The sequence below is a fragment of the Mycolicibacterium aromaticivorans JS19b1 = JCM 16368 genome, assembly GCF_000559085.1.
GTDB lineage: Bacteria > Actinomycetota > Actinomycetes > Mycobacteriales > Mycobacteriaceae > Mycobacterium > Mycobacterium aromaticivorans.
Genome location: NZ_JALN02000001.1, coordinates 747,908 through 861,437 on the forward strand (window position 1 = coordinate 747,908; position 113,530 = coordinate 861,437).

The window sequence follows — 113,530 nt, forward strand, 5'->3', positions numbered from 1 at the left end:
TCGAGCAGCTGCCGCTTGATCTCGGAGTGCTTGCGGCGCAACACCGTAACGACGGCATCCCGGTCGAACCGGGGGTCCAGTGGATCGCGGGCGATGTGCGCCACCGGCTCGGGCACCCGAGCGCCGTCGACGTCGACCAGGTCGGCCAGCTGCCACCCGCCGAAGGTGCGCTGATCGACGAAACTCAGCGCGGTGCCGTCGTCGAGCAGTGCCGCGATGCGCAGATGATTGGTGTTGGGTACCGGGCCCAGCAGCATCTGGCCGCTCATACCCAGGTGCACCACCAGTGCGGTTTCGTCATTCAGGGTGAGCCACAAGTACTTTCCGCGCCGATCGGTGCCGGTGATCTGCGCGTCGAGCAACCGGGCGGTCAGATCGGCCGCACCGGCCTCGTGCCTGCGCACGGCCCGGGGATGGTGCACCCGCACCGCGGAGATGGACCGGCCGGCCACGTGGGCTTGCAGTCCGCGGCGCACCACCTCGACCTCAGGCAGCTCAGGCATTGCAGTAGCGCCGAATGCGACTGTGGCTCAAGCGTTGTCCAGCGCGTTCCAGGCTGCCGCGGCGGCCTTCTGTTCGGCTTCCTTCTTCGACCGGCCGACGCCGTTGCCGTACTCGGTGTCCATCACCAGAACGACGGCGGTGAACTCCTTGTCGTGGTCGGGCCCGGTGGAGGTGACCACATAGGACGGCGGTCCCAGGCTGCGCGACGCGGTGAGCTCCTGCAGGCTGGTCTTCCAGTCCAGGCCGGCACCCAGCGTCGGCGCGGTGTCCAGCAGATTGCCGAACAGCCGCAGGATCACCTCGCGCGCAACGTCGATACCGTGATGCAGATACACCGCGCCCAGCAGTGATTCCATACCGTCGGCCAGGATGCTGGATTTGTCGGCTCCGCCGGTGTTGACTTCGCCGCGGCCCAGGAGCAGGTGTGCGCCCAGGCCCTCGTCGGTCAGGCCTCGCCCCACGTCGGCCAGCGCCTGGGTGTTGACGATGCTGGCGCGCAGCTTGGCCAGGTCGCCTTCGGTGCGTTCCGGGTGGCGATGGAACAGCTCGTCGGTGATCGTCAGGCCCAGCACCGCGTCGCCGAGGAACTCCAGGCGTTCATTGGTGGGCAGACCGCCGTGCTCGTAGGCGTAGCTGCGGTGGGTCAGCGCCAGCGTCAGCAGGTCTTCGGGCATGTCGACGCCCAGTGCGGCAAGCAGACTTTCGCGTGGCGGGCTCACGACGGGCCGGCCCCCGGTTCGGGGGTGTCGGCGTCTGCTGCGGGGAACATGCCCGCCAGCTTGGCGAACCGCGGGTCGATCACGTCGTGGTGATGGCCGGGTTCGGAGGCCAGCGCGACACCGCACTGCGGGCACAGCCCCGCACAGTCCTCGGTGCACAGCGGGGCGAACGGCAGGGCCAGCCCGACGGCGTCGACGATCGGCTGCTCCAGGTCGATGGTCTGGTCGACGACGTGGCCGACCTCGTCTTCCTCGGTGGTGGATTCCGTCGTGCTGTCGGGATAGGCGAACAGTTCGGTGAGCGAGATCTCGACGTCGCCGGTGACTTCGGTCAGGCAGCGGGAGCATTCACCCCGGGTCGGTGCGTAGACCGTGCCGGTGACCAGGACCCCCTCGGACACCGATTCCAGTCGCAGATCCAGAGTCAGGTCGGCGCCGGCTTCGATGGCCACCAGGTCCAGCCCGATTCGCGATGGGCTGGGCACCGTTTCGTGCAGCTCGAGCATCGAGCCGGGGCGCCGGCCCAAGCGGGAGATGTCGAGAACGAGCGGCGACCGGGGTTTGCGCTTCGTGTGAGCACTACGTGAAGTCGCCATGTTCCGATCTTAAAACCCGGCGCCGCGCGATCGCGTCAGTAGGCGCGGGCCGGGACGCTCAGCGCTGCGCGTAGTCGTGGGTGCCCGCGGCGGTGCGCAGTTGATGACGGCCGCGGCTCACCGAACGCAGCGTGCCGTTGAGGTAGTCCTCGAACTGGGCGAGCTTGTTGTCGACGTAGATGTCGCACTCGCCACGCAGCCGGTCGGCTTCGGCGTGGGCGGTGTCGATCAGCCGGGTCGACTCGGCGTTGGCCGACTGGACGACCTCGGTCTGCGAGACCAGCCGCTGCTGCTCCTTGATGCCTTCCTGCACGGCCTTCTCGTAGGAGATGTTGCCGCTCTCCACCAGCCGGTCGGCCTCGGCCTTGGCCCTGCTGGTGGCCGCTTCGTACTCACGCTTGGCGGTCGCGGCCAGACGGCTCGCCTCGTCGCGGGCCTCGGCGACCATGCGTTCGCTGTGCTGACGCGCCTCGGCGACCATCCGGTCGGCCTGCGACTTGGCGTCGGCGAGCAGCCGGTCGGCCTCGGCGCGGGCATGGCTCAGCAGGGAGTCGGCCTCGGCGGTCGAGTTCGCCACCATCGAGTCGGAGTGCTCTTTGGCCTCCCGCAGCAATGAATCGCGGGCGTCCAGCACATCCTGGGCGTCGTCGAGTTCACCCGGGATGGCGTCCTTGATGTCATCGAGGAGCTCCAGCACGTCACCGCGCGGCACCACGCAACCAGCCGTCATCGGAACGCCGCGGGCCTCTTCGACAATCGCGCTCAATTCATCGAGCGCTTCAAAAACTCGGTACACGGCGCCACCCTCCTGGGCGTAGTTGGTAGTGACCAGTGTGCCTGGTGTTACGCCTGTGACTGCGGTGGCGGCTCGGTGTGTCGGGCAGACTTTTCTGGCAACCGCACCGGTCAGGGGCGTCTCGCCGACGATTATGTCGGCGAGGCACTCCTCTCCACTGGAGAATCAGCGCGTGTGGATTCGGATTCGCCGAGCCCGGCGTGCCCCGGATCGGGCCGCACAGTCGTGACAGATCAGCGGGCGCGCTGGGCCAGCTTGGCCTGCAGTCGGCGGTTCACCGACTCCGGCAGCAGTGCCGAGACGTCACCGCCGAACATCGCAACCTCTTTGGCCAGCGACGAGGAGACGAACGAATACTGCGGTGTGGTGGCCACGAAGAAGGTGTCCACCCCGGCGATGTGCTTGTTCATCTGGGCCATCTGCAGCTCGTACTCGAAATCGGTTCCGGTGCGCAGACCTTTGACGATCGCGGTCATGCCGCGCTGTTTGACGAAGTCGACGACCAGTCCCTGCCCGGACTCGGCGTGCAGGTTCGGCAGATGGGCGCACGCCTCGGAGATCATCGCGATCCGCTCGTCGATGTCGAACATCCCGGACTTGTTGGGATTGATCAGCACCGCGACGATCACCTCGTCGAATTGCGCTGCGGCCCGCTCGAAGATGTCGACGTGACCCCGCGTCACCGGATCGAACGATCCCGGGCATACCGCGCCGCTCATATGCGGCGCTCCTGCTCATCGCTACGCTCTGCATCGTCGCCGCCGGTCATGGGCAGTGACGCTAGCAGGCCGCGATCTCGATGCGGGTATCTCCGTATCGCCGGTTGTCCCAGGCCGTCCAGCCCGGCGGCCAGGACAGTTCCGCCGACGACGTGGCGCGTTCGACCACCACGACGGTGCCCGGCGCGACCCAGCCGTTGCGCTCCAAACTTGCGAGCACGGCCTCGATGTCGGCGCTGGACACCTCGTACGGCGGATCCGCCAGCACCAGGTCCACCGGTACGTCGGTGCCCGCGGCGAGCACCGCGGCGACCGCCCCGCGCCGTACCGTCGCCCCGGGCAGACCCAACGTCGAGACGTTTCGTTTGATGACAGCCGCGGCGCGCGAATCACTTTCGACGAATAGCGCCGAGGCCGCGCCGCGGGACAGCGCTTCCAGGCCGAGCGCCCCCGAACCGGCGTAGAGGTCCAGCACCCGCAGACCGTCGAAATCCCGGCGCGCGGCAAGGACATTGAACAGCGCCTCGCGGACCCGGTCCGTGGTAGGCCGGGTGCCCCGGGGCGGCACATCGAGGCGCCGTCCGCCGGCGCTGCCGCCGACGATGCGGGTCAGGCTGCTCCCCCGGTCAGTCCTTCCGAACCGATCACCACCAGCAGGTCGCCACCTTCGACCTGGGCGGTGCTGCCGACGGCAACGCGAGTCACCCTGCCACCCTTGGGTGCGGTGATGGCGGCCTCCATCTTCATCGCCTCGATGGTGGCGATGGTTTGGCCCGCTTGCACCTTCTCGTCGACCGCCACCCCGATGGTGACGACCCCGGCGAACGGGGCGGCCACGTGATCGGGGTTGTTGCGGTCGGCCTTTTCGGCGGCCGGCACGGTTTCGGCGATGTTGGTGTCGCGCACCAACACCGGACGCAGCTGGCCGTTGATGATGCACATGACGGTGCGCATGCCGCGTTCGTCGGGTTCGGAGATGGCTTCGAGTCCCACGATCAGCTCGACGCCGCGCTCGAGCTCGATTCGGTGCTCGTCGCCGTGGCGCAGTCCGGAGAAGAACTGGTTGGCGCTCAGGCCGGAGGTGTCGCCGTACTCTTCGCGGTGCGCCTCGAATTCTTTGGTGGGGCCCGGGAACAGCAGCCGGTTCAGTGCAGCCTGGCGAGCCGGACCGGGTTCGCCGAGCACCTTTTCGTCCTCGACCGACAGCGACTGTTCTGGCTTGGCGGCGCCACGGCCTTCCAATGCCTTGGTGCGCAACGGTTCCGGCCAGCCGCCCGGCGGGTCACCAAGCTCGCCGCGCAGGAATCCGATCACTGAGTCCGGGATGTCGTGGCGCCCCGGGTCTTCGGCGAACTCCTCGGCGGTGATGCCCGCACCGACCAGGGCCAGCGCCAGATCGCCGACCACCTTGCTAGACGGGGTGACCTTCACCAGTCGGCCCAGGATGCGGTCGGCTCCCGCGTAGGCGTTCTCGACGTCCTCGAACCGCTCGCCCAGCCCCAGCGCGATGGCTTGGGTGCGCAGGTTGGACAGCTGGCCGCCCGGGATTTCGTGGTGATACACCCGGCCGGTCGGCGCGGGAAGGCCGGCCTCGAACGGGGCGTACACCCGGCGCAGCAGCTCCCAGTACGGCTCCAGGTCGCACACCGCGTCGAGGTTGATGCCGGTGTCGTACGGCGTGTGTGCCGCGGCGGCGACGATCGCCGACAGCGGGGGCTGGCTGGTGGTGCCCGACAGTGGAGCCGCCGCGCCGTCCACCGCACTGGCGCCGGCATGCCAGGCCGCGGTGTAGGTGGCGAGCTGACCGCCCGGCGTGTCGTGGGTGTGCACGTGCACCGGCAGGTCGAAGCGGCTGCGCAGCGCGGAGACCAGCGTGTGCGCCGCCGGTGGCCGCAGCAGCCCGGCCATGTCCTTGATCGCCAGCACGTGGGCGCCGGCGTCGACGATCTGCTCGGCCAGTCGCAGCCAATAGTCCAGCGTGTACAGCGTCTCGGCCGGGTTGGACAGGTCACCGGTGTAGGACATCGCGACTTCGGCGACCGCGGACCCTGTCGCGCGCACGGCATCGATGGCAGGCCGCATCGACTCGACGTTGTTGAGGGCGTCGAAGATTCGGAAGATGTCGACACCAGTGCGAGCGGCCTCGTCGACGAACGCGTGCGTCACCGTCTCCGGGTAGGGGGTGTAGCCGACCGTGTTGCGGCCGCGCAGCAGCATCTGCAGACAGATGTTGGGGATCGCCTCACGCAGCGAGGACAACCGCTCCCATGGGTCCTCTTTCAAGAACCGAAGCGCGACATCATAAGTCGCTCCACCCCAGCATTCGATGGACAACAGCTCGGGCGTCATCCGGGCGATGTACGGGGCGACTTTGAGCAGTCCCGAGGACCGCACGCGGGTCGCCAGCAGTGACTGGTGGGCGTCGCGGAACGTCGTATCGGTCACGCCGATCGCGGGAGAATCCTTGAGCCACTTGGCGAATCCCTCAGGACCCAGTTCGTCGAGGCGCTGTTTGCTGCCCGGCGGCGGGCTCGCCGCGATATCGATGTCGGGCAGTTTGTCCTGCGGGTAATACCGGGGCCGGTCGCGGTACGGCGAATTGACCGTCACCTCGGCCAGGAACTTCAGCATCTTGGTTCCGCGGTCCGCGGATGTCCGCGACGTCAGCAGTTCCGGACGCTCGTCGATGAACGACGTGGTGATCCGCCCGGCCTGGAAGTCCGGATCGTCCAGAACCGCTTGCAGGAACGGGATATTCGTCGACACGCCACGGATCCGGAATTCCGCCACCGCCCGCCTGGCCCGTGCCACCGCGGTGGGGAAATCACGACCGCGACAGGTGAGCTTGACCAGCATCGAATCGAAATGCGCGGCGACTTCCGCACCCAGATGGGTCCCGCCGTCGAGCCGGATCCCCGCGCCGCCCGGCGAGCGGTAGGTGGTGATCCGCCCGGTGTCGGGACGGAATCCGTTGGCGGGGTCCTCGGTGGTGATGCGGCATTGCAGGGCCGCGCCGTGCGGCGCGATGCGCTCCTGGCTCAGCCCCAGATCGGCCAGCGTCTCCCCCGCCGCGATCCGCAGCTGGGCCGACACCAGGTCGACGTCGGTGATCTCCTCGGTCACCGTGTGCTCCACCTGGATCCGGGGATTCATCTCGATGAACACATGCCGGCCGCGTTCGTCGAGCAGGAACTCGACGGTGCCCGCGCAGGCGTAGCCGATGTGGCGGGCGAAGGCGACGGCGTCAGCGCAGATCTGGTCGCGCAGAGCGGGATCCAGGTTGGGCGCCGGAGCCAGCTCGATGACTTTCTGATGGCGGCGCTGCACACTGCAGTCGCGCTCGTAGAGGTGAATGACGTTGCCGTAGGTGTCGGCGAGGATCTGTACCTCGATGTGGCGTGGATTCACCACAGCCTGTTCGAGGAACACCGTGGGATCACCGAAGGCCGACTCGGCCTCCCGGCTGGCCGCCTCGATGGACTCCGGCAACGCCGACGGCTCGGTCACCCGGCGCATACCGCGCCCGCCGCCGCCGGCGACGGCTTTGACGAACAGCGGGAATTCCATCTGTTGGGCCGCGGCGACCAATTCGTCCACCGAGGCCGACGGCGCCGACGACGTCAGCACCGGCAGGCCAGCCTCGCGGGCTGCGGCGATCGCCCGCGCCTTGTTGCCGGTGAGTTCGAGGATCGATGCGTCGGGGCCGACGAAGGTGATGCCCGCCGCAGCGCAGGCGGCGGCCAATTCCGGATTCTCCGACAGGAAGCCGTAACCGGGATAGATCGCGTCCGCACCGGCGGCCCGGGCGGTCGCCACGATCTCGTCGACCGACAGGTACGCCCGTACCGGATGGCCGACGTCGCCGATCTGATATGCCTCGTCGGCCTTCAGGCGGTGCAACGAATTGCGGTCCTCGTACGGGAAAATGGCTACCGTGCCGATGCCCATTTCGTAGGCAGCGCGGAAAGCTCGGATCGCAATCTCACCGCGGTTGGCCACGAGGACTTTGGAAATCACCCGCATACCCTACCCGCGTGACCGAGCCTGCGGCGGGCGACTAGATGAGCGTGGACCAGTAGTTCCAGAACCGCACCAGGATCAGCAGGAGCAGCCCGGTGAACCACAGTGTCACGATCGACCAGCGCCAGGTGTAGAGGACTCGGGCGACTGCGTTGCCCGCCAGTGGACGAAGCGCGATTGAGGACACGACGACCAACAGCGGGACGGTGACCGACCACACCACCATGCAGTACGGGCACAGTGCGCCGATGCGGTAGAGGGTCTGGAAGATCAGCCAGTGGATGAACACCGTGGCCAGCGCCGTGCCCGCGGTGAGTCCCAGCCAATACCACCGCGGCAGCCGAATTTTGGCCACGGCGAGTACCCCGGTGACCACAACGACGGCGAAGGCGGCGATTCCGATCAGCGGGTTCGGGAAGCCGAACGCCGACGCCTGCGGCGTGATCATCACCGATCCGCAGGACAGCACCGGATTGATGCTGCAACTCGGCACGTAGGCCGGGTTGACCAGGATCTCGATCTTCTCGATCGTCAGGGTGGCCGACGCGATCAAGCCGACTACGCCGGCGATCAGCACCCACCAGGCGCTGGCCGGCCGCACAGCGACCCCGCCCGACGGGTCTTTCGACTCGACGGGTTCGGTCGGTTCGACCGGAGCCGGGGTCGCCACGCTCATGACGTCGGTGCCGGCGTGGGCTGGGTCGGGCTCGGCGCCGCGGGCGCGTTGTCCAGGCCTGGCACATTACCGACGACGGCCTTGACCTTGGCGATCAGATCCTCGGGCGACGCGGGGCTGATGTCCTGGCCGTTGAGCCGGATCGTCGGGGTCGCGGTGATCTTCGATGCCGCGGCCAGACCCTCGACCATGTCGCTGTACTTGCCGGTATTGATGCACTGCGGAACACCCCCGGCCGCACCGGCCTGCCGGGCCGTCTCGATCAGGGCGTTGTTGTCCGGCGCGACGCCGGAGCCCTCCTCGGGCTGCTGGGCGAACAACGCGCCGTGGAATCGGAGGAAGGCGTCCTTGTTCTCGTCGGCGACGCAGTAGGCCGCATTGGCGGCGCGCGTCGAATAGTTCTTGTTCGCCGACGAGTTCAGGATCGCGACCATGTTGTAGTCGGCGGCCACAGCGCCGGTGCTGACCAGTTTGGAGATGGTCGGGCCGAAAGCCTTCTCGAAATCACGGCAGTGCGGGCACTGGAAGTCCTCATAGAGCGACAGAACCGCCTTGGGCTCGTCGGTGCCGTCCTTCTTGATCAGCTGGGCCGACGTGATCCGCACCGCGTGCGCGTCACCGGCGGCGGCGGTCTTCTTGTCGTGACTCATCACGATGTAGAGCACCAGGGCCACGGCGAAGATGACGACGATGCCGGTCAACCCCAGCTGGATGGCCAGGTTGCGCTTACGGTCCTGGGCTTTCAGGTCGTAGCGGGGGGTGGATTTCTTGTTGGTGGCCACGGCTGCGCTGATCCTCGCTGTCAAGACTAGGTATTGGCGCCTCTAGAGTACCGGCGCTCCTGCCCGCCGAATCCCTTCCCCGGGTCGCTTCACTCTCCCGCCACCTTCGGCCGGGCGGTACCCCCGGCCCGCGCCGAGACTCAGGCGCGGGTGAGGTGGGCGCGCAGCGCCGAGATCATCTCGGCATTGCACCGGCTCACCTGGCCGCCCAGCGCATTCAGGTTGAGGAATGCGTGGGTCATCGGACCCATCTGCCGCAGATCGGTCAGGACGCCCGCTGCCTGCAGCTTTGCCGCGTACTGCTCGCCTTCGTCGCGCAGCGGATCGAACCCCGCGGTGACGACCAGCGCCGGTGCGAGCCCGCTGAAATCGTCGGCCAGCAGCGGCGACACTCGCGGATCGGTGATGTCGACTTCGGATCCCTCGACGTAGGCGTCGGCGAACCAGTCCATGTTGGCCTTGGACAGCAGGAATCCGTCGGCGAACAGCGTGCGTGACCGGGTTCCGCCGCGCAGGTCGGTCGCCGGATATATCAGCCACTGCAGGCACGGCTGGCGGCCGCCGCCGTCGCGGGCCAGCTGGGCCACCACCGCGGCCAGGCAGCCGCCGGCACTGTCGCCGCCCACCGCGATGCGGTCGGGGTCGGCACCCAACTCCGCGGCGTTCAACACGGCCCACAGGTAGGCGGCGTAGGCGTCGTCGACGGCGGCGGGCGCCTTGTGCTCCGGCGCCAGCCGGTAATCGATGGACAGAACGTGCAGACCGGCGTCGCGGCAGATCAACCGGCAGGCCGAATCGTGTGTCTCGAGGTCGCCGAAGACGAAACCGCCGCCGTGATAGAAGACCAGCAGCGGTGCGCCGTCGCCGTCGGCGGGCCGATAGTGCCGGGCCGGGATGGCGCCGGCCGGACCGGGAATCGCCAGCGGGGAGATCTGAGCGACGTGGATGTCGGCCTCGTCGAGGCTGTCGGTGGCTTCCCGGTTCTGACGGCGGGTGGCGATCGGATCGCCGGTGACCGCGAGGCTGCTCATGCCGACCGCGCGCTGGGCGGCCAGCATCATCTGGATCGACGGATCGAGGGTGTTTCCGTCGATCGTGATGGCGCGGCCACCCGACAACAGTCTCTTCACGACGCCCGGCAGGTGCGGGATGGCTTTCACGCCGGCGCGGTTGGCGACCGGCAAGGCCCTCTTCAGGAACCGGCTTCGCGCGGTCCCGGACACGGTGTCTGTCATTGATAGTCCTCGGTTCTGGTGCGCAGTACCGGTATCGCCGCAGCGTACGGGACCTCGACTGTCGGCGGCCTGTCGGCCCCGCCCGCCATCAGCGGTTGACGAATCCGACAATTCGACCTGTTCTCGGCGGCGGCGCGCCGGGCCTGCTCAAACGACATATCGCCCTGGGTACTATCGTCACCCGAAGTCGGTTGACCCCGGAGCCGATTGCGACGGGTCCTGTCCCCGGCTCATTCGACTCCACAGACAGGTGACACGATGCCGGCGGCCGCGATCCCCACCGTCACGCTCAACGACGACAACACCCTCCCCGTGCTGGGCCTCGGCGTCGCCGAGCTGTCCGCCGAGGAGACCGAGAGCGCGGTGGCCAGCGCCCTGGAGGCGGGTTATCGGCTGATCCAAACCGCGAAGGGCAACGAGGAGGCCGTCGGGCGCGCCGTCGCCGCGTCGGGTCTGCCCCGCGACGAACTGTTCATCGCCACCAAGCTCGCCACCGAGGACCAGGGTTTCCAGTCGTCCCAGGACGCCATCAGGGCCAGCCTCGAACGCCTCGGCTTGGAGTATGTCGACCTGTATCTGATGGACTGGCCGGCCGAGCAGAACGGCAAGTACATCGACGCCTGGGGCGGCATCATGCGGTCCCGCCAGGACGGTCTGATCAAGTCGATCGGCGTCGCGAACTTCACCCCAGAAAACCTGTCGGACATCATCGACCTGAGTTATTTCTCGCCGGTGGTCAACCAGATCGAACTGCACCCGCTGCTCAACCAGACCGAGTTGCGCGCGGTACACGGCGATCGTTCGATCCTCACCGGGGCGTACATCCCGACCGATGAGGGCAAGCTGACGGACAATCCCGCGATCGCGGAAGTGGCTGCGGCGCATGGGAAGTCACCGGCACAGGTGCTGATCCGCTGGAGCCTGCAGCAGGGCGATATCGTCGTTCCGCGGTCGGCTCCGGCACACATCGCCGAGAACGCCGATGTGTTCGACTTCGAACTCACCGCAGCGGAGATCGAGACCCTCAACGGTCTCGACGACGGGACCCGCTTCCTGCCGAATCCGGCAGGCTAGGCCCCGCCGCCGAGCCCGCTGTGGCTCAGGCGTCCAGCAGCCAGTCGTTCGGGCTGAACAACTCGCAGTGCACCCGATCCGTGGCGATGCCGCGGCCGGTCAGCTGGGCGCGCACCGCCTGCACGAAACCGTCGTTCCCGCACAGATAGATCTCTGCGCCGTCGGCGATGTCGACGTCGTCGAGGTTCATCAGCCCCTCGTGGATCCGGGGGTTGTCGCCGTCGACGTCCTCGGCGTACCAGAGGTCCAGGCTGGCGTCGGGCAGGATATCGACGAGTTCACGGTGCCGCTTACGCAACGGGTGGCTCTCCTCGCTGCGGTCTGCGTGCAGCACCTGCACCGGTGCTGCATGTGACTGGCCGACAAGATATTCCAAAATTCCGATCATCGGCGTGATGCCGATGCCTGCGGAGATCAGCACGACTGGTGCACCACTGCGCGGCTCAGGCAGATCGCCGAACGGCACCGTGACGTCGAGCAGATCACCGACCCGGACGCATTCGCGGATCCAGTTCGACACTTCACCTGCCGGGTTTTGCCCGACGGCGTCGACCGGCTTGACCGCAAAGGTCAACTCGGACGCACCGGGAGCGTTCACCAAGCTGTACTGCCGCAGCTGACGCGCTCCGTCGGGTAGCGTCACGCCAACCGAAACATATTGTGCCGCACCAGCTCCTGCGATACCGTCGGCTCCCACTGTCACCAGCACCGCACCCGAGGGGTCATCCTCGCGTGCGGTGACCCGCAACCGGCGGAAGACGTCTCCGGCGTCGACGCCGGCGCCGGCGTACAGATCGCGTTCCAGAGCGATCAGAGTGTCGGCCATGATCCAGTACACCCGGTCCCATGCCGCCGCGACGTCGGCGGTCACCGTGTCGGCGCCCAGCACCTCGACGATCGCGGCAAACAGGTGCTCGTGCACGATCGGGTACTGGTCGGGCACTATGCCCAGCGACGCGTGCTTGTGGCCGATCCGCGACAGCAGTTCGCTGGGGTGCGGCAGGTCCGGATTGACCAGGTGCGTAGCGAAAGTCGCGATCGAGGCGGCCAGGGCCCGCTGCTGGGCTCCCTGCGCCTGGTTGCCGCGGTTGAACAGGTTGCGCAGGAGTTCTGGATGCTGACCGAACATCCGCCGATAGAACACCGAGGTGATCTCGTCGACGTGCGCGCCGACGAGCGGCAGTGTCGCCGTGACGATCTCGGCGTGCTCCGGCTCCAGTTCCTGAACCTCGGCCGCGTCGACTGCGGTGGTGGTCATGTCAGATTCCCTTCGGTTGTGAGTTGCAGAACGACGGGCAGCATCTGGCTGCCGACGAGTTCGGCGATCGTGTGACGGTCGAGTTCGGCGTAGAAGGCCTCTTTGGCATCGGCGAGCACCCGACGCAGCCGGCAGCCCGCGATCAGCGGACAGGCTGACTGGCCGGTGCAGTCGACGACCTCGCGATCACCTTCGAGCCGGCGCACCAGCCAGCCCAGTGATGCCTCGCGGCCGGCGTCGGTGAGTTCCAGGCCGCCGGCGCGGCCGCGGCGAGAGTGGACCAGCCCCAACTCCGTCAGCCGGGACACCGCTTTGGCGACATGGTTCTCCGACGCGCCGGCCGCGGCGGCGACCGTTCTGGTGGTGACCCGCTGCTCGCGGGCCTGACCGGTGGCGAGCAGCATCATGGCCCGGAGACCTAGGTCGGTAAACCTCGTGAGCTGCATAAACCCGACGCTAGTTTATTCGGCATCCGAGATGCGCATTTTCTGCGTGTGGGCTTGAATACACGAATCGGTGCGGATTTTTGACCTGCGGTGGCGGCCGCGTGAGCCCGATCGCGAGGGAAACGACCGCGCCGGCTAGCGGCTGGGGCAGGTGGCCGCGGCCGAGCGCAATTCGTCGGCCGAGGCCTGGTCCACCGGCAGTGCGTAACCTCGCAGCACGGCGATGAACTGCATCGCGTACTGGCACCAGAACGCATGATTGGGCGGCATCCAACTGCCGGGAGGCTGGTCGCCCTTGTCCTGGTTGACCTGACCGTCGACGGCAAGCAGGTTGGCCGGATCGTTGGCGAATCGGATCCGCATGTCGTCCGGCCAGTTTCGCGCGCCCATGTCCCACGCGTACGCCAGCGGCACCAGGTGATCGATCTGCACCGCCGCACCGACCTGTGCACCGCGGGTGAACGGGATCGTCGCGCTGGTGTACGGGTCGTGCAGGACTCCGGTGGCGACCGCCTGCGGGCAGCGTTTGGTGAACACGAAAGTCTTGTCGACGAGGTCCCGGTCCAGCACGTCGTCGCGGGTGTCGCAGCCGTTATGCCCACCCGGCGCGGAGTTGTTGTCGTCCCACGCATCGCCGAATGCCGCGCGCCGATAATCGTTGCCGCGCACCCGCTGCGGGATGACGACAATCCCCTCGAGCACGTCGGTTCCCGGCGCCACCGTCGGCACGTCGGCGCGCGCGATCATCGCATCGGGATGGCTGGTCGAGGACGTCACCTGCACGGAGACGATCACCGACAGCGCCGCAATCACCGCCAGCCAGATCAGGGGCCGCCGTCTCATGACTTGTCCAGGTAGTCGATCCGGTCGCCACCGGTGAACTGGCCGGCCAGGACCGTCATTCCGGGGTTCTCGGGATCGCGGGCGTAGATCGACTGGGCCACCTCACGCGCGTCGACGATGACCTCGAGGTGCTCGGCCAGGGACAGGAAGCGCAGTGTGATGGGACGGCCGGACTGGTTGAGCCCCAACACGTCTCCCTCGCGGCGCTCCTGGAGGTCGAGATCCGCCAACTCGAAGCCGTCCAGCGTGCTCGCCACCGCGGTCAACCGGTCGCCGGCTTTGGATCCCTCCGGGAGCTTGGTGGCCAGCAGGCAGAGGCTGGCGTGCGAACCGCGCCCGATCCGCCCGCGCAACTGGTGCAGCTGGCTGATGCCGAACCGGTCGGCGTCCATCACCACCATCACCGTCGCATTCGGCACGTCCACGCCCACCTCGATGACCGTGGTGCACACCAGGACGTCAATATCGCCCGCCCGGAACGCGGCCATCACCGCGTCCTTCTCGTCGGCGGGCAGCTTGCCGTGCATCAGGCCCAACCGCAGCCCGGCCAGCGGCCCGTGACCCAGATGCGTGAACAGGTTGACGACCGTCTCGGCGGGTGGGCCCCCCTCCTGTTCGCCCGCCTTGTCGTCCTCGTCGATGCGGGAGGCCACGACGTAGGCCTGCCGGCCTTCGCCGACCTCTTCGGTGATCCGTTGCCAGGCCCGCGCCAGCCACTGCGGCTTGTCTTTGATGAAGATCGTGTTGGTGGTGATCGGCTGGCGCCCGCGCGGAAGTTCGCGCAGGGTCGAAGTTTCCAGGTCGCCGTAGACCGTCAGTGCGACGGTGCGCGGGATCGGGGTGGCCGTCATGACCAGCAGATGCGGGGTCAGTCCCGCAGGGGCCTTGGCGCGCAACCGGTCTCGCTGCTCCACGCCGAACCGGTGTTGTTCGTCGACGACGACGAAGCCGAGCTTGTGGAATTCGACGGCGTCCTGCAACAACGCGTGGGTGCCGACGACGATGCCCGCCTCCCCGGACGCCACCTCGTCACGCACCTGACGTTTCTGGGCCGCCGACATCGACCCGGTCAGCAGTGCGATTCGGGTCGCCCCGTCCTCGCCGCCGAGTTGGCCGGCCATCGCCAGCGGACCGAGCACACCGCGGATCGACTGCGCATGTTGGGCGGCAAGGACTTCCGTCGGCGCCAGCAACGCGCACTGGTAACCCGCGTCAACCATCTGCAGCATGGCCACCACCGACACGATCGTCTTACCGGAGCCGACCTCGCCCTGCAGCAGCCGGTTCATCGGCTTGCTCGCGGCCAGTTCGCCGGAGACGACGTCGAGCACCTCCCGTTGACCCGCGGTCAGCGCGAAGGGCAGGCGCTCGATCAGCGCGGCGGCCAAGCCGTCGTCGCGACGCGGCGCGACGGGACCGGATTCGGAGAGCTCGCCGTGGCGGCGCTGCGCGAGGGCCCATTGCATCCCGACGGCCTCGTCGAACCGCAACCGCTCACGCGCCGCCTCGCGCTCGGGTTCCCGTTCGGCGACGTGGATGGCGCGCAGCGCTTCGTCCTCGGAGATCAGACCCCGTTGGCGCACAACGCTTTCGGGCAGCGGATCGGGTATCGGATCCAGCACGGCGAGTACCTGCTGCACGCAGGCGTAGATGTCCCAGCTCTGGAGCTTGGAGCTGGCGGGGTAGATCGGGAAGAAGTCGCGCTCGAAGGCCGCCATCGACAATTCGCCGGCCTCTGAGGTCGAGGTGTCGGCGATCGTCTTGAGCGACTTGCTTCCGAACACCCGTCCCCGCGGCGAGTTCAGCGCCAGGAAGTCCGGGTGGGTGAGCTGCATGTTGCCCTTGAAGAACCCGACCTCACCGGACAGCATCAGGCGGACGCCCTCGATCAAATCCTTCTTGAGCCACTTGGCGTTGAAGAACGTCGCGGTGACCTTGCGCCGACCCTTCCCCAGGGTGATCACCAGATACTCACGCCTCGGTTGGCGATTGGTCCAGCGGACCTCGGCCTTCTCGATCTCGCCGACCAGCGTGATGTGCTCGCCCTCCTCCGGGGGCGCCTCGTCCTCGCCCCACACCGACATCCCGTGGATGTACTTGCGCGGGTAGTGGCGCAGCAGGTCGTCGACGGTGCGGATGCCGAACACATCGTCGAGCAGGCCGGCGGCCTTGCCGCCGACGATCCCGTCGAGACGGTCGGTGAGACCCACCATGACTACTCCACCCCGATCAACAGCTCATCACCGCGGTGACCGGTGGCGTAGGTGGCGAATTCGATTCCGGGATGGCGCCGGTGGATGTGCGCGGCCAGCGCGTCGGCGACGGCCGGATCGGTGCCGGCACCGGTCAACACAGTCACCAGCTCACCGCCGGCCACCAGCAGCAGGTCGATCAGTCCCGCGGCCGCACCGGTCACATCGTCGGCGACCACCAGGACTTCGTCACCGGCGATGCCCAGCCCGTCACCCGGTTCACAGCTGCCCGCCCACGTGAGCGCCTGTTCGGTGGCGGTGCGCACCGAACCGTGCCGGGCTGCGGCCGCCGCCCTGGCCATCGAGTACCCGTCGTCGACGGCGTGGCGACCCGGATCGTGGACCGCGAGCGCGGCCAGCCCCTGCACCATCGAACCGGTCGGCAACGCGACAACGTCGATGCCCCAGCCGATTCCGGCCGTGCAGCCGGCGACCAGCTCCTCGGCCGCGACGTAGCCGTTGGGCAACACCATCACCTGAGCGGCCCCGGCATCGACAAGCGCGCGCAGCAGTTCGCGCGCACTGACGCCGTTGACCGGATCAGCCAGCTCGGCGTCCGGCCGCAGCACGCAGGCACCCTCCTGACTGAAAAGCTCTGCGGCACCGTCTCCGTCGACGACGGCCAGCACCGCGCGCTCCCGACTCCAGCTGCCCGGAGAAACCCGGGCGGGCCCGGTGCTCAGCACCGAGATCTGGATTCGGCTCACGGCACCGGCCGCCAGTCCCGCCTCCACGGCGGCGCCGGCGTCGTCGGTGTGGACGTGTACCGAATAACGTTCTGCCGACGCAGCGATCGCGACCGAATCACCGAGCTGCTCCAGCCGGGTGCGCAGCGGATCGAGGGCCGCCGAGTCGCAGCCGGCGAGCTGATACATCACCTCGAATTGCGGCGGAGCCGGTTCCGCGGTGACGGTCTCGACTAGCGGCGGCCCCGGTTCGTAGGCGTGCCGGTGTGGCGCATGCCCGGTGACGGTGGCAGTCAGCGCGTCGATGAGAACAAGGAAGCCGCGCCCGCCCGCGTCGACCACCCCTGCCTCGGCCAGCGCGTCGAGCTGTTCGGGCGTGCGGTCCAGCGCGGTGACCGCGGCCTCGCCACCTGCGGTGAGCGATTCGGCAAGGCTGGCGCCGTCGGCGGCCCACTGTTGAACGGTGTCGGCGACGGCCTGCAGGACGGAGACGATGGTGCCGGCCACCAGCTGCCCACCCATCGACGACACCACCAGCCCGACGGCGTGCCGAAGGGCCGCGCCCAGCAGCACCGCGTCGATGTCGGCGAGGTAACCGTCGGTGTCGGCGGCAGCCGCGGCGGTTACGTCGGCCAGTCCGCGCAGGATCTGCGACAGGATCACCCCGGAGTTGCCCCGGGCGCCGTGCAGTGCACCTTCGGCGAGCGCGGCGGTCAGCTCGCCGACGCCGCCCGAGCCGGTCACCGACTCCGCCTCGGTCAGCGCCGCCCGCATGGTGAACAAGAGGTTGGTCCCGGTATCGGAGTCGGCCACCGGGAACACATTGAGCCGGTTGATCTCGTCGGTGTGGGTGATCAGGTCGCCGACCGCGGTAGAGGCCCAGTCGCGCAGGGCAGATGCGTCCAGCCGCCGGTCCGGCATCGGCACCTCCTCGCGATCGCTGGCCACCCCACGGCGTCGTCGCGCCAGCCTATCCAGTCCACCCGACACCGCGATGCCGCCGCGGCGCAGGACCGTGGGATGGCGGTATCGCCGCAGCTCAGCGCGCTGTGAAGAGCGTCGCGCGGGCGTTGTGGCAGCGCATTTTGGCGTTCGCTTCGCCGGACGGCTATCCTAGTCAGGTTGTCGGGTCACCCGTTTCGGTCGTTGGCCCCCAGGAACACGTTCGATAGAGGAGTTCTACATGGCTGCCGTGTGCGACGTCTGCGGAAAGGGCCCCGGCTTCGGCAAGTCGGTGTCGCATTCCCATCGCCGGACCAGCCGCCGCTGGAACCCGAACATCCAGACCGTGCGCGCCGTGAGCCGCCCCGGTGGCAACAAGCACCGCGTGAATGTCTGCACCTCCTGCCTGAAAGCCGGCAAGGTCAGCCGCGGTTAATCCCTCTTTTCCGCCCAAGCCGAGGTTTGGGCGGAAAAGTTCGGCGAGACGTTCCCAGCGAAACGTCGATCTCGGCGTGCGTTAAGGCAGTCGCCAGTCGATCGGCTCGGCGCCCATCCCGGCCAGCAGTTCGTTGGCCCGGCTGAACGGCCGTGATCCGAAGAACCCCCGTGACGCCGACAGCGGCGACGGATGCGGGGATTCGATCGTCCTACATCCGGAGCCGTCCAGCATGGGCTTGAGCGTCGACGCATCACGTCCCCACAAGATCGCCACCATCGGTTGCTCGCGCGCCACCAATGCGCGGATCGCGCATTCGGTGACAGCCTCCCAGCCTTTCCCCCGATGCGATGCCGGGGTGCCCGGCCGCACTGTCAGCACCCTGTTCAACAGCATGACACCACGCTGCGACCACGGCGTCAGGTCACCGGTCGACGGCTGTGGGTGGCCGAGGTCCGCGGTGTACTCGGTGAAGATGTTGGCCAGACTGCGCGGCACCGGTCGCACGTCGGGGGCCACCGAGAAACTCAGGCCCACCGCGTGGCCCGGCGTCGGATACGGGTCCTGGCCGACGATCAACACCCGCACCTCGCTGAACGGAAAGGTGAAGGCGCGCAGTACGTTCGGACCGGCGGGTAGATAGCGCTGCCCGGCGGCGATCTCGTCGCGAAGGAACTGTCCCATCTGGGTGATCTGGTCACCGACCGGGGCGAGCGCCTGCGCCCAGCCTTCGTCGACGAGTTCGGCCAGCGGCCGGGCGGTGGTCGTCACCGACGTAACCTAACGCGAGCCGTCAGTCGAAGGATTGCCAACCCGCCGGACCGGCCCAGTCCCGGCCGTCGACCAGCACGCCGGGCGCACCGTCTCGTACCGTGCCGATCACCCGCCAGCCAGGCGGCACCGCGCCGGGAAAGCAGGCGACGAGGGCGTGATCTTCGCCACCGGAGAGCACCAACTCCTGCGGATCGACACCCGCGGCCGCGGCCGCGGCGGTCACGGCATCGACGTCGGGTCGCAGCGCATCCGCGGCGAGGTCGATGAGAACACCGGAGTCACGGGCGATGTGGCCGAGATCGGCGAGCAGCCCGTCGGAGACGTCGGTCATCGCCTGCGCGCCGGCGTCCGCCGCCACAATGCCCTGACCATAGGGTGGACGCGGCACCAGGTGTCGCTCCCGCAGCTCACTGAAACCAACAATCCCCTTGTGGCACAGCAGATATCCGGCGGCGGAGCGGCCCAGCTCGCCGCTGACCGCGACCACCGATCCCGGCCGCGCCCCGCTGCGCAGCACCGGCGGGCGGCCGGCCAGATCGCCGAACGCCGTCACCGAGACCACCCACTGGGGGCTGGCGACCAGATCACCTCCGACGATCCCGGCACCAAGCGGACCGGCCTCCAGCCACATTCCGTCGGCCAGCTCCTGCGCCCGCGCCGCCGGGGTGTCGGGCGGGGCTCCGAACGCGACAACGAATGCGCTGACCCGCGCACCCATCGATTCGATGTCGGCGGCGTTCTGCGCGATGGCTTTTCGACCGATTTCCACCGGCGAGGACCAATCCAGCCGGAAGTGGCGCCCTTCGACCAGCATGTCGGTGCTCACGACGACCCGACCGTCCGGCATCGCCACCACGGCGGCGTCGTCTCCCGGCCCGACCGTCACGGCCGCGGGTTGACGACGCCCGGCCACCAGCCGGTCGATCACCGGGAACTCGCCGAGCTGGCGCAATGTGGGTTCGCCACCGTCGGCCACGAGGTCTGCCCTCCTCCCGTCGCCCAGGCTGATCGGCACGGCAACCTGCGGTACGTTGGGGCCTTGCCGGCACCCGGACATGCCAGTCTAGGGCGGCGCCGCATGCAGGCGGCCATCGAGAGGAGGCGACGGTGGTGGAGGCGTACATGCTGATCCAGACCGAGGTCGGCCGCGCCGAGGTCGTCGCCAAGCAGGTGGCCGCGCTGCCGGGCGTAGTGTCCGCCGAGTATGTGACCGGTCCGTATGACGTGGTGGTCCGGGTCGCCTCGGCCACCGAGGATGATCTGGCCGCGTCCGTGGTGCCCAGCGTTCAGCAGATCGCCGGGATCACCCGGACCCTCACCTGTCCTATCGCCGATGCCGACTGAGCCACTACCCGTCGCGAGCGAGGACAGCACACCGGACGGACCGCCCCGCGCCTTCCTGATCGGCGCGGTTGTCGTGGCGGTGTTGGCGATCGGCGCCGTGCTCGCGATCGCGGCCACCCGCAAAGCTCCGGTCCAGCCAGTGGTCATCGCCGCTGCCCCAGCGCCGCAAGCGGATTCACCGAGCTGCCGGGGTCTGATGGGAGCGTTGCCGGAAAACCTCGGCGAATTCCATCGGGTGGCGGCGGCCGACCCGGTGCCGACCGGCGCGGCGGCCTGGCGTGGGGAGGCCGACAATTACCCGGTCATCCTCCGCTGTGGCATCGACCGACCCGCGGAGTTCATGGTGGGCTCCCCGATCCAAGTAGTCAACGCGGTCCAATGGTTTCAGCTCGACGATCCCCAGACCGACCGCAGCACCTGGGTCGCCGTGGACCGCCCGGTGTACCTGGCGCTCACCCTGCCCAAAGAGTCCGGCCCCACGCCCATTCAGGCGTTGTCGGATCTGATCGCGCGAACCTTGCCTGCGGTTCCGATCGACCCGAACCCGCCTCGCTGAGTCAGCGCAGACCGGTTCCGCGCGCCAACGCCGTCTCCACCATGGTGCCGACCAGCGTCGGGTAGTCGATGCCGCTGGCCGCCCACATCCGCGGATACATCGAGATCGTGGTGAAGCCGGGCATGGTGTTGATCTCGTTGACCACCGGGCCGTCCTCGGTCAGGAAGAAGTCCACTCGCGCCAGACCCTGGCAGTCCAGGGCCTTGAAGGTTCGAATTGCCAAGTGGCGCAGTTCCTCTGCCACGTCTTCGTCGACCTTCGCGGGGACGTCGAGTTCGGCGCCGTCGTCCAGGTATTTGGTGGCGAAGTCGTAGAAGCCGTCTTCGCGGCCCGCGATGCCGGCGACCCGGATCTCCCCGATCGCGCTGGCTTGCACTGAGCCGTCTGGGAATTCGAGGACACCGCACTCGAGCTCACGGCCTTCGATCGCGGCTTCGATGATGACCTTGGGATCGTGTGTGCGCGCATCGGCGATCGCCGCGGGCAGCTCGTCGGGGCTCATCACCCGGTTCACCCCGATCGAGGACCCACCGCGCGCGGGTTTGACGAACATCGGAAAGCCAAGGCGCATGATGTCATCGAGCGTGGGCGCCTTCTCCTGCGGCCGCAGCACCACGTGATCACCGATCGGAAGACCGTCAGCGGCCAGCAGCTTCTTGGTGAACTCCTTGTCCATGCCGGCCGCACTGGCCAGCACGCCGGCACCCACGTACGGCACGCCCGCCAATTCGAGCAGACCCTGGATGGTGCCGTCTTCGCCGTACGGCCCGTGCAGGATCGGGAAGACGACGTCGACCGATGTCAGCACCTCACCGGCGGCTTGACCCAACGACACCAGCTCACCGTGCCGCTGCGGGTCGGCAGGCAACGCCAGCGCCGTGCCGGAGTCACCCCTGACCTCCGGCAGCCGCCGGTCGGTGATGGCCAGGGTTTCCGGCTTGCCGTCGGTCAGCACCCAGGAGCCCTCCGGGGTGATGCCCACGGCGACGACTTCGAACCGCTCCGGGTCGAGGTTCCGCAGGATGCTTCCGGCCGATACGCAGGAGATCGCGTGCTCGGAGCTGCGGCCCCCGTAGACGACGGCGACGCGGATACGAGAAGTCACAAACTAGAGAGGCTACAGCCCAGCCGGTATGAGCACGATCTGGCGCTGTGAGCAGTGACTATCCGGCGCCGAGGGCTGCGAGGACGTCGGCGACCAGGTCGTCGGTGTCCTCGATGCCTGCTGAGATCCGGGCGAAGCCGCCGGCCACGGGGTCGCCCCACCGGGCCCGACGGTCGACGCAGGTGTGGATCCCGCCGAAGCTGGTCGCGGCCACCAGCAGGTCGCTGCGCTGCACCAGGGCGTGGACGGCGCGCGCGTCGGCGAGTTCGAACGACACCAATCCCCCGAAACGCCGCATCTGCGCGGCGGCCACCGGGTGGGACGGGTCGTCGGGCAATCCCGGGTGGCGCACCGAGCGGACGCGCGGGTGGCTGGCCAGCGCGCCGGCCAGCGCGAGGGCGTTGCGGCATTGCCGGTCGAAGCGCAGGCCGAGGCTGCCGAGGCTGCGCAGCACCAGCCACGCTTCGAACGACCCCAGGATCGCCCCGGACAGCAGCCGCTCGCGCTCCAGTGCGGCCATCAGGTCGGGATCGGTGCCTGCGATGTACCCGGCCAGCAGATCGCTGTGGCCCGACAGGGCTTTGGTGGCGCTGGCCACCACCAGATCGGCGCCCAGCGCCAGCGGTTGCTGACCCAGCGGCGTCGCGGTGGTGTTATCCACCAGCAGCCGCGCACCGCGCTGCCGGCAGATCTGGGCAAGCCGGCGCAGGTCCACAACATCCAGCGCCGGATTGGTCGGGGTCTCCGCCAGCACCACGTCGGCGCTTCCGGCGGCCTGGTAGATCTGCTCGGCATCGGCCTCGTGAACGGTGATCCCTTGCGGAGCAAGATATTCCGCGGCGTAGCGGCGCACCTGGTAGTAGCCGTCGGCCGGGACGACCAGTACTGATCCGGGTTTGGCCATCACACGCAGCGCGGCGGTGATCGCCGCCATCCCGGAGCCGAAAGTCAAGGCCGCCGCGGCCCCTTCGAGCTCGGCCAGTGCCGACTCGAGCTGCCGCCAGGTGGGGTTGGTGGCGCGACCGTAGGTGTTCTGTTCGCTGCCCTCGTCGTCGGAGAGGTGGTACGCCGACGCCGGAACCGGACCCGGCTGAATCGGATCTCCCGGAATCGGCAGGGAACTCACAGCTTTGACGGCGCGGGTGGAGTCGCCGTAGCGGTCGGTCATTCCGGTTTGGTGCTGCGGCCCAACAACAGCGCCACCGCCTGGTCGACGGACAATCCCTTGTGGCACACCTGGTGGACCGCATCGGTCAGCGGCATCTCGACGTCATAGCTCGACGCCAGCGCCAGGATCGATTCGCATGAGGTGACGCCTTCGGCAACGTGCCCGCCGGCGGCCAGTTGGGCGGCCTCCATGGTGCCGCCCCGCCCGAGGCGCTCACCGAAACTGCGGTTGCGCGAGTGCGGCGACGTGCAGGTGGCGACCAGGTCGCCCACGCCGGCAAGGCCGGCCAGCGTCGCGGTCTTGGCGCCCACGGCGATGCCCAGTCGCATGATCTCGGCCAGACCGCGGGTGATGATCGCCGCAGCGGTGTTCTCCCCGAGTCCCACTCCGGCGGCCATGCCACAGGCCAGCGCGATGACGTTCTTGCACGCACCGCCGATCTCGGTGCCGATGACGTCGGCGTTCGTGTACGGGCGGAAGTAGCCCGTGCTCAGTGAGCGCTGCAAGGTGATCGCGCGGCCGGAGTCGGTGGCGGCCACCACCGTCGCGGCGGGCTGGCCTTGCGCGATCTCGTCAGCCAGATTCGGGCCCGAGACGACGGCCACCTGGCTGGGATCGACGCCTGTGACCTGAACAATGACCTGGCTCATTCGCATCAGGCTGCCCAATTCGATGCCCTTGGCCAGGCTGACCAGGGTGGCGCCGTCGGCGATCAGGCCACGCCACTGTTCGAGGTTGGTGCGCAAGGTCTGCGCGGGCACGGCGAGCAGCACTGTGGTCAGCCCGTCGAGGGCCTCGGCGGCATCGGTGGTGGCGCGGATCACGGTCGGCAGCGCGATGTCGGGGAGGTATCCGGGGTTGGCGTGTGTGGTGTTGATCGCCTCGGCGACTTCCGCGCGACGAGACCACAACCGGACCTCGGAGCCGGCATCGGCCAGAACTTTGGCCAGTGCGGTTCCCCAGGCGCCGGCGCCCATCACCGCGGCGGTGCCCACCGTGCTGGTCATGGTCATTAACGTAGCCCACGCCGCCGCGACCGCTCGCCGGCCAGGAATGCGAGAGACCCGAACGACGCTGGAAGGATGGTGAACATGAGCGCGGACCTCGGCGTCATCATTGCGGTGAAACGCCTCACGGCCGCCAAGACCAGACTCAGTCCGGTGTTCTCGGCGAATATCCGCGAGCAGGTGGTGCTCGCGATGCTGATCGACACCATCACCGCGGCCCGTGCGGCCAGCGCCGTCGCGTCGATCACCGTGGTCACCCCCGACGACACGGCGGCCACCGCCGCCCGTGAGCTCGGCGCGGACGTGCTGTTCGACGCGACGCCGCCGACCGAGCCCGACCCGTTGAACACCGCAGTGCGATTCGCCTGGGCGGAAGTCAGCAGAAGAACTTCCAATACTGTTGTGCTGCAAGGAGATTTACCCGCACTGCAGACGCACGAACTCACCGACGCGGTGGCGCACGCCCGGGCGCACCGGCGCAGTTTTGTCCCCGACCGTCCCGGCACAGGTACCGCGGCCCTGTTCGCGTTCGGGGCCCCGCTGGACCCACTGCTCGGCCGCGATTCGGCCCGTCTGCACCGCGACTCCGGCGCCGTCGAACTGACCGGCGCATGGCCGGGACTGCGCTGCGACATCGACACCATCGAGGACCTCGAGGCGGCGCGACTGCTGGGTGTCGGGGCGGCGACGACCAGGGCAATCAGCCACCACTGACGGTTAACAACGCTTGAACGGGCAGCAACTTCTGCCTGCCTCGGTCCGCGCGCTTGGCGGATGGGGGATGATCGGAAGCGTGACGGACATGGAAACCGATGCGCGATCGACGGACGACGGCTGGCAGCCCGGCGACGCAGCGCCGGAGGCCCCGCCGGCGGCCACGGCTGCCGCCGTCGAAAATGCACTGCCCGAGGACCGATACCTCAACCGCGAGCTGAGCTGGCTGGATTTCAACGCCCGCGTGCTGGCGCTGGCGGCCGACACCTCGCTGGCTCTGCTGGAGCGGGCGAAGTTCCTGGCGATCTTCGCGTCCAATCTCGACGAGTTCTACATGGTCCGGGTGGCCGGGCTCAAGCGCCGCGACGAGATGGGGTTGTCCGTGCGTTCGGCCGACGGGCTGTCGCCGCGCGAACAGCTGCGCCGGATCGGCGAACGCACGCGCCAGATCTCGTTGCGCCAAGCCGAGGTCTTCATCCAATCGGTGCGGCCGGCGTTGGCCGACGAGGGAATCCACATCGTCACGTGGGCGGACCTGACCGACGCCGAACGCAGTGAGCTCTCGACGTACTTCCACGAGCAGGTGTTCCCGGTTCTCACCCCGCTCGCCGTCGACCCCGCGCATCCGTTCCCGTTCGTCAGCGGGCTGAGCCTCAACTTGGCGATCACCGTGAAGTCGCCCGACGACGGTGGCGAACACTTCGCCCGCATCAAGGTTCCCGACAACGTCGACCGTTTCGTTGTGCTCAAGGGCACCAACGGAGATAACGACGTCGTCCGGTTCCTGCCCACCGAGGAACTCATCGCGGCATTCCTTCCGGTGTTGTTCCCCGGCATGGAGATCGTCGAGCATCACGTCTTCCGCATCACCCGCAACGCCGACATGCAGGTCGAGGAAGACCGCGACGAAGATCTGCTTCAGGCGCTCGAACGTGAACTGGCGCGACGGCGCTTCGGTTCTCCGGTGCGCCTCGAAGTCGCCGACGACATGACCGAGCACATGCTCGAACTGCTGCTCCGCGAGCTCGACGTCCACCCCGGCGATGTGGTGCAGGTGCCGGGGCTGCTGGATCTTTCGTCGCTGTGGCAGGTGTACGACGTCGACCGGCCGGCGCTCAAGGATCGCCCGTTCGTGCCGGCCACCCATCCCGCGTTCGCCGAGCGGGAGACACCCAAGAGCATCTTCTCCACGCTGCGCGACGGTGACGTGCTGGTGCACCATCCGTACGACTCGTTCTCGACGAGCGTGCAGCGCTTCATCGAGCAGGCCGCCGCCGACCCGAATGTGTTGGCCATCAAGCAGACGCTGTACCGGACCTCCGGTGACTCCCCCATCGTCAACGCGCTCATCGACGCGGCCCAGGCGGGCAAGCAGGTGGTCGCCCTGGTGGAACTGAAGGCGCGCTTCGACGAGCAGGCCAACATCAAGTGGGCCCGCACGCTGGAAGATGCGGGCGTGCATGTCGTTTACGGGCTGATCGGGTTGAAGACCCACTGCAAGACCTGCCTGGTGGTGCGCCGCGAAGGCTCGACGATCCGTCGCTACTGCCATATCGGCACCGGGAACTACAACCCGAAAACCGCGCGGCTGTATGAGGACGTCGGCTTGATCACCGCCGCGCCCGACATCGGCGCGGACCTGACGGATCTGTTCAACTCGCTGACCGGCTACTCCCGCAAGGTCAGCTACCGCAACCTGCTGGTCGCCCCGCACGGGGTGCGCAAGGGCATCATCGAGCGCATCGAGCGCGAGATCGACGCGCACCGCCAGGGTGAGAGCGGCCGGATTCGGCTGAAGGCCAACGCCCTTGTCGACGAACAGGTCATCGACGCGCTGTACCGCGCATCGCAGGCCGGCGTCCGCGTCGAGGTGGTCGTGCGCGGCATCTGCGCCCTCAAGCCGGGTGCCCAGGGTTTCTCCGAGAACATCGTCGTGCGTTCGATACTCGGCCGGTTTCTGGAGCATTCGCGGATCTTCCATTTCAATGCGATCAACGAGTTCTTCATCGGCAGCGCCGACATGATGCATCGCAATCTCGACCGGCGCGTCGAGGTGATGGCTCAGGTGAAAGATCCCCGGCTCACTGCGCATCTCGATGAGATCTTCGAATCGGCGATGGATCCGTCGACGCGATGCTGGGAGCTGGGACCCGAGGGGCACTGGACCGCGGCGCCGCAAGACGGCAGGCAAGTCCGAGACCATCAGGTGTGGCTGATGGAACGTCATCGGCAGCGCTGAGTGCCTTCGCCGTTGCGACCCACCAGATCCGGTCCCGAACAGGGCCCCGAAATGATTTGCGGGAGTTGACGTGGCCAAGAGAACGTCACGCGACAGCTCGAGGACCAAATCGACCAACAAGTCCGCGACAAAGAAAAGCAAGACGCTCAAGCGTCGGGTGATCGCCGCCGGTGCGGCGCTGTGGCGACACGATCCCGAGACGGGCGAGCTGCACGTCGCAGTCATTCATCGGCCGCGCTACGACGACTGGTCGCTACCCAAAGGGAAAGTGGATCCGGGCGAAAACGAACCCATCGCCGCAGTACGCGAGATCTGGGAGGAAACCGGTCAGCGGTCTCAGCTGGGCCGGCGCCTGATCCAGACGCACTACCCGATCCCGCAGGGGACCAAGATCGTTCACTACTGGACGGCGCGGGCGCTGGGCGGCGAATTCACGCCCAACGCCGAAGTCGACCTGATGGAGTGGCTGCCGGTCGCCGAGGCGGCGCAGCGCCTCACCTACCCGCACGACCGGGAAGTGCTGAAGGCGTTCGCCAAACAACCCGCCGACACCACGACGGTCTTGATCGTCCGGCACGGAACCGCGGGCATCAAGTCCCGCTACAAGGACGACGACCGCAGCCGGCCACTGGACAAGAATGGTCGGGCGCAAGCGGAATCGTTGGCCGGCCAGCTGATGGCATTCGGGGCCACCGACGTCTACGCGGCCGACCGGGCTCGCTGCTTCCAGACAGTCGAACCGCTGGCGCAGGAACTCGGCGTGACGATCTCCGCCGAGACCAGCCTCACCGAAGAGGCGTACGCCGCCGATCCCGACGCCGCGCACAATCGCATCATCAAGATCGCCGCGCAGGGCGGGACACCGGTCATCTGCACGCAGGGCAAGGTGATTCCCTACCTGCTGGCGTGGTGGCGCGGTACCGACAAGCCGGACAAATCGCGTAACCGCAAGGGCAGCACCTGGGTGCTGTCACTGACCGGCGACCAGGTCGTGGCCGCCGACTACATCGACAGTCCACTGGCAACACGCCCCTGACACGCGAATACGCCGCGGGCGTTGAGCCCGCGGCGTATTCAACTTCAGCTATTTAGCGACGGCCCTTTTTGGCCGGAGCCTTCTTGGCCGGAGCCTTCTTGGCCGGTGCAGCCTTCTTGGCGGGCGCGGCCTTCTTGGCCGGAGCCTTCTTGGCCGGTGCAGCCTTCTTGGCGGGCGCGGCCTTCTTGGCCGGAGCCTTCTTGGCCGGTGCAGCCTTCTTGGCGGGCGCGGCCTTCTTGGCCGGAACCTTCTTAGCGGGTGCAGCCTTCTTGGCGGGCGCGGCCTTCTTGGCCGGTGCAGCCTTCTTGGCCGGAGCCTTGGTAGCAGCCTTCTTCACGACCGCCTTGCGAACGGCCTTCTTGGCCGCCGCCTTCTTGACGGGTCCGCCGACGGCACCGCGCTTGACGGCGGGGCCCTCCGAAGGAAGCTTCTGTGAACCAGAGACGACGGCCTTGAACTGAGCGCCGGGACGGAAAGCGGGAACGGAAGTCGGCTTCACTTTGACGGTTTCGCCGGTGCGCGGGTTACGCGCCACACGAGCGGCACGACGCCGCTGCTCGAAAACGCCGAAGCCCGTGATGGTCACGCTGTCGCCCTTGTGCACCGCGCGCACAATGGTGTCGACGACGTTCTCCACCGCCAGGGTTGCCTGCCGACGATCTGAGCCCAATTTCTCCGTGAGTACGTCGATGAGCTCTGCTTTGTTCATTCAATTCCTCCGAAGCCAGTGGTCCACTTTGGACCGACTGCAGAACACGGTAAACCCAAGAGCTGCAGATTTCCAAGAGCCACGCCCAATTTCAGGCATTACTTAGGAGGATTTCAGCAATCCGCTTGCCGCCCTAGGGCGGTGATTTCAGGTCGTCCGAACCCCCTTTTTGGCGCGGGATTTCGGCGTTCCGCGTCGTTCAGGACGGTGTCGTAATGCGCGGCTTCCAACTCGGACGGGACTCCTCGAAGGCTGCGATCTGATCGCGTTTCCGCAGCGTAAGGCCGATATCGTCAAGACCTTCCAGCAGTCTCCACGCCGTGTAATCGTCAATCGTGAACGGCACCACTGCTGTTCCCGCGGTGATATTTCGATCTTGAAGATTCACAGTCAGTTCCAGCCCAGGATTCTGCTCGATGAGCTTCCACAAAAGTTCAACATCATCTTGAGCGACTTCGGCCGCCAGCAGCCCAGCCTTGCCGGCGTTGCCGCGAAAGATGTCGGCGAAACGGGATGAGATGACGACCCGGAAGCCGAAGTCCATCAGCGCCCAGACCGCATGCTCACGCGACGAGCCGGTGCCGAAGTCCGGTCCGGCCACCAGAACCGAACCCCGGTCGAAGGGGCTCAGATTCAGAACGAATGAGGGATCGTTGCGCCACGCGGCGAACAAACCATCCTCGAAACCCGTTCTGGTTACCCGCTTCAAATACACCGCCGGAATGATCTGGTCGGTGTCGACATTGGATCGTCGCAGCGGAACACCGATGCCGGTGTGGGTGTGAAATGCATCCATCGTGTTCTCCTTAGCAGGTCTATTTGTCGAGATCGGCAGGCGAGGACAGCGTTCCGCGCACTGCGGTCGCAGCCGCGACCGCGGGCGAAACGAGATGTGTCCGCCCGCCCTTGCCCTGCCGGCCTTCGAAATTCCGGTTGGACGTCGACGCACAACGCTCCCCCGGCGCCAGCTGATCGGGGTTCATGCCCAGGCACATCGAGCAGCCCGCCTGGCGCCAATCGGCACCGGCGGCGGTGAAGATCTCGCCCAGCCCTTCACTTTCGGCCTGGGCGCGCACCCGCATCGACCCCGGCACGATCAGCATGCGCACCCCGTCGGCGACCTTGCGGCCACGCAGCACGTCGGCCACCACCCGCAGATCCTCGATGCGCCCGTTCGTGCACGACCCGACGAAGACGGCGTCGACGGCCACCTCACGCATCGGCATGCCCGCCCGAAGGTCCATGTATGCCAACGCCTTCTCGGCGGCCTGCCGCTCGCCATCGCTGGTCATCAATTCGGGATCGGGTACCGAGTCGGCTAGCGGAACACCCTGGCCGGGGTTCGTGCCCCACGTGACGAAGGGGCTCAGCGTCGCTGCGTCGATGTAGACCTCGGTGTCGAATTCGGCGCCCTCGTCGGTCTTCAGCGCCTCCCACGCGGTGACGGCGGCATCCCAGTCCGCACCGGTCGGCGCGTAAGGACGGCCCCGCAGAAACTCATAGGTCGTCTCATCCGGTGCCACCAATCCGGCACGGGCACCGGCCTCGATGCTCATGTTGCAGATCGTCATCCGGCTTTCCATCGACAGCGATTCGATGGTGCTGCCGCGATATTCGATGACATAACCCTGACCGCCGCCGGTTCCGATCTTGGCGATCACGGCCAGGATGATGTCCTTGGCGCTCACGCCCTGTGGCAGTGCCCCGTCGACGTTGACCGCCATCGTCTTGAACGGACGCAGCGGAAGTGTCTGGGTGGCAAGCACATGCTCGACTTCGGACGTGCCGATCCCCATCGCGATCGCGCCGAACGCACCGTGGGTGGAGGTGTGGCTGTCCCCGCACACGATCGTCATGCCGGGCTGGGTCAGTCCCAGCTGGGGCCCCATCACGTGAACGATGCCCTGCTCGGCGTCGCCCATCGGATGCAGCCGCACCCCGAATTCGGCGCAGTTGTGGCGCAGCGTCTCGACTTGGGTCCGAGAGATCGGGTCGGCGATCGGCTTGTCGATGTCGACCGTCGGAACGTTGTGGTCCTCGGTGGCGATCGTGAGATCCGGCCGGTGCACCGGACGGCCGGCGAGCCGCAGTCCGTCGAAAGCCTGCGGGCTGGTCACCTCGTGGATGAGATGGAGATCGATGTAGATCAGGTCGGGTTCACGTGATGAGCCGGTGCCGGTTCCGGCGACCACCACGTGGTCGTCCCACACCTTCTCGGGCAGTGTCCTGGGCTTGTCGGACTGAGCCATGGGTTCTCACTTCACTTCTCGATTCCCGCGACGCGAGAGTGGCTATCTCACATTTCGGGACGCTAGTATCTCTCTATGAGACAGGATAGCGGCATCGGCGTGCTCGACAAAGCCGTGGGCGTACTGCACTCAATCGCCGAGTCCCCCTGCGGGTTGGCCGAACTCTGTGAACGCACCGGCCTGCCCCGCGCGACCGCACACCGGTTGGCCGCCGGCCTCGAAGTGCACCGCTTACTGGCCCGCGACAGTGCAGGACGATGGCGACTCGGACCGGCCATCTCCGAATTGGCGGCCCACGTCAACGATCCCTTGCTTGCCGCGGGCGCCACGGTATTGCCGCGGCTGCGGGAGATCACCGGCGAGAGCGTTCAGCTCTACCGCCGCGAGGGCACCACTCGAATCTGCGTCGCAGCACTGGAACCCCCTGCCGGGCTGCGCGATACCGTGCCCGTCGGGGCGCGCTTGCCCATGACGGCTGGATCGGGCGCGAAGGTTCTGCTGGCCTTCAGCGACACCACCACCCAGCAGGCCGTCCTCCCGACGGCGAAATTCACCGAACGCACCCTCGCCGAGGTCCGCCGCCGCGGCTGGGCGCAGAGCGCAGCCGAACGCGAGCCCGGGGTGGCCAGTGTCTCGGCGCCGGTACGGGATCGCACCGGCGCGGTGGTGGCAGCGGTGTCGGTGTCGGGTCCGATCGACCGGATGGGCCGCAGGCCCGGCGCGCGTTGGGCGGCCGATCTATTGGCCGCTGCCGACGCACTCACCCGCCGACTGTGATCCCCGCGACAGCCGTGCGGCAGAGCCTGACAAACTGACGCCATGGGAACCAATCAACGCAACCAGATCGTCATGTCGGACGCCGAGGTCGCCGACTTCGTCGCACGCAGTCGCACCGGCACCATGGCGACCATCGGCCCCGACGGCCAGCCGCATCTCGTGGCCATGTGGTACGGCGTCCTCGACGGCGAGATCTGGGTCGAGACGAAAGCCAAGTCACAGAAGGCCGTCAACCTGCGTCGCGACCCGCGGGTGAGCTTCCTCATCGAGGACGGCGACACCTACGACACGCTGCGCGGGGTCTCCTTCGAAGGTGTCGCCGAGATCGTCGAGGACCCCGACACCATCTTCAAAGTCGGCATCAGCGTGTGGGAGCGCTACAACGGGCCCTACACCGACGATCTCAAGCCGGCCGTCGACATGATGATGAACAAGCGTGTGGCGGTGCGCATTGTGGCCAAGCGCACCCGCTCCTGGGATCACGGCAAGCTCGGCTTGCCCCCGATGCCGTTGGCCGGCTCCACCGCACCAACCGAATAGGAGGCTCGAAACGACGAATCGCCCGGTCGATGACCGGGCGATTTGATTTGGTAGCCCCGATGGGATTCGAACCCACGCTACCGCCGTGAGAGGGCGGCGTCCTAGGCCGCTAGACGACGGGGCCAGAACCAAATCCGTGGCGCGCCGCGTGGCGCACCGGGTTGCCAGCATAGCCCAGAGGGCGTTGCCGACATAATTGCTGGGGTACCAGGACTCGAACCTAGAATGAGGGAATCAGAATCCCTAGTGTTGCCAATTACACCATACCCCATCAACGGCCTATAACCGCTGGTCAAGCAGCCTTTTCCTGGTTTCCCAGGGGGTGAGGGCCGCTCCGCCGTGGTTGCGGGCCGACGAGCAGACTATCAAAGATTTTACCCGTCTTTTTCCGGCCCCCCGGCCCGCTCGTGCGCTTCGCGCAGTCGCTGCAGGCTGCGGTCGCGACCGAGCAGCTCCAGCGACTCGAACAGCGGCGGGCTGATCGTGGATCCGGTCACCGCCACCCGGATCGGGCCGAACGCCTTGCGGGGCTTGAGCTCGAGGTTCTCCAGCAGCGCCGCCTTCAGCGCCTCCTCGATGGCCGGCGTCGTCCACTCGGCCACCGCGTCGAGCGCAGTGATCGCCGCGGTCAGCACCGGCGCGGCATCGGGGCCGAGCTCCTTGGCGGCAGCCTTGGGGTCCAGCTCGTAAGCGGCGTCGTCGAAGAACTTCAGCAGCGACCACGCGTCGGAGAGCACCACGATGCGGGTCTGCACCAGCTGCGCGGCGGTGGCGAAACCCGTTTCGTCCAGCCCGGTGTCGTGGCCGTGCGCCTCGAAGTAGGCCCGTAACCGCGCGGCGAACTCTGCCTCGTCCAGACGGCGAATGTGCTCGGCGTTGATCGCGTCGGCCTTCTTCTGGTCGAAGCGCGCCGGGTTGGAGTTGACGTCCACGACGTCGAAGGCTGCGACCATCTCCTCAAGGGTGAAGATGTCCCGGTCCTGGGCGATCCCCCAGCCCAGTAGCGCCAGATAGTTCAGCAGCCCCTCGGGGAGGAATCCCCGATCGCGGTGCAGGAAAAGGTTGGACTCCGGGTCGCGCTTGGACAGCTTCTTGGTGCCCTCCCCCAACACCGGTGGCAGGTGCGCGAATTCGGGCACCCGCTCGGCCACCCCGATACGAATGAGCGCCTGGTACAGCGCGATCTGACGCGGCGTTGAGGGCAGCAGGTCCTCGCCGCGCAGCACGTGGGTGATCTTCATCAGTGCGTCGTCGACCGGATTGACCAAGGTGTACAACGGTTCTCCCGTCGCCCGGGTCAGGGCGAAGTCGGGAACCGTGCCGGCGGCGAACGTCGTCGTGCCGCGGACCAGGTCGTGCCAGCTGATGTCGGCGTCGGGCATCCGCAGCCGCATGACCGCGTTGCGCCCCTCGGCAGCGAAGGCGGCGCGCTGCTCGTCGGTCAGGTCGCGGTCGTAATTGTCATAGCCCAGTTTGGGATTGCGCCCCGCCGCCACATGTCGGGCCTCGACCTCCTCCGGCGTGGAGTAGGCCAGGTAGGCCTCCCCGGAGTCAAGCAGGCGCGCCAGCACATCGCGGTACAGGTCGGTACGTTGCGATTGCCGGTACGGCTCGTGAGGCCCGCCGACCTCCGGGCCCTCGTCCCAGTCCAGACCCAGCCACCGCAATGCTTCAAGCAATGCCGCATAGCTTTCCTCGGAATCACGCGCGGCGTCGGTGTCCTCGATCCGGAACACGAACGTGCCTCCGGTATGGCGGGCGTAGGCCCAGTTGAACAGTGCGGTGCGGACCATCCCGACATGCGGAATTCCGGTCGGCGACGGGCAAAACCGCACGCGCACCGTGTCGTTGGCGGCCGCGGTCATCAATTGCCCTTTCGGATCACGGGATTGGACAACGTTCCGATGCCCTCGACGCTGATGCTGACGGTGTCGCCGTTCTCGATCGGCCCGACGCCTTCGGGAGTGCCGGTGAGAATGAGATCACCGGGCAGCAACGTCATCACCGCCGAGATCCACTCGATGATGGCGCCGATGTCGTGGATCATCATCGAGGTTCGACTCAGCTGGCGCACCTCGCCGTTGACCTCGGTGCGGATCTCCAGATCGGAAGGGTCCAGGTCGGTGACGATCCACGGGCCGACGGGACAGAACGTATCGTGGCCTTTAGCGCGCATCCACTGGCCGTCCGCTTTCTGCTGATCGCGGGCGGACACGTCATTGGCGATGGTGTAGCCGAGGATGTTCTCCGCGGCACGGGCGGCGGGGACGTCCTTACAGGGCCTGCCGATCACCACGGCGAGTTCGCCCTCATGGTGTACCGGTGAAGCATTGGCAGGCAACTGAATTGGCACACCGGGGCCGATGATCGCGGTGTTGGGCTTGAGGAAGATCACCGGGTCCTCCGGCGCTTCACCGCCCATCTCCGCGATGTGCGCCGCGTAGTTCTTTCCCATGCACACCACCTTGCTGGCAAGGATCGGTGCCAGCAGGCGCACATCGGCGAGCGGCCAGGTCCGGCCGGTGAACGTCGGCGTACCGAACGGATGTTCGGCGATTTCACGAACGATTTCGCTCCCACGGTCCCCTTCGATACTGACGAAGGCGACCCCATCGGGGCTGGCAATTCGACCCAGGCGCATGTCAACAGCCTAGTGCTCGGGTCATCGGCTCCCGATACGACCCGGATGTCTCATATTTTGAGAATCAGATTCAGCATTGTGGGACACGGATGGAATCATGGACGCATGGCCGTCGACGCGATCAGCACCGTGCGGCGATGGATGATGCTCGTGATCGCGCTGTTCGCAACGCTGTCCGCCAACGTCTTCATCAACGGGGCCGCATTCCTCATTCCGACCCTGCACACCACGATGGGCCTCGACCTGGCCAAATCCGGTCTGGTGTCGGCGATGCCGAGCTTCGGCATGGTCGTCACCCTGATCGCCTGGGGCTATGTGGTGGACCGGGTCGGTGAGCGTTTCGTGTTGTCGGTCGGCTCCGCGCTGACCGCCGCCGCGGCGCTCGCAGCGGCCACAGCCCACTCCTTGTTCGTGGTGGGCGTCTTCCTGTTCCTGGGCGGAATGGCGGCCGCGAGCAGCAATTCGGCCAGTGGACGGTTGGTGGTCGGGTGGTTTCCGCCACATCAGCGCGGACTGGTGATGGGCATCCGCCAGACCGCTCAGCCGCTCGGAGTGGCGTTCGGTGCGTTGGTGATTCCCCGGCTCGCCCAATCTCACGGCGTTGGTGTCGCGCTGCTGTTCCCGGCGATCGTGTGCGGTGTGGCAGCGGTGGTGTGCGCTGTCGCGGTGGCCGATCCACCACGGCCCCCGCGCGCCGAGGCTCCGGCCGAGCACCTGGCCAACCCCTATCGCGGCTCGGCGCTGCTGTGGCGCATCCACGCCGTGTCGGTGCTGCTCGTGGTGCCGCAGTGCGTGGTGTGGACATTCACCCTGGTGTGGCTGATCACCGACCGCGGCTGGTCCGCGCAAGCCGCCGGCCTGATGGTGATGTTCGCGCAGATCCTGGGAGCGCTGGGACGCATCGCCGCCGGACGCTGGTCGGACCGGTTGGGTCTGCGGCTACGGCCGATTCGCACGATCGCGTTGGCCGCGGCGGCGTCGATGTTCCTGTTGGCGCTCACCGACGCGCTGCACTCACCGCTGAGCATCGCGGTGATGGTCGCGGCGTCGGTGATCACGGTGAGCGACAACGGATTGGCGTTCACCGCGATCGCCGAGATCACCGGGCCGTTCTGGAGCGGCCGGGCGTTGGGCGCGCAGAACACCAGCCAACTGCTGACCACCGGTATCGCTCCGCCGCTGTTCGGCGCGCTGATCGGCGTGCTGGGTTACCCGGTGGCCTTCGCCGTGTGCGCGCTGTTCCCGCTCGTCGCGTTCCCGCTGGTCCCGACGGACCCGCCGCGTCGAGACTAGAGCGCCGCGCGGATCCGCTCGCCGACCTCGCGGGTGGACAACGTCGCATCGCCGCGGGTGGCCAGATGACTGGCGACGGCCTTGTCGACCCGGGCCGCCGCGGCGTCCTCGCCGACGTGACTGAGCAGCAGCGCCACCGACATAACCGCAGCCGTCGGATCCGCGATGCCCTGACCTGCGATGTCGGGCGCACTGCCGTGAACCGGTTCGAACATCGACGGATTCGTCCGCGTCGCATCGATGTTTCCGCTTGCGGCCAGGCCGATTCCACCGCAGACGGCGGCCGATAGATCGGTGATGATGTCGCCGAAGAGGTTGTCGGTGACGATGACGTCGAACCGCCCCGGATCGGTGACCATGTGGATGGTGGCAGCGTCGATGTGCTGATACGCGACATCCACATCGGGGAATTCGGCGCCGACCTCGGCGACGACCCGCGACCACAGGCTGCCCGCGAACGTCAGTACGTTCGTCTTGTGCACCAATGTCAGGTGCTTGCGCCGGGACTGCGCGCGGGCGAACGCATCACGCACCACGCGCTCGACGCCGAACGCGGTGTTCACGCTGACTTCGGTGGCCACCTCGTGCGGGGTTCCGACGCGCAGCGCGCCGCCGTTGCCGGTGTACGGGCCCTCGGTGCCTTCGCGCACCACGACGAAATCGATACCGGTCACCCCGGACAGCGGACTGTCCACACCCGGATACAGCCGACCCGGTCGCAGGTTGACGTGGTGGTCCAGCGCAAACCGCAGTTTGAGCAGCAGCCCACGTTCCAGCACCCCGCTGGGGACCGACGGGTCGCCGATGGCGCCGAGCAGGATGGCGTCGTAGCCGCGCAGTTCCTCGATGGTGTCTTCGGTGAGCAGCTCACCGCTGGCGTGATAGCGACGCGCACCGAGGTCGTATTCGGTCTTCTCCACACCGGGCAGCACCACATCGAGCACCTGCAGCGCTTCGCCGATCACCTCCGGGCCGATACCGTCGCCCGCGATCACCGCCAGTTTCATGACAGGTCCACCACTTCCAGGGTCGTCGCGCCGACGGCCGTGCGGATCGCCGACCGGATATCGTCGGACACATCGCGGTCCAGCCGCAGCATCAGAGTCGCGGCCTCGCCGCTGGTGTCCTGGCTCAGCTGAGCCGCCAGGATGTTCACGTCGGCGTTGCCGAGCACCGTGCCGATCTTGCCCAGCGCCCCGGGCTGATCCGAGTAGTGCAGCACCAGGTTCACCCCCTCGGCGCGCAGATCGAAGTTGCGCCCGTTGATCTGGACGACCTTCTCGACCTGCTGCGGGCCGGACAACGTTCCGGACACGTTTGTGGCGGTGCCGTCGGGACCGACCACCCGGACGTCGACGAGGCTGCGATGGTTGGGGCTCTCGCTCGCCGTCGTCAGTTCGCTCTGCAGGCCCCGTTCGGCGGCCAGGTTCGGCGCGTTGACGAACGTCACCTGCTGATCGGTCACCGTCGAGAAGAATCCGCGCAGCGCCGAAAGTTTCAGCACCTCAACATCTTCGGAGGCAATCTCGCCGGAGACCCGGACCGACAGGTTCGACGCGGCGCCGGTGGACAGCACACCGACCAGCAGGCCGAGCTTGCGGGCCAGGTCCAGCCAGGGTGCCACCTCTTCGCTCACCGCACCGCCGCCGACGTTGACCGCATCCGGCACGAACTCGCCGGCCAGCGCCAGCTTCACGCTCGCCGCCACATCGGTGCCTGCCCGGTCCTGAGCCTCGGCGGTGGAGGCACCCAGGTGCGGGGTGACGACAACCTGCGGCAGTTCGAACAACGGGCTGTCGGTGCACGGTTCGGTGCTGAACACATCGAGGCCCGCCGCGAACACATGACCACTTGTGATCGCATCGGCGAGGGCGTGCTCGTCGATCAGACCACCACGGGCGGCGTTGACGATGACCACGCCCTTCTTGGTCTTCGCCAGCGCCTCCTTGCCGAGCAGACCGGCGGTCTCCGGGGTCTTGGGCAGGTGCACGGAGATGAAGTCGGCCCGGGCCAGCAGGTCGTCGAGCGGCATCAGCTCGATGCCCAGCTGGGCGGCGCGGGCGGCCGGCACGTACGGGTCGTAGGCGATGACGTGGGTGCCGAAGGCGGCCAGGCGCTGCGCCACCAGCTGTCCGATCCGGCCAAGACCCACCACGCCGACGGTCTTGCCGTAGATCTCGGTGCCGGAGAACGACGACCGCTTCCAGGTGTGCTGGCGCAGCGTCGCGTCGGCGGCGGGGATCTGCCGCGCGGCCGACAGCATCAGGGCCAGCGCGTGCTCGGCGGCGCTGTGGATGTTCGACGTCGGCGCGTTCACGACCAGCACCCCGGCAGCGGTGGCGGCGTCGACGTCGACGTTGTCCAGGCCGACGCCGGCCCGGGCGACGATCTTCAGCTTGGGCGCGGCGGCGATCACCTCGGCGTCCACCGTGGTGGCCGAGCGCACCAGCAGGGCGTCGGCGTCGGCGACGGCGGCCAGCAGTTTCGGCCGGTCCGGGCCGTCGACCCAGCGCACCTCGACCTGGTCACCCAGGGCTGCGACGGTCGACTCGGCGAGCTTGTCTGCGATCAACACAACGGGCAGATTCACGCCGGTCAGCCTAGTGGTTGTCGCCCGGTGGACGATCATCGGCCGTGGTGCGGTCTACTTAGACGGTGGACGTGACCGTCGTCGGCAGTGGTCCCAATGGGTTGGCGGCCGCCGTCATCTGCGCGCGCGCCGGCTTGTCGGTGCGCGTCATCGAAGGCCAGCCGACGTTCGGCGGCGGTGCCCGCACCACGGCCGACCCGGAATATCCCGGCATCCGGCATGACGTCTGCTCGGCCGTGCATCCGCTGGCACTGGCCTCCCCCTTCTTCGCCGAGTTCGACCTTCCGGCGCGGGGCGTCGAGTTGATCGTGCCGGAGATCTCCTACGCGAACCCGCTGCCGAACCGGCCCGCCGCGATCGCCTACCACTCGCTGCAGCGCACCTGCGCCGAACTGGACGAGGGCAGCTCGTGGCGGCGGCTGTTCGGTCCGCTGGCGTCCCATCCCGCCGGTGTGCTCGGATTCTTCCTCGGCGACAAGCGCTCGCTGCCACCCGATCTCCTCACCACCGTGCGATCGGGACTGCGGGTGCTCGCCCAGGGCAGCCCGGCGTGGGGCGTGCTGCGCGGCGAGGACGCCCGCGCGCTGTTCACCGGCGTTGGCACCCATGCGATCTCGACGATGCCGTCGCCGGTCAACAGTGGCGCCGGGATCATGCTCGGCACGGTCGCGCACACCGCGGGCTGGCCGGTGCCGGTCGGCGGCAGCCAGGTGATCGTCGACGCGATGCTCGCGGATCTGCAGGCCCACGGCGGCGAGCTGGTGGTCGGCGAGCCGGTGACCTCCCCACCGCCGGGTGTGGTGATCTACGACACCGCGCCCACCGCGCTGCTGGACATCTACGGCTCAGCGGTACCGGATTCTTACGCAAAGTCCTTGCGGCGCTACAAGTTCGGGCCGGGTGTCTGCAAAGTGGACTTCGTGCTCTCCGGCGACATCCCCTGGCGTGACGAGCGGATGGCGAACTCCCCCACCGTCCACATGGGCGGCACCCGCGCGCAGATGGCGTACGGCGAGAAGGAGATCGCCGCGGGGCGCCACGCCGAGTGGCCGATGACGTTGGCGGCGCTGCCGCACCTGTCCGACCCGTCGCGGATCGACTCCGCGGGACGCCGACCGCTGTGGACGTATGCGCACGTTCCGTCGAACTCGACCGAGGACGTCACCGAGACGGTCATCAGAATGTTCGAGAACGCCGCACCCGGATTCCGGGACTTGGTGCTGGCCTCGCGATGTGTGACCGCGGCGCAGATGCCTGCGCACAACGCGAACTACGTCGGCGGCGACATCATCGTCGGCGGGGCGACGCTGTTCGCGGCGATGGTCGGGCCGACGTTGCGCTGGAATCCGTGGACCACCCCGATCCCCAAGGCGTACCTGAGTTCGTCGGCGACTCCGCCGGGGACCGGCGTGCACGGGATGTGCGGTTACTACGCCGCGCGCACGGTGCTCAAGCGTGAATTCGGCCTGCCACTGCCGTCACTCGCCCCCTAAATCCGGCGCGGTTTCGTGCGCTGAGCGCTCGTGGGCGCGCCGTACCTGGTGGATGAAAAAAGAAGCCACGCAGGGGGTCTTCACGACACCCTGCGTGGCTTCAAGTAAAGCGAACTGGCTAAGCCGTTTCGGTGATGGGCCGGTCGACCCAGCTCATCAGGTCGCGCAGCTTCTTGCCAGTGACCTCGATCGGGTGCTCGGCGTTCTTCTTGCGCAGTCCTTCGAGCTCCTTGTTGCCGCCCTCGACGTTGGCGACCAGGCGCTTGACGAAGCTCCCGTCCTGGATGTCCTTGAGGATGCCGCGCATCCGCTCCTTGGTGTCGGCATCGATGACGCGCGGACCGGAGATGTAGCCACCGAACTCCGCGGTGTCGGACACCGAGTAGTTCATCCGGGCGATGCCGCCCTCGTACATCAGGTCGACGATCAGCTTGAGCTCGTGGAGCACCTCGAAGTAAGCCATCTCGGGGGCGTAGCCCGCCTCGACCATGACCTCGAAGCCGGCCTTGACGAGTTCCTCGGTGCCACCGCACAACACGGCCTGCTCACCGAAGAGGTCGGTCTCGGTCTCTTCCTTGAAGTCCGTCTTGATGACGCCCGCGCGGGTACCGCCGATGCCCTTGGCGTAGGACAGCGCCAGCGCCTGGCCCTCACCCTTGGGGTCCTGGTCGACGGCGATCAGGCAGGGCACACCCTTGCCGTCGACGAACTGGCGGCGCACCAGGTGGCCGGGGCCCTTGGGGGCGACCATGCCGATGGTCACGTTGGCCGGCGGCTTGATCAGACCGAAGTGGATGTTCAGGCCGTGGCCGAAGAACAGGGCGTTGCCGTCCTCGAGGTTCGGCTCGATGTCGTTCTTGAAGATCTCGGCCTGCGCGGTGTCCGGGGCCAGCAACATGATGACGTCGGCCCACTTGGCGACCTCGGCGGGAGTGTCGACCTCGAGGCCCTGCTCGGTGACCTTCTCGCGCGACTTGGAGCCCTCCTTGAGGCCGACCTTGACCTGCACGCCCGAGTCACGCAGGCTCAGCGAGTGCGCGTGGCCCTGGCTGCCGTAACCGATCACACCGACCTTGCGGCCCTGAATGATCGACAGGTCGGCGTCATCGTCGTAGAACATCTCAACTGACACGATTGAACTTTCCTTCTGGTTGGTTACTTATGGGTCTTTACTTGGCGTTCGTCATGCCGCGCGGTCCTCGCGACAGTGACACCACGCCGGACTGCACGATCTCGCGCACGCCATAGGGTTCGAGCACCCGCAGGAACGCCTCGATCTTCTCCTGGGTGCCGGTCGCCTCGATGGTCAGCGACTCGGTGGACACGTCGATCACCTTGGCGCGGAACAGGTTCACCGCCTCGATGACCTGCCCGCGGGTGCCGGCGTCGGCGCGGACCTTGATCAGCGCGAGTTCACGGTGCACCGAATTCTCGACGTCCTGCTCGACGATCTTGATCACGTTGATCAGCTTGTTGAGCTGCTTGGTGATCTGCTCGAGCGGTGTCTCCTCCGCGGTGACGACGATCGTCATCCGCGACATGTTCTTCTGCTCGGTGGCTCCGACCGCCAGTGACTCGATGTTGAAGCCGCGCCGGGAGAACAGTGCGGCCACCCGGGCCAGCACACCGGGCTTGTCTTCCACCAACACCGAAAGGGTGTGGGTGACAGTGTTTCCCGCCATCAGGCCCGTCCCTCCTCGTTGTCGTCGAACAGCGGGCGGATGTTGCGCGCCGCCATGATCTCGTCGTTGCCGCAGCCCGCGGCGACCATCGGCCACACCTGGGCGTCGGCGCCGACGATGAAGTCGATCACCACCGGCCGGTCGTTGATGGCCCGGGCCTGGTTGATCACGTCGATCACGTCTTCTTCACGCTCGCAACGCAGCCCGACACACCCGTACGCCTCGGCCAGCTTGACGAAGTCCGGGATGCGATGGCTGTGGGTGGCCAGATCGGTTTGGCTGTACCGCTCTTCGTAGAACAGGGTCTGCCATTGGCGCACCATGCCCAGGTTGCCGTTGTTGATCAGCGCGACCTTGATCGGCACCCCTTCGACCGCGCAGGTGGCCAGCTCCTGATTGGTCATCTGGAAGCAGCCGTCGCCGTCGATCGCCCACACCTCGGCCTCGGGCCTGGCCATCTTGGCGCCCATGGCCGCCGGGACGGCGTAGCCCATGGTCCCCAGACCGCCGGAATTCAGCCAGGTGCGCGGGTTTTCGTAGGAGATGAACTGCGCTGCCCACATCTGGTGCTGGCCGACGCCCGCGACGTAGATGGCGTCCGGCCCGGCGATCTTGCCCAACTGGGAGATCACGTACTCCGGGCTGAGGCTGCCGTCATGCTGCGGGTCATAGCTCAGCGGGTAGGTCGCCTGGATCCCGTTCAGGTACTCCCACCAGTCGTCCTGGTTCGCCCGCGGTTCCGCGCCGGAGATCTTGCGCAGCGCCTCGATCAGTTCGCTGATCGCCAGCTTCACATCGCCCACGATCGGCACGTCGGCGTTGCGGTTCTTACCGATCTCGGCGGGATCGATGTCGACGTGGATGACCTTCGCCTCGGGGGCAAAGGAATCCAGCTTGCCGGTCACCCGGTCATCGAACCGCGCACCCAACGCGATCAGCAGGTCGCTCTTTTGCAGCCCGGCCACCGCGGCGACGGTGCCATGCATACCCGGCATACCCAGGTTCTGCTGGTGGCTGTCCGGGAAGGCACCGCGCGCCATCAGGGTGGTGACCACCGGGATGCCGGTCAGCTCGGCCAGCGTCCGCAACTCGTCGGTGGCCTCACCGCGGATCACGCCGCCGCCGACATAGAGCACCGGCCGACGCGCCGCGGCGATCAGCTTGGCGGCCTCGCGGATCTGCCGGCTGTGCGGCTTGGTGTTGGGCTTGTAGCCGGGCAGATCGATCTGCGGCGGCCATGAGAACGTGCACTGCCCCTGCAAGATGTCCTTCGGGATATCGACAAGAACAGCTCCAGGACGTCCGCTTGACGCGATGTGGAACGCCTCGGCGATCACCCTCGGGATGTCGTCACCGTTGCGCACCAGGAAATTGTGCTTGGTGATCGGCATCGTGATGCCGGAAATGTCGGCTTCCTGGAAGGCGTCGGTCCCGATCAGGCTGCGACCGACCTGCCCGGTGATGGCGACCACCGGGATGGAGTCCATCTGCGCGTCGGCCAACGGGGTGACCAGGTTGGTGGCACCCGGACCCGAGGTGGCCATCATGACCCCGACCTTGCCGGTGGCGTGGGCGTAACCGCTGGCGGCGTGCCCGGCGCCCTGTTCGTGGCGGACCAGCACGTGGCGCAGTTTCTGGGAGTCGTAGAGCGGGTCGTAGACCGGCAGCACCGCGCCGCCCGGGATTCCGAAGATGGTCTCGACGCCGATCTCTTCCAGCGAGCGGACTACCGCCTGGGCGCCCGTGAGCTGCTCCGGGGCGACGCGCTTGGCGGCGGTCGTGCCGTTCTTACCGGCGGAATGGGCTGCGCCTGGGCTGTCGGCGGTGGCCGACGGCTCGGGCGGTCGCGTGGGTGCGCTCACGATGTCGTCCTTTTCGGTCTGCGTTCATTTCTTCGGGCAAGAAAAAACCCCCGTCAGCTTCGGCGGCTGTACGAGGGTTGCGCGCTGGTGCGTGTGGCTATGCCCGTGTCGGGGCAAGCGCGGCACCAACGCGCTGGCCAATTACTACGAGCATTCCGCCGGTCTTCATAACCTGCGACGGTAGCCTCCGCACTGGTCAAGCGTCAAATCCCGACGCGGGCCCCGAGCCGCGCCGCCGGTCAGTGGGATGATGGCAGCCATGGCCTCCCGTCGTGCACCCGATGAATCGACGACCCGACCCGCCGAACCCGTGGTGATCCGGATGTCGCCGATGGCGCATTTCGCCTCGGGCTTTCTGGCCTTGGGCCTGCTGGTGATGATCACCGTGTTCCCCACGTGGGGCGCGGTGTTCATGGTGCTGCCCATCCTGGCGTCGGTGGCGATCGTGCGGCTGCGCACCGTGGCCGACCGAAACACCCTGACGGCACGCACGCTGTTCGGCAGCCGCAGCGTCGGGTGGGATGAAGTCGACGGTCTCGGGTTCGAGCGCACCTCGTGGGCACGGGCGCACCTGAAAGACGGCTCGCAGTTGCTGCTGCCCGCGGTGACATTCACGACGCTGCCGCTGCTGGCCGAGGCCAGCGGCGGGCGGGTGCCCAATCCGTACGAGTGATCAGGCCGTACGAATCAGCCCGTACGAGTGATCAGGCCAGTGGGTTGTTGCCGTGCAGGAACACCCACGCCGCGATGCCCCCACCGATGCCGAGCAGCAACGCGATGAATGACCCGACGAACGGTCGCCGGGCCCAGCCGCGTCCGCCGTCGAATCCATACCGGCCGGGGCCGACCAGGATGACGGCGGATGTCGCGACGATCAGCACCAGCAGGTACTCGATGCCGTCCGGTCCCAAGACGGCGAGGTAGCCGTCCTTGCGCTGCGCCGAGATGATCGTGAGCAAGCTGTTCAGCAGGTAGGCGATCCCGCCTGCGGCGGCGATCGGGGTGAACAATCCGAGCACCAGCAGCACACCCACCAGGATCTGGGCGCCGGCACCGGCATAAGTGAGCAGGCTCGCGTGCTGGTATCCGGCGTCGGCGAGCGCGGTCTTGAAACCGTCCAGGCCCTGGCCGCCCCACCACCCGAAGGCCTTCTGCAGTCCGTGTCCGATGAACGCCGCACCGATGACGACGCGCAACAGCAACATGCCGAGGTCTTGGGTGCCGCGGCGCCCCGCGGCCTTCGCCCGTTCTTCGGCGTCGATGGGTTCGATCTCCATCGGCGTGGCCTGCGAGGGCGTCGGATCCAGGTGCGGCTGCACATAGGGCAGCGGCTCGGGGTCGTGCAGCAGGCCGTAGCCGGTGGACGGCGCCGAACCCGGCAGTCCCGACGTGTAGTGCGGAATCGTCGTGGTCTCGAAGTCGCCACCGTAGGTGGCCGAGGGGAGATCGTCCTCCGGGTCGACCAGCTTGGCCGACGTCGGCCGGGCCGAGGAATCGTCGGGGCGCTGCCAGTGCGGATCGGGGCCTTGACTCGTCACGGGAGTCAGAGTAAGGCCACCCGGGGTGCAAACCGGGGATTTGAGCGGCGCTTCTAGCGGCCAATATTGCCTGGATTTCGCGTCGTGGCCGGGCCGTCGTGGCGAACATCGACGCGATATCCGTAACCTGGCGGGCATGCAGGTACGCCGGTCGGTTCGCGGAGTGCTGGCCGGACTCTGTGCAATGACAGTCGTGGCCGGGTCGTCGGCGGGCTGCGCGAAGTTCAACAACGATATTTCGCAGCCCTTCACCACGGCTCCGCAGCTGGCCCCGGGCCAGCCGTCGACGCCGCCGCCGCCACCGCCGCTGCCGCCCAAGCCCTTCCCCAAGGCCTGCCCCGCGCCCGGAGTCATGCAGGGCTGCCTGGAGAGCACCAGCGGGTTGATCATGGGCCCGGACAGCAAGACCGCACTGGTGGCCGAACGCACCACCGGTGCAGTCAAAGACGTGTCGGTGAGCGCCGAGCCGAAGATCCACACCATCATCCCGGTCGACCCCAGCGGTGACGGTGGGCTGATGGACATCGTGCTGTCCCCCACCTACTCGCAGGACCGGCTGATGTACGCCTACATCACCACGCCCACCGACAACCGGGTGATCCGGGTTGCCGACGGCGACATCCCCAAGGACATCCTGACCGGGATTCCCAAGGGCGCCACCGGCAATAGCGGATCGTTGATCTTCACCAGCCCGACGACGCTCGTCGTGCAGACCGGCGACGCGGGCAACCCGGCGCTGGCCGCGGATCCGAAGTCATTGGCCGGCAAGGTCATCCGCCTCGAACAACCGACCACCGTGCAACCCGCGCCGCCCACCACCGCACTGTCCGGGATGGGTCCGGCCGGTGGCATGTGCATCGATCCCACCGACAAGTCGCTCTACATCACCGATCGCTCCGTGGCCGGTGACCGCCTGCAGCGCATCACGCCGGACGCCAAGACCTCCACGGTGTGGACGTGGCCGGACCGGCCCGGAGTCGCGGGCTGTGCCGCGCTGGACGGCACCGTGCTGGTGAACCTGGTCAACGCCAAGCAGACCGTCGCGGTGCGACTGGCGAAGGGCACCGGGTCGGTGACCGGCGAGCCCGAGGTGGTGCGCCAGGACACGCACGGGCACGCTTGGGCGCTGCAGGTCGCCCCGGACGGAAACATCTGGGGCGCAACGATCAACCGCACCGCCGGTGACGCCGAGAAGCTCGACGACGTGGTCTTCCCGCTCTTCCCGCAGGGCGGCGGCTTCCCTCGCAGCAACGCCGACAACACCTGACACCCAAACCAAACGGACCTCCCGCAGCTGGTCGTTTTTGATCCACATCCGCAGGTGGCGGGCCTGTCAGCGAACCCGGCTCTGGTAGCGTCTACCAAATATCGGGTTCCAGCCAATGGAGGAGTCGTGGGTCGCTCGCGCATGACACCGAACGCGGGGACGAGCCATGCCTACGACGACGGCACGCGCCGTACCGAGATCTTGCAGACCGCGGCCTCGATCATCGCGACGTCCGGCCTGCGCACGTCCTTGCAGGAGATCGCCGACGCGGCAGGCATTCTTCCCGGCAGCCTGTATCACCACTTCGATTCCAAAGAAGCGATCCTCGTCGAGTTGCTGCACCGCTATCACGAGGACCTGGACCGGATCGCCGACGAGGCGCAGAGCCGTCTCAACGATCCCGACTTCCACCCGGCCTTCGACCAGATCGCCGACCTCTGCAAGGCGATCGCGCAGTGCTCGGTCACCCATCGCGCGGCTCTGCAGATGTCGTTCTACGAGGGCCCGAGTTCGAATCACGAGCTGACCGTCCTGGCGGCGCGCCGCCCTACCGCTCTGCTGCAGTCGATGCTGGAAACCCTTCGGGCAGCGCGCTGGAGCGGCTATCTGAGGTCCGATGTGGACCTGGCCGTGCTGGCCGAACGGATCGTGCAGACGATGCTGCAGATCGGACTCGATGTCATCCGCGGCAACGCAAGCTCCGACAAGTCGGCGGCGCTGCTGTGCCGAATCCTCCTCGAGGGCCTGGCCGCCGGCTCACCGACCGACGAACAGCTGGATGCGTCCGCGGCGTTCCTGGCCGCCGACGCGGTCGTCCGGTCCTGGACCGATGGTGCCGACGCCGAGGCGGACGACAAGGCGGCCCACGTACGCGCCATCGCCAGAACCGAATTCGGCAAGAAGGGCTACGAGGTCACGACCGTCCGCGACATCGCGTCGGCGGCCGGCATGGGCACCGGGACGGTGTACCGATTGATCGGGTCCAAGGACCAGCTGCTGGCGGCGATCATGCAGTCGTTCGGCGAGAAGGTCGCCATGGGGTGGTCGGAGGTCTTGGCGTCGGACTCCTCGAGTGTCGAGAAGTTGGATGCCCTGAGCTGGATCAACACCAATGCGATGGACCGCTTCGCCGACGAGTTCCGGATTCAGCTGGCGTGGATGCGGCAGTCTCCTCCGGACACGCCCAATCCCGGATGGCTGTTCACCAAGCGGGTGCGTCAGATGAAAGCCTTGCTCTCCGAAGGCATCACGTCCGGTGAGATCAGCATCGACAGCCCGTCCAACGATCTGCTCGCGCGCTCGGTGATCTGCGTCGGCTGGATTCCCGAGAGCATCCTTCGCCAGGTCGGCACGCGTGCCTCGCTGTTGTGCGTGCGCGACACATCACTTCGCGGCGTCGTCGTCACACGGTCGTAGGTGTCGCTCGCTACCGAGGATCGAAGAGCACCGGCAACGACGTCGGCGACCGGAAGATCTGCCCGCGGATGTGCGGATCATCGCCGTCGGGATCCATCCGCAGGTTGGGCAGTCGGTCCAGCAGAAGGTTGACAGCGGTGCGCATTTCGAGCCGGGCGAGGTGCATGCCGAGGCAGACGTGCACGCCGTAGCCCCAGCCGAGGCTGCTGCGCGGTTCGCGGAAGATGTCGAACCTGTCGGGATCCGGCCAACGATCCTCCTGCCGGTTCGCCGCCCCCAGCATCGGCATCACCGACGCACCCGCCGGAATCGGCACCCCGCCCAGTTCGGTGTCGCGGGTGGCCACCCGAGTGATGGTGAGCAGCGGTGGATTCCACCGCACCCCCTCCTCGATGGCCTGGGGCAGCAGTGACCGGTCGTTGCGCACCGCGTCGAGCTGAGCGGGGTCGGACAGTAACGCGAACAACAGATTCCCGAGGGACCGGTACGTCGTCTCCACTCCGGCAGGCAGCAGCAGTCGCAGAAACGAGAAGATCTCCTCGTCCGCCAGCTTCGAGCCGTCGATCTCGGCGGCGGCCAGCAGGCTGATCAGGTCGTCGCGCGGCTCAGCGCGGCGTGCCTCGAGGATCGGCCGGTAATACTCCACCAGCGCCGCCGACGCCGCCAGTCCCCGTTCAGGATTCACGATCCAGCTCAGCAGTGAGATCGACCAGCGTTGGAATTGCGGGTAGTCCTCCTCGGGCAACCCCAGCAGTCCGGCGATGATCCGGCTCGGATAGGTGAAGGTGAACTCTTTCACCAGATCCGCCTTGCCGTTCGCCGCGAAGGCATCGATCAACTCGTCACCCACCCGCGCGACCAGTTCGTCTTGAAACCGGGCCAGCGACTTCTGGGAGAACGCGTTCGAGATCAGCGCGCGCAACCGGCCGTGCACGGGTTCATCCATGCCGAGCATCACCCCGTCGCCCAGTACCGGGCCGAAGGCCGCGATCACTCCGGCCGACGAGAACGTCTCGTTGTCGCGCAGCATCTGCTGGGCTTCTTCGAAGCGGTACACGATGAAGACCGGTAAGCCGGCTTCCCCGGGCATCGACGAGCCTTCGATGCGCTGGACCGGCTCCTCTCGACGCAGCCGGGCCAGCTCCGGAAACGGATCGCGCACGTTGCCGGACACGACATCGTCGAACGAACCGAAGTCGTCGAGGTCGTCGAAGAGTTGTTCCATACCGGGCTCCTAGATCGGGATTCGTGGTCAGTCAGCAGGATTCGGCGGCGCGCAGGCACCTTCACCGGGCGGTCGGGGCGTCACGTCGGGGCGACCGTCCGGCAGACCCTGCTGCCAGGTCGACCACTTGCCCACCGAGAACGGACCCTGCGCCCCCGCCTTCTCGTAGTTGCCCTGCGGGTCGTAGACCTTGGCCTCGGGATAGGGCCACGGACACGCGACGGAGGTGGCGGCGCCGCTGGCCTTGATCACCCAGAACCAGCTGCCGTACGCGAAGTACGAGACGTTGATGATCGCGAACATCACCAGGAAGGTGCCGAGGACCGGCCTGGCCGGAAAGATCCTGGCCCTGGCGGCGAGCTTCTCCGCAACCGACTTCCCGGTGTCGTCGCGGTAGACCAGGATGGCCGCCGGGATCATCACGAATGTCACCGACAACGACTCCCAGAGCAGTGGGAACTGGAATGTGCTGCCGGGGAACAACGTTCCGAACGGGATAGCCTGAGAGTAGATGTACAACCCGGTCCGGACCAGGCTGATCTCGAGTATCGCATCGAAGATGAACCCGATGACCAGCACCAAGGCGCCGAGGCTGATCAGCGGGCGGCGGCTGACGTACGACGCGGGACCGTACTTGGCCTGCAGCTTGCGCAGAATCCAGATCGCCGGGAAGTACGGCCCGAAGTAGAACGTGACGTAGCCGAACACGATGAAGGGCTCCACGGTCGGCGACATCATGATCAGGTACCAGGATTCCGGCCAGTGCACCAAGGCCGGGTTGTACACCGCATACGGCGACCAGTTCATGATCGGGTCCTGCCACACGATGAGCGTCGTGCACAGCACCATCAGCAGCACGGGGCTGCCCGGGTTCTTTCGCCAGCCGCGGATGAAGACGACCGTGAGCACCGCGACCATGAGTGCTGCACCGATCTGCGGTACCAGCTGCCAGTGATCCCAGCCGTTGAGGAATTCGACGGGGCGGGGTCGACCCTCGACGTTCGGGTTGGCCACCCGTGGGTCGACGCGGGTACGCCCGACCGCTGCGAACACGCCGAGAAAGCCGAGCCAGGCAGCCAGCGAGATCACTCGGCCCCAGTTCGGCCCGGCGCGAGGGGTTTCCGTCGGTGGCGGTGTGGGCGCGGATTCCTGCGTTGTCATCGAAATCAGTCCTCCGCGCCGAAGCGATCGACCAGGTGTGAGTTGATGCCGTCGGGATCGAGCGTGCGCGCCACCAGGTAGCCGGCTCCCATCCACGCGCGCCGCGTCCATTTACCCAGCGACACGCGGGTTCCCGGCGCACCGGAGGCGGCCGGCATCATCTTCACCCGCTCCAGCGCCTCCTTCACGCCCCGGGGGCTGAGCGGATGTGAGTCGGCGAACGCGCGCACCAGCGTCGCGGCGACGTCATGGTTGACCACCGTCACGCAGTATTCGGGCCGGCTGCCGTTGTAGCGGGCGGCGTACCGGTTCAGCCACGCCTGCCCGATCGGGTTGCCCTCGTCGTACTGGTCGACCCCGGTCCAGCCCATGAAGGCGTTCCACATGATCGGATTGACCCAGGCGTTCTGAAAGGCGGTGGTGGTGAACCGCGGTGGATCCCAGCCGAGCGCCTCTAGCGCCGGATTGACGAAGACGATCCCGAAACCGAAGCCCAGATGTACGACGGCGTCGGCTTTCGCTTCGTGCAGCGAGCGGACCGCCCCGTCGACATCCTGCGCCGTCTGCGCGACAGCAGCCTCGGCGACGATGCGAATACCTTTGCGGCGGCAGGCACTTCGGAGGTTCTTCAGGTAGCTCTCACCGATCAGGCTTTGTTCGACCAGCACACCGATGTTCGTCAGGCCGCGCTTGGCCGCGAGATCGGCGATGAAGATCGGCTCGTCGGTCATCGAGCCCTGGGGAAACGAGAAGGTCCACTCCCCCAGCCAATCGTCGGTCCCGGTGACACTGATGGCAGGGACCTTGAAACGGTCCTCGATCGCCTCGCGCAGCGGCACACAGTTGTCGGTGATGTTGGGCCCGAACACCACCAGAGCGCCTTCGTCGACGAGCTCGCCGTAGGCGTCGATCACGGCTTTCACGCTGCCTTTCGGCAGACCCTCGACTTCCTTGTAGATCATCTGAACCGGCCGATCGAGGACGCCGTCGGCGATGGCTTCCTCGAAGACGAGGTCAAAGCATCGGGTGAAGGACGACAGCAGCTCGTCGGGAAAGCCGGGGGGCAACCTGAAGTCCATCAGGTAGCCGACCTTGATCGGCTCGGCGGTGCTCTCGTAAGACATTGACGTCTCCTGGTCAGGCCGGTGCGGCGAGGTAGATGTCGATCATTTCGGCAAGCCCACGGCTGACGACTGCATCGTCGGTCAGCGGCCCCGCGATCGCGGCGAGGGCGGCGTCGCGCATCGGCAACCCCTCGGCGACTAGCCTGCCCGCCGCGATCAGCACCCGCGTCGATGCCACTTCGCGAAGTCCGCCCGTCTCCAGGCGACGTACCGCCTGACCGAAACGCACCAGTTCAGCTGCCACCGAGCGGGTGACGGACGCCTCCCGGGTCACGATCACCTCCTCGACTTCGGTTGCGGGAAAACCAAAGTCGATGGCAACCATGCGTTGACGGGTGGAGTCCTTCAGATCCTTCAGCACGCTCTGATAGCCCGGGTTGTACGAGACGACCAGCCCGAAACCGGGCGCCGCGTCGAGCGTCACGCCGAGGCGCTCGATCGGCAGCTGGCGGCGGTGATCGGCGAGGGGATGCAGGACCACCGTCGTGTCCTGGCGCGCCTCGACCACCTCGTCGAGGTAGCAGATCGCCCCCTCGCGCACCGCGTGGCTCAGCGGCCCGTCGACCCATACCGTCTCGTCACCGCGCAGCAGATACCGGCCGACCAGATCGGCGGTGGTCAGGTCGTCGTGGCACGCCACGGTGATCAGCGGGCGGCCGAGGTCGTGGGCCATCGCCTCGACGAACCGGGTCTTGCCACAGCCCGTGGGACCTTTCAGCAGCAGTGAAAGCCCCTGCCGGTAGGCCGCTTTGAAGACGGCCTCCTCGTTGCCGAGCGCCTGGTAGTACGGACGCTCGCCGCCGGGAATACACGTGGCACCGTTGCGGTGCTCGAGCTCGCCCGGGAGCTGTGGCATGACGTTCTTTCCTTCCCCGCCGTTCTGCGGTGTAGGCAGCCTATCGCGGAACAGATGTTTGTTTCAAGCGCGTGCCGCCGGCACCCGTCGCCGGGCCTCAGCTGCGCGGACGGCTGACCGGAACAGCGGTCCGACCACACCGTGAAGCTGTTCCGGACGGCTCACCACCGCATGGGCAGCGCTGCCGAAGACGCGACGAAGCTCGGCCGAATCGACGCTCGCACCCACCGTCAGACACACACACCCCGTACCGCTGCGACGCGCCTCGGTCAGTGCCCGGCGCGCGTCGGCGGCGCCGTAGCCGCGCTCGTAACCGTGGTCGTAGGCAAGGCCGTCCGACAACACGACGAGTAGGCGTCGCGGCGTTCCGCCCCGCTCCTCCAGCACCCTTGTGCCGTGCCGGATGGCGGCCCCGAGGCGCGAATACGCCACCGGTTCAACGCTGTTGAGCTTGCGCAGCACTCGGGTGTCCAGATGGTCGTCCATGCGTTTGATCGGCATCACGTTCACTGCGTTGCGGCCCTGAGAGTTGTAGGCGTACAACGCAACACGATCACCTAGGTCGTTCAGCGCCACGACCAGATCGGCGGCGGCGCGGCGTTGCTGTTCATGGACTGTCTTGCCCAGCGTCCCGGCCTCCGCCGACGAACCCGATACGTCGAGCAACACCAGCACCGACAGGTCGCGGCGGCGGCGCAGGCTGTCCAGATACACCGATTCATCGGGCACCGATCCGGCCCGCACCTCCACACGTGCGGATACAGCGGCATCGATGTCGATCTCATCGCCCTGCGGCTGCCGGTGCCGGCGATGCAGACCCATGCCGAGGCGCGCGAGCGGGCGGCGAAGCGCGACGGCGTCGGCGATGGCCGCCGAAGCATCGGGCTCCACCCGGGGTTCGACCTCGCGGACCGTGCACCAGTTCGGGCGGTACCGCATGTGGTTGACGTCCCACTCCGGATAGGTCATTCCGCTCGCATCAGCGTCCGCCCCGTCTTCGGTCGCCGCTGACGCGGTCGAGGACACCGCGTGGGCGCCTCGCGTGGACACGTTGGCGCAATGCGTCGGTGAATCCGCGCCCGGGGGCCCACCGCCAGAACTACCGGCACGGGTGGACGACAGCATCTTCTTCAACCACCTCCCGAGGAACCCGCCACCACCGACCGGACTGGAAAAGAGGTCGGGACCGTCTGCCGCCGTGATCAATTCACCGTCGTCGAGTGCCTCGATCTCCGCCACGCCATCCCGCCTCGGGATGTGGCCGACCGAGTCATAGTCGGTTTCCTTGGCCCCACGCCTGATCGTCTCGAGTACCTGCTTCGGCCGGATCTCCCCGAAATGCGGAGGCGCTTCGACAATCGGCGCCGAACCTCTCGCGATCGCCAGTGACTCCGAGGCCGATTGGCTGCCGCCCGCGACTGCGGGTGTAGCCGGCGACGCCAGCACGCCCGGCAGTACGTCGGCGTTTGCCAGCACCGCGCGGCGCCCCTCGACGGCCAGGTACCGAGCTACCAGCCGGGTCTTGCGACCCAGCGCTCGGACGATCTCCGCATCGAGACTGCCCGCCGCGATGAGCGATGCTTGCACGGCGATGGCGTCGATGATCGCGCACCGGTCGCCGCCGGGATCGACGAAGATGCGCTGGCCGTCGGTCCACGACGGTGAGCCGGGCTCAGCGGGCGCCACCACCACGGTGCGCCCCGCCAGAGCCGATGCCATGAGGGCCAGCCGGGCGAGTCGCTCGTTGTCCACCACCGAGCACCTCCGTCCTTCCGGACCGGCCGTTGGCCTCGTTGACCAAATATCTGTTCCACCGTAGGGTTCGATCGAACAGCAGTCAACTGCCTGATTACGCGGTGTCGGGGTCGCGGTTATCCGAACCGAATTGACAAGGGTGACGACATGATCGACTTCACGGGCCAATCAGTCATCGTGACCGGTGCCGGTCGTGGGCTCGGCCGGTTGTACGCGCTCGACGTGGCCAGGCGGGGTGCGGCCGTCGTCGTCAATGACCTCGGTTCGACCATGCACGGGGACGGAGTGGACTCGTCGGTCGCCGATTCGGTGGTCGAGGAGATCACCAGTTCCGGAGGACGCGCGGTCGCGTCATACGACTCGGTCGACACCGCGGCGGGTGGGGCGGCGATCGTCGACGCGGCCATGACGTCGTTCGGCCGCCTCGATGCCGTCATCAGCAACGCGGGCATCTTCGGCAGCGTCGCCTTCGACGAGCTCTCGCAGGACGATTGGACGCGAATGCTGCGGGTCCATCTCGATGGCGGCTTTCACCTGTCACAGCCTGCCTACCGGGTGATGAGGGCGGCCGGTGGTGGCCGCTTCGTGTTCATCTCGTCCTCGGCGGGCGTCTTCGGCCAGCCGATGGAGGCGCACTATGCGGCAGCCAAGGCGGGTCTCATCGGTCTGTCGAATGTCATTGCGATCGAGGGGCAAGCGCACGGAATTCGCGCCAACTCCGTACTCCCCACGGGGTTCTCCCGGATGGTGACCGAGACCGTCGGCGACGAGAAGTTTCTCACCGAATCCGGCTTCATGCGCGCTATCAGGCCGGAACTGGTGGTCCCGCTGGTGGTGTTCCTGGCGAGTACGGCGTGCACGTTCACCCATCGCAACTATTCGGCATGCGCGGGACGCTACGCGCGGGCGTTCATCGGGCTCAGCGAAGGGTGGCTGGCCGATGTCGGCACCGTGCCGTCAGCCGAGGACATCTCGGGCAATCTCGACCAGATATCGGCCACCGAGAAGTTCATCGTGCCGGAGTCGATCGTCGACGAGGTCCTCGAGGTCTGTGATCGCCGCGGCATCAGCCCGATGCCGGGCGGTGCCGACGTCTTGTTTCCGGAACCGCCGAAGACGATGTCCCGAAACTGATTCCGCGACCGCGTCGCGCCGGCCGTACGCCCGCCGCTGTGGGCTGACGGCTCAGCAGATCCGCGGAAGTTGTTCGCCCAGTTCACGTTCGATCACCCGGGTGGTGCCGAACGCGGTGCGCCCGACCACCATGCCCGGGTGGTCGGCAACCACCCGGCCGATAACAACCGCCCCCTCGCCTTCGCGCCGGGATCGCATTGCCGCCAACACGGCATCGCTGTGCGCCGGGTCGACGAAAGCCACCAACTTGCCCTCGTTGGCAACCTGCAGCGGATCGAGCCCGAGGAAGCTGCAGGCCGACGACACCGCATCAGGAATCGGAATCCGGTGCTCGTCGAGTTCGACGCCGACACCGGCGGCGCGGGCGATCTCGACGGTCGAGGCGACCAGTCCCCCGCGGGTCGGATCACGCAGGGTGTGTACGACGTTCGGGTCGGGCACCGCCGCCAGCATCGCCGCCACCAATAGATGTAGCGGCGCACTGTCGGTGACCACCGTCGTCCCGAAGTCGATTCCTTCGCGCACACTCATGATCGCCACGCCATGCTCACCGAGATTGCCGGACACGATCACGTGGTCACCGGGACGGGCTTGCTCAGGCCCGATGCGGACGCCGTGGGGTATCACACCGACACCGGCGGTATTGACGAAAAGACCGTCCGCACTGCCTCTTCCGACGACCTTGGTATCGCCGGTCACGATGCCGACGCCCGCATCAGCGGCCGCCTTGCCCATCGTCTGAGCGACGGACCCGAGCACCTCGAGCTCCAAACCCTCCTCGATGATGAAGCCGGCAGTCAACCCCAGCGGCTGAGCACCGCTCATCGCGAGGTCGTTGATCGTTCCATTTACCGCCAAGTCCCCGATGTTGCCGCCCGGAAAGAACAGCGGGTTGACCACATACGAATCGGTGGTCAGGGCAATCCGCCCACCGGCAACGGCCAGCACCGCGGAGTCACGAGCCGGGCCACCATCAGAGCCGAAGGCAGGCAGGAACAGATTCTCGATCAGCTCCTCGGACAAAATCCCGCCGCCGCCGTGGCCGAGCACAATACGTTTGGTCTCACGTAATGGCAACGGACACACCCAATCCGACGGATCGATACCCACCGAATTAGACATGAGCGGCCCCCAACCGCCGGAATTGGTAATACGCCGCGCACGCTCCCTCACTGGACACCATCGTGGCGCCCAGCGGGGTACGGGGCGTACAGCTGGTGCCGAATGCCGGGCACTCGTTGGGCTTGAGCAAGCCCTGCAGCACCTCCCCGGCGTGACACTCGGCGGACTCCTGTACCTGCAGGTGCCCCACGCCGAACTTGAGTTCGGCATCGAATTCGGCGTAGCGCGGCGAGAGCGCCCACCCTGACTTCGGGATCATGCCGATCCCGCGCCACTGCCGATCGACCACGGTGAACACCTCGGCAAGCGTCTGCTGCGCCACCGTGTTGCCGGCGTCGCTGACCGCCCGCGGATAGGCGTTGCGCAGTTCGGCCTTGCCCGATTCGAGCTGATCGACCACCTGCCGCACGCCTTCGAGCAGGTCCAGCGGCTCGAACCCGGTTACCACGATGGGTACGCCGAACTTCTCCACGAGCGGCCCGTACTCCGCGGTGCCCATCACGGTGCAGACATGGCCGGCGGCCAGGAACCCCTGCACCCGGTTGGTCGGCGAACTGAGGATCGCCGTCATCGCGGGAGGTACCAGAACGTGTGAGATGAGCACCAAAAAATTGGTCAGGCCAAGCCGTTGGGCGTGCAGCACCGCCATGGCGTTGGCGGGGGCGGTGGTCTCGAACCCGACGCCGAAGAACACCACCTGCTTGTCAGGGTTGTCGGCGGCGATTCGGGTGGCGTCCAAGGGCGAGTAGACGATCCGGACATCACCCCCGCGGGCGCGCACACTGAACAGGTCGTGGCGGCTACCGGGCACCCGCAGCATGTCGCCGAACGAACAGAAGATGACGTCGTCGCGGGCGGCTACCTCCAAGGCCCGATCGATCATCTCCAGCGGGGTGACGCACACCGGGCACCCCGGACCGTGAATGAACTCGACCGCACCGTCGAGCAGCTGATCGATGCCGTTCCGGATGATCGAATGCGTCTGCCCGCCACACACTTCCATGATCGTCCAGGGGCGACTGGCCTGGCGCCGGATTGCGTCGACCAGAGTCCTGGCGGCGGCCGGATCGCGGAACTCGTCGAGATACTTCATGCCGGCTCCCGCCTGCCCTGCCCCTCGGCGCCACCGAGTTCCTCGTCGAGCACGCCGAGTTCTCGGAACATCCGCAACGTTTCGTTGGCCGAGTCCTCATCGAGTCGGGTGATCGCGAAACCCGCATGGACGATGGTGTATTCGCCGATCTCCATGTCGGGCAGATATGCCAGGCACACGGTTTTGGTGGTTCCGCCGAAGTCGACGGTCGACATCCGGGTGCCGGCCTCCTCCCAGATTTCGATCACCTTGCCGGGGATTCCGAGGCACATACGCCGTTCCTTTCCGATACAGCCGAGGCGCGCCCATCGGCGAGCGTCGCGGCGGCGATGGTGGCCTGGCCCAGCGCCAGCCCACCGTCATTGCACGGCACGACCCGGTGACTGAGCACCTCGAAGCCGCCCGCGGTGAGCACCTGCCGCAGGCCCTGCAGCACAAGGCGATTGGCGAACACGCCGCCAGTCAGTCCGATGACCGAAATCCCCACCGCGCGAGCGCATTCAGCGGTTGCCATCGCGGTCGCGCGGATCACCGCGTCGTGGAAGCCGGCGGCCAGGTCAGCAGCCGGTGTACCGCGCCGCAGCCCCTCGACGATCCCCGTGATCACCGGCGCGGGGTCCAGCACACCATCGGCGACGCGGAAGTCCAACGGACTCGCGTCGCCCCGGCGAGCCAGGTGCTCGAGCTCCACCGCCGCCTGGCCTTCATAGCTGACCTGCTGGCAGACGCCGAGCAGGCTGGACACCGCGTCGAAGAGCCGCCCCATGCTGGTGGTGGAGACGCAGCCCAGGCCGCGCGGGATCTGCTGGCGCAGGATGTGCAGCGACCTCTCGTCGAGCGCCGCCACCGACGGCAGGTCGCCGGCCCACTCGATGCCGGCCCGGTGCAGCAGGTCGAGAGCGGTCCGGGCGGGATTGCGCACGGCACCGTCACCGCCGGGCAGCGCGAAAGGTCGAAGGTGACCCACCCGGGTGAAGCGGGCGGCGTCGGTGATCGCCAGCAGTTCGCCGCCCCAGATGGTGCCGTCGGTGCCGTAGCCCGTGCCGTCGTAGGCGACCGCGATGACCGGCGTACCCAGCCGTCGGTGTTCGGCGAGCAGCGAGATGGCGTGGGCGTGATGGTGCTGGACGGCGACGACGGGCCGGCCCTCGGCGTAGCGCCGCGCCCACGCGGTGGTGGCGTACCCGGGGTGCAGGTCACAGGCGATCACGTCCGGGGTGCGATCGGTCATGAACGCCAGATGCTCCAGCGCCGCCTCGAAGCAGCCCTGGGTCCGCGGGTCGGCCATATCGCCCAGATGGGCGGACATGTGGGCGTGGCCGTCCGCGCCCACCAGACAGAAAGTGGTTTTCAAGTCGCCGCCGGTGGCGAGGATGACCCGTTCCGGTAGCGGGCCGGGCACCGACACCGGCAGCGGGGCGTATCCGCGCGAGCGTCGCAGCGGCACGTGCGCACCGCGGTCGTCGATCATCACCACCGAGTCCTCGCACGGCACGTGGATGGGACGGTCATGGGTGAGCACGGCGTCGGCGAGCCCGTCGATCCAGCCGAGATCGTCATCGCGGAACACGATGGGCGAGCCCCCCCGGTTCGCCGACGTCATCACCAGCGGAACACGGCCCAGCCGATCGAACAACTGGTGGTGCACCGGTGAGTAGGCGAGCATCACACCCACCTCGGTCAAGCCCGGAGCAACACCGTCAACCACCGTCCCCAGCCGGCTGCCGACCAGCACGATGGGAGCCGACGGCGCGGTCAGGGTGGTCGACACCGCGTCGTCGAGCACGGCGATCTCGCCGGCGCCGGCCAGGTCGGCGACCATCACCGCGAACGGCTTGGCCGGCCGGCTTTTGCGCCGGCGCAGTTCGGCGACGGCGGCGAAATCGTCGGCTCGGCAGGCCAGATGGAAGCCGCCGATTCCCTTGACCGCGACGATAAGTCCGGCCCGCAGCGCGGCCACCGCCGCACCGATCGGATCGTCGGTGTTCGGCGAGCCGCCGGCGGGCCGCCACGTCAGCCGAGGCCCGCACTCCGGGCAGGCGATGGTCTGCGCGTGATAGCGGCGATCCAGCGGATCGTGGTACTCGGCCTCGCATGCCGGGCACATCGGGAAACCGGCCATCGTGGTCGCGGGCCGGTCGTACGGCAGATCGGTGATCACGGTGTAGCGCGGTCCGCAGTTGGTGCAGGTGATGAACGGGTGCCCGTAGCGGCGGTCGGCCGTGTCCCGCATTTCGCGCAGACAGTCCGCGCACACCGCGATGTCGGGTGGAACCAGGGTGCGCGACTCGTCGCCGCATTGGCTACCGATGATCTCAAAACCGTTGTCGCCGTGCGGTTCCAGGTGCCGACGGGACAGGTCGTCGATGCGCGCCATCGGCGGGGTTCGGTACCGGATCGCCTCGATCGCCGCCTCGACGTCGGCGGCCGGGCCCTCCAGCTCGCAGTGCACCGACCCCGCGTCGTTGTACACGAATCCGCCGAGCCGGTATTCGGCCGCGATCCGCGCCACCGCCGGGCGGAAACCCACGCCCTGCACCACCCCGGCGATGTCCAGACGCACCCGCACAGTCATCGGATCGCCGTCGGCTCGGGCCCCGGACAACGCCGGTAGTAGTCGATGCTCATGAACCTCCTGAGCAGATGAAGGCCACTCGCGCCGATGGGCTGTCCACGCGGGTGGATCACCACCACGCTAATCCCGCGATGCTGGGTCCACAATCACAATCTCGCAGCGAAAGTCTGCGTTTTTCCGTCCAAAAGGCCCTCGGCTGCGGCGGCGGGGCGCTGTAGGGTGCAGGCCTGCCCGACTCGGAAAACGGAAAGATCGACAGTGCACGAATTGTCGCTGTGCCATGCAATTGCCGGGGTGGTGCGACCCTACGCGGCCGGCCGCCGTGTCGATGTGGTGCGGGTCCAGATCGGCGCCCTGCGGCAGGTGGTGCCCGACTCATTGTCGTTCTGCTGGACGCTGGTCCGCGATCACGAGAGCATGCCCGAGGCCGAGTTGGAGCTCGAGTTCGTCGCCGCGGAGGTGTCCTGCCACAGCTGTGGGCAGCATTCGGAGATCGCCTCCCGCTGGACGGTGTCCTGCCCGCAGTGTGAGAGCGCCGACGTGGAAATCGTTCGGGGCAACGAGTTCCTGGTCACCTCACTGGACGTGACATGACCTGCGAAGCGAAAGGTGGTCAGTATGGGTAGGTTTCATCGTCACGACGACGGCACCGTGCACAGCCACGAGCACGATGACCACGACCACGGCGACCACGGCGACCACAGCGGTTATGTCACCGGCTCGCAGCGGATCGAGGTGCTCGAACACATCTTCGCCGAGAACGACACCCGGGCCGACATCAACCGGGCAGCCTTCGAGAGCAACGGAATCCGCGCGCTCAACTTGATGAGCTCGCCGGGTTCAGGGAAGACGACGGTGCTGGCCGCCACCCTCGACGAGCTGGCCGACGATCTCGCCGTCGGCGTGATCGAGGGCGATATCGCGACCGACCTCGACGCCGCCAAGCTCGGCGGTCGCGGCGCACAGATCTCCCTGCTCAACACCAACAACGGTTTCGGCGGCGAGTGCCACCTGGACGCCCCGATGGTCAACCGCGCGCTGCAGGGCCTGGACCTGCCGCAGCTGGATCTGGTGATCATCGAGAACGTCGGCAATCTGGTGTGCCCCGCAGAGTTCGACGTCGGCGAGCACGCCAAAGCGATGGTGTACTCGGTGACCGAGGGCGAAGACAAACCGCTGAAATACCCGGTGATGTTCCGCTCCGTCGACATCGTGCTGCTGAACAAGATCGACCTGGCGCCCCACCTGGATGCCGATGTCGGCACCTACATCTCGCGGGTCCGGGAGGTCAATCCGACGGCGACGATCCTGCCGGTGAGTGCACGCACCGGCGAGGGCATGGCGGCCTGGTTCGAGTGGCTTCGCCGCTTTGCGTCCGGGGCGGCCACCGCGCCCTGAGCGGACACGCGATCACGCGATCAGCCCCAGCAGGCCGGGATCGAACGTTGCCCGCGCGGAAACTGACGTCGCTGCAGCCGAAACCACCAAAGCGGCGTCGTCCTCGTATCCCTTGGGGAAGACGATCTCCGCGCTATCCGGGTCTTCGCGGTGCGCCATCAGCCAGTCATACAGCAGCCAGTCCACCGCACAGCTCACTGTCAACGGATCGGCAGCCGGGGAACGTGCGGCCGTGACCACCGCCTGTAACGCGTCGCGATGTTCCTTGCGCGCGGCATCCTTGTTGACCCCGGAGCTGTCGAAGAACAGCATCGCCAAAGTGAGGGGAAAACGTTGGCCCGCTTCGGTACGGACCACCCAGCGGCCGCCCTTCCATGGCGTGTCCGGATCGACGTGGTGGAATTCGCCGAAGCCACCGATGACGCCGATGGACGGATCGTCGAGTTCACCGTCGAACGGCGCGGGTCCGAGCAGGTCCAGCGGAAGGCGTGCCCGGATCGAGAACAAGGCGGCCGTGCCGACGATCTTTCCGGCCCGCAGGTCAACACCGAATCCGGTCAACTCCTGTGCCGTCGCGAATTCGAGGCACAACCGGTCGAGGGTTCGGTACAGCTCGACAAGGCCGTCACGTTGGTCGGCATCGGCGGGTGGCCGCCCACCCCCCAAGACCTCACCGAAGCGGCCTGCGGCGATGATGAGCGCATCGTCGAGCGCTTCGAGGTGGGTGGCCATCAGACGGTCCGGTTCGTCGTCGACGGCGACCAGGGCCTGCAGCGACGTCGGGCTGCCGGTCGGAGTCGACCAGTAGAACCCGATCTGGTCGTCTCCCTGGATGATTCGCGGTCTCACGTCGGCTCGATGCTCTTCGCGCACGCGCTCATCGTCTGCCGCCAGATCATCACCCGGTTGTTGCCGGAGTCGGCGACCGCCAGCGTGTCCCCACGCAGCGACAGGCCGTACGGCCAGCAGAGCGTGTCGCGCTGCACCGAGGTCCACCGATTCTCGCCGTTGGAGCCGAAATCCGGTTGGGCCAGCACGTGATCGGCGCCGCGGCCATCGTCAGGCATGCCGTCCCACAGCAGAACTCGGTTGTTGGCGGTATCAGCCACGGCCAGCCGCTCGCGATCCAGGCACGCCGCATAGGGGAAGCGCAACCGGTCCGAGGTGTGCGGTCCATAGGGCCATTCGAGCGCGCTGGTGAAATCCGGCTGGCCGAGCACGGAATCGGCGTCCCGGTCGGCCTCCGGCGGGGGTGACCACCCCAGCAGCCGGTGATCGCCTGCGTCGGCGACCAGCAGCAGGTCGCCGCGACCGGTGATGTCGTGGGGCCAGCGGAACGTGGCCGGACCGACGGCACCGCCTCGGTTCTCCTCCCGCGTCGCCGCGTCGGGCTGACCCAGCACGACATCTGCCGGCTGATCAGCGTCGGGTATCCCGTTGCGCCACCCGAGAACCCGGCGATTGCCGGTGTCGGCAACCCAGAACGCCGGGCCGACCATACCGATTCCGAACGGCCAATACAGGGTCGACGCCGAGCATTCACCTCCGCGGTTCTCCACCACCGAGGCAGCATCGGGCTGGCCGAGCACGAGGTCGGGCGCCACGTCACTCGTCTGCGGCACGGTGTTCCACACCAGGATCCGGTGATGCCAGGCATCGGCGACGACGAGCCGGCCGTCGTGCACCAGAACCCCGGTCGGCAGGTTCATTCCGCGTTCGGGACCGCGACCGCCGGCCGCTCGGCCCTCCGACTCACCATCCGGTTGTCCGAGCACGACATCGGCGGGCTGCTCGTCGTCGTCGGGTATGCCGTGCCAGATCAGGACGCGATGGTTTCCCGAGTCGGCCACCACCAGGTGCCGGTCGCCGAGAAACACGCCGCGCGGCGAATACATCCAGGACAGGGACGGTTTCGCCGGCGGAAGTGCCAGGCCGCCGGGTGCCGGCGCGCCCAGCCACAGCGCGGGTGACCAGCCGCCGGTGCGATCGACATCGGGTATCACGTCGACGCGGGTGCCCAGTCCGCTCACGTTGTGCCGGACGGTGTAGCGGCTCATCCGCCGACGCGAACCCAGACGACACCGTCGTCGACACGCAACGGCAACTGTTCGAGCTGGGCGCCGGGCGCGCTGAGACACTCCCCCGACGTCGCGTCATAGCAGAAGCCGTGCCACGGACAGGTCAGCGTGTTGGTCTCCAGATCGAGGATCGCGTTGTCCAGCGGAAGCGCTTCGTGCGCACACTCGTTGCGGTAGGCCGACAGTCGCCGGCCCGCATTGACCACGATGACCTCGGCGCGCTCGCCGTCAGCTGTCGTCACGCTCAGCGGTGACAGATCGTCGACGGCCAGGCCAGCGGCCGGGCCCACCTCGACCCAGCCGTCACCGGCCGGGTCACGCCCGATCCGTAGCGCCTCGATGGGAATCAGTGTCGGTGTCGGCTCGTTCGGCAGCACCTCCACTGCGGAGATCGCCGGAACACCCTGCACCAGAGCCTCTTCCACCAGGTTGCGCAATGTCACCGCCGACATGGAACAGCCGTTGCACGCTCCCTCCAGGCGGACGTACGCCGTGCCATCGTCGACCCGCACCAGGGTCACGTCCCCGCCGTGGCTGTGCAGTTGCGGACGCACCGAGGCCAGGACCTGATTGGCGTGGGTGACCGGATCGGGTCGCACGATCCCGTGCAACGACAGCAACAGATGCACGGTGGGATCGTCCACCAATTCGAACAACACGTCCCGTGCGGGGTCGTCGGACCGCATCCGGCGCACCATGGTCACCAGCCCGGCCCGGTGGATCTGCTCGATCGCCGCTTTGAGCTCTTCGGCAACCGCGCGTGCCGACGGATCCAGGTCGCCCAGTGCGGCGACCGCGTCGTCCACACGCTTGGCGAGTTCTTCGAAAGTCGCCTCGGCGAGCGGCCGTTCAGTGGTTGTCGACATCGCTGCCGTCCGTCCTGCCCAGCGCGACCTGCCGGGCTATCTCGTCGAGGACGCCGCGAACCGCCCGAACCGAATCGCCGTCGCCGAGCTCCTCGAACAGGAACCGGGCTTCGTCAAGTTTGGCTTTCGCCTGATCGAAGGAACCGAGGTGCGCCAACACGTTGCCCTGATTGGCCAGCACGCGTGCCCGGCCCATCGGATCGCTGTCCCGGCTGCGCGCGTCGAGGACCGCTTCGTACAGTTCGACGGCCTCGACCAGGTTGTCGGCCTGGTGCTTCGACGGGGTGTACACCAGTGAGTTCGCCAGATTCAGCTGCACGCTGGCCCACTGCTCGGGGTAGTCCTCGCGGGTGTAGACCTTGAGCGCCGATCGCAGCGACTGCGCCGCGATCCCCAACCGCAGCTGGCCGGACGCCTCCGTCATCGGCATGGTGAGGTAAGCGGTCGCCAGGTTGGCGTGCGCCGACGCCCACAACAACGGGGCCTCCTCGCGCAGCACCAACTGAAGCGCCGAATGGTAATGCGGCACAACAGCCGCCAGCAGCTCGGGCCGCTCCGGCGCCTGTTCGTGTAACAGTCCCGCCAGGTTCAGGTGCAGTTCGGCCCGAGCGACCCGCAGACCGTCAGCACCCTCGAGGCCCTTCAGCGCCATCTCGAAACGCCGAACGGCATCGGGATGGCCGCCGTGGGCGGCGATCGACGCCGCCGCACCGAGCAGCACCCCGTACAGCGGCGTGGACACCGCGGCCGCCTCGTCGGCCGCCTGGTCGAGCAGCGCGGTGGCCCGGGCCGCGTCACCGTCGTTGAACGCGCTACTGGCCTGGGTCGACAGCACCAGGGCCGCGAGTTCGGCGCCTGCTGAACCCAGCTCCGGTGCGACGTCCGAGCGGTCGACGGCGAACAGCACGACGTCGACGAGAACTCCGAATTCGCCGAGCAGTGACCGCAATTCCGCGGGATCGTCGCCGTCGGGGTCCATCACGAAACGGTTGTATCGGCTGACCGGGTCGTCGCCATCCAGAACAGCCAGGGCGCCGTCCCGATCACCGGCCAGCGCCAGCTCGTGTGCTCGCAGCGCATCGGGCCACTGCGGTACGTTGCCGGCGAGCAGCGCGGTGCGGGCGTCCTCGGTGTCGGCCGATGCCGGAATCAGCAGGTATCCCAGCGGGAGTGGGAAGGCTCCGAGCGGTTGCGGTCGCACCGCGATGATGTCGGTGTCCACCGGTTCGGTGTTGGCAAGGGCGGTCACTGCTCGTCTCCCGTCATCCGTGGATGGGTCCGCGGATATCGCGCTCGGCGGCGCGCTTGATCAGTCGGGCCGACAGTTCGGCGCGGGCTTTGGTGTGGTGGGTGTCGATGCGCTTGCGCACCACCCCGTCGGCGAAGACCACGACGATGTCGACCGCCCACCGGCCCCGTTCTTCCACGACGACGGTCTGCACATCCACGGCCTCGTCGGAGGAGCTGTCGTTGCGGACGGTGGTCTTCGGCCGTGGCTCGTCACACATCACGATCACCGCGCCGACTCCAGCGGAATCCGCAACGCCTGTTGGGCATCGTCCCAGGATGCCTGATGAACGCCGGTGACGAGGCGATCCGCCAGCACTTCACGGATCAGCAGGGACCGATCGCCCGCGGGGTTGCGCTGTTTGAGCAACAACCCCCCGCTGCGAGGCCCGCGCAGCGGGAACAACCAGAGGTCGTCGCCGCGCACCATCGCCGCGACGGCATCCGAGGGGAATCGGTTGGCCGCCAATGCCGCATCGAGGCGCAGATATCCGTCGTCGGTGAACTGTACCGAGACGTCGTCGCCGAGCGGAGGTCGCAGCGGCCCCAAAAAGTCCCGCTCGAGAACATCGATCACCTGTTCCATCGCCGCCTGCACCGGCTCGGAGAGGTCGGCGCCCAGCTCGACGCCGCCCGCCTCGATCAGGAACACCGTGATATCGCTGGGGCAGGCATCGGCCAGCGCCCAGTGCGCGAACGCGATCGCGTGATCCCACCGGAAAGAGTGGGTGTGCAAGCCCTGCAGGGGCGGCAGGTCGGCCAGCTCCTCGCCGGGGACGCAATAGATGGTCCCCGGCGTCGCACCCGTAGCCGAGGCATCGACGATGACGACGCGCTCGGCGCCGCGCATCTGGAACGCGACGTCCATGCCCGCGGTGCCGCCGTCGACCAGACGAGCGCCGGCCGGCACGCCCCGCTCCCAGAGGTGCCGGACCAGAACCGGTCCGACACCGTCGTCACCGCGCAGCAGGTTGCCGCAGCCCACCACCAGAACCGCACACCCAGGCGGCCCGATATCGAGCGAGGGGTTGCTGATATCGGAACCGCCTGGGTTGCTGTGGGAGTCGTGTGCCCCAGGCTCGACCGCCGGGATCACACCATTCCGTTGATGACGAACTTCGAGAGCTCCTTGCCTGTCTTGCCGTCGTAGGCGTGCACGGTGCACACCAGGCAGGAGTCGAAGCTGCGTGCCACATGTCCGAGCTCGACCGGATCGTCGGGATCGACGATCGGTGAACCCACCAACGCCTTCTCGATGGGGCCCAGAACCTCGTTGCCGTCCCGTGGCCCGATGTTCCACGCTGTCGGGGTGACGACCTGGTAGTTTTTGATCTTGTTGTCTTCCAGCACGATCCAGTCACTGAGCGAGCCGCGGGCCGCCTCGGTGGAGCCGAATCCCTTGCCCTCGGCAAATTCGACGGGCTTGGTGTAGAAGCTCTCCTTCAGGTCCAGCTGGTCGAGCCAGGACCTCACCCACTTGTAGTACTTGGGCGCCTCATGCATCCGGGCCAGCTGGCGCACCAACACACTGGGGCCGATCTTGGCGTAGATGTCACCGAAGAGCGGGTCGTTGTCCTGATGCGCTCCGGCGTTCGGGCCGGCCGCGGCCATCCGCCGGGCCAGCGGACCCGCCTCGAGCGGAATCGTGCCCAGGTCTCCGACGGCATAGCGCGGCGACTTGGCCCAGCTGTACTTGCCCTGCTTCCTGCCCTCTTCGGGGTCCACCGGGATGGTCTCGCCGTCGAACGGGTGCAGCGGCGTGCTGCCCTCGTAGAACGAGTGGGCGACGTCCTCGCGAACGTTGGCCTGATCGAACTCGTACCACTGGCCTTTGGCGTAGATCCCGCCCCGGCCGATCAGCGCGGCGTTGCGACCGTCGATGGTGGGGTTCTCGTACAGCGTCGGGTCGAAGTAGGTACCGGTGGCGATGTAGTTGCCGACCCCCTGGCCGTACTTGTCCAGGCCGATATCAAGGGAATAGCGGATGAAAAAGCCGCAGTCGCTGTTGTACTGGGACTCGTTCTCGTCGACCCAGGCCAGAACGTCGTCCCACGTCTTGTTCTCCAGCCAGCGGTCGATGCTGCAGCCCAGCCACTGGCCTTCGAGCCAGTTGTCCTTCCAGTGCTCCAGGATCGCGATCGAGCGGGTCACGTCCGACAGCGTCGGCGCACACATGACACCGCCGGGCACCATGAAGCTCGAATGCGGCCACTGCCCGCCGAAGATCGCATACACCTCGACCGGCTTGTTCGACAGCACCACTCCCGGTTGGTAACTGGTGCCGACGTAGGGCGCGAAACGGCGAACCGCCTCGTCATACATCTTGGACTTGGCGTAGTTCTTGTTGGTCAGGTCGATGGCGAACAGCGCATAGAAGTAGCGGGGAATCGACTGCAGCGTTTCGCATGCCTGGGCGATGTTGCGGATCAGCGTCGCGTTCGCCGGCATGTGAGTGCGCCACGCGGTGTCCAGGGCGTAGGCCGACTTGTACAGATGGCTGCCGCCGCAGATCCCGCAGATGCGGGGGCACACGACGAGACCGGACTGCGGGTCCTTGCCCCGCAGGATGATCTCGAAGCCGCGGAACATCGCGGCCTCCGTCCATGCCGACGTCACGACGCCGTCGTCAATGGTGACCCGGACGTCGAGGTCACCCTCGACACGGCCCAGTGGGCTGACGTAAAGGTCGAGCGCGGTCATGAGATAGTCCTCCAAGAGGTGAGAGCTGAACCAGGGCTGGCGGTTTCGCCGCGTCTAGACGACGAACATGTCCTCTTTGGACCACTGCGGCGCGGCGATCCGGGCGGCCGCCGCGTGTGCCATGTACGTCAGGTGATCGGATCCCTCCGGCACTTCCTTGGGGATCACACCGCCGACCTTCTGGGTCTTGAACAGCGTTCCGGGCGCCAGGTCGAAATGCGGGAATTCCGGCTCTGTGCAGCCCAGGCACGGCATGCCGGCGCGGGTCTTGGACGACTGCCGGTTCCACAGGATGCGATTGCACGGAGAGTGCGTCATCGGCCCGCGGCAGCCGAACTCGTAGAACAGGCAGCCCGTTCGGGTGCCCTCGCCGAACGACATCGTCGACTGCTTGTATTCGAAGAATTGCACACGGGTGCAGCCGGTTTGGGTGAATGTCTTGAAGAACGTCTCGGGCCGGTGCAGTTCGTCGAGGGCGATGTCACCGGCGCGCCCGGTGGCGAGCGCCACGATGATCTGGGTGATCCAGTCGGGGTGCGCGGGACAGCCCGGAATGTTGATGACGGGAAGTCCCATCTTGGAGCGGAAGTCAGGCCCGAGGAAACCGCCCTTGTCCCGCTTGTGGAACTGCAGACCGGTTGAGGCCGACGGGTTGGGCTCCATCGCGGGGATGCCGCCCCAGCAGGCGCAGTCTCCGATCGCCACGACGATCTGAGCGGCGCCGGCCAGGTCGGTCACCCAGTCCTTCATCGGCCGGTCGGCGAACATGTCCATCCGCCCGGTTCCGTTGGGCGCTTCGATGACGGTGCCCTCGAAGACGAAGATGTCCAGCGGGCGTTCGCCTTTGGCGCAGTCCCAGAACACCTTCTGGGCGTTCTTGCCGAGTTCCAGCCCGAGCGACGGGTGCCAGATCAGATCCAGGCCGAAGTCGACGATCAGGTCGACGACGTTGGGTTCCTCCGCGTTGAGGAAAGACATGGTGTTGCCACTACACGCCCCTCCTTGGAACCACAGAACAGAAGCCATTCGAACTCCTCTCAGAGAGCGACCTTGGGCCAGGTCGGAATTGACGACCAAAGGTCAACCGCATGAGCGACATACGGGCGGGCACTACCGGTTCACCCGGCGGCCGAAGGATGTGGCGACGGCGATGAGGAAGCCGAGACCGCGCGCGAAGTCAGGGTCTTTGGTGGCCTTCCACAGTCCGTAGATGCCCTTGGGTGGGTTCGCCGCACCGGCCTTGCCGTCACCGAGGGCGTCGCCGATGGAGGCGAGCACCGCAGCGGTCTCCGGCTTGGTGAGGCCCGAGGACAGCACGGTGTTCAGCGCGGGCGCGGCAGTGACGACGGAGCCCGACAGCGAGGCCAGACTGGTGGCGAGGCTCTGCAGATCGACACCCTTGAGCGCATCGGCACCGGGGACCACAGCCGCCGACGAGGCGCCCCGTAGCTCGGCGACCGCAGCGGACACCGAGTCGGTGATGGTGTCGCCACGGCCGAGGAAGCCGTCGAGGCCGCTGAGCAGGACGGCCAGCACGTCGGCGTGGTCGAGCAGGGTGTTGAGTGCGGCCGCGACATGGGGGTCGTCGAGTCGATCGCGGAGGGTGTCCGCTGGGGTGACGGAAACCGCCTGCCCGTTAGCTGTCATGCGCACCTCCCGGCAGTATGGCCTGAACCGAAGGTAGCCGTCCGGAGCTTGGCTGCCTATCGCTTTCGCGCAATGACTGTCAGAATTACGAACAATTACCCGCGCTCAAGCGCGACCGATGTTTGAGAGGCTGGCGGATCGATTGCGACGGACATTAGCGGCGGGCTGTCTTCCGCGGCGAGTTCACCCGGGTAGGCCCTGATGTCCCGGCTCACCCGGCTCGGCTACATCGACGTTCGGCGCACCAGCAATCCGGTTCGGCGCAAGGTGCGCTCGCGCGGCGTCCCCCCGGCGCTGGCCGACAATGAGATCTTCTACACCGAGGACGTGAAAACCGCCTCAAGGCTGATCGCCAAAACCCTGGGGCCCCTTCAGCTCACCGTCGCAGGCGACGCGACCGGCTTCGCGGCGACCATGCACGGCGTCCGGCTGCGCAACGTCAGCCTGCTGTACCTCGACCTGCATGTCGCAGCGGCCGTCGAGATTCCGATGGTCGGACCGCACTATGCGGTGCACATGCCGATGAACGGCCGGGCGTTGGTCGAACACCGCGGCCACTCCTTCGAGGCCAACACCATCCGTTCCGTGGTGAGCAGCCCGGGCGCATCGCTGCGGATGGAGTTCGACCACGACTCCCCACAGCTGATCATCCGGATCGAGGAGCGGGCACTGGACGCCCATCTGACCAGGTTGCTGGGTCGTGCCTTGGATCGCCCGCTGGTGTTCGACCCGGAGTTCGACATGGCCACCGAGGCCGCCATGCGCTGGCACGCCGCGGTGCAGCTGATCCACACCGAGGTGTTCCACGAGGGATCACTCATCCAGCGTGGCCAGGGCATCGGCGCGGTCGAGGACTTCGTGATCAGCAGCCTGTTGCATCTGCAACCGTCGAACTATCACGCGGAATTCTTGGCGCCGGCCCAGCCCGACCAGCGCCGCGCCGTCGTCCAGAACGCCATGAGCTACATCGAGGACCACCTCGCCGAGCGGATCACCATGGAGTCGGTGGCCAAGGCCGTGCACATGAGCGTCCGGTCGATTCAGCAGGGGTTCCGCGAGGAGCTGGGGATGACGCCGATGACCTACGTGCGGGAGCGCCGCCTGGAACGGGTGCACGAGGAACTGACCGACGCCATCCCCGCCGACGGCGTGACGGTGACGCAGGTGGCCGAGCGGTGGGGCTTCAACCACCTCGGCAGTTTCGCCGTCGAATACCGAAAGCGTTGGGGCGAAGCCCCTTCGGGCACGCTTCGGCGCTGAGTTCAGCCCTCGACGGGGATGCTCACCGTGACGGTGGTCCCCGCCCCGGGGCGCGACCTGACGGTCAGGGTGCCGCCGACCAGCTCGGCACGTTCAGCCATCGAGAGCATGCCGTACCCACCCGACGACGAGAGCGGTCCGGTCTCGAATCCCACCCCGTTGTCGACCACCTCGAGCCTGGCGACCCCGTCCCGCACGGTGAACGTCACGGTGGCGACCAACGCACGAGAATGCTTGACGACGTTCTGAAAGCACTCCTGTGCAATGCGATACAGCGCAACCTCGATGTGCTCGGGCAACCGCTCGTCGGCCAGGTGCAGGTCCAGGTCGACCTCGGGGATCGAGGTGGCAAGGCTGGCCAGGCCGCCCAACAGACCGAGGTCGTCGAGGACCGGCGGCCGCAGCCCGCCGATCGCCGACCGGGCTTCGGCCAGCGTGAGATCGACCAGATCCCTTGCCTTTTCCAGCTGCTCGGCGGCCGCCGGTTGATCCAGGTCGTCGACGGCCCGGGCCGCCGCATCCAGCCGGTAGGTCAGCCCGACCAGACGCTGCGAGATGCCGTCGTGAATGTCACCGGCCAGCCTGCGGCGTTCGCTTTCCTGAGCGGCGATCACCTGTTCGGCGAAATTCTCGTGCGCGCGTTCACGTGCCGACAGCTGCCGGTGCAGCCGGGCCTGGTGCAGGGCACCGGCGATCAGCCGGCCGATGACGAGGAGCAGCTCGATGTCGCGCGGGGTGAAGTCGCGCCGTTCGATGGTGTGCACGTTGAGCACCCCCACCAGACCGCCGGGCTCGGTCTCCATCGGTACCGACGCCATCGAGGCAAAGTCCTTGCCGCGCAACGCCGCGATCGGGACGTAACGCGGATCGGCCTCCTTGTCGCTGACGATCACCACGGGTTCGCGGTGGCTGGCGACCCACCCGGAGACGCCCGACCCCAGCGGCATCCGGATACGGCCCACCTGCTCGTCGAACGGCGGGGTGGCGCCGGCCAGTGTCAGCGACTGGTCGGTGTCGTCCAGGACGTGCACGAAGCAGACGTCGGATGCCGTTGCCGCGGTGATCATCCGAGCCACCGCTGCGGCCATCGGTTCCACCTCGGGCCCGCTCGAGGTCGCGGCGATGATGTCGAGCAGCAGAGCGACTTCCCGGTCGGCGTCGACCAGCCCGTGCACGGCGTGCGGGCTGACGCCGCCGGAGCGACTGCTCATCGGAAAATGCCTTCCCGCAAGGCTGTTGCCGCGGCGCTGGTGCGGTCACTGACTCCCAGTTTGCGATAAATGGAACTGAGGTGGGTCTTGACGGTCTCCTCACCGATCACCAGCTTGCCTGCGATTCCCCGATTCGACAGCCCGGTCACCACCAGCGACAGGATCTCGCTCTCGCGCTGGGTGAGGCCGTGCCGGGCGCCGGGCCAGAACTGGTCACTCTGCAGCCGCGCCGCGGTCTCCGCCGCCCGCGCTGCCAGCCCGGCGTCGATCGCCGTCGAGCCTGCGTGCACACCTTCCAGCTGGCGTACCAGCTCGTCGCTGCTGATGCCCTTGAGTAGATAGCCCGATGCGCCGACACGCATGGCCTGGAAGAGGTACTGCTCGTCGTCGTAGACCGAGAGCAGGATGACTTTGCGCTGGGGATCGCGCTTGCGGATCTCCCGGCACAGGTCCAGACCGCTGGCACCCTGCATCCGTACATCGCACAACACGATGTCGGGTTGCAGATCGACGATGACGGCCATGGCCTTCTCGGCACCCACCGCTTCGCCCACCACCTCGACACGATCACCGAACGGCGCGAGCATCGCCTTGAGGCCTTCGATGACCATTTCGTGATCGTCGACCAGCACCACCCGCACCGTCATGGACAACACCGTAGTGCCGCAACCACGCCCGCCGGACCGCAATGCCACTAGACACCTGTCAACTACACAGAAAACCCACTGCCACAGGTGATTTCGCCCGAAATTCGCCGTACCGGCCAGCGGTGTCACCAGCGCGGGGCGGGTGAGGAGGTCACCCGCCTCTCCCCTGAACGGGGGATGCTGCGCCCCACACTGCGCGCGATACTTCCCCCGTGGCCACGATGCTTTTGGACACGATCAGCCGGAATCGATCCTTCTGGTGGGATCGGGCGCGGTGCGCGCATGACGACGCCCCTGGACTCGAAGCGGTCATTTTCGACTTCGACGCGCCGCTGGCGGCCACCGAACGCGATGCGCACATGTTCCGCGAGCTGATCTGGAGCCTGCACTGCGGCGACATCCGGGTCGGCGTCACCTCGGCTGGTCCCCGCGACTGGGTCGAACCACTGGTCCGCGAGCTCATCGGCGACGGTGTGGTCGAGGTGCTGATCACCGGCGACGACGTCACCCGGCCCAAGCCGGACCCGGAGGTGTATCACCGGGCACTGTGCGAACTCGGGGTCGGCCCGGAGTCCGCGATGGCCGTCGAGCATTCCCCGGCCGGGTTCCACACCGCGCGCTCGGCTGGACTCGCGACGATCGTCGTCACCACCCTGGGCATCCGCAACCGGGACTTCGCCGGGGCGGCCGCCGTCCTCGACCGCTACGACGGTGACGAACCGCTGTCAGCCGGCCGATGTCGGCGACTGCACGAGCAGTGGTGGATCAACCGCAGCCGCCTCAGCGCCTAGCTAGGCCTGGCCGCACGCGGCCATGACCAATTCACGCACTCGCGCCGCATCGGCCTGCCCCTTGGTGGCTTTCATCACCGCGCCGACGATCGCACCCGCCGCCTGCACCTTGCCGCCGCGAATCTTCTCGGCGATATCGGGATTGGCGGCCAGCGCTTCATTGACGGCGGTCTGAATCAGCGAGTCGTCGCGGACCAGCGCCAAACCTCGGTCGGTCATCACCTGCTCGGGCTCACCCTCGCCCGCGAGCACACCTTCGATCACCTGGCGCGCCAGCTTGTTCGACAACTTGCCCTCGTCGACCAGTGCGACAACCTTCGCCACCTGAGCCGGCGTGATCGGCAGTGCCGCCAGCTCGACGCCAGATTCGTTGGCTTTCTGCACCAAGAAGTTTCCCCACCAGGCCCGGGCCTGCTCACTGCTGGCGCCCGCCTCGACCGTGGCGGCGACCAGTTCGATCGCGCCCGCGTTCACCAGGTCACGCATCACCTCGTCGGAAATGCCCCAGTCGTCCTGAATTCGCTTGCGCGACAACCACGGAAGCTCCGGGATGGTGGCGCGCAGCCGGGCCACCAGTTCCTCGCTCGGGGCCACCGGCTCCAGATCGGGTTCCGGGAAGTACCGGTAGTCCTCGGCGGTCTCCTTGTCGCGGCCCGGTGAGGTGAACCCGCCCTCGTCGAAGTGCCGGGTCTCCTGATGGATCTTGCCGCCCTCGACGAGAATCGCTGCCTGGCGGCGCATTTCGTAGCGAACCGCCACCTCGACACTCTTGAGCGAGTTGACGTTCTTGGTCTCGGTTCGGGTACCGAACTCCTGCTGGCCGATCGGGCGCAGCGACACGTTGGCGTCGCACCGCAGCGAGCCCTGATCCATCCGCACATCGGAGACACCCAGTCCGCGCAGCAGATCCCGCAGTGCGGTGACGTAGGCGCGGGCGACCTCGGGGGCCCGCTCACCGGTGCCCTCGATCGGCTTGGTGACGATCTCGATCAGTGGCACCCCGGCGCGGTTGACGTCCAGCAGCGAGGTGGTCGCGCCGTGGATGCGGCCGGTGTCGCCGCCGACGTGCGTGAGCTTGCCGGTGTCCTCCTCCATGTGCGCCCGCTCGATCGCGACCCGGAAGGTGCTGCCGTCGTCGAGCGGGACGTCGAGGTAGCCGTCGAAGGCGATCGGCTCGTCGTACTGCGAGATCTGGTAGTTCTTCGGCTGGTCGGGATAGAAGTAGTTCTTCCGGGCGAAGCGCGACCACGGCGCGATGTCGCAGTTCAGCGCGAGACCGATCCGGATGGCCGATTCGACGGCCGCCTCGTTGAGCACCGGCAGCGCGCCCGGCATACCGAGGCAGACCGGGCACACCTGGGTATTGGGCTCGGCACCGAACGTCGTCGCGCAAGGGCAGAACATCTTGGTGGCCGTCGACAGCTCGACGTGCACCTCGAGCCCGAGCACCGGGTCGAAGCGGGCGATGACGTCGTCATAGTCGAGCAGGTCAGCCTGCGCAGCAGCAGTCATGAGGTCAATCCTAGTGGGTGGAGTTTTCCCGGCGAGCAGACACAAAAGCGCCCCACACGCCCGGGATTTCCGCCCCTTTATGTCTGCTCGCGGGGAGAAGTCTCAGCCGAAGAAGGCGGCCGCGTCGTCGTAGCGGCTCTGCGGCACCAGCTTGAGTTGGCGCACCGCGTCCGCCAACGGCACCCGCCCGATGTCCTGCCCGCGCAGCGACACCATCATCCCGTATTCACCGGCATGTGCGGCGTCGGCGGCGTTGACACCGAATCGAGTGGCCAGTACCCGGTCATACGCCGTCGGGGTGCCGCCGCGCTGGACGTGACCGAGCACGGTGACCCGGACTTCCTTCTTGATCCGCTTCTCCACCTCCATGGCCAGTTGCTGAGCCACCCCGGTGAAGCGTTCGTGCCCGAACTCGTCGGTGCCGCCCTGGCGCAGCTGCATCGATCCCTCGGCCGGCTTGGCCCCTTCGGCGACCACGATGATGAAGCTGGACTCACCGCGCTGGAAGCGTTTCTTGACCAGCCGGCACACCTCTTCGACGTCGAAGGGCTGCTCGGGGATCAGGGTCATGTGCGCACCCGAGGACAGCCCGGCGTTCAGCGCGATCCAGCCCGCGTGCCGGCCCATCACCTCCACCAGCATCACCCGCTGATGCGACTCCGCGGTGCTGTGCAGCCGGTCGATCGCCTCGGTGGCGATCTGCAGCGCGGTGTCATGGCCGAATGTGACGTCGGTGCAGTCGATGTCGTTGTCGATGGTCTTGGGCACGCCGACGACGGGCACACCCTCCTCGGACAGCCAGTGCGCGGCGGTCAGGGTTCCCTCGCCGCCGATCGGGATCAGCACGTCGATCCCGTTGTCCTCCAACGTCTGCTTGATGTCGTCCAGACCGGCGCGCAGCTTGTCGGGATTGGTGCGGGCGGTGCCCAGCATGGTGCCGCCCTTGGCGAGCAGCCGGTTGTTGCGGTCGTCGTTGTGCAGTTGGATCCGGCGGTCCTCGAGCAGGCCACGCCAGCCGTCCAGGAACCCGACCACCGAAGACCCGTAGCGGGCGTCGCAGGTCCGCACCACGGCCCGGATCACCGCGTTCAGACCCGGACAGTCACCCCCACCGGTCAGCACTCCGATACGCATGGGACCTATCCTGCCCCGTCAGATCGCTGTTGGCAGCGAACCGCGGGCAGACTCATAGGCCGCACCTATCCGGTACAACCGGTCGTCGGCGAGCGCCGGCGCCATGATCTGCAGCCCGACCGGCAGATTGTCGTCGGTCGACAGTCCCGACGGCACCGACATTCCGCAATGCCCGGCCAGGTTCAACGGCAGCGTGCACAGATCGAACAGGTACATCGCCAGTGGGTCGTCGACCTTCTCCCCCAGCCGGAACGCGGTGGTCGGGGTCGCCGGTGACACGAGCACGTCCACCTTCTCGTAGGCGGCGTCGAGGTCACCGGCGATCAGGGTGCGAACCTTCTGCGCCTGGTTGTAGTAGGCGTCGTAATAGCCCGCTGACAGCGCGTACGTGCCAATGATGATGCGGCGCTTGACTTCTGGTCCGAATCCGGCCGCCCGCGTCAGTGCCATCACCTCTTCGGCGCTGCGAGTGCCGTCGTCGCCGACCCGCAACCCGTAGCGCATGGCGTCGAAGCGGGCGAGGTTGCTCGACACCTCCGAGGGCAGGATCAGGTAGTAGGCGGACAGCGAGTAGTCCAGGTGCGGGCAGTCCACCTCGCTGACCTGGGCACCCAGCGCTTCGAGCTGCTCGACGGCGGCGGTGAACGAATCCAGTACGCCCGGCTGATAACCCGCGCCGCTGCGCAGCTGCTTGACCACACCGATCCGCACGCCCGACAGGTCGCCGGTGGCGCCGGCCTTCGCGGCCGCCACCACGTCGGGGACCTGGGCGTCGACCGAGGTCGAATCGCGCGGGTCGTGCCCGGCGATCACCGAATGCAGCAACGCCGTGTCGAGCACGGTGCGAGCGCACGGCCCGCCCTGGTCGAGTGAAGACGCGCAGGCCACCAGCCCGTAGCGCGACACCGTGCCGTAGGTGGGCTTGACCCCGACGGTCGCGGTCAGCGCCGCCGGCTGGCGGATCGAGCCGCCGGTGTCGGAGCCGATCGCCAGCGGCGCCTGAAAGGCGGCCAACGCGGCGGCGCTGCCACCGCCCGACCCGCCCGGCGTCCGGTCGGTGTCCCACGGATTGCGGGTCGGGCCGTAGGCCGAGTTCTCGGTGGAGCTGCCCATCGCGAACTCGTCCATGTTGGTCTTGCCGAGGATCGGGGTGCCCGCGGCGCGCAGCCGAGCAGTCACCGTCGCGTCGTACGGCGAGGTCCAGCCTTCGAGGATCTTCGAGCCGCACGTCGTCGGCATGTCGACGGTGGTGAAGACGTCTTTGAGGGCCAACGGCACACCGGCCAGCGGCGACGGCAGCGTCTCCCCGGCGGCGACGGCGGCGTCGACGCGGGCGGCACTGGCCAGTGCCTCGTCAGCGGCGACGTGCAAGAAGGCGTGATAGCGCTCGTCGGTGGCGGCAATCTGGTCCAGGCAGGCCTGGGTCACCTCGACCGAGGAGACCTCTTTGGCGGCGATCTTCTCGCCCAGGGTGGCGGCGTCGAGCCGGATCAAGTCGCTCACTGGGGCTCCCCCAGAATCTGCGGGACCGCGAAGCGGCCCTCTGCTGCGGCCGGCGCCTCGGCGAGCGCTTCGGACTGGGTCAGGCACTGCTGAACCACGTCGGGCCTGGTGACGTTGACGTCTTTCAGGGGGTTGTCGGTCGGCTTCACGTCGGCGGTGTCGACGGCCTGAATCTGGCTGACATGCTCCAGGATGGCGTCGAGTTGGCCGGCGAAGCTCTCTAGTTCGTTGTCGGTCAGGGCCAGCCGGGCCAGCTTGGCGAGCCGGGCGACATCGTCGCGGGAGATCTGGGACACGGTGGTCAAGCCTAGGTGAAAGGGCGATCCGAGTGCCGTGGGGACTGCTTGGGGTCGGCCTGCCGCTGGGTGCCCCTGCCGGTCCTCGCCTTACACGGTGTGTCTGTGGCGCCAGGCGGCCGCCCCTACCGGAATGCTGAGTCCAGGCGGCTGTGAAACAGTGTCCGCGTGCCTTCGTATCTGCTGCGGGTCCAGCTGGCCGACCGGCCCGGTAGCCTCGGCTCGCTCGCCGTGGCGCTGGGCACCGTCGGCGCCGACATCCTGTCGCTCGACGTGGTCGAGCGGGGACCCGGCTGGGCGATCGACGACCTGGTCGTCGAGCTGCCGCTCGGTGCGATGCCCGACATGCTGATCACGGCCGCCGAGCAGATCAAGGGTGTCCGGGTCGACACCATCCGGCCGCATACTGGGCTGTTGGAGGCCCATCGCGAGCTGGAACTCATCGACCACATCGCGGCGGCGGGCAACCGCGCCGCCAAGCTGCAGGTGCTCGCCGACGAGGCGCCACGGGTGCTGCGGGTGGGCTTCTGCACGGTGGCGCGGATGACGGAGTCGGGCCTGGAACGCGTGGTCGGCAGCTCTGGCGCGCCGGAGACCGCGGCGACCTCCGCTCCGTGGCTGCCGCTCGCACACGCCGAGGCCCTCGACGGCACCGCCGACTGGGTGCCCCAGGTCTGGCGGGACATGGACACCACGTTGGCCGCCGCGCCGCTGGGTGACCCCAACACCGCGGTGTTGTTGGGCCGCCCGGGTGGGCCGTTGTTCCGGCCCTCCGAGGTGGCCCGGCTGGGCTATCTGGCCGGGATCGTCGCGACCATTCTTCGCTGACTCAGTCGTCGGCGTCAGGATCCGGCGGCGGTGGTCCCTCGTCCAACAGCGTGCGGAACCCGTCCTCGTCGAGGATCGGCACACCCAGCTCGACGGCCTTGTCGTATTTCGATCCGGGCGAATCGCCGGCCACCACATACGACGTCTTCTTCGACACCGAACCGACCGCCTTGCCGCCGCGGCTGATGATGGCCTCCTTGGCCTCGTCGCGGGAGAAGTTCGGCAGCGAGCCGGTGACGACGATCGAAAGTCCTTGCAGCGTAGGGCTGATCGACGTGTCGCGCACGTCTTCCATCCGCACCCCGGCCGCTCGCCACTTGTCGATGATCGCGCGATGCCAGTCGACAGCGAACCATTCGACGAGCGCGGCGGCGATCGTCGGGCCGACACCTTCGACGTCGGCGAGCTGCTCCTCGGTGGCTGACATGATCGCGTCGAGGCTGCCGAACGCCACGGCCAGCGCCCGCGCCGCGGTCGGTCCGACGTGCCGGATCGACAACGCCACCAGGATCCGCCACAACGGCCGATCCTTGGCCTGCTGCAGGTTGATCAGGAACCGGGCACCGTTGGCCGACAGCGTCCCGTCCTTGGTGGTGAAGAAATCCGATGTCAGCAGGTCGGCGCTGGTGAGACCGAACAGGTCACCCTCATCGGTGATGACCTTGGCGGCCAGCAGCGCGGTCGCCGCCTCGTAGCCCAGGCCCTCGATGTCCAGCCCACCGCGGCCGGCGAGGTGGAAGACCCGCTCACGCAGTTGCGCGGGGCAGGATCGGGCGTTCGGGCACCGGATGTCGACATCGCCCTCTTTGGCCGGGGCCAGGGGGGTGCCGCATTCCGGGCAGTGGGTGGGCATCACGAACTCGCGCTCGGTGCCGTCACGCAGGTCGACGACGGGCCCAAGGACTTCGGGGATGACGTCGCCGGCTTTGCGGATCATCACGGTGTCACCGATCAGCACGCCCTTGCGCTTGACCTCCGAGCCGTTGTGCAGGGTGGCCATCCCGACCGTCGATCCGGCGATCTTCACCGGCGTCATCATCGCGAACGGGGTGACGCGGCCGGTGCGACCGACATTGACCTGGATGTCCAGCAGCTTGGTCTGCGCTTCCTCCGGCGGATACTTGTACGCGCACGCCCAGCGCGGCGCACGAGAGGTGGCGCCGAGCCGGCGCTGCTGAGCGAAGTCGTCGACTTTGACCACCACGCCGTCGATTTCGTGCTCGATCTCATGGCGGCGCTCGCCCCAATAAACGATCTTCTCCTCGACGGCGGCCAGCCCCGCCACCCGAGTGGTGTGATCGGAGACCGGCAGACCCCAGGCCTTCAGCGCGAAGTAGGTGTCGTGCAGGGAGTCCGGTGCGAATCCTTCGGTGCGGCCGAGGCCGTGGCAGATCATCCGCAGCCGCCGGCGGGCGGTGACCGCCGGATTCTTCTGCCGCAGAGAGCCGGCCGCGCTGTTGCGCGGGTTGGCGAACGGCGGTTTGCCCTCCTCCACCAGGCTGGCGTTGAGGTTCTCGAAATCCGCCAGCATGAAGAACACCTCGCCGCGCACCTCGAGAAGCGCTGGGACCGGGTAATCCTTTGATGCAGTGAGGGTTTCGGGGATGTCGTCGATGGTGCGCGCATTGTTCGTCACGTCCTCGCCGACCCGGCCGTCACCGCGGGTGGCGGCCCGCTCCAGCCGGCCGTTGCGGTACACCAGCGCGATCGCGACGCCGTCGATCTTCAACTCGCACAGGTACTGAGGATCCCGGCCGATCTCGGCTTCGACCCGGCTGGACCAGGCCGCCAGTTCCTCGGTGTTGAACACGTCGTCGAGGCTCAGCATGCGGTCCAGGTGGGCGGCCTCGGCGAAGTCGGTGGCGAAGCCCGCGCCCCCGACCAGCTGGGTCGGCGAGTCGGCAACCCGAAGCTCGGGAAAGCGCTCCTCGAGCGCGAGGAGCTCGTTGAAAAGCCTGTCGAACTCCGCGTCGGAGACGATCGGCGCGTCCTTGATGTAGTAGCGGAACTGGTGCTCGCGCACCTCTTCGGCAAGCTCCTGCCAACGCCGCCGCACATCCGGATCGATGGGATCGACCTCGGGATCGGACGTCTCTGCAGCCACCCCCGAAGGCTAGCGGAGGCCACTGACGCCACACGCACGAGCAACCGACGTGCTACCGGCGGGCGGCCGCAGCCGGTGGCCGGGCCGGGCCTCTATCGGCGGCAGCGCGCGATGACCGAACCCACCTTCCGGGCTTTTGTGCTGGTGTCGATCTCGGGGTGCACGCCGCGCTGGAACAAGACGATGATGTCGGACCCACCGAACGCGAAGAACCCGAATTCTTCGCCCTTGGCCACCTGCGTACCACGCGCCGCAGTCAGGTTCACCGAACCCACATGCGACATGCCCACGGGGACTACGGCAACGACGCCCAGATCGCCGTTTCCCGACGTCGAGGTGTCCACAGTCAGCACCCCCCGGTTCTGGAAGAACTCGTACCCGGTGTGTGCGCTGTCGCGCGCCTTGAGCTGATGGTCCTCGAGGTCGACTTGCATGTAGACCTGACCGGAGATCACGAAGGCCTCCTCGACTGTCCCCGCGACCGGGACGTGGAAGCGGTGATACGCAGACGGGGGCAGCATGTAGTGCACGAACGTGCCGCCTGCAAAAGTATCGGCGAAGCGGCTGCCATCGATCAACTGCGTGATGTTGCCGTAGTGGCGGCCTTTGACGGCGGTGGCCGGGATGTTGGAATCGGCGTCGATGTCGTAACAGTGCCGGAAGCTGCAGTCCGCCGGTGAGGTCACCACCCGGTTGTCGGCAGGTGCACTGATGGGACGCAGACCAGCGTTGAGCTCGCGGGCGAAGAACTGGTTGAAGGTCAGCCAGCCGCTGGGCGTGTTCGGCCGGCCGTCGATGAGAGATTCTTCGATGGTGTATTCGGGCGCCTCACGAAGAAACGATTGCAGGATGTCGTCATCGAAGGACGCGGTGGTGTCCAGAAAGCTGCCCCACTCTCGGGCGAACTCGGTGAGCCAGCCACGGAACTTCGGGGAATTCTCGGCGATCGCGGCCTGTGAGACATCCGCCTTCTGGTCGACCAGCCAGAAGAAGTGAGCCAGTCGGTCGCTGACCTCCTTGGCGTAACGTTCCTGTGGCGCAGAGGTTTTCCATGCGGGCGCGTCGGTCTGCTGCGGGATCCAGCGGACGAACCTGGACAGGTAGTCGTAATACTGGGGCAGGTCCCGTGGCCAGTCGAGTACGTCGTAAACGTCGGCATCGAGTTCCTTGGCTGCGCGCTCAGCCGCGCTGCGCAACGACTTCTCCAGTACGTCCGCGAGGCTGGGGTCGTCGTCGAGCAGGGTCTGCAGACTCCGCACGATCTCGTCGGGCTGTTGCATGAACTCACTCCTCACTCTCGGGGTTGTGGCGGGGTCGCAGTCAACACCGCCCTGTCAGCGCCGGGAACTGTTCCGGTCCGCCCTGACTTGGCTCAGGAGGAACGCCCCGCCGGGCACCACGCCCAGAACGATCCGCGCGAGCCGGTCCCGGACTCGTTGGTGCGACGGCGGAGTGGCGCTGCGCTGCGACAAGTCGTGATAGCCCGCGCCGGCCCAGACGGTCGCGGCAGCGGCGTCAGTGAGACCAGCGCGGGCTCGGGAGCGGTCGACGGCGGCAAGTCCCACCGCGGTCATGGCGTGAACCGCGTCGACCCAGACGCCCATCGCAAGCACCTCGGGGCTGGGCCGCCAGCCGGACAGCAGAGCTTGAGTCAAGTGGCGGGCTCCCAAGATCCGTGCGACGACCACGCTCTTGGTATCGACCTCGATGCGGTGCACAGTCTCCATGACGGCGCGAGGCGCGACGAGAAGGGCCAGGCCCCACCCGGCGCGGGTCAATTCGATGGATCTGGAACGAGTGGTGGCCACGTCCGTGCTCAGCGGTCTGGACGGCAACGTGTCGATGGTCATCGTGTCTCCTACGGTCGGCAGAGCGAGGGCCCCATACCGGCGCCGCATCACGTGCGTTCCACGCATCACGGCGCCCGGACGGCCGATGCTCGGGGCAATCGCTCATGCGGTACCCGGATCCTTGGCCACATCACCTCGGAGCCGCACATTCTCAGGACTTTGCAAGGCTGTCGAACACGGTGCGCGGCCTACACCCCGGGCGGGTCGCTCGTGGCAGTGTTGAGCCATGCCCCATCCGGTCATGTTCGACGGCTCCGACCCGATCCTGGCTCGGGTGCGCACCATCGCATTGGCGTTGCCGGAGGCGACCGAGAAGATCTCGCACGGTAGGCCGACGTTTTCGGCGCCGAAGATGTTCGCCGTCTACGGCGGCAGCCAGAAGAATCCCGGCGGTCCGATGATCCGGTACGCCCATGCGCTGCTGATCAAGGCCGACGACAGTGAACGGGAGGCTCTGCAGCAGGACACCCGGTTCTTCTTCCCGGCCTACCTCGGCCCGTACGGCTGGCTGGGCCTGGACTTCGATGCCGCCGAGATCGATTGGACGGAAGTCGCCGAACTGATCGACGCGTCATTCCGGCTACAGGCCCCGGCGCGGCTGATCAAGCAGCTGGACCGCTAGATCGCGTCGGGATCCTCAGACACCGCGTCGGCGGCCCGCTGGCACAGTCCGATCGCGACGCGGGCCCACGCGGCGTCCGCGCCGGCCAGCCCGCAGGCCGGACTGATCCCGACCAGATCGCGAACCGAACTGCGGGAGAAGCCGATTCGATCGGTGATCGCCACAGCCGCGGCGGCCACCTCTTCAGCGGAGGGCCGGGCCGCCGGGGCACTCGTCGGCACCAGGCCGAACACCACGCAACGCCCCGAGTCCAGGAACTCCCCCAGTCCGTCGAAGTCGGCGTCACCAAGCGTGCTCGCATCCACCGAGACTGCGTGGATGGCGCTGCGCTGCAGCACGTTCCATGGGACATCCGCGCAGCTGTGCAGCATCACCTCCGCACCCGCAGCGGCCACACACTCGTCGAGCAGACCGATCGCCACCACCTCGTCGACCGGGTGCACCGGGTTCAGCGACGTCACCCCGGTCAGCCGGCCGGCCAGCGCCGCGGACAGCACCGGCTCGTCATACTGCACCACCACCGTCGTCCCCAACCGTCGGGCCAGCTCGGCCCGGTGTCGCGCCACCCCCTCGGCCAACGACGACGTCAGATCGCGCACTGCACCGGCATCGGTGAGGGCTCGGTGCCCGTTCGGCAACTCGAGCTGGGCGGCCAGGGTGACCGGGCCCGGCGCCTGCACCTTGACCGGCCGCCCGGAGCCGGGGCCGGGGCCGCCGGCTTTCTCCCAGGCCTCCTCGATGGCGTCGATGTCCTCGTCGAGCAGACTCTTCGCCCGGCGGGTGACCGCACCGGGCCGGGCGGCGATGCGGTAGCCGCGCGGCACGGTGTCGATGGCGATGTCGACCAGAAGCGCGCCGGCCCGCCCGATCATGTCGGCGCCCACGCCGCGGGCGGGCAGCTCGACCAGGTGCGGCAGTCGGTGCAGCTCCCCGACCACGATCTCGGCGGCTTCCCGCGGGGCGGAACCCGGCCACGAGCCGATACCGGTGGCTGCCGCGAAATCACTCACCGGGCAACCGTATTGGACGCACCCGGCACGCCGCACGGCCGGGGGCCTACCGTGATGAGATGACGTTGCGCGCGGCAGTGGCCTGTGGCGCTGCTGCGGCGCTGCTGGCGGGCTGCACCCACGGGGTCGACGGGGTACCGCTGCGCGCCCTGGGCGAGCCGCCCTACAACCCGCCGGGCGTCGTCGATGTCGACCGAATCATGCTCAGCCAGGCTCAGATCCAGGCCATCACCGGTGGCGGCCGGGACGTGACGATCATTCCGAGCATGGACGGCAAAGCCATGGTGGACGTCGAGGCACTGGCCGATTCGGTCCCCCGCGATTGCCGCTTCATCTTCGCCGAAACCGACACCTTCGGCACCGACGTCGAGGACTTCCACAAGACCAGCTTCCAATACCCGCCGCGGCGCGGGCTGATCTCCGAGGGCGCCGCGGCCTACCGGGACGAGGCCACCGCACGGCAGGCGTTCAACACCCTCTCGACCGCCGTGCACCGCTGCGCCGAGGGATTCATGGGTGCGAGCCTGGTCGGCGACGTCGGCGCCGACGCCGAGTCACTGCGCACCCGTCCCGGCCGGTGCGGCCGGGACTACCGGCTCAAGTCGTCGGTGCTGGTGGAGGTGACGTTCTGCACGTTCCCCGAGTCAGTGCCCGAGATCGTGATGACGAACATTCTCAACAAGATTCCGGGCGGCTGATCGTCGCGCTGGCGACGACTTCGTCGCCCGCCGGATCTGGCCGGTAGAGCACCAACGTCTGCCCCGGCGCGACACCGCGCAGCGGCACACGCAGGGAAACGCGCAGCTCGTCGCCGACCACTTCGGCGACGGCGGGGACCACGCCACCGTGGGCACGGACCTGAACCTCGCACTCCACCGGCCCGGTGGGTGCGACACCGGAGGTGAACACCGGGCGGATGCCGGTCAGCGACCGCACTTCGAGGTCTTCTTTGGCCCCCACCCGCACCGTCTGCGACTCGGCGTCGATCGCGGTGACATACCGCGGGAGGCCGTCCGGTCCGGGGCCGGCGATGCCGAGACCCTTGCGCTGGCCGATGGTGAAACCGTGCACGCCGTCGTGCTCGGCGAGCACCGCGCCGGTGGCGTCGTCGACGACGGCTCCGCGCCGCACACCGATCCGCGCGCCCAGGAAGGCCTGGGTGTCGCCGGAGGGGATGAAGCAGATGTCGTGGCTATCGGGCTTGTCAGCGACGGCCAGCCCGCGACGGGCGGCCTCCTCGCGGATCGCCGGCTTGGGAGTGTCGCCGATCGGGAAGGCCGCGTGGCGCAGCTGCTGAGCGGTCAGCACGCCGAGCACGTAGGACTGGTCCTTGTCGACGTCGACCGCGCGGCGCAGCCGGCCATCGGACAGCCGGGCGTAGTGCCCGGTGGCCACCGCATCGAAGCCCAACGCCAGGGCTTTGGCCGCCAACGCCGAGAACTTGATCTTCTCGTTGCAGCGCACGCAGGGGTTGGGGGTTTCACCGCGTTCGTAGGACGCGACGAAGTCGTCGATCACGTCTTCGGCGAACTGGTCGGCGAAATCCCAGACGTAGAACGGGATTCCGAGGACGTCGGCGACCCGGCGGGCATCGCCCGCGTCTTCTTTGGAACAACAGCCGCGCGAACCCGTCCGCAGGGTTCCGGGTTGTCTCGACAACGCCAGGTGCACACCGACCACTTCGTGGCCGGCGTCGACCATCCGCGCGGCGGCCACCGACGAATCGACGCCGCCGCTCATCGCGGCCAGCACCCTCATCGCAGTGCCCCCAATGATGAACTGGCCAGTGCGGCCTGGCGGGCACGCTCGACCGCGGCGGGCAGTACCCGCAGCGCCGCATCGACATCGGCTTCAGTGCTGGTGTGGCCCAAGGACAATCGCAGCGATCCGCGGGCGGCGTCGGCGTCGGCGCCCATGGCCAACAAGACATGCGAGGGTTGGGCGACACCGGCTGTGCACGCCGAGCCGGTCGAGCATTCGATTCCGTTGGCGTCCAACAACATCAGCAGCGAGTCACCCTCGCAGCCACGGAACGTGAAGTGGGTGTTGCCCGGGAGCCGGCGATCACCGAGAGCCCCGTTGACGTGGGTGTCCGCGATCGAATCCAGCACCCCGTTGACAAGCCGATCGCGCAGGTAGCGCAGCCGGGCGCCGGTAGTGTCGAGCGATTCGACCGCGACGTCGGCAGCCGCCGCCATCGCGACCACACCCGCGACATCAGGTGTGCCCGAACGGACATCGCGTTCTTGACCGCCGCCGTGCAGCAGCGGAACGCACGCGGTGGCCCGGCGTAGCAGCAGTGCGCCCACGCCGGTCGGTCCGCCGAACTTGTGCGCGGCCAGGCTGACGGCCGACAGGGTGGAGCCGGCGAAGTCCACCGGGATGTGACCGACCGCCTGGACGGCGTCACTGTGGACGGGCACGTCGAACTCGGCGGCCACGGCGGCCAGTTCGGCGATCGGCATGATCGTGCCGACTTCGTTGTTGGCCCACATCACCGTGACCAGTGCGACGTCGTCGTGTTCGGTCAGTGCCTCGCGCAGCGCGGCCGCCGTCACCGACCCATCGGGTTCGGTCGGCAGGAACGTCACCTCGGCGCCCTCATGCTCGGCGAGCCAGGTGACGGCGTCGAGCACGGCGTGGTGCTCGACCGCGGTGGTCACGATGCGGCGGCGGGCGGGTTCGGCGTCGCGCCGCGCCCAGTAGATGCCTTTGACCGCCAGGTTGTCACTCTCGGTGCCCCCTGCGGTGAAGATCACCTCGGACGGCCGGGCACCGAGGCGCGCCGCGATGCTCTCCCGGGCCTCCTCCATGCGGCGCCGGGCGTCGCGGCCCGCGGTGTGCAGCGAGGACGCGTTGCCGACGGTGGCCAGCGCAGCCGTCATCGCCTCGATGGCAGCAGGATGCATCGGGGTGGTGGCAGCGTGGTCGAGATACACCGGACCGGCGGTCGGGCTCATAGCCCGTCCAGGATACCGGCAGGCGCGCAGGCTCCTTGCCACGGCGAACGTCACCCCAGCGTGACGCTCGGCGCCAACCGTGCCTCTGGAGTGGCGTTCGGCGCCGAAATCAGCCCGCCAGTGCGTGACTGTGCTGGAATCGCGGGGCGATCTGCCCACGCACCGCCACCTCGCAGCGGCCCGCCAGCTCCCGCCGGTCGGTACCCGGCAGCTCCAGCGACGCCACCTCGACGTCGACGACGGTCACCCGGGTCCGCACCGTGCGGCTCAGCGATTGCCACAGCGAGTCGTCACCGACGAACGCCGTCACCGTCGAGGGTCGGCCGTCGCGGTGGTGGTAGGTCAACCGCAGCGGCTGCACCGGCCGACCGGAGTCGACGGCGGCCTGGAACATCGCCGGGCGGAACTGGCCGTAGGCCAGGCCGCACCAGGTGGTCCCTTCCGGGAAGGCGACGACGGTCTGCCCGTTGCGCAGCCGCTCGGCCACCGTCGCGACCACCTGCGGCAGCCGGCGCAGGCTGGCGCGATCGATCGGGATGACCTTCATGATCCGCGCGGCCAGGCCGACGGCAGGCCAGTCGATGAGGTCCGCGCGCGCCACGAACGCCCCCGGCAGCACCGAACCGATGACGAAGGTGTCCACCCAGGAAACGTGGCCGCTGACCACCAGCACACCGCGCAAATTACGAATCGGCCCGCCCGACACCGTGATTCGCACGCCCAGGCAACGCAGGAAGATCCGGCAGTACAGCCGCTGAACACGGCCCCGACCCGGCAGCGGCACCGCCAGCAGCGGCACCACCATCAGCAGCATCAGGGCTGCGGCGATGCGGTAGGTCGACCGCACCGCCGCGACCAGCCGCCGCGACGGCGGGGCCCCGCCGGCGCGCACACAGCTGCTGTCACACAACGTGCGTGGCAGCCACGCGTGCTCGATCACCGTCATGGGTTCCCCCCGACTCCGTCGGCCATGTCGCTGGCCGCCGATACCGACCTCAACCTGGTCAGATAGCGCGTATCGGCCTGCCGCTTGTCGAGCAGGGCCGGGAAGTCACCGACGCCGAACTCGGGGTCGTGCGCGGGTTCCCCGCAGACCCGTGCGCCCAGGCGCAGGTAGCCACGCATCAACGGCGGGATGGTCGGCCGGGCCGGCGGTGCGATGTCGTCGAGACCCTTACCGTCCAGCACAACCGGCCGATACGGGTACACCGTGTGCTCAGCGGCGGCGGCGTGGCGGTGCAGCACGAAATCGCGCACCCCGCGAACCTGGCTGCCCGGGGCACCCGCGGGATCTTTCGGGTGCGTCGGCACCGAGACGCATCCGGCGACGTAGTCGTATCCGCAGCGGTCCAGATAGGCCAGGATGCCGGCCCACATGAGCAGCACCACGGCGCCGTTGCGGTGGTCGGCCCGCACCACCGCGCGGCCCATCTCCACCAGCGAGGGCCGCAGCGCGTCGAGCGCACTGACATCGAATTCGGTTGCGGTGTAGAGGCTTCCGGCGGCGATGGCACCGGGTGGTGGCAGCATGCGGTAGCAGCCGACGACCTCTCCGGACGTGTCCTCGCGCACCAGCAGGTGGTCGCAGAATTCGTCGAAGCGGTCGGCGTCACGGCCACAGGCGTCAGCGGGCAGTGTGTACCCGGGCTCGGTGGTGAACACCTGATACCGCAGCCGCTGGGCTGCGTCGATCAGGCTGGGGTCGGTGGATAGCAGCAGCGAATAGCGCGGGCCGCGCAACGCGGCGGACTCGTTCTGGTCGGGGGCTATGAGTACGGATGCAGTGCTCATACCTGAACGGTTGCTGAGCCGTTCGGCGGGATGTCAACGCCAGCATGACGTGTTCGTGCACGCTCGATGACCAACAAAAGCGAAAGGCCCCCGAGCACCGGAAATCGGTGCCGGGGGCCTTCCTGACGTGATTAACCCTTGCGGGACTTGACCGCGTCGGTCAGCTGCGGCGTGACGTTGAACAGGTCACCGACGATGCCGTAATCGGCGATCTCGAAGATCGGTGCTTCCTCGTCCTTGTTCACCGCGATGATCGTCTTGGACGTCTGCATTCCCGCGCGGTGCTGGATCGCCCCGGAGATGCCCAGCGCGATGTACAGCTGCGGCGAGACCGTCTTGCCGGTCTGGCCCACCTGGAACTGGCCCGGGTAGTAGCCGGAGTCGACGGCGGCACGCGATGCACCGACGGCGCCACCCAGCGAGTCGGCCAGTTCCTCGACCACCGAGAACTTGTCGGCACTGCCGACACCACGGCCACCGGAGACCACAACGCTGGCCTCGGTGAGCTCCGGGCGGTCGCCGGCCACGGCGGGCTCGCGCTTGGTGATCTTGGTGGCGTTCTCGGCCTGTGCAGGCACCTCGACCGTCACCTGCTCGCCGGCACCCGCTTCGGGCGCGGCGTCGACGGCACCCGGACGCAGGGTGATCACCGGGGTGTCGCCGGTGGCCTGTGCCTCGACGGTGAAGGCGCCACCGAAGATGCTGTGGACGCCCACTCCACCTTCTTTGACCTCGATGACGTCGGACAGCACACCGGCGCCGGTCCGGGCGGCCAGCCGGCCCGCGATCTCCTTGCCGTCGGCGTTGGCGGCCAGCAGCACGGCGGCCGGGGTGGCCGACTCCACCAGCGACGCCAGAACGTCGACGAACGGGGTGATGAGGTAGCCCGCGGCATCGTCCGACTCGGCGACGTAGATCTTGGCCGCACCGGCGGCCTTGAGGTCGTCGACGAGCGGCGCGGCGGTGCCTGGGGCACCGATCACGACGGCCGACGGCTCGCCAAGGGCACGGGCGGCGGTGATGAGCTCGGCGGTGACTTTCTTCACCGCACCTTCGGCGTGCTCGACGAGCACAAGTACTTCAGCCATAGCTGTTCAGCCTCTTTGTCTTTCGAATGGTCCGGGTAGCGGGATGATCTGCTAGATGATTTTCTGAGCGACCAGGTACTGGGCGATCTTGCTGCCGCCGTCGCCTTCGTCGGTGATCTTCTCGCCTGCGGTCTTCGGCGGCTTCGGCGTGGACGACAGCACCGAAGTGCCGGCGTTGGCCAGGCCGACCTCGTCGCCCTCGACGCCGATCTCGGCCAGCGTCAGGGTGGTCACTTCCTTCTTCTTCGCGGCCATGATGCCCTTGAAGGACGGGAAGCGCGGCTCGTTGATCTTCTCGTTGACGCTGATGACCGCGGGCAGTGAGGCCTCGAGGGTGAACACACCGTCGTCGGTCTCGCGCTCGCCGGTGATCTTCCCGCCCTCGACGGTCACCTTGCGCAGGTGCGTCAGCTGGGGCAGGCCGAGGTACTCGGCGATGATGGCCGGGACCGCACCGCCGGTGCCGTCGGTGGCCTCGTTGCCGGCGATGACCAGCTCGGTGCCTTCGATCGCACCCAGCGCGCGGGCCAGGGCCCAGCCGGTCTGCACCATGTCGGAGCCGTGCAAGCCGTCGTCGAGCAGGTGCACGGCCTTGTCGGCACCCATCGACAGCGCCTTGCGGATCGCCTCGGTGGCGCGCTCGGGGCCGGCGGTCAGCACGGTGACGGTGCCCGCGGCGTCGCCTTCGCGCTCCTTGATCAGAAGCGCCTCTTCAACGGCACGCTCGTTGATCTCGTCCAGCACGGCATCGGCAGCGTCGCGATCGAGCGTGTAGTCACCGTCGGACAACTTGCGCTCGGACCACGTGTCTGGGACCTGTTTGATCAGGACCACGATGTTCGTCATGAGTCTTCTACGTCCTCCTGGCAGGCGTCCTGCGGCCAGGAAAGGTCGCAAGACTTTTGGTCATTCCGCAACACACATCATGTTACCGATGGGTAACTTAGAGTGGTTCGCACGATCACCATAGCTGGTCGAAGTTTGTGTATTAGCAGCCCATCGGTACCGAGCAGTTCGCGAACCGCCAACTTCGGGTTAGCCTGCCTTGCAATGAGCGCATTCGTGACTGATGCAGGTGACAGCGGTTTGCCACTGACCGGCGAGCGGACCATCCCCGGGCTGGCGGAAGAGAACTACTGGTTTCGCCGCCACGAGGTGGTCTACCGCCGCCTGCTCGACCTTTGCGCAGGTCGTGAGGTGCTGGAAGCGGGCTGCGGGGAGGGCTATGGCGCCGACCTGATCGCCTCGGTGGCGCGCCGGGTGGTTGCGGTGGACTACGACGCGGCGACGGTGGCGCATGTGGCCGCGCGCTACCCCCGGGTCGAGGTCGTCGAAGGCAACCTCGCAGCACTGCCCCTGCCGGACGCTTCAGTTGACGTTGTGGTGAACTTCCAGGTCATAGAGCATTTGTGGGATCAGCCACAGTTCGTGGCCGAATGCGCCCGGGTGCTGCGACGCGGCGGACTGCTGCTGATGTCGACGCCGAACCGCATCACCTTCTCCCCCGGGCTGGACACCCCGGTCAACCCGTTCCACACCCGCGAACTCAACGCCGCCGAACTGACTGAGCTGCTGACCGGCGGCGGATTCCGGATGCGCTCGATGAGCGGGGTCTTTCATGGCGCGGGTCTGCTCGCGATGGACGAGCGGCACGGCGGCTCGATCATCGACGCCCAGATCGAGCGGGCACTGGCCGACGCACCGTGGTCCGACGAGCTGCTGGCCGATGTGACCGCCGTGGCGTGCGACGACTTCGATCTGCTGTCCGACACCGAGCGCGATATCGACGACAGCCTCGACCTGGTGGCGATCGCGGTGCGCGTATGAGCCAAGAACAGGTGCCCGGACAATTCACCCTCGTCCTGCACACCCACCTGCCGTGGTTGGCCCACCACGGCCGCTGGCCGGTCGGCGAGGAATGGCTCTACCAGTCCTGGGCGGCGGCCTACCTCCCGCTGATGCGGGTGTTGCGGACGCTGGCCGCCGAGGGCCGTCGCGGCGTGCTCACCCTGGGTATGACACCGGTGGTCACCGCGCAACTCGATGACCCCTACTGCCTGGACGGCATGCATCGGTGGCTGGCCAATTGGCAGCTGCGGGCGCTCGAAGCGGCCACCCTGCGCACCCCGACCGGTGCCGGTGCCGGTACCGCGACGACTCCGGAAGCGTTGCGCGAGTTCGGTATTCGCGAGTATGACGAAGCCGGGCGCGCCCTTGAGGATTTCAGCACGCTGTGGCGGCACGGCGCCAGCCCGCTGTTGCGCCAGCTGATCGACGCCGGCACCGTCGAGCTGCTGGGCGGCCCGCTCGCTCACCCGTTCCAGCCGCTGCTCAATCCGCGGCTGCGCGAATTCGCGCTACGCGAGGGCCTGGCCGACGCCGGCCAGCGCTTCGCGCACACGCCGAAAGGCATCTGGGCACCCGAATGTGCTTACGCCCCAGGCATGGAACACGACTACGCCGCCGCCGGAGTCGGACATTTCATGGTCGACGGCCCGTCGCTGCACGGCGACACCACACTGGGCCGGCCGGTCGGAACGACCGGCGTGGTGGCGTTCGGCCGCGACCTGCAGGTCAGTTACCGGGTGTGGTCGCCCAAATCGGGCTACCCCGGCCATGCCGCGTACCGCGACTTCCACACCTACGACCATCTGACCGGCCTCAAGCCCGCACGGGTCACCGGCCGTAACGTCGACTCGGACGCCAAAGCCCCCTACGACCCGCAGCGCGCAGACAACGCCATCGACACCCATGTCGCCGACTTCGTCGGAGTCGTCCGGCAGCGGTTGATCTCGGAGTCGCAGCGCATCGGCCGCCCCGCACACGTGGTGGCCGCCTTCGACACCGAACTGTTCGGGCACTGGTGGTACGAAGGCCCGATCTGGCTCGAGCGGTTGCTGCGCGCACTGCCCGAAGCCGGCGTCCGGGTCGGCACGCTCAGCGATGCACTGTCCGCAGGGTACGTCGGCACGCCCGTCGAATTACCGCCCAGCTCTTGGGGATCCGGCAAGGACTGGCAGGTCTGGGACGGCGAGCAGGTAGCCGACATCGTCGCGCTCAACACCGAGGTCGTCGACACCGCCTTGACGACCGTCGACAAGGCGCTCGCACACCGCGGGGCCGCCCCCGGCCGGGATGTCGTCGCCGACCAGATCCTGCGCGAGACGCTGCTGACGGTGTCCAGCGACTGGCCGTTCATGGTCAGCAAGGATTCCGCGGCCGACTACGCGCGCTACCGCGCACACCTGCACGCCCACGCCGCCCGGGAGATCTCCGACGCGTTGGCATCGGGACGCCGCGACGCCGCCGAACGGCTGGCCGCGGGCTGGAACCGGGCCGATGGGTTGTTCGGCGCACTCGACGCCCGGCGGCTGCCCCGATGAAGATCCTGATGGTGTCGTGGGAATACCCGCCGGTGATCATCGGCGGGCTGGGGCGTCACGTCTACCAACTGGCGACCGCGCTGGCCGCCGACGGTCACGACGTCGTGGTGCTCTCCCGGCGTCCGTCGGGCACCGATCCCAGCACGCACCCGACCACCGACGAGGTGCACGAGGGTGTGCGGGTGATCGCCGCCGCGCAGGACCCGCACGAATTCGAGTTCGGCCGCGACATGATGGCCTGGACGATGGCCATGGGCCACGCCATGATTCGCGCCGGGCTGACCTTGCGGGCCAAGGACTGGCAGCCCGACATCGTGCACGCCCACGACTGGCTGGTCGCCCACCCGGCCATCGCCCTGGCCGAATTCTTCGACGTGCCCATGGTTTCCACCGTGCACGCCACCGAGGCCGGTCGGCATTCCGGCTGGGTGTCCGGCCAGATCAGCCGCCAGGTGCACGCGGTCGAATCCTGGTTCGTCCGGGAGTCCGACTCGCTGATCGCCTGCTCGGCATCCATGGCCGACGAGATCGGTGAGCTGTTCGGCCCGGACCTGGGCGAGATAGTCGTGATTCGCAACGGAATCGATTCCAGCCGTTGGCCGTTCGCGTCTCGGCACGCCTCATCAGGCCCACCGGAGTTGTTGTACATCGGCCGACTCGAGTACGAGAAGGGCGTGCACGACGCGATCGCGGCGTTACCACGCATCCGGCGTACCCATCCGGGAACGACGTTGACGATCGCCGGCGACGGCACCCAGCAGGACTGGCTCGTGGAGGTAGCCCGAAAGCACAAGGTGCTCAAAGCCGTTCACTTTGCCGGCCGGGTCGACCACGACGAGTTGCTGCGCCTGCTGCACCGCGCCGATGCCGCGGTGCTGCCCAGCCACTACGAGCCGTTCGGCATCGCCGCGCTCGAGGCGGCCGCGGCGGGCATCCCGCTGGTCACGTCCACCGCCGGTGGTCTCGGCGAAGCCGTCATCGACGGCGAGACCGGAGTGTCCTTCCCGCCACGCGACGTCACCGCGCTGGCCGCGGCCGTGCGTCGCGTTCTGGACGATCCCGGCGCCGCGCAGCAGCGAGCCATCGCCGCGCGGGACCGGTTGACGTCCGATTTCGACTGGCACACCGTGGCGGCCGAGACCGCTCAGGTGTACCTGGCCGCCAAGCGCCACGAGCGCGATCCCCTGCCGCGCCGGCCGATCATCGAGCACGCACTGCCGGGACGCTGATGCTCACGGCGTCCAGATCAGCAGATCCTCCATGCCGTTGTTCATGGTGACGGTGGTCGGCGCCGGCCCGGTGACGTCGAAGTGGATCTTGCCTGTCGCCGTGGCGCCCTGCGGGATGGTTGCACCGCTGATGTTGGACGGTGCGGCGACCATCCACAGCACCCGATACGCCGCCTGATTCGGAGCGACGGCGTTGAACTGCGAGATGGCGGGCGTGACCGGGCCGCTGATCGCGTCGACGGTGGCGGTCGCCTCCCACAGTCGGCCCTCCACCGGATAGCCGGGCATCACGTCGCTGCTGGGTTTGAGGTCACTGACCTTCCAGCTCAACGAGACCTGGCCGACGCTGTCGGTCATCGTCAGCGGGCTGCCCAGTCTGCCGACGATGGGATAGTCGGCCGCCGCCGAAAACGGCGCGGCCGCCAGCACGATGAGTGCGCTCAACGCGATGGCCAGTAGAGCCTTGGTGGAACTGGAGATCTTCACAGTGCCCTCCCCGATGAAGACATTGAATGGACGCCTTTGGCATAACCCCGGACGAACGCCGGAAGATAGTGCCCAAAGACCCGGGGAGAGATGACTTACGCCTCTAGACGGGACGCCTTCTTGCGTTCGATGTCGGCCAGCGCCGCCGCCAGTTCGGCGCGCTGCGCGGCCGAGGTATCCCAGGCGAGCTTACGGTTCTTGACGACCTTGGCCGGCGAGCCGACGGCGATCGAGAAATCCGGGATATCACCCTTCACCACAGCGTGGGCGCCCAGGACGCAGCCCCGCCCGACCGTCGTACCGCGCAGCACGGTCACCTTCGCCGCGATCCAGGTGTCCGGCCCGATCCGCACCGGACTCTTGACGATCCCCTGATCTTTGATCGGCATCTCGATGTTGTCCATCTTGTGGTCGAAGTCGCAGACGTAGCACCAGTCGGCCATCAGCGCCGAGTCACCCAGTTCGATGTCCAGGTAGCAGTTGATGACGTTGTCGCGGCCCAGCACCACTTTGTCGCCGAACCGCAGCGAGCCCTCATGCGCGCGGATGGTGTTCTTGTCGCCGATGTGCACCCAGCGCCCGATCTCGAGTTGCGCCAGTTCGGGGGTGGCGTGGATCTCGACGTCCTTGCCGAGGAACACCATCCCGCGGGTGATGATGTGCGGATTCGCCAGCTTGAACTTCAGCAGGCGCCAGTAGCGCACCAGGTACCAGGGCGTATAGGCCCGGTTCGCGATGACCCAGCGCAGCGAGTCCCTGGTCAGGAAGCGCGCCTGCCGCGGATCCCGCAGGCGCGAACCCATCCACCGCTTGTGGAGCGGCGATCCCCACATCGTCGTCATGGCCTGAGAGCCTAGTGGAGGTCCGGGGCGGGTTACCCTCGCCTGTACTGACACAGGAGCGCGATGGCGCGATGGGAAGGTGACACGGGTGCTGCGGCGATTGCTCGCGTTGGCGTCGGCCGCGCTGGTCGTGATCGGTTTGGCTGGTTGCGGCAACACGGACTCCTGGGTGCAGTCCACCGCGGCGCACGGCTGGTCGGCCCAATACGCCGACGCCGCCAACAGCAGCTACACCGGCACGGGCGGCGCCTCGGCGCTCCGGCTGAAGTGGAGCCGCTCGGTGAAGGGCGAGCTCGGCGCGGGCGCCGCACTCGGTGACGGGAGCTACCTAGCGGCGAACGGGCAGACCGCCGGCGGCTGTTCGCTGATGGTGTGGGAGAACGACAACAACGGCAGGCAACGCTGGTGCACCCGCATGGTGCTCGGCGGCGGCTTCGCCAGCCCGCTGTTCGACCAGTTCGACAATCTGTTCATTGGCCAGCCCGGCATGATGCAGTCCTACCCGCCGACCCAGTGGATCCGCTGGCGCCAGAACGTCATCGGAATGCCCACGACTGCACGGTTTCTCGGTGGCGACCAGTTGCTTGTGGTCACCCATCTCGGGCAGGTGCTGGTGTTCGACTCCCACGCCGGTGACGTGACCGGCACCCCGGTGGATCTCGTCGAGGGCCTCGACCCGACTGATTCGGTCCGCGGGCTGGCCGATTGCGCTCGGGGAATGCCGCAGTGCCCGGTGGCCGCACCCCCTGCCTACGCCACCGCGACCCGCACCATCGTCGTGAGTCTGTGGCTGCCCGGCGCCAAGGCGTCGACGCTCGTCGGCTTGCAGTACCACCCCGGCCAGACCCCGCTGCTCACCCGCGAGTGGACGTCGGACGCCATCGCCGCCGGCGTGCTGGCCGCGCCGGTGGCGTCCGCCGACGGGACCACCGTGTACGTCACCGGCCGCGACCACAAACTGTGGGCGTTGAAGACTTCCGACGGTAAGCCGAAATGGTCTGTGCCGCTGGACTTTCTGCCTCAGACCCCGCCATCGGTGTCACCTGACGGGCTGATCGTCGTGGGCGGCGGCCCCAATACCCACCTGGTTGCGCTTAAGGACGCAGGCGACCGGGCCCAGGTTGCCTGGCGCCGCGCGGATGTCACACCGTTGTGCACGTCGAGTCGGGCCGGCAGTGTGGCCTACACGGTGGTCGCGGGCTCGCCGTCGGGACTGTCGTTGCTGGCGTTCGACCCCGCTGACGGTCACACCCTCAACAGCTATCCCCTGCCACAGGCCGATGGCTTCCCGGTGGGGGTGTCGGTCGGTCTCGATCGGCGGGTCGTGGTGGCTACCAGCGCCGGCCAGTTGTACAGCTTCGACCCGGCCTAGGTGAGCTGCAGCGGCGGGAGCGCTGTCCGCGGCACCGAGGCCGAGGTGGCCCCGGCGTCCGACGGCAGCAGCTCGCCCTGACCGAAATAGAAGATCACCGCATCGTCGGTGATGGCGAAATTCTGATAATGCGACGGGTCGAGTCCGTCGCCGGTGGCGATCACGCCGGTCAGACCGGTCTGCCGTTCGAGGTCGGCTTGCACGATCGGGAATATCGTGTTGAGAACCTTGGCGTCGGGCGGAAAGAGCGTCTCGAACGTCACCGGCTTTCGGTGCGCCACATCGTAGGTGAACGCCTTGTACCAGGTTGTCGGACGGGCGCCGCCGACGTCTTGGAAGAGTTTCAGCACCACGCTCTGGGTGGCACCCGGCGGCGGTCCTGAGGTGAATGATTCTGTGGTGACGTCCATTTCGTACGGCACATTGCGGATCGACGGCATCTGCGCGACATTGATGAATCCCTCGCGGTTTTGCGTCAGGTAGTCCAGGACGGCCTGCTCGTCGGCGTAGTCGGTGGGGAACCGCAGATCCATTGTGTAGCCGGAGGCGGCGGTGTGGACATGGCAGACATTGCCGGCCTCCATGGTTCCGCTCATGGCCGCGCAGTCGGTCGCCGCACCGGCGACCGCGATGGATTGTTCGGCGATCAGCACGCCGAAGACCAGCAGGGTGGCCAGATGGGAAATGCGCATTCGTCGACAGTCCTCGCGCTCGAAGACGGCACCGGCGCCGCTGGCCGCCAGCGTACCCGCGCTAGGTGTTTGCCGCGGACGCTCGACAGAGGAAGACAGCAGATCGCTCCCCCGCGCCGGCGCCGATCCGGGTGATCACCAGCGATAGCGAGGCGCGTCCGGCCGGCCGCAGCCGACGACGGAGTGCGTCCGGATCGACGCCGACACCGCGCACCAGGATTTCGAGCTGCCCGCAATCACGCTGTGAGAGTGCTTGGCGCAGAATCTTTTCCCGTAACGGCAGCTCGTCGAGCACTTCGAAGCCACGCACCCCGGCTGGCACGTGATCGCCACTGAGGTAGGCGATCTCCGGGTCCAGCTGCCACAACCCGTGCCGGGCCGCGTAATGGCGGACCAGTCCGGCGCGCACGATCGCCCCGTCCGGGTCGACGATCCAGCGGCCGGTGGGGCGGGTCGGGCAGTCGTCAGGGTCGGCGTCGGTGATCACCTCGCCGCGATCCAGGACGCAGGCCCGCCGGCGTACTCCGGGTGTGGCCAGCGCAGGCGACCACAGACAGGCCTCCCGCACCGAACCGCCGGCCGAGGTCACCTCGATCTCGCCTTCGAAGCCCATCTCTGCGACCGCCTCGAAATCGATTCCGGGCGCGCACTTCACGACGGTGGGGCAGCCGCGATAGACGTCGAACAGTGCGTCCAGCGGTGGCACGTAGTCGCGCGGATCGAAGCGACGACGCCCGCCCGAGCGACGCGCCGGATCGAGCAGCACCACGGCGGCGCGGCTCACCGGGTGCAGTGCATCGGCACGGCACAGCGCCACGTCCGGCACGTTGTGGCGGGCCATCGCCAGGCGCACCTCGTCGATGTCGCTGCCGACGAGCGCGGCCGCCGTGGACCGCAACGCGGCCAACTCGGTGCCGATCGAACATGTCGCGTCGTGCACCACCGCACCGGCCAGGCGGGCGGCCCGATGCCGGGCCACCGGCTCGGCGGTGGCCTGCTGCAGGGCGTCGTCGGTGAACAACCACTGCGACACCTCGCCCAGGTCCCCGAGTTTGGCGACGGCCTTGCGGCGCAACAACGTCGTTTCGACCAGCGCGGTGGCGCGCTCGGCGAACCGGTCGCGGATCGCGGTGATGTCGGCGAGCCGGGTGGAATCGGTCAGCCGATAGCCGGCGACCTCGGCCAGCGCCGCCACACCGGCGTCACTGGTGAGGTAGGTGACGTCGTCGCGCCCGAAGGTCAGGACGGCTTGACCCCGGTGATCATGACGTTGTAGTACCAGCCCTTGGGCACGACGCGCCGCCAGAGGTTGTCATCCACCCAGCTCAGGCCGATCCAGCTGTTGAAGGCGAACTTGGCGTAGCCCCAGCCCAGCTTGCCGGGTGGTACCGCGGCCTCGAACGTGCGCAGCGGCCAGCCGAGCATCGCGGCGGTGAACTCAGTGGTCGAGGTCGACACCTCGACGGCACCCGCGCTGCGGGCCATCCGCTCGAGGTCGGCGGGATCGAAGGTGTGCAGGTCGACGACCGCCTCCAGCGCGGCGGCGCGCGACGACTCGTCGAGTTCGGCCTGCGGCCGCCGCCAGCCCTGAAGGCCGGGCAGCTTGGTGGCGTTGGTGGCCACTCGCCAGGTCAGCGTCGACAGGGAGCGGGCATAGGTGTTGCCGACGCTGGTCGGCTCGCCGGCGAACACGAACCGGCCGCCCGGCTTGAGCACCCGCACGACTTCGCGCAGCGACTTCTCGACGTCGGGGATGTGGTGCAGCACGGCATGTCCGACGACGAGGTCGAACGTGTTGTCCTCGTACGGGACGCCTTCGGCGTCGGCGACCCGGCCGTCGATGTCCAGACCCAGGTTCTCCCCGTTGCGGGTAGCCACCTTGACCATGCCCGGCGACAGGTCGGTCACCGAGCCGCGTCGGGCCACGCCGGCCTGGATCAGGTTGAGCAGGAAGAAGCCACTGCCGCAGCCCAGCTCCAGCGCACGGTCATAGGGCAGCTCACGCAGCTCCTCGGGGGGCACGGTGGCGTCGAAGAGATTGCGGGCGTAGTCCACGCAGCGCTTGTCGTACGAGATCGACCATTTGTCGTCGTAGCTCTCGGCTTCCCAGTCGTGGTACAGGATCTGGGCCAGTTTGCTGTCCTTGAGCGCGGCCTCGACTTGTTCCGCGGTGGCGTGCGGTTGGGGGGCCGGGTCGATCGTCGTCATCAGGGCAGCCTAACTGCCATCGCCGGCGGAGAAGACCTGGCCGTAGCGTTGCGCCTGCTCACGGGCGTCGAGCCGGCCGTCGATGAGTGCCTTGGCACCGGCCAGTGCACTCGGCTCGGCGTCGACGAACCGGCCCGCCCACGCCGCGGCGGCGTCGAAGACGTGATCGGGGGCCACCATCTCGTCGATGAGTCCGAGCGCCAGTGATTCCTTGGCGTCGACGAACCGGCCGCTGAACGCCAGTTCCTTGGCCCGCGCCGGCCCGATCGCGCCGGCCAGCCGCTCGGCTCCACCGCCGCCGGGGACCAGCCCGGCCAGGATCTCGGTGGCGCCGAGTTTGACGTTGTCACCGCTGACCCGCCAGTCGGCGGCCAGCGCCAGGCTCAGTCCAGCGCCCAGCGCGTAGCCGGTGATCGCCGCCACCGTCGGCTTGGGAATCGCCGCCACCGCATCGAGCGCATCGCGGCGCAGCCGGTCGGCGCCCTCGGCCTCGGCGCGGTTCAGCGTGCGCAGTTCGGGGACGTCGTCGCCTGCGGAGAAGATCTCGTGCCCGCCGAACAGGATCACCGTCGCGATGTCGGCGCGGTCGCCCACCTCGGCGGCCGCGTCGATGAGCTCGCGGTACGTCTGCCTGGTCAGACCGTTGGTCGGTGGGCGTGACACCAGCAGCACCCCTACTCCTCTGTGCTGCTCGCCGACGTGCACGTTGACAAACTCGCGCACCTCAGTCGCCGCCGTAACCCTGCGGGGCGCGACGGTTGCGGGCCTCGTTGTACCGATCGCTGTTGAAGAACTCGATCTCCCAGTTACCTCCGCGCACAGCGAGATTGGGTTGGACCACCACGATCTGGCGTTCCAGCGCCAGAACCTCGCCGACCGAGCGCCCCGCCAGCGAGTCCAGTTGCGTCCAGGTCGGCGGCAGCAGGAACGAGCGGGCCTCGGCGAAGTCCTCGATGGCGGCCTCCGGACTGGTCCAGGCGGCGTGATCGGATTCGGTGTTGTGGCCGTCGGCCCGCTGGCCTTCCGGCAGGGCGCCGACGAAGAAGTAGGTGTCGTAGCGGCGGGTGCGCTCTTCCTCGGGGGTGACCCAGTTGGCCCACGGCCGCAGCAGGTCGGCGCGCAGTACCAAATTCTCCCGGCGCAGGAAGTCCGAGAACGACAGGCTGCGGTCGACCAGGGCGCCGCGCGCCTCCCGATAGACCGACGCATCGGCGACGATGCCGTCCGGATCGCCGGCCGGTCCGGCGAACAGCACCCCGGACTCCTCGAACGTCTCGCGGGCCGCGGCGCACACCAGCGCTTCGGCGAGGTCCTCGTCGATGCCGAACCGGGTGGCCCACCAGTCCGGTCCCGGCCCGTACCAGGCGATGTCGGAGTTACGGTCGCGGTCATCGACACCGCCGCCCGGGAACACCATCACCCCGCCGGCGAACTCCATCGCACTATGCCGGCGCATGAGGAAAACCTCGACGCCGTCGGCCGGGGTGTCCCGGATCAGCATGACCGTCGCCGCCGGGCGCACCGGCAACGGTTCCGGCTTGTCGCTCATCAGCGCCTCCTGTGGGCCGCGCGACTGCGCACGCGTCGGGCGAAGTAGCGGCCGTCGATGACGTCCAGCGCAATCGATTGCCCGAACGCGGTGGACAAATTCTCCGCCGTCAGGGTGTCACGCAGCAGTCCACCGGCCACCACCTGGCCCTCGGACAGGATCAGGCAGTGGCTGAAGCCTGGCGGGATCTCCTCGACATGGTGGGTGACCAGGACCAGCGCGGGTGCGTCAGGGTCGGCAGCCAGATCGGCCAGCCGGGCGACCAGTTCCTCGCGGCCACCGAGGTCCAGCCCGGCCGCGGGCTCGTCGAGAAGAAGCAACTCAGGATCGGTCATCAGCGAGCGGGCGATCAGCACGCGTTTGCGTTCACCCTCCGACAGGGTGCCGTAGGTGCGGTCGGCCAGGTGTTCGGCGCCGACGCTCTCCAGTGTGTCCACCGCGCGGGCGTAGTCGATCTCGTCGTAGTTCTCTCGCCACCGGCCCAACACGGCGTACCCGGCCGAGACGACCAGATCGCGGACCAGTTCGTCGTCGGGCACCCGCTGTGCGAGCGCCGCGCTGCTCAACCCCACCCGCTGGCGCAGCTCGCCCATGTCGGTGCGGCCCAGCCGCTCCGCGAGCACGTAGGCGACGCCGGACGACGGATGTTCCATCGCAGCCGCAATCCGCAGCAGCGAGGTCTTGCCTGCGCCGTTGGGCCCGATCACCACCCAGCGTTCGTCGAGTTCGACCTGCCAGGTGATGGGTCCGACCAGGACCCGGCCCCCGCGGCGCAGCGATACTTTCCGGAAGTCGATCAGCAGGTCGGGGTCGACCTCGTCGGCGGCATCGGACACTGCACCATCGTGCCGTATTCACCGGAGTCCGCACGCCTGGGGTCGCTGCGTTTTCGACTCTTCTCGAGGATGTTCGCCCACCCGCTGGCAGCCAGGACCGGTTTCGGGGTGAGACGCAGGACGAGTTGCACAATCGGCCCGATACCGAAGGCGTAGACGACGGTTCCGACTCCCACGCTGCCGCCCAGCAGCCAGCCCACCGCCAGCACGGTGGCTTCGATCACGGTGCGCACCACGCGTACCGAAACACCGGTCCGCGCAACCAGTCCCGTCATCAAGCCGTCACGGGGGCCGGGTCCCAGACCGGCGCCCACGTAGATAACCGTCGATACCGCGTTGAGCAGCACGGCGCCTGACATCAGGGCGACCCTCGCCGGTACCGATTCCGGTGCGGTCAGCACGGCCAGGCCGGCGTCGACGGTGACCGCGATGACGATGACGTTGGCGACCGTGCCGATGCCGGGCTTGTTGCGCAACGGGATCCAGGCCAGCAACACGACGACGCCGACCACCGCCGAGGCCATCCCGATGGTCATCGGGGTGTGCCGGGTCAGCCCCTGGTGGAACACATCCCACGGATCGAGACCCAGCCCGGCGCGCACCATCATCGCCATCGACAGCCCGTAGCCGGTGAGGCCGGTCAGCAGGGCGAACCCACGCAGCGCCGCGCTCACCGGTGGTCGGAGAACCGCACGCGCAAGGCGTCTAGATCCGCGCGCATCCGGCGCGCGTCGGCGTCGGTCTCATCCCCGATGGACCACCCGGACGTGGTCGGATTCCACGGGCCGCGGCCGGGGTCGAGGAGGGTCGCGAGGCGGGAGGCCACTCGGGAGAACCAGGTACTCATGTGAGCCATATTTCCGATCGACTGGCTTGCTCTTCAATAGCCAGTTGACTCATACTGGCTTTCAAATGCCGACGACGATGAAGGCCAGAACCCTCGACCCAGACCTTTTGGTCCGAGAGCTGGGCAACTGGCGTACCTCGAGCAAAAGTGGCCCCACCTACCAGGCATTGGCCGACGGGCTGCGGATGCTGATCGTCGACGGCCGACTGCCGGTCGGTTCGCGACTGCCCAGCGAGCGCGTGCTCGCCGAAGCGCTGCGCGTCTCGCGGACCACCGTCACCGCCGCGTATGCCGACTTGGGCGGCACCGGCTATCTGCATGCCCGGCGCGGCGCCCGCAGCACGGTTGCGCTTCCCCACACTCCGGTCAGTGTCCCCGCCGCGACTTTTGCCGCCATCAACCTGGCGTCGGCTGCGCTGGCCGCCCCGGCCAGCGCAGTGCAGGACGCGTTCACCGAGGCCGCCCGCGAGTCCGCCGGTTATCTGCAGCAGACCGGACATGACATGCGCGGGATCTTGCCCTTTCGTGAGGCGATTGCCGAACGCTATTGCGCCCGAGGGCTTCCCACCGAGGCCGACCAGATCATGGTCACAAGCGGCGCGCAGCACGCGATCGCGTTGATCCTGACGACCTACGTTCAGCCCGGTGATCGTGTACTCGTCGAGCAGCCCACGTATCACGGGGCGCTCAGCGCGATTGCGACCGCGGGAGCCCGGCCCGTTCCGGTGGCGATGACAAGGGAGGGTTGGGAACTCGACGCCGTACACGCCGCCGTGCGACAACTCGCCCCGACTCTGGCCTATCTGGTGCCTGACAACCACAATCCGACAGGGTTCTCGATGCCGCCCGCGGACCGCAAGCGAATTTGCGACATCGTCGCCGAGACACGCACCCGCACAGTGATCGACGAAACCCTCACCGACATCTGGATCGACGAGCCGGTGCCGCCGCCGGTCGCCGCCTCGATGAGCGCGCGCACCGACCTGATGATCACGATCGGATCGATGTCGAAGTCGTTCTGGGGCGGGATGCGCATCGGCTGGATCCGCGCGGAACCGAGCGTGCTCGCGACCATCCGCGCGGTCCGCCCGTCGATCGACCTGGGCACGTCGGTGGTCGAACAGCTCGCTGCGGCAATACTTCTCACGCATCGTGCCGCGGAGGTACTGCCCGAACGCCGGGAGATCCTGCGGAGGCGACGAACCCTGCTGCTCGAACTTCTGGAGCAGCACCTGCCGGAGTGGCGCCCGCTGCCGGGCACCGGCGGCATGTCGCTGTGGGTGCAGCTGCCCGCGCCGGTGAGCTCGGCGATGTGCGCGTCGGCATCCCGGCTCGGCGTCGAGTTGCCACCCGGCCCCCGCTTCGGGGTGGACGGCACACTGGAGCGCTTCGTCCGGATTCCGTTCGCACTGCCCGAGGACGAACTGACCGAGGCAATCGAGTTGCTCGGCACGGCGTGGCGCAGCATCACCGGCTCGGCCACCGTCGAGTCCACGGCCGTGGTGATCTAGGGCGCGCTCACCTCTCTTCGCGCCGAAACCGACGATTCGCAGAGAAAATGCGAGTGATCGCCTGCAAAACGTCGAGTTCGGTGCCTGAGCGCCTACTCCGGCGGAATCTCGACTCGGCGCAGCACGCCGTCGACGGCGTCGGCCGCCTCGATCTCCGCGCGGGTGATGCCGAGGATGAACAGCACGGTGTCCAGGTACGGATGGCTCAGCGAGGTGTCGGCGACCGCGCGCAACGCGGGCTTGGCGTTGAACGCCACTCCGAGCCCCGCAGCGGCCAGCATGTCGATGTCGTTGGCACCGTCGCCGACCGCCACGGTCTGCTCCATCGGAACACCGACCTGGCGCGCAAAGTCACGCAGCGCCTTGGCTTTTCCGGCGCGGTCGACGACCTCGCCGACAACCCGCCCGGTGAGCTTGCCGTCGACGATCTCCAGTTCGTTGGCGGCCACGAAGTCCAGCATCAGTTCGTGCGCCAGCGGATCGATCACTTGGCGGAAGCCGCCCGAGACCACCCCGCAGTGGAAGCCCAGGCGTCGCAACGTCCGGATCGTGGTGCGCGCCCCGGGGGTCAGCTCGATCTGCTCGGCAACGTCTTCGAGCACCTCGGCGGGCAGGCCGGCCAGGGTTTCGACCCGGCGATGCAGTGACTCGGCGAAGTCCAGCTCGCCCCGCATGGCCGCCTCGGTGACGGCGGCGACTGCCTCCTCGGCCCCGGCATGGGCGGCCAGCATCTCGATGACCTCACCCTGGATGAGCGTGGAGTCGACGTCGAACACGATGAGCCGCTTGGCCCGTCGCTCCAGGCTGTAGTTCTCGACGGCGATGTCCAAGCCCTGTTCGGACGCCACCCGCGCCAGCAGCGTGCGCAACTCGCCACCCACACCGGCGGGGACCGACACCCGCAGCTCCAGCCCCGTCACCGGGTAGTCGGAGACGCCGCGGATGAAGTCGATGTTGACCCCGAGCGCGGCGGCCTCGCGAGCCACCACACCGAAGGCTGCCGCCGTGATCGGCCGCCCGAGCACCACGATGGTGTGGGTGGAGGGCTCACGGATGATCGGGGTGTCGTCGCTGCGTTCGATCGTGACGTCCAACCCGACACGATGAATCGCCGTGCTGACGTCGTCTCGCAGCTGTACACCGTCGGCCACACTGGCGTCGCCGGAGACCAACACACCGAGGGTCAGCCGCCCGCGGATCACCACCTGCTCGACGTTGAGTAGGTCTACGGCGTGGCGGGCCAACACTTCGAACAGCGCGGAGGTGACGCCAGGCTGGTCTACACCGGTGACGGTGATCAGCACCGACACCTTGGACATGGTCATACCCGGAAGGGTTGCGGATCCCGAGTTAGGTGCGGACGTGCTCGTCGTCGAGACGCGTGACGTCGCCGTCGTCCGGGCCGTGTGCGCGCCCGACATGGGCCTCGGCACGCATCCGCTCGATCATGTGTGGGTAGTGCAGTTCGAATGCCGGTCGCTCCGAACGGATTCGGGGCAGCTCGGTGAAGTTGTGTCGCGGCGGCGGGCAGGAGGTGGCCCATTCCAGCGAGTTGCCGTAACCCCACGGATCGTCGACGGTGACGACCTCGCCGTAGCGCCAGCTCTTGAAGATGTTCCACACGAACGGCAGCACCGACACACCGAGAATGAACGCACCGATGGTCGACACGATGTTCAACGTCTCGAAACCGTCCGACGGTAGGTAGTCGGCGTAGCGGCGCGGCATGCCGGCGTTGCCGAGCCAGTGCTGCACCAGGAACGTGGTGTGGAAGCCGATGAACGTCAGCCAGAAGTGCACCTTGCCCAGGCGCTCGTCGAGCAGACGGCCGGTCATCTTCGGGAACCAGAAATAGATCCCGGCGTAGGTCGCGAACACGATGGTGCCGAAGAGCACGTAGTGGAAGTGCGCGACCACGAAGTAGCTGTCGCTGACGTGGAAGTCCAGTGGCGGGCTGGCCAGCAGCACGCCGGACAGGCCACCCAGCAGGAACGTCACCAGGAAGCCGATGGAGAACAGCATCGGCGTCTCGAACGTCAGCCTGCCCTTCCACATGGTGCCGATCCAGTTGAAGAACTTGATGCCGGTGGGCACCGCGATCAGGAACGTCATGAACGAGAAGAACGGCAGCAGGACTGCACCGGTGACGTACATGTGATGCGCCCACACCGCCACCGACAGCGCCGCGATGCTGATCGTCGCGTAGATCAGCGTGGTGTAACCGAACACCGGCTTACGGGAGAACACCGGGAAGATCTCGGTCACGATGCCGAAGAACGGCAGCGCGATGATGTACACCTCGGGATGGCCGAAGAACCAGAACAGATGCTGGAACAGCATCGTGCCGCCGTTGGCCGGGTCGTAGATGTGCGCGCCCAGGTGGCGGTCGGCGGCCAGGCCGAACAGTGCGGCGGTCAGCAGCGGGAACGCCACCAGCACCAGGATCGAGGTGACGAAGATGTTCCAGGTGAAGATCGGCATCCGGAACATGGTCATGCCGGGCGCACGCATACACACCACGGTGGTGATCATGTTGACGCCACCGAGGATGGTGCCGAGACCACCGACGGCCAGGCCGAGGATCCACAGGTCACCGCCGGCGCCCGGTGAGTGCATCGCATCCGACAGCGGCGTGTAGGCGGTCCAGCCGAAGTCGGCGGCACCACCCGGGGTGATGAACCCGGCCAGCGCGATCATCGCCCCAAACACGAAGAGCCAGAACGACAGCGCGTTCAGCCGCGGGAACGCCACATCGGGGGCGCCGATCTGCAGCGGCAGCACCAGGTTGGCGAACCCGAACACGATCGGCGTCGCATAGAACAGCAGCATCGCCGTGCCGTGCATGGTGAACAGCTGGTTGTACTGCTCATTCGACAAGAACTGCAAGCCCGGCACAGCCAGCTCGGCGCGAATGAACAGCGCCATCAAGCCACCCATGAAGAAGAAAACGAAGCAGGCGACGCAGTACATGATGCCGATCAACTTGTGATCGGTCGTCGTGACCAGCTTGTAGATCAGGTTGCCCTTGGGACCCATCCGTGCAGGTGCGGGTCGAGTGGCCTCGAGTTCCCCCCGCGAAGGCACAACGGCAGTCAACTGTCCTCCAAAAATCGTTAGCGCGCCGAGAACGTGTAGTTGATCCTAGCCGCCCGTGGCCGCCAATGGGCTGTGGGTCCTACATTCTGTCGTATTTGTCACCGATACACCTTCAACCGCAGCTCAGCGACCCTACAACAGGCGGATGTTACGGTCGGCGTCGTGCTGATCGGTGGTGGACGTGCGGGTGTCGTGGTGGCCGCCGGGGCGGTGCTGGCCGCGGTCGCCATGACAGTGGCGAGCGGGTGCTCCACAACACCGCCGAAGAGCGCGCCGCCGGGCGCACCGTCCCTGGTCACCAGCACCACCCAGATCGCGAGCGCGGGCGTGCTGGGCAACCAACGCAGGCCCGACGAATCGTGTGCGCCCGAGCCGGCTCGCCTGGACCCGGCCGCGCCCGACCCGCAGCGCATCGTGGTGCTGGCCGGCGACGAGCTCGACGCACTGTGCGCGCTGGGCCTCCAGACGCGGATCGTGGCGGCCGCGCTGCCCGACGGATCGACCAGCCAGCCGTCGTATCTCGGCACCGTCATCCACGATCTGCCCGGAGCCGGGACCCGCAGCGCGCCGGACCTCACCGCGATCGCGGCTGCCAAACCGGACCTCATTCTCGGCTCCCAGGCGTTGACGCCACAGTCCCTGCCGCAGCTGACCGCTATCGCCCCGACCGTGTTCGCCGACGCCCCCGGCGCCGACTGGCAGGACAACGTGCGCGCCGTCGGGGCGGCAACCGGACGAGCCCAGGCAGCGGCGGATCTGATCGGCGGGTTCACCGAACAGGCCAAGCAGAAGGGCATGGCCAACGATGCCCCACACTTCCAGGCCTCCATCGTCCAGTTCACCGACACCACGATGCGGGTGTACGGCGCCGCGAATTTCCCGGCCTCGGTGTTGGCGGATGTTGGAGTGGATCGCCCTGCAGCACAACGATTTACCGACAAGCCGTACATCGAGATCGGAATTTCCGATGCCGATCTGGACCGTTCCCCGGACCTGTCGGCCGCCGACGGCGACATCGTCTATCTGTCCTTCGCCTCGCCTGCCGCCAAGGATCGGGCGCCGGCCATCCTGGACAGCGCGCCGTGGCGCAAGCTGTCGGCCAACCGGGACAACCGCGTCTTCGTGGTCAACAACGAGGTGTGGCAGACCGGTCAGGGTCTGGTCGCCGCCCGCGGCATCCTCGACGATCTGCGCTGGCTCAACGCACCGATCAACTAGCCGTAGGCGGTAAGTTCACTCCCGTGTTCCATGTGCTGACGATCACTTATGAGAAGCCACTCGATGTCGTCGACCAATCCCGGCCGGCCCATCTGGCGTTCCTGAACGACGAGGTCGAAGCCGGGCGACTGCTGCTCGCAGGGCGCCTGGAGACGGGGACCGGCGGCGTCCTGATCACCGCGGATATCAGCACCGAAGATGCCCAAAGCATCATTGATCGCGACCCGTACACGCTGGCGGGCGTGGTCAGCTATCAGCGGTTATCTTTTAACGGCGGGGTCCGCGCCGCCGGGCTGTAAACCTCGTCACGTCGGGATTAGGCACCCGCCCCGCCGGGTTATCTCTGTTGATCGCAACGTTGCGATCCAACTTGCACTCAAAACGCTGAACAAATCAGTGCTGCCTGAAACGCGACCAAAGAGGACACGATGAGCACAGTTACCGCTTACGCCGCCACGTCGGCAACCGAGCCCCTGACCAAGACGACCGTCACCCGCCGCGAGGTCGGCGCGCACGACGTCAAATTCGACATCCACTTCGCCGGGATCTGTCACTCCGACATCCACACGGTGCGCGGTGAATGGGGCGGTGTTCGTTACCCGCTCGTACCCGGGCACGAAATCGCCGGTGTCGTAACCGAAGTCGGCTCCGATGTGACCAAGTACAAGGTCGGCGACCGAGTCGGTGTCGGCTGCTTCGTCGATTCCTGCCGCGAATGCGACAGCTGTAAGGCCGGCCTGCAGCAGTACTGCACCGGCTCGGGCATGGTCGGAACGTACGGCTCGGTGGGCAAGGACGGCCAGCCCACCCAGGGCGGCTACAGCGGCAACATCGTCGTCGACGAGAACTATGTGCTGCGCATCCCCGATTCCCTCTCGTTGGAGGCCGCCGCGCCGCTGATGTGCGCAGGCATCACCACCTTCTCCCCCCTGCGGCACTGGAATGCCGGTCCGGGCAAGCGAATTGCGGTCGTCGGCCTCGGTGGACTGGGCCACATGGGCGTCAAGCTCGGTGTCGCGATGGGCGCTGAGGTGACGGTGCTGTCGCAGTCGTTGAAGAAGATGGAAGACGGCTTGCGACTGGGCGCCGGCGAGTACTACGCGACCAGCGACCCCGAGACCTTCACCAAGCTGCGCAACTCGTTCGACCTGATCCTGAACACCGTGTCGGCCAACCTGGATCTGAGCGCCTACCTCAGCACGTTGCGGGTCGACGGCACCCTCGTCGAGTTGGGCATGCCCGAGCAGCCGATGGTAGTGCCGGCGCAGCCGCTGGTCAGCATGCGGCGCCACCTCTCCGGTTCGATGATCGGCGGCATCCCGGAAACCCAGGAGATGCTGGACTTCTGCGCCGAGAAGGGCATCGAGCCCGAAATCGAGCTGATCCAGCCGGATTACATCAACGAGGCCTACGAGCGCGTGCTCGTCAGCGACGTGCGGTACCGCTTCGTGATCGACACCGAACCGCTGCGGACTGCATAGCGGTCACTCGCTGACGGGGTCCTCGGACACACCGGCCAGCGGCCAACCGGCCGCGGCCAGTGTGGCCGCGACCCGCTTGACGTTCTCCGGCCCCGCATCGTGGTGACTGACGTCCTTGATGAATGCCGCGATCTCGTCCTCGTCGATCCCGCCGTCAAGGGCGGCCGAGTCCTTCGCGGTGATGTTGGCGACGACCTCTTTGATCTGCTCTTCGGTCAGCGGCGTCGAGCGCAACAAGGCCAGCAGCGGGACCCGGTCAGGACCGGGCACCCCGTTGGGGTAACCGGCCCGCAGCCAGTTCAGGATCGAGTTCAACAGCGACGTAGCGGTCACGCCGCTCAGTCTCTCGGTTAGGTCCGGACTGCGCCAGCACCGATGGGACAGTTCTCTCCCGGTTCATACCGCGTTCACCGGTCGACGGCGTGTTTGCCCAGGAATTGGACGACCGCATCGGCGAACAGATCGTTGCGATCGCCCGCGACCATGTGGCCGGCGCCCGCGACGTCGGCGAACTCGATCTGGGGAAACCGCGCGAGGAAGTCGTCGGCGCGCTCCTGCGTGACGAGGTCGCTCATCTGACCGCGCACCAGCAGCATCGGGGTGCCTTCCGCCAAGATCGCCGCGACCGCCGCGTTGATCCGATCGACCTCGGTCACCTCGATGGGTGGGCGCGACGCGCTGCCGTCGATGAATTTCGGATCCCAGTGCCAGTACCAGCGGCCGTCGCGGTGACGCAGATTGGCGCGAAGGCCGTCGAGGTCGTCGGGCCGCCGGCGGTGCGGGTTGTACTCCTGAATCATGTCGGCCACCTCCTCGAGCGAGGCGAAACCGGATTCCATTCGGTCGTACATGAATTGGTGGATTCGCGAGGCGCCCGACGGGTCCATGTCCGGGACGATGTCGACGAGGACGAGGGCGCGCAGCGTCTCGGGGGCGATCTCACCGGCGAGCAGCATCCCGGTGAATCCACCCAGGGATGCGCCGACCAGCACCGGGTGCGGCGGCAGCCCGCGCATGAGTTCGAGTACATCGCCGGCGAAGCTGACCACCCGGTAGTCGCCGTCTGGCGACCAGTCGGACTCGCCGTGGCCGCGCAGGTCGACGGTGACTGCCTGCCAGCCGCGGGCGGCGACTGCCGCGGCTGCCCGGCCCCACGATCGGCGCGTCTGGCCACCACCGTGCAGGAACACGACGGCAGGCGCGCCCGGTTCGCCGATGCGGTCGGCCGCGATGCGGACCCCGTCGACACCAGCCGTGCTGAACGGTTCGGGTGCGCTCACACATTCAGCATCGGTGATGAAATCGCCGGCTCAAAGCGCCAGTCCCACCGGAATGAAGCCTTTGGGTGTCGATAGCCGGGACGAACGGCCCTACGGTGACGCCGCCGCGGCGCGGACGTTAGACGGGTGGAGCGGAACGTAGATGACCCATAGGGCGGTCTTTCCCCGGGTGACCCGCGCGTTGGAGCGCCCGTGGTACATCCTCGGCCGGATCGGAGATCAGACGCTGTTCTACGCCAAAGCGATGGCAGGAATTCCGGCAGCAGTGCGCTCCTACCGTACTGAAATCGTCCGGCTCATCGCCGAGATCAGCATGGGCGCAGGCGTGCTGGCAATGATCGGCGGCACGCTGGTGGTGGTCGGGTTTCTCACCGTCGCCACCGGTGGAACGTTGGCTGTGCAGGGCTACAGCTCGCTGGGCAACATCGGCATCGAAGCGCTCACCGGATTCCTGGCGGCGTTCATCAATGTGCGTATCTCGGCACCCGTCGTGGCGGGGATCGGCCTGGCCGCCACCTTCGGCGCGGGTGTCACCGCCCAACTGGGAGCGATGCGGGTCAACCAGGAAATCGACGCGCTGGAAGCGATGGCGATCCCGTCCTTGGTGTTCCTGGTCAGCACCAGGATCGTGGCCGGCATGGTGTCGATCGCGCCGCTGTACGCGGTCGCGGTGATCCTGTCGTTCCTCGCCAGCCAATTCACCACCGTCGCGCTGCTGGGGCAATCGGCCGGGCTCTACCAGCACTACTTCTCGACGTTCCTGAGCCCGATCGACCTGATGTGGTCGTTCGTTCAGGCGATCCTGATGGCCATCGCGATCCTGTTGATTCACACCTATTTTGGCTTCTACGCCTCGGGCGGACCGTCCGGAGTCGGCGTTGCGACGGG

General features: G+C 67.5%; 111 protein-coding genes and 2 tRNA genes (2 of these 113 cut by a window edge). 31 read left to right on the plus strand and 82 right to left on the minus strand.

Annotation, left to right across the window (positions count from 1 at the left end; translation table 11 throughout):
- The 11 genes from mutM to Y900_RS32300 all read right to left on the minus strand — a co-directional run.
- Positions 1–503, minus strand: partial view of a DNA-formamidopyrimidine glycosylase gene (gene mutM / locus Y900_RS03585; protein WP_036339097.1) — the 5' portion only. Its footprint begins 346 nt before the window's first position; only the first 503 of its 849 coding nucleotides appear in the window; its start codon is at positions 501–503; its stop codon lies off the left edge, out of view.
- Between the two features lie 27 nt (positions 504–530).
- Positions 531–1,178, minus strand: a complete 648-nt coding sequence (gene rnc / locus Y900_RS03590; protein WP_420329796.1) for a ribonuclease III — start codon at positions 1,176–1,178, stop codon at positions 531–533.
- A 41-nt stretch (positions 1,179–1,219) separates the two neighbouring features.
- Positions 1,220–1,819, minus strand: coding sequence for a YceD family protein (locus Y900_RS03595; RefSeq protein ID WP_051659864.1), 600 nt, complete (start codon positions 1,817–1,819; stop codon positions 1,220–1,222).
- Positions 1,820–1,877: 58 nt separating this feature from the next.
- The gene (gene sepIVA / locus Y900_RS03600) at positions 1,878–2,615 is read right to left on the minus strand and encodes a cell division protein SepIVA (RefSeq protein ID WP_036339102.1); all 738 of its coding nucleotides are present in this window, start codon (positions 2,613–2,615) and stop codon (positions 1,878–1,880) included.
- Positions 2,616–2,848: 233 nt separating this feature from the next.
- Positions 2,849–3,334, minus strand: coding sequence for a pantetheine-phosphate adenylyltransferase (gene coaD, locus Y900_RS03605; protein ID WP_036339103.1), 486 nt, complete (start codon positions 3,332–3,334; stop codon positions 2,849–2,851).
- A gap of 61 nt (positions 3,335–3,395) precedes the next feature.
- Positions 3,396–3,947 carry a 16S rRNA (guanine(966)-N(2))-methyltransferase RsmD gene (gene rsmD / locus Y900_RS03610; protein ID WP_036345732.1) on the minus strand — a complete coding sequence of 184 codons (552 nt, stop codon included), beginning with the start codon at positions 3,945–3,947 and terminating at the stop codon, positions 3,396–3,398.
- On the minus strand, positions 3,944–7,351 hold the full coding sequence (locus Y900_RS03615; protein ID WP_036345734.1) for a pyruvate carboxylase: 3,408 nt from the start codon (positions 7,349–7,351) through the stop codon (positions 3,944–3,946). Before Y900_RS03615 ends, rsmD begins: the two co-directional genes overlap by 4 nt.
- Before the next feature lie 40 nt (positions 7,352–7,391).
- Positions 7,392–8,030, minus strand: a complete 639-nt coding sequence (locus Y900_RS03620; protein WP_036339105.1) for a vitamin K epoxide reductase family protein — start codon at positions 8,028–8,030, stop codon at positions 7,392–7,394.
- A complete protein-coding gene (locus Y900_RS03625) occupies positions 8,027–8,812 on the minus strand; it encodes a DsbA family protein (protein WP_036339107.1) in 786 nt (261 codons plus the stop codon). Before Y900_RS03625 ends, Y900_RS03620 begins: the two co-directional genes overlap by 4 nt.
- 140 nt (positions 8,813–8,952) lie before the next feature.
- On the minus strand, positions 8,953–10,047 hold the full coding sequence (locus Y900_RS03630; RefSeq protein WP_036339110.1) for an alpha/beta hydrolase: 1,095 nt from the start codon (positions 10,045–10,047) through the stop codon (positions 8,953–8,955).
- Positions 10,044–10,205, minus strand: a complete 162-nt coding sequence (locus tag Y900_RS32300; RefSeq protein ID WP_157838226.1) for a hypothetical protein — start codon at positions 10,203–10,205, stop codon at positions 10,044–10,046. Before Y900_RS32300 ends, Y900_RS03630 begins: the two co-directional genes overlap by 4 nt.
- Before the next feature lie 100 nt (positions 10,206–10,305).
- On the opposite strand from Y900_RS32300, the gene Y900_RS03635 reads away from it, so the two are divergent.
- The gene (locus Y900_RS03635) at positions 10,306–11,121 is read left to right on the plus strand and encodes an aldo/keto reductase (protein WP_036339112.1); all 816 of its coding nucleotides are present in this window, start codon (positions 10,306–10,308) and stop codon (positions 11,119–11,121) included.
- A gap of 25 nt (positions 11,122–11,146) precedes the next feature.
- On the opposite strand, the gene Y900_RS03640 is transcribed toward Y900_RS03635, so the two are convergent.
- From Y900_RS03640 to Y900_RS03660, 5 genes are all read right to left on the minus strand, one after another.
- Positions 11,147–12,379 carry a globin domain-containing protein gene (locus Y900_RS03640; protein WP_036339115.1) on the minus strand — a complete coding sequence of 411 codons (1,233 nt, stop codon included), beginning with the start codon at positions 12,377–12,379 and terminating at the stop codon, positions 11,147–11,149.
- Positions 12,376–12,825, minus strand: a complete 450-nt coding sequence (locus Y900_RS03645) for an RrF2 family transcriptional regulator (RefSeq protein WP_036339117.1) — start codon at positions 12,823–12,825, stop codon at positions 12,376–12,378. The genes Y900_RS03640 and Y900_RS03645 overlap by 4 nt, the downstream gene beginning before the upstream one ends.
- A gap of 135 nt (positions 12,826–12,960) precedes the next feature.
- The gene (locus Y900_RS03650) at positions 12,961–13,668 is read right to left on the minus strand and encodes an HNH endonuclease family protein (RefSeq protein WP_036339120.1); all 708 of its coding nucleotides are present in this window, start codon (positions 13,666–13,668) and stop codon (positions 12,961–12,963) included.
- Positions 13,665–15,881 (minus strand): ATP-dependent DNA helicase RecG, encoded by a 2,217-nt coding sequence (gene recG, locus Y900_RS03655; RefSeq protein WP_036339122.1) that lies wholly within the window; start codon positions 15,879–15,881, stop codon positions 13,665–13,667. The genes Y900_RS03650 and recG overlap by 4 nt, the downstream gene beginning before the upstream one ends.
- A 2-nt stretch (positions 15,882–15,883) precedes the next feature.
- On the minus strand, positions 15,884–17,527 hold the full coding sequence (locus tag Y900_RS03660) for a fatty acid kinase ATP-binding subunit FakA (RefSeq protein WP_036345736.1): 1,644 nt from the start codon (positions 17,525–17,527) through the stop codon (positions 15,884–15,886).
- Between the two features lie 262 nt (positions 17,528–17,789).
- Between Y900_RS03660 and rpmB the strand changes: the two genes are divergently transcribed.
- Complete coding sequence (gene rpmB, locus Y900_RS03665) at positions 17,790–17,984, plus strand: 50S ribosomal protein L28 (RefSeq protein WP_036339124.1); 195 nt, start codon at positions 17,790–17,792, stop codon at positions 17,982–17,984.
- Positions 17,985–18,065: 81 nt separating this feature from the next.
- Here the strand turns inward: rpmB and Y900_RS03670 are convergent, their stop codons facing one another.
- Both Y900_RS03670 and Y900_RS03675 read right to left on the minus strand, forming a co-directional pair.
- Positions 18,066–18,755 (minus strand): uracil-DNA glycosylase, encoded by a 690-nt coding sequence (locus tag Y900_RS03670; protein WP_036339127.1) that lies wholly within the window; start codon positions 18,753–18,755, stop codon positions 18,066–18,068.
- 22 nt (positions 18,756–18,777) lie between these two features.
- Positions 18,778–19,734, minus strand: a complete 957-nt coding sequence (locus Y900_RS03675) for a thiamine-phosphate kinase (RefSeq protein WP_036339129.1) — start codon at positions 19,732–19,734, stop codon at positions 18,778–18,780.
- Between the two features lie 131 nt (positions 19,735–19,865).
- Between Y900_RS03675 and Y900_RS03680 the strand changes: the two genes are divergently transcribed.
- Complete coding sequence (locus tag Y900_RS03680) at positions 19,866–20,102, plus strand: Lrp/AsnC ligand binding domain-containing protein (protein ID WP_036339131.1); 237 nt, start codon at positions 19,866–19,868, stop codon at positions 20,100–20,102.
- Complete coding sequence (locus Y900_RS03685) at positions 20,092–20,658, plus strand: DUF3515 domain-containing protein (RefSeq protein WP_036339132.1); 567 nt, start codon at positions 20,092–20,094, stop codon at positions 20,656–20,658. The genes Y900_RS03680 and Y900_RS03685 overlap by 11 nt, the downstream gene beginning before the upstream one ends.
- 1 nt (position 20,659) lies before the next feature.
- Here the strand turns inward: Y900_RS03685 and Y900_RS03690 are convergent, their stop codons facing one another.
- The 3 genes from Y900_RS03690 to Y900_RS03700 are packed head-to-tail and all read right to left on the minus strand — an operon-like array spanning position 20,660 to position 23,926.
- On the minus strand, positions 20,660–21,763 hold the full coding sequence (locus Y900_RS03690; protein ID WP_036339135.1) for a D-alanine--D-alanine ligase family protein: 1,104 nt from the start codon (positions 21,761–21,763) through the stop codon (positions 20,660–20,662).
- Positions 21,764–21,821: 58 nt separating this feature from the next.
- Positions 21,822–22,931 carry a cystathionine gamma-lyase gene (locus Y900_RS03695; RefSeq protein ID WP_036339138.1) on the minus strand — a complete coding sequence of 370 codons (1,110 nt, stop codon included), beginning with the start codon at positions 22,929–22,931 and terminating at the stop codon, positions 21,822–21,824.
- The gene (locus tag Y900_RS03700; RefSeq protein WP_109751168.1) at positions 22,928–23,926 is read right to left on the minus strand and encodes an NAD(P)H-dependent glycerol-3-phosphate dehydrogenase; all 999 of its coding nucleotides are present in this window, start codon (positions 23,924–23,926) and stop codon (positions 22,928–22,930) included. Before Y900_RS03700 ends, Y900_RS03695 begins: the two co-directional genes overlap by 4 nt.
- Before the next feature lie 87 nt (positions 23,927–24,013).
- On the opposite strand from Y900_RS03700, the gene cofC reads away from it, so the two are divergent.
- The 3 genes from cofC to mutT1 all read left to right on the plus strand — a co-directional run bounded on the left by cofC (position 24,014) and on the right by mutT1 (position 27,927).
- The gene (gene cofC, locus Y900_RS03705; RefSeq protein WP_036339144.1) at positions 24,014–24,652 is read left to right on the plus strand and encodes a 2-phospho-L-lactate guanylyltransferase; all 639 of its coding nucleotides are present in this window, start codon (positions 24,014–24,016) and stop codon (positions 24,650–24,652) included.
- 88 nt (positions 24,653–24,740) lie between these two features.
- Entirely contained in the window at positions 24,741–26,891 is a 2,151-nt protein-coding gene (locus Y900_RS03710) for an RNA degradosome polyphosphate kinase (protein WP_051660302.1), read from the plus strand.
- A gap of 70 nt (positions 26,892–26,961) precedes the next feature.
- Complete coding sequence (gene mutT1 / locus Y900_RS03715; protein ID WP_036339150.1) at positions 26,962–27,927, plus strand: 8-oxo-(d)GTP phosphatase MutT1; 966 nt, start codon at positions 26,962–26,964, stop codon at positions 27,925–27,927.
- 52 nt (positions 27,928–27,979) lie between these two features.
- Here mutT1 and Y900_RS03720 read toward each other — a convergent pair whose 3' ends face one another.
- The 3 genes from Y900_RS03720 to leuC form a co-directional block, all read right to left on the minus strand.
- A complete protein-coding gene (locus Y900_RS03720) occupies positions 27,980–28,636 on the minus strand; it encodes an HU family DNA-binding protein (protein ID WP_036339153.1) in 657 nt (218 codons plus the stop codon).
- A 199-nt stretch (positions 28,637–28,835) separates the two neighbouring features.
- Entirely contained in the window at positions 28,836–29,432 is a 597-nt protein-coding gene (leuD, locus tag Y900_RS03725; protein ID WP_036339156.1) for a 3-isopropylmalate dehydratase small subunit, read from the minus strand.
- A gap of 19 nt (positions 29,433–29,451) precedes the next feature.
- A complete protein-coding gene (gene leuC / locus Y900_RS03730; protein WP_036339159.1) occupies positions 29,452–30,885 on the minus strand; it encodes a 3-isopropylmalate dehydratase large subunit in 1,434 nt (477 codons plus the stop codon).
- Positions 30,886–30,960: 75 nt separating this feature from the next.
- Between leuC and Y900_RS03735 the strand changes: the two genes are divergently transcribed.
- On the plus strand, positions 30,961–31,662 hold the full coding sequence (locus Y900_RS03735; protein WP_036339162.1) for an IclR family transcriptional regulator: 702 nt from the start codon (positions 30,961–30,963) through the stop codon (positions 31,660–31,662).
- A 42-nt stretch (positions 31,663–31,704) separates the two neighbouring features.
- Positions 31,705–32,202 carry a PPOX class F420-dependent oxidoreductase gene (locus Y900_RS03740; protein ID WP_036339164.1) on the plus strand — a complete coding sequence of 166 codons (498 nt, stop codon included), beginning with the start codon at positions 31,705–31,707 and terminating at the stop codon, positions 32,200–32,202.
- Between the two features lie 48 nt (positions 32,203–32,250).
- On the opposite strand, the gene Y900_RS03745 is transcribed toward Y900_RS03740, so the two are convergent.
- The 4 genes from Y900_RS03745 to Y900_RS03760 all read right to left on the minus strand — a co-directional run bounded on the left by Y900_RS03745 (position 32,251) and on the right by Y900_RS03760 (position 34,843).
- Positions 32,251–32,326 (minus strand) — tRNA-Glu (locus Y900_RS03745).
- 75 nt (positions 32,327–32,401) lie between these two features.
- Positions 32,402–32,473, minus strand: a tRNA-Gln gene (locus Y900_RS03750).
- Positions 32,474–32,576: 103 nt separating this feature from the next.
- Positions 32,577–34,067 carry a glutamate--tRNA ligase gene (gene gltX / locus Y900_RS03755; RefSeq protein ID WP_036339167.1) on the minus strand — a complete coding sequence of 497 codons (1,491 nt, stop codon included), beginning with the start codon at positions 34,065–34,067 and terminating at the stop codon, positions 32,577–32,579.
- Positions 34,067–34,843, minus strand: a complete 777-nt coding sequence (locus Y900_RS03760) for a fumarylacetoacetate hydrolase family protein (protein WP_036339170.1) — start codon at positions 34,841–34,843, stop codon at positions 34,067–34,069. Before Y900_RS03760 ends, gltX begins: the two co-directional genes overlap by 1 nt.
- Positions 34,844–34,948: 105 nt before the next feature.
- Here Y900_RS03760 and Y900_RS03765 point away from each other — a divergent pair, with 105 nt between their 5' ends.
- Positions 34,949–36,136: an MFS transporter gene (locus Y900_RS03765; RefSeq protein ID WP_036339173.1), complete on the plus strand. Its 1,188-nt coding sequence runs from the start codon at positions 34,949–34,951 to the stop codon at positions 36,134–36,136.
- Here Y900_RS03765 and Y900_RS03770 read toward each other — a convergent pair.
- Both Y900_RS03770 and serA read right to left on the minus strand, forming a co-directional pair.
- Positions 36,133–37,143 (minus strand): 3-isopropylmalate dehydrogenase, encoded by a 1,011-nt coding sequence (locus Y900_RS03770; protein WP_036339176.1) that lies wholly within the window; start codon positions 37,141–37,143, stop codon positions 36,133–36,135. The two genes, Y900_RS03765 and Y900_RS03770, sit on opposite strands and share 4 nt — an antisense overlap.
- Positions 37,140–38,726, minus strand: coding sequence for a phosphoglycerate dehydrogenase (gene serA, locus Y900_RS03775; protein WP_036339179.1), 1,587 nt, complete (start codon positions 38,724–38,726; stop codon positions 37,140–37,142). The genes Y900_RS03770 and serA overlap by 4 nt, the downstream gene beginning before the upstream one ends.
- A 65-nt stretch (positions 38,727–38,791) precedes the next feature.
- On the opposite strand from serA, the gene Y900_RS03780 reads away from it, so the two are divergent.
- Positions 38,792–40,219, plus strand: coding sequence for a phytoene desaturase family protein (locus tag Y900_RS03780; RefSeq protein ID WP_036339182.1), 1,428 nt, complete (start codon positions 38,792–38,794; stop codon positions 40,217–40,219).
- 118 nt (positions 40,220–40,337) lie between these two features.
- Here Y900_RS03780 and ilvC read toward each other — a convergent pair whose 3' ends face one another.
- From ilvC to Y900_RS03795, 3 genes are read right to left on the minus strand one after another with little or no spacing between them, the layout of a single operon-like run.
- Positions 40,338–41,339 carry a ketol-acid reductoisomerase gene (gene ilvC, locus Y900_RS03785; protein ID WP_192827558.1) on the minus strand — a complete coding sequence of 334 codons (1,002 nt, stop codon included), beginning with the start codon at positions 41,337–41,339 and terminating at the stop codon, positions 40,338–40,340.
- A gap of 49 nt (positions 41,340–41,388) precedes the next feature.
- Positions 41,389–41,901 (minus strand): acetolactate synthase small subunit, encoded by a 513-nt coding sequence (gene ilvN / locus Y900_RS03790; protein ID WP_036339188.1) that lies wholly within the window; start codon positions 41,899–41,901, stop codon positions 41,389–41,391.
- Positions 41,901–43,763 (minus strand): acetolactate synthase large subunit, encoded by a 1,863-nt coding sequence (locus tag Y900_RS03795; protein ID WP_036339191.1) that lies wholly within the window; start codon positions 43,761–43,763, stop codon positions 41,901–41,903. The genes ilvN and Y900_RS03795 overlap by 1 nt, the downstream gene beginning before the upstream one ends.
- Before the next feature lie 259 nt (positions 43,764–44,022).
- Here Y900_RS03795 and Y900_RS03800 point away from each other — a divergent pair, with 259 nt between their 5' ends.
- Positions 44,023–44,436: a PH domain-containing protein gene (locus Y900_RS03800; RefSeq protein ID WP_051660304.1), complete on the plus strand. Its 414-nt coding sequence runs from the start codon at positions 44,023–44,025 to the stop codon at positions 44,434–44,436.
- 31 nt (positions 44,437–44,467) lie between these two features.
- Here Y900_RS03800 and Y900_RS03805 read toward each other — a convergent pair whose 3' ends face one another.
- Positions 44,468–45,301: a DoxX family protein gene (locus tag Y900_RS03805; protein WP_036339194.1), complete on the minus strand. Its 834-nt coding sequence runs from the start codon at positions 45,299–45,301 to the stop codon at positions 44,468–44,470.
- A 136-nt stretch (positions 45,302–45,437) separates the two neighbouring features.
- Here Y900_RS03805 and Y900_RS03810 point away from each other — a divergent pair, with 136 nt between their 5' ends.
- Together Y900_RS03810 and Y900_RS03815 are read left to right on the plus strand one after the other, a co-directional pair.
- Entirely contained in the window at positions 45,438–46,568 is a 1,131-nt protein-coding gene (locus Y900_RS03810) for a PQQ-dependent sugar dehydrogenase (RefSeq protein ID WP_036339196.1), read from the plus strand.
- A gap of 126 nt (positions 46,569–46,694) precedes the next feature.
- Positions 46,695–47,984, plus strand: coding sequence for a TetR/AcrR family transcriptional regulator (locus Y900_RS03815; protein ID WP_036339199.1), 1,290 nt, complete (start codon positions 46,695–46,697; stop codon positions 47,982–47,984).
- A 10-nt stretch (positions 47,985–47,994) separates the two neighbouring features.
- Here the strand turns inward: Y900_RS03815 and Y900_RS03820 are convergent, their stop codons facing one another.
- The 5 genes from Y900_RS03820 to Y900_RS03840 form a co-directional block, all read right to left on the minus strand.
- Positions 47,995–49,209: a cytochrome P450 gene (locus Y900_RS03820; RefSeq protein ID WP_036339204.1), complete on the minus strand. Its 1,215-nt coding sequence runs from the start codon at positions 49,207–49,209 to the stop codon at positions 47,995–47,997.
- Between the two features lie 27 nt (positions 49,210–49,236).
- Positions 49,237–50,370 carry a spirocyclase AveC family protein gene (locus Y900_RS03825; RefSeq protein WP_036339207.1) on the minus strand — a complete coding sequence of 378 codons (1,134 nt, stop codon included), beginning with the start codon at positions 50,368–50,370 and terminating at the stop codon, positions 49,237–49,239.
- Between the two features lie 5 nt (positions 50,371–50,375).
- Positions 50,376–51,494: an ABC transporter substrate-binding protein gene (locus tag Y900_RS03830; RefSeq protein WP_036339210.1), complete on the minus strand. Its 1,119-nt coding sequence runs from the start codon at positions 51,492–51,494 to the stop codon at positions 50,376–50,378.
- Positions 51,495–51,507: 13 nt separating this feature from the next.
- Positions 51,508–52,350: a CbbQ/NirQ/NorQ/GpvN family protein gene (locus Y900_RS03835; protein ID WP_036339213.1), complete on the minus strand. Its 843-nt coding sequence runs from the start codon at positions 52,348–52,350 to the stop codon at positions 51,508–51,510.
- 63 nt (positions 52,351–52,413) lie between these two features.
- Positions 52,414–54,069, minus strand: a complete 1,656-nt coding sequence (locus Y900_RS03840; protein ID WP_081845267.1) for a nitric oxide reductase activation protein NorD — start codon at positions 54,067–54,069, stop codon at positions 52,414–52,416.
- Positions 54,070–54,252: 183 nt separating this feature from the next.
- Between Y900_RS03840 and Y900_RS03845 the strand changes: the two genes are divergently transcribed.
- Positions 54,253–55,239, plus strand: a complete 987-nt coding sequence (locus Y900_RS03845; RefSeq protein ID WP_036339219.1) for an SDR family NAD(P)-dependent oxidoreductase — start codon at positions 54,253–54,255, stop codon at positions 55,237–55,239.
- Between the two features lie 51 nt (positions 55,240–55,290).
- Here Y900_RS03845 and hypE read toward each other — a convergent pair whose 3' ends face one another.
- From hypE to hypF, 4 genes are read right to left on the minus strand one after another with little or no spacing between them, the layout of a single operon-like run.
- Positions 55,291–56,361 carry a hydrogenase expression/formation protein HypE gene (gene hypE, locus Y900_RS03850; protein WP_036339222.1) on the minus strand — a complete coding sequence of 357 codons (1,071 nt, stop codon included), beginning with the start codon at positions 56,359–56,361 and terminating at the stop codon, positions 55,291–55,293.
- Positions 56,354–57,454, minus strand: coding sequence for a hydrogenase formation protein HypD (hypD, locus tag Y900_RS03855; protein WP_036339224.1), 1,101 nt, complete (start codon positions 57,452–57,454; stop codon positions 56,354–56,356). The genes hypE and hypD overlap by 8 nt, the downstream gene beginning before the upstream one ends.
- The gene (locus tag Y900_RS03860) at positions 57,451–57,726 is read right to left on the minus strand and encodes a HypC/HybG/HupF family hydrogenase formation chaperone (RefSeq protein ID WP_036339226.1); all 276 of its coding nucleotides are present in this window, start codon (positions 57,724–57,726) and stop codon (positions 57,451–57,453) included. Before Y900_RS03860 ends, hypD begins: the two co-directional genes overlap by 4 nt.
- Positions 57,699–60,029, minus strand: a complete 2,331-nt coding sequence (gene hypF / locus Y900_RS03865) for a carbamoyltransferase HypF (RefSeq protein ID WP_036345739.1) — start codon at positions 60,027–60,029, stop codon at positions 57,699–57,701. The genes Y900_RS03860 and hypF overlap by 28 nt, the downstream gene beginning before the upstream one ends.
- 258 nt (positions 60,030–60,287) lie before the next feature.
- Between hypF and Y900_RS03870 the strand changes: the two genes are divergently transcribed.
- Together Y900_RS03870 and hypB are read left to right on the plus strand one after the other, a co-directional pair.
- Positions 60,288–60,623, plus strand: a complete 336-nt coding sequence (locus Y900_RS03870; RefSeq protein ID WP_036339228.1) for a hydrogenase maturation nickel metallochaperone HypA — start codon at positions 60,288–60,290, stop codon at positions 60,621–60,623.
- A gap of 24 nt (positions 60,624–60,647) precedes the next feature.
- A complete protein-coding gene (gene hypB / locus Y900_RS03875; RefSeq protein WP_036339231.1) occupies positions 60,648–61,427 on the plus strand; it encodes a hydrogenase nickel incorporation protein HypB in 780 nt (259 codons plus the stop codon).
- A 12-nt stretch (positions 61,428–61,439) separates the two neighbouring features.
- Here hypB and Y900_RS03880 read toward each other — a convergent pair whose 3' ends face one another.
- The 9 genes from Y900_RS03880 to Y900_RS03920 all read right to left on the minus strand — a co-directional run bounded on the left by Y900_RS03880 (position 61,440) and on the right by Y900_RS03920 (position 70,005).
- Positions 61,440–62,276 carry a hypothetical protein gene (locus Y900_RS03880; protein ID WP_036339234.1) on the minus strand — a complete coding sequence of 279 codons (837 nt, stop codon included), beginning with the start codon at positions 62,274–62,276 and terminating at the stop codon, positions 61,440–61,442.
- Complete coding sequence (locus Y900_RS03885; protein WP_051659866.1) at positions 62,273–63,484, minus strand: NHL repeat-containing protein; 1,212 nt, start codon at positions 63,482–63,484, stop codon at positions 62,273–62,275. Before Y900_RS03885 ends, Y900_RS03880 begins: the two co-directional genes overlap by 4 nt.
- A complete protein-coding gene (locus Y900_RS03890; RefSeq protein ID WP_036339237.1) occupies positions 63,481–64,371 on the minus strand; it encodes a NifU family protein in 891 nt (296 codons plus the stop codon). The genes Y900_RS03885 and Y900_RS03890 overlap by 4 nt, the downstream gene beginning before the upstream one ends.
- Entirely contained in the window at positions 64,355–65,620 is a 1,266-nt protein-coding gene (locus tag Y900_RS03895) for a tetratricopeptide repeat protein (protein ID WP_051659867.1), read from the minus strand. Before Y900_RS03895 ends, Y900_RS03890 begins: the two co-directional genes overlap by 17 nt.
- Before the next feature lie 13 nt (positions 65,621–65,633).
- Entirely contained in the window at positions 65,634–65,879 is a 246-nt protein-coding gene (locus Y900_RS03900) for a hypothetical protein (RefSeq protein ID WP_036345745.1), read from the minus strand.
- Between the two features lie 5 nt (positions 65,880–65,884).
- Positions 65,885–66,646: a hydrogenase maturation protease gene (locus tag Y900_RS03905; protein WP_036345748.1), complete on the minus strand. Its 762-nt coding sequence runs from the start codon at positions 66,644–66,646 to the stop codon at positions 65,885–65,887.
- 104 nt (positions 66,647–66,750) lie between these two features.
- Entirely contained in the window at positions 66,751–68,358 is a 1,608-nt protein-coding gene (locus Y900_RS03910; RefSeq protein ID WP_036345750.1) for a nickel-dependent hydrogenase large subunit, read from the minus strand.
- 54 nt (positions 68,359–68,412) lie between these two features.
- Positions 68,413–69,384: an NADH-quinone oxidoreductase subunit B family protein gene (locus tag Y900_RS03915; protein WP_036339240.1), complete on the minus strand. Its 972-nt coding sequence runs from the start codon at positions 69,382–69,384 to the stop codon at positions 68,413–68,415.
- Between the two features lie 84 nt (positions 69,385–69,468).
- A complete protein-coding gene (locus Y900_RS03920; RefSeq protein ID WP_036339243.1) occupies positions 69,469–70,005 on the minus strand; it encodes a DUF1641 domain-containing protein in 537 nt (178 codons plus the stop codon).
- Positions 70,006–70,206: 201 nt separating this feature from the next.
- Between Y900_RS03920 and Y900_RS03925 the strand changes: the two genes are divergently transcribed.
- A complete protein-coding gene (locus Y900_RS03925; RefSeq protein WP_036339246.1) occupies positions 70,207–71,265 on the plus strand; it encodes an AraC family transcriptional regulator in 1,059 nt (352 codons plus the stop codon).
- Between the two features lie 2 nt (positions 71,266–71,267).
- On the opposite strand, the gene Y900_RS03930 is transcribed toward Y900_RS03925, so the two are convergent.
- The gene (locus tag Y900_RS03930; RefSeq protein ID WP_036339250.1) at positions 71,268–72,476 is read right to left on the minus strand and encodes a GAF domain-containing sensor histidine kinase; all 1,209 of its coding nucleotides are present in this window, start codon (positions 72,474–72,476) and stop codon (positions 71,268–71,270) included.
- A complete protein-coding gene (locus Y900_RS03935; protein ID WP_036339254.1) occupies positions 72,473–73,123 on the minus strand; it encodes a response regulator in 651 nt (216 codons plus the stop codon). Before Y900_RS03935 ends, Y900_RS03930 begins: the two co-directional genes overlap by 4 nt.
- A gap of 221 nt (positions 73,124–73,344) precedes the next feature.
- Between Y900_RS03935 and Y900_RS03940 the strand changes: the two genes are divergently transcribed.
- Positions 73,345–73,914 (plus strand): HAD family hydrolase, encoded by a 570-nt coding sequence (locus Y900_RS03940; protein ID WP_081845268.1) that lies wholly within the window; start codon positions 73,345–73,347, stop codon positions 73,912–73,914.
- Here the strand turns inward: Y900_RS03940 and gatB are convergent, their stop codons facing one another.
- The 4 genes from gatB to gatC form a co-directional block, all read right to left on the minus strand.
- A complete protein-coding gene (gene gatB / locus Y900_RS03945; RefSeq protein WP_036339257.1) occupies positions 73,915–75,426 on the minus strand; it encodes an Asp-tRNA(Asn)/Glu-tRNA(Gln) amidotransferase subunit GatB in 1,512 nt (503 codons plus the stop codon). It abuts the gene before it with no gap.
- 102 nt (positions 75,427–75,528) lie between these two features.
- Positions 75,529–76,560 carry an ATP-dependent 6-phosphofructokinase gene (locus tag Y900_RS03950; protein WP_036339260.1) on the minus strand — a complete coding sequence of 344 codons (1,032 nt, stop codon included), beginning with the start codon at positions 76,558–76,560 and terminating at the stop codon, positions 75,529–75,531.
- An 18-nt stretch (positions 76,561–76,578) separates the two neighbouring features.
- Positions 76,579–78,063 carry an Asp-tRNA(Asn)/Glu-tRNA(Gln) amidotransferase subunit GatA gene (gatA, locus tag Y900_RS03955; protein WP_036339263.1) on the minus strand — a complete coding sequence of 495 codons (1,485 nt, stop codon included), beginning with the start codon at positions 78,061–78,063 and terminating at the stop codon, positions 76,579–76,581.
- Positions 78,060–78,359: an Asp-tRNA(Asn)/Glu-tRNA(Gln) amidotransferase subunit GatC gene (gatC, locus tag Y900_RS03960; RefSeq protein ID WP_036345755.1), complete on the minus strand. Its 300-nt coding sequence runs from the start codon at positions 78,357–78,359 to the stop codon at positions 78,060–78,062. The genes gatA and gatC overlap by 4 nt, the downstream gene beginning before the upstream one ends.
- 168 nt (positions 78,360–78,527) lie before the next feature.
- On the opposite strand from gatC, the gene Y900_RS03965 reads away from it, so the two are divergent.
- Positions 78,528–79,187, plus strand: coding sequence for an ACT domain-containing protein (locus Y900_RS03965; RefSeq protein ID WP_036339265.1), 660 nt, complete (start codon positions 78,528–78,530; stop codon positions 79,185–79,187).
- Between the two features lies 1 nt (position 79,188).
- On the opposite strand, the gene ligA is transcribed toward Y900_RS03965, so the two are convergent.
- The 3 genes from ligA to Y900_RS03980 all read right to left on the minus strand — a co-directional run bounded on the left by ligA (position 79,189) and on the right by Y900_RS03980 (position 83,141).
- Positions 79,189–81,291 carry an NAD-dependent DNA ligase LigA gene (ligA, locus tag Y900_RS03970; protein WP_036339268.1) on the minus strand — a complete coding sequence of 701 codons (2,103 nt, stop codon included), beginning with the start codon at positions 81,289–81,291 and terminating at the stop codon, positions 79,189–79,191.
- A 92-nt stretch (positions 81,292–81,383) separates the two neighbouring features.
- Positions 81,384–82,571, minus strand: coding sequence for a phosphatidylserine decarboxylase (locus Y900_RS03975; protein ID WP_036339272.1), 1,188 nt, complete (start codon positions 82,569–82,571; stop codon positions 81,384–81,386).
- Between the two features lie 54 nt (positions 82,572–82,625).
- Positions 82,626–83,141, minus strand: coding sequence for a hypothetical protein (locus Y900_RS03980; RefSeq protein WP_051659869.1), 516 nt, complete (start codon positions 83,139–83,141; stop codon positions 82,626–82,628).
- Between the two features lie 226 nt (positions 83,142–83,367).
- On the opposite strand from Y900_RS03980, the gene Y900_RS03985 reads away from it, so the two are divergent.
- Positions 83,368–83,763, plus strand: a complete 396-nt coding sequence (locus Y900_RS03985) for an MmcQ/YjbR family DNA-binding protein (RefSeq protein ID WP_036339275.1) — start codon at positions 83,368–83,370, stop codon at positions 83,761–83,763.
- Here Y900_RS03985 and Y900_RS03990 read toward each other — a convergent pair.
- Positions 83,760–84,773, minus strand: coding sequence for a methionine synthase (locus tag Y900_RS03990; protein WP_036339278.1), 1,014 nt, complete (start codon positions 84,771–84,773; stop codon positions 83,760–83,762). The two genes, Y900_RS03985 and Y900_RS03990, sit on opposite strands and share 4 nt — an antisense overlap.
- 59 nt (positions 84,774–84,832) lie before the next feature.
- Here Y900_RS03990 and Y900_RS03995 point away from each other — a divergent pair, with 59 nt between their 5' ends.
- Positions 84,833–85,471, plus strand: a complete 639-nt coding sequence (locus Y900_RS03995) for a sensor domain-containing protein (protein WP_036339281.1) — start codon at positions 84,833–84,835, stop codon at positions 85,469–85,471.
- On the opposite strand, the gene mnmA is transcribed toward Y900_RS03995, so the two are convergent.
- The 6 genes from mnmA to Y900_RS04025 all read right to left on the minus strand — a co-directional run bounded on the left by mnmA (position 85,449) and on the right by Y900_RS04025 (position 91,458).
- Positions 85,449–86,531, minus strand: a complete 1,083-nt coding sequence (gene mnmA / locus Y900_RS04000; protein ID WP_036339284.1) for a tRNA 2-thiouridine(34) synthase MnmA — start codon at positions 86,529–86,531, stop codon at positions 85,449–85,451. The two genes, Y900_RS03995 and mnmA, sit on opposite strands and share 23 nt — an antisense overlap.
- Complete coding sequence (locus Y900_RS04005; protein ID WP_036339287.1) at positions 86,528–87,733, minus strand: cysteine desulfurase family protein; 1,206 nt, start codon at positions 87,731–87,733, stop codon at positions 86,528–86,530. Before Y900_RS04005 ends, mnmA begins: the two co-directional genes overlap by 4 nt.
- A gap of 109 nt (positions 87,734–87,842) precedes the next feature.
- Positions 87,843–88,679 carry a lysophospholipid acyltransferase family protein gene (locus Y900_RS04010; protein ID WP_036339290.1) on the minus strand — a complete coding sequence of 279 codons (837 nt, stop codon included), beginning with the start codon at positions 88,677–88,679 and terminating at the stop codon, positions 87,843–87,845.
- Positions 88,676–89,524, minus strand: coding sequence for a GNAT family N-acetyltransferase (locus Y900_RS04015; protein ID WP_036339293.1), 849 nt, complete (start codon positions 89,522–89,524; stop codon positions 88,676–88,678). Before Y900_RS04015 ends, Y900_RS04010 begins: the two co-directional genes overlap by 4 nt.
- Positions 89,525–89,655: 131 nt before the next feature.
- Entirely contained in the window at positions 89,656–90,612 is a 957-nt protein-coding gene (locus tag Y900_RS04020) for an electron transfer flavoprotein subunit alpha/FixB family protein (protein WP_036339296.1), read from the minus strand.
- 51 nt (positions 90,613–90,663) lie between these two features.
- A complete protein-coding gene (locus Y900_RS04025) occupies positions 90,664–91,458 on the minus strand; it encodes an electron transfer flavoprotein subunit beta/FixA family protein (protein ID WP_036339299.1) in 795 nt (264 codons plus the stop codon).
- A gap of 135 nt (positions 91,459–91,593) precedes the next feature.
- Between Y900_RS04025 and Y900_RS04030 the strand changes: the two genes are divergently transcribed.
- Genes Y900_RS04030 through Y900_RS04040 form a run of 3 tightly spaced genes read left to right on the plus strand, consistent with a single transcriptional unit; the run spans position 91,594 to position 95,224 of the window.
- Positions 91,594–92,439: a class I SAM-dependent methyltransferase gene (locus tag Y900_RS04030; RefSeq protein WP_420329736.1), complete on the plus strand. Its 846-nt coding sequence runs from the start codon at positions 91,594–91,596 to the stop codon at positions 92,437–92,439.
- Positions 92,436–93,995 carry a 1,4-alpha-glucan branching protein domain-containing protein gene (locus Y900_RS04035; RefSeq protein ID WP_036339303.1) on the plus strand — a complete coding sequence of 520 codons (1,560 nt, stop codon included), beginning with the start codon at positions 92,436–92,438 and terminating at the stop codon, positions 93,993–93,995. Before Y900_RS04030 ends, Y900_RS04035 begins: the two co-directional genes overlap by 4 nt.
- Positions 93,992–95,224, plus strand: coding sequence for a glycosyltransferase family 4 protein (locus Y900_RS04040; RefSeq protein WP_036339305.1), 1,233 nt, complete (start codon positions 93,992–93,994; stop codon positions 95,222–95,224). Before Y900_RS04035 ends, Y900_RS04040 begins: the two co-directional genes overlap by 4 nt.
- A 3-nt stretch (positions 95,225–95,227) precedes the next feature.
- Here the strand turns inward: Y900_RS04040 and Y900_RS04045 are convergent, their stop codons facing one another.
- Positions 95,228–95,710 carry an MPT63 family protein gene (locus Y900_RS04045; RefSeq protein WP_036339308.1) on the minus strand — a complete coding sequence of 161 codons (483 nt, stop codon included), beginning with the start codon at positions 95,708–95,710 and terminating at the stop codon, positions 95,228–95,230.
- Positions 95,711–95,805: 95 nt separating this feature from the next.
- On the minus strand, positions 95,806–96,552 hold the full coding sequence (locus tag Y900_RS04050) for an acyltransferase (protein WP_036339311.1): 747 nt from the start codon (positions 96,550–96,552) through the stop codon (positions 95,806–95,808).
- A gap of 109 nt (positions 96,553–96,661) precedes the next feature.
- Between Y900_RS04050 and Y900_RS04055 the strand changes: the two genes are divergently transcribed.
- The gene (locus Y900_RS04055; protein WP_192827559.1) at positions 96,662–97,924 is read left to right on the plus strand and encodes a BamB-related PQQ repeat family beta-propellar protein; all 1,263 of its coding nucleotides are present in this window, start codon (positions 96,662–96,664) and stop codon (positions 97,922–97,924) included.
- On the opposite strand, the gene Y900_RS04060 is transcribed toward Y900_RS04055, so the two are convergent.
- The 8 genes from Y900_RS04060 to Y900_RS32675 form a co-directional block, all read right to left on the minus strand.
- Positions 97,921–98,616: an esterase gene (locus tag Y900_RS04060; protein ID WP_036339315.1), complete on the minus strand. Its 696-nt coding sequence runs from the start codon at positions 98,614–98,616 to the stop codon at positions 97,921–97,923. The genes Y900_RS04055 and Y900_RS04060 overlap by 4 nt on opposite strands.
- A 61-nt stretch (positions 98,617–98,677) precedes the next feature.
- Entirely contained in the window at positions 98,678–99,898 is a 1,221-nt protein-coding gene (locus Y900_RS04065; RefSeq protein ID WP_237752663.1) for a THUMP-like domain-containing protein, read from the minus strand.
- Entirely contained in the window at positions 99,856–100,824 is a 969-nt protein-coding gene (locus Y900_RS04070; protein ID WP_036339318.1) for a class I SAM-dependent methyltransferase, read from the minus strand. Before Y900_RS04070 ends, Y900_RS04065 begins: the two co-directional genes overlap by 43 nt.
- A 9-nt stretch (positions 100,825–100,833) precedes the next feature.
- Positions 100,834–101,547 carry an enoyl-CoA hydratase gene (locus Y900_RS04075; RefSeq protein ID WP_036339322.1) on the minus strand — a complete coding sequence of 238 codons (714 nt, stop codon included), beginning with the start codon at positions 101,545–101,547 and terminating at the stop codon, positions 100,834–100,836.
- Position 101,548: 1 nt separating this feature from the next.
- On the minus strand, positions 101,549–102,373 hold the full coding sequence (locus Y900_RS04080; protein WP_036339325.1) for an NUDIX hydrolase: 825 nt from the start codon (positions 102,371–102,373) through the stop codon (positions 101,549–101,551).
- A complete protein-coding gene (locus tag Y900_RS04085) occupies positions 102,373–103,209 on the minus strand; it encodes an ABC transporter ATP-binding protein (protein WP_036339328.1) in 837 nt (278 codons plus the stop codon). Before Y900_RS04085 ends, Y900_RS04080 begins: the two co-directional genes overlap by 1 nt.
- On the minus strand, positions 103,170–103,823 hold the full coding sequence (gene yczE / locus Y900_RS04090; protein ID WP_237752664.1) for a membrane protein YczE: 654 nt from the start codon (positions 103,821–103,823) through the stop codon (positions 103,170–103,172). Before yczE ends, Y900_RS04085 begins: the two co-directional genes overlap by 40 nt.
- Positions 103,824–103,879: 56 nt before the next feature.
- Positions 103,880–104,056 (minus strand): hypothetical protein, encoded by a 177-nt coding sequence (locus Y900_RS32675; protein WP_192827471.1) that lies wholly within the window; start codon positions 104,054–104,056, stop codon positions 103,880–103,882.
- Between the two features lie 65 nt (positions 104,057–104,121).
- Between Y900_RS32675 and yczR the strand changes: the two genes are divergently transcribed.
- Positions 104,122–105,567, plus strand: coding sequence for a MocR-like transcription factor YczR (yczR, locus tag Y900_RS04100; RefSeq protein ID WP_036339336.1), 1,446 nt, complete (start codon positions 104,122–104,124; stop codon positions 105,565–105,567).
- Between the two features lie 92 nt (positions 105,568–105,659).
- Here yczR and serB read toward each other — a convergent pair whose 3' ends face one another.
- Together serB and ctaD are read right to left on the minus strand one after the other, a co-directional pair.
- Positions 105,660–106,892: a phosphoserine phosphatase SerB gene (gene serB / locus Y900_RS04105; protein ID WP_036339338.1), complete on the minus strand. Its 1,233-nt coding sequence runs from the start codon at positions 106,890–106,892 to the stop codon at positions 105,660–105,662.
- Positions 106,893–106,917: 25 nt separating this feature from the next.
- A complete protein-coding gene (ctaD, locus tag Y900_RS04110) occupies positions 106,918–108,603 on the minus strand; it encodes an aa3-type cytochrome oxidase subunit I (protein WP_051659871.1) in 1,686 nt (561 codons plus the stop codon).
- A 222-nt stretch (positions 108,604–108,825) separates the two neighbouring features.
- On the opposite strand from ctaD, the gene Y900_RS04115 reads away from it, so the two are divergent.
- From Y900_RS04115 to Y900_RS04125, 3 genes are all read left to right on the plus strand, one after another.
- Positions 108,826–109,881 (plus strand): iron-siderophore ABC transporter substrate-binding protein, encoded by a 1,056-nt coding sequence (locus tag Y900_RS04115; protein ID WP_036339342.1) that lies wholly within the window; start codon positions 108,826–108,828, stop codon positions 109,879–109,881.
- Between the two features lie 23 nt (positions 109,882–109,904).
- Positions 109,905–110,180, plus strand: a complete 276-nt coding sequence (locus Y900_RS04120) for a YciI family protein (protein WP_036339345.1) — start codon at positions 109,905–109,907, stop codon at positions 110,178–110,180.
- Between the two features lie 129 nt (positions 110,181–110,309).
- Positions 110,310–111,362 (plus strand): NAD(P)-dependent alcohol dehydrogenase, encoded by a 1,053-nt coding sequence (locus Y900_RS04125; RefSeq protein WP_036339347.1) that lies wholly within the window; start codon positions 110,310–110,312, stop codon positions 111,360–111,362.
- A gap of 3 nt (positions 111,363–111,365) precedes the next feature.
- Here Y900_RS04125 and Y900_RS04130 read toward each other — a convergent pair whose 3' ends face one another.
- Both Y900_RS04130 and Y900_RS04135 read right to left on the minus strand, forming a co-directional pair.
- Positions 111,366–111,695: a DUF3349 domain-containing protein gene (locus Y900_RS04130; protein ID WP_036339348.1), complete on the minus strand. Its 330-nt coding sequence runs from the start codon at positions 111,693–111,695 to the stop codon at positions 111,366–111,368.
- Between the two features lie 74 nt (positions 111,696–111,769).
- Positions 111,770–112,642 carry an alpha/beta fold hydrolase gene (locus tag Y900_RS04135; protein ID WP_192827472.1) on the minus strand — a complete coding sequence of 291 codons (873 nt, stop codon included), beginning with the start codon at positions 112,640–112,642 and terminating at the stop codon, positions 111,770–111,772.
- A gap of 142 nt (positions 112,643–112,784) precedes the next feature.
- On the opposite strand from Y900_RS04135, the gene Y900_RS04140 reads away from it, so the two are divergent.
- On the plus strand, positions 112,785–113,530 hold the 5' portion of the coding sequence (locus Y900_RS04140) for an ABC transporter permease (RefSeq protein WP_036339351.1). 100 nt of this gene lie beyond the right edge of the window; 746 of the gene's 846 nt are visible here — the first part of the coding sequence; its start codon is at positions 112,785–112,787; the stop codon falls past the right edge of the window.

Excerpts from the sequence above, each read along its gene's own strand:
- rnc (WP_420329796.1), bottom strand. The coding sequence starts at position 1,178 with ATGCCCGAAGACCTGCTGACGCTGGCGCTGACCCACCGCAGCTACGCC.
- Y900_RS03595 (WP_051659864.1), bottom strand. The coding sequence starts at position 1,819 with ATGGCGACTTCACGTAGTGCTCACACGAAGCGCAAACCCCGGTCGCCG.
- coaD (WP_036339103.1), bottom strand. The coding sequence starts at position 3,334 with ATGAGCGGCGCGGTATGCCCGGGATCGTTCGATCCGGTGACGCGGGGT.
- Y900_RS03620 (WP_036339105.1), bottom strand. The coding sequence starts at position 8,030 with ATGAGCGTGGCGACCCCGGCTCCGGTCGAACCGACCGAACCCGTCGAG.
- Y900_RS03630 (WP_036339110.1), bottom strand. The coding sequence starts at position 10,047 with ATGACAGACACCGTGTCCGGGACCGCGCGAAGCCGGTTCCTGAAGAGG.
- Y900_RS32300 (WP_157838226.1), bottom strand. The coding sequence starts at position 10,205 with ATGTCGTTTGAGCAGGCCCGGCGCGCCGCCGCCGAGAACAGGTCGAAT.
- Y900_RS03635 (WP_036339112.1), top strand. The coding sequence starts at position 10,306 with ATGCCGGCGGCCGCGATCCCCACCGTCACGCTCAACGACGACAACACC.
- Y900_RS03640 (WP_036339115.1), bottom strand. The coding sequence starts at position 12,379 with ATGACCACCACCGCAGTCGACGCGGCCGAGGTTCAGGAACTGGAGCCG.
- Y900_RS03645 (WP_036339117.1), bottom strand. The coding sequence starts at position 12,825 with ATGCAGCTCACGAGGTTTACCGACCTAGGTCTCCGGGCCATGATGCTG.
- Y900_RS03650 (WP_036339120.1), bottom strand. The coding sequence starts at position 13,668 with ATGAGACGGCGGCCCCTGATCTGGCTGGCGGTGATTGCGGCGCTGTCG.
- recG (WP_036339122.1), bottom strand. The coding sequence starts at position 15,881 with ATGGTGGGTCTCACCGACCGTCTCGACGGGATCGTCGGCGGCAAGGCC.
- Y900_RS03660 (WP_036345736.1), bottom strand. The coding sequence starts at position 17,527 with ATGCCGGACCGGCGGCTGGACGCATCTGCCCTGCGCGACTGGGCCTCT.
- rpmB (WP_036339124.1), top strand. The coding sequence starts at position 17,790 with ATGGCTGCCGTGTGCGACGTCTGCGGAAAGGGCCCCGGCTTCGGCAAG.
- Y900_RS03685 (WP_036339132.1), top strand. The coding sequence starts at position 20,092 with ATGCCGACTGAGCCACTACCCGTCGCGAGCGAGGACAGCACACCGGAC.
- Y900_RS03695 (WP_036339138.1), bottom strand. The coding sequence starts at position 22,931 with ATGACCGACCGCTACGGCGACTCCACCCGCGCCGTCAAAGCTGTGAGT.
- cofC (WP_036339144.1), top strand. The coding sequence starts at position 24,014 with ATGGTGAACATGAGCGCGGACCTCGGCGTCATCATTGCGGTGAAACGC.
- Y900_RS03710 (WP_051660302.1), top strand. The coding sequence starts at position 24,741 with ATGGAAACCGATGCGCGATCGACGGACGACGGCTGGCAGCCCGGCGAC.
- Y900_RS03720 (WP_036339153.1), bottom strand. The coding sequence starts at position 28,636 with ATGAACAAAGCAGAGCTCATCGACGTACTCACGGAGAAATTGGGCTCA.
- leuD (WP_036339156.1), bottom strand. The coding sequence starts at position 29,432 with ATGGATGCATTTCACACCCACACCGGCATCGGTGTTCCGCTGCGACGA.
- leuC (WP_036339159.1), bottom strand. The coding sequence starts at position 30,885 with ATGGCTCAGTCCGACAAGCCCAGGACACTGCCCGAGAAGGTGTGGGAC.
- Y900_RS03735 (WP_036339162.1), top strand. The coding sequence starts at position 30,961 with ATGAGACAGGATAGCGGCATCGGCGTGCTCGACAAAGCCGTGGGCGTA.
- Y900_RS03740 (WP_036339164.1), top strand. The coding sequence starts at position 31,705 with ATGGGAACCAATCAACGCAACCAGATCGTCATGTCGGACGCCGAGGTC.
- gltX (WP_036339167.1), bottom strand. The coding sequence starts at position 34,067 with ATGACCGCGGCCGCCAACGACACGGTGCGCGTGCGGTTTTGCCCGTCG.
- Y900_RS03760 (WP_036339170.1), bottom strand. The coding sequence starts at position 34,843 with ATGCGCCTGGGTCGAATTGCCAGCCCCGATGGGGTCGCCTTCGTCAGT.
- Y900_RS03765 (WP_036339173.1), top strand. The coding sequence starts at position 34,949 with ATGGCCGTCGACGCGATCAGCACCGTGCGGCGATGGATGATGCTCGTG.
- Y900_RS03770 (WP_036339176.1), bottom strand. The coding sequence starts at position 37,143 with ATGAAACTGGCGGTGATCGCGGGCGACGGTATCGGCCCGGAGGTGATC.
- ilvC (WP_192827558.1), bottom strand. The coding sequence starts at position 41,339 with ATGTTCTACGACGATGACGCCGACCTGTCGATCATTCAGGGCCGCAAG.
- ilvN (WP_036339188.1), bottom strand. The coding sequence starts at position 41,901 with ATGGCGGGAAACACTGTCACCCACACCCTTTCGGTGTTGGTGGAAGAC.
- Y900_RS03800 (WP_051660304.1), top strand. The coding sequence starts at position 44,023 with ATGGCCTCCCGTCGTGCACCCGATGAATCGACGACCCGACCCGCCGAA.
- Y900_RS03810 (WP_036339196.1), top strand. The coding sequence starts at position 45,438 with ATGCAGGTACGCCGGTCGGTTCGCGGAGTGCTGGCCGGACTCTGTGCA.
- Y900_RS03820 (WP_036339204.1), bottom strand. The coding sequence starts at position 49,209 with ATGGAACAACTCTTCGACGACCTCGACGACTTCGGTTCGTTCGACGAT.
- Y900_RS03825 (WP_036339207.1), bottom strand. The coding sequence starts at position 50,370 with ATGACAACGCAGGAATCCGCGCCCACACCGCCACCGACGGAAACCCCT.
- Y900_RS03830 (WP_036339210.1), bottom strand. The coding sequence starts at position 51,494 with ATGTCTTACGAGAGCACCGCCGAGCCGATCAAGGTCGGCTACCTGATG.
- Y900_RS03835 (WP_036339213.1), bottom strand. The coding sequence starts at position 52,350 with ATGCCACAGCTCCCGGGCGAGCTCGAGCACCGCAACGGTGCCACGTGT.
- Y900_RS03840 (WP_081845267.1), bottom strand. The coding sequence starts at position 54,069 with ATGGCATCGGCTCTGGCGGGGCGCACCGTGGTGGTGGCGCCCGCTGAG.
- Y900_RS03845 (WP_036339219.1), top strand. The coding sequence starts at position 54,253 with ATGATCGACTTCACGGGCCAATCAGTCATCGTGACCGGTGCCGGTCGT.
- hypE (WP_036339222.1), bottom strand. The coding sequence starts at position 56,361 with ATGTCTAATTCGGTGGGTATCGATCCGTCGGATTGGGTGTGTCCGTTG.
- hypD (WP_036339224.1), bottom strand. The coding sequence starts at position 57,454 with ATGAAGTATCTCGACGAGTTCCGCGATCCGGCCGCCGCCAGGACTCTG.
- Y900_RS03860 (WP_036339226.1), bottom strand. The coding sequence starts at position 57,726 with ATGTGCCTCGGAATCCCCGGCAAGGTGATCGAAATCTGGGAGGAGGCC.
- hypF (WP_036345739.1), bottom strand. The coding sequence starts at position 60,029 with ATGACTGTGCGGGTGCGTCTGGACATCGCCGGGGTGGTGCAGGGCGTG.
- hypB (WP_036339231.1), top strand. The coding sequence starts at position 60,648 with ATGGGTAGGTTTCATCGTCACGACGACGGCACCGTGCACAGCCACGAG.
- Y900_RS03885 (WP_051659866.1), bottom strand. The coding sequence starts at position 63,484 with ATGAGCCGCTACACCGTCCGGCACAACGTGAGCGGACTGGGCACCCGC.
- Y900_RS03890 (WP_036339237.1), bottom strand. The coding sequence starts at position 64,371 with ATGTCGACAACCACTGAACGGCCGCTCGCCGAGGCGACTTTCGAAGAA.
- Y900_RS03900 (WP_036345745.1), bottom strand. The coding sequence starts at position 65,879 with ATGTGTGACGAGCCACGGCCGAAGACCACCGTCCGCAACGACAGCTCC.
- Y900_RS03910 (WP_036345750.1), bottom strand. The coding sequence starts at position 68,358 with ATGACCGCGCTCGACCTTTACGTCAGCCCACTGGGCCGTGTCGAGGGT.
- Y900_RS03915 (WP_036339240.1), bottom strand. The coding sequence starts at position 69,384 with ATGGCTTCTGTTCTGTGGTTCCAAGGAGGGGCGTGTAGTGGCAACACC.
- Y900_RS03920 (WP_036339243.1), bottom strand. The coding sequence starts at position 70,005 with ATGACAGCTAACGGGCAGGCGGTTTCCGTCACCCCAGCGGACACCCTC.
- Y900_RS03925 (WP_036339246.1), top strand. The coding sequence starts at position 70,207 with ATGTCCCGGCTCACCCGGCTCGGCTACATCGACGTTCGGCGCACCAGC.
- Y900_RS03930 (WP_036339250.1), bottom strand. The coding sequence starts at position 72,476 with ATGAGCAGTCGCTCCGGCGGCGTCAGCCCGCACGCCGTGCACGGGCTG.
- Y900_RS03935 (WP_036339254.1), bottom strand. The coding sequence starts at position 73,123 with ATGACGGTGCGGGTGGTGCTGGTCGACGATCACGAAATGGTCATCGAA.
- Y900_RS03940 (WP_081845268.1), top strand. The coding sequence starts at position 73,345 with ATGCTTTTGGACACGATCAGCCGGAATCGATCCTTCTGGTGGGATCGG.
- gatB (WP_036339257.1), bottom strand. The coding sequence starts at position 75,426 with ATGACTGCTGCTGCGCAGGCTGACCTGCTCGACTATGACGACGTCATC.
- Y900_RS03950 (WP_036339260.1), bottom strand. The coding sequence starts at position 76,560 with ATGCGTATCGGAGTGCTGACCGGTGGGGGTGACTGTCCGGGTCTGAAC.
- Y900_RS03975 (WP_036339272.1), bottom strand. The coding sequence starts at position 82,571 with ATGCAACAGCCCGACGAGATCGTGCGGAGTCTGCAGACCCTGCTCGAC.
- Y900_RS03980 (WP_051659869.1), bottom strand. The coding sequence starts at position 83,141 with ATGACCATCGACACGTTGCCGTCCAGACCGCTGAGCACGGACGTGGCC.
- Y900_RS03985 (WP_036339275.1), top strand. The coding sequence starts at position 83,368 with ATGCCCCATCCGGTCATGTTCGACGGCTCCGACCCGATCCTGGCTCGG.
- Y900_RS03995 (WP_036339281.1), top strand. The coding sequence starts at position 84,833 with ATGACGTTGCGCGCGGCAGTGGCCTGTGGCGCTGCTGCGGCGCTGCTG.
- mnmA (WP_036339284.1), bottom strand. The coding sequence starts at position 86,531 with ATGAGGGTGCTGGCCGCGATGAGCGGCGGCGTCGATTCGTCGGTGGCC.
- Y900_RS04005 (WP_036339287.1), bottom strand. The coding sequence starts at position 87,733 with ATGAGCCCGACCGCCGGTCCGGTGTATCTCGACCACGCTGCCACCACC.
- Y900_RS04010 (WP_036339290.1), bottom strand. The coding sequence starts at position 88,679 with ATGACGGTGATCGAGCACGCGTGGCTGCCACGCACGTTGTGTGACAGC.
- Y900_RS04015 (WP_036339293.1), bottom strand. The coding sequence starts at position 89,524 with ATGAGCACTGCATCCGTACTCATAGCCCCCGACCAGAACGAGTCCGCC.
- Y900_RS04020 (WP_036339296.1), bottom strand. The coding sequence starts at position 90,612 with ATGGCTGAAGTACTTGTGCTCGTCGAGCACGCCGAAGGTGCGGTGAAG.
- Y900_RS04025 (WP_036339299.1), bottom strand. The coding sequence starts at position 91,458 with ATGACGAACATCGTGGTCCTGATCAAACAGGTCCCAGACACGTGGTCC.
- Y900_RS04035 (WP_036339303.1), top strand. The coding sequence starts at position 92,436 with ATGAGCCAAGAACAGGTGCCCGGACAATTCACCCTCGTCCTGCACACC.
- Y900_RS04040 (WP_036339305.1), top strand. The coding sequence starts at position 93,992 with ATGAAGATCCTGATGGTGTCGTGGGAATACCCGCCGGTGATCATCGGC.
- Y900_RS04050 (WP_036339311.1), bottom strand. The coding sequence starts at position 96,552 with ATGACGACGATGTGGGGATCGCCGCTCCACAAGCGGTGGATGGGTTCG.
- Y900_RS04060 (WP_036339315.1), bottom strand. The coding sequence starts at position 98,616 with ATGCGCATTTCCCATCTGGCCACCCTGCTGGTCTTCGGCGTGCTGATC.
- Y900_RS04070 (WP_036339318.1), bottom strand. The coding sequence starts at position 100,824 with ATGACGACGATCGACCCGGCCCCCCAACCGCACGCCACCGCGGAACAA.
- Y900_RS04080 (WP_036339325.1), bottom strand. The coding sequence starts at position 102,373 with ATGAGCGACAAGCCGGAACCGTTGCCGGTGCGCCCGGCGGCGACGGTC.
- yczE (WP_237752664.1), bottom strand. The coding sequence starts at position 103,823 with ATGGCGATGATGGTGCGCGCCGGGCTGGGTCTCGATCCGTGGGATGTG.
- Y900_RS32675 (WP_192827471.1), bottom strand. The coding sequence starts at position 104,056 with ATGAGTACCTGGTTCTCCCGAGTGGCCTCCCGCCTCGCGACCCTCCTC.
- yczR (WP_036339336.1), top strand. The coding sequence starts at position 104,122 with ATGCCGACGACGATGAAGGCCAGAACCCTCGACCCAGACCTTTTGGTC.
- serB (WP_036339338.1), bottom strand. The coding sequence starts at position 106,892 with ATGACCATGTCCAAGGTGTCGGTGCTGATCACCGTCACCGGTGTAGAC.
- ctaD (WP_051659871.1), bottom strand. The coding sequence starts at position 108,603 with ATGGGTCCCAAGGGCAACCTGATCTACAAGCTGGTCACGACGACCGAT.
- Y900_RS04125 (WP_036339347.1), top strand. The coding sequence starts at position 110,310 with ATGAGCACAGTTACCGCTTACGCCGCCACGTCGGCAACCGAGCCCCTG.